General features: G+C 70.3%; 107 protein-coding genes and 1 tRNA gene (1 of these 108 cut by a window edge). 60 read left to right on the top strand and 48 right to left on the bottom strand.

The features are described from left to right. Window positions 1–581 carry the 5' portion of a lactate utilization protein B gene (locus ABZ664_RS25205; protein WP_362514753.1) on the bottom strand. It extends 826 nt beyond the left edge of the window, so 581 of the gene's 1,407 nt are visible here — the first part of the coding sequence; its start codon is at window positions 579–581; its stop codon lies beyond the left edge, outside the window. A gap of 121 nt (window positions 582–702) precedes the next feature. After that, window positions 703–1,623, bottom strand: coding sequence for a heterodisulfide reductase-related iron-sulfur binding cluster (locus tag ABZ664_RS25200; protein WP_362514749.1), 921 nt, complete (start codon window positions 1,621–1,623; stop codon window positions 703–705). 70 nt (window positions 1,624–1,693) lie between these two features. On the opposite strand from ABZ664_RS25200, the gene ABZ664_RS25195 reads away from it, so the two are divergent. Further along, window positions 1,694–2,449, top strand: coding sequence for an FCD domain-containing protein (locus ABZ664_RS25195; RefSeq protein ID WP_362514746.1), 756 nt, complete (start codon window positions 1,694–1,696; stop codon window positions 2,447–2,449). On the opposite strand, the gene ABZ664_RS25190 is transcribed toward ABZ664_RS25195, so the two are convergent. Then, window positions 2,378–3,871 carry a sulfatase gene (locus tag ABZ664_RS25190; RefSeq protein ID WP_362514743.1) on the bottom strand — a complete coding sequence of 498 codons (1,494 nt, stop codon included), beginning with the start codon at window positions 3,869–3,871 and terminating at the stop codon, window positions 2,378–2,380. The two genes, ABZ664_RS25195 and ABZ664_RS25190, sit on opposite strands and share 72 nt — an antisense overlap. Before the next feature lie 111 nt (window positions 3,872–3,982). On the opposite strand from ABZ664_RS25190, the gene ABZ664_RS25185 reads away from it, so the two are divergent. Next, window positions 3,983–5,002, top strand: coding sequence for an LLM class F420-dependent oxidoreductase (locus ABZ664_RS25185; protein ID WP_362514739.1), 1,020 nt, complete (start codon window positions 3,983–3,985; stop codon window positions 5,000–5,002). Window positions 5,003–5,083: 81 nt separating this feature from the next. Here ABZ664_RS25185 and ABZ664_RS25180 read toward each other — a convergent pair whose 3' ends face one another. Both ABZ664_RS25180 and ABZ664_RS25175 read right to left on the bottom strand, forming a co-directional pair. Further along, window positions 5,084–6,268, bottom strand: a complete 1,185-nt coding sequence (locus ABZ664_RS25180; RefSeq protein ID WP_362514734.1) for a hypothetical protein — start codon at window positions 6,266–6,268, stop codon at window positions 5,084–5,086. Then, window positions 6,265–6,783, bottom strand: coding sequence for an RNA polymerase sigma factor (locus ABZ664_RS25175; RefSeq protein ID WP_362514730.1), 519 nt, complete (start codon window positions 6,781–6,783; stop codon window positions 6,265–6,267). The genes ABZ664_RS25180 and ABZ664_RS25175 overlap by 4 nt, the downstream gene beginning before the upstream one ends. Before the next feature lie 360 nt (window positions 6,784–7,143). Between ABZ664_RS25175 and ABZ664_RS25170 the strand changes: the two genes are divergently transcribed. After that, on the top strand, window positions 7,144–7,794 hold the full coding sequence (locus ABZ664_RS25170; protein ID WP_362514727.1) for a response regulator transcription factor: 651 nt from the start codon (window positions 7,144–7,146) through the stop codon (window positions 7,792–7,794). A gap of 85 nt (window positions 7,795–7,879) precedes the next feature. After that, complete coding sequence (locus ABZ664_RS25165; protein WP_362514724.1) at window positions 7,880–8,728, top strand: DUF4328 domain-containing protein; 849 nt, start codon at window positions 7,880–7,882, stop codon at window positions 8,726–8,728. Between the two features lie 55 nt (window positions 8,729–8,783). On the opposite strand, the gene ABZ664_RS25160 is transcribed toward ABZ664_RS25165, so the two are convergent. Both ABZ664_RS25160 and ABZ664_RS25155 read right to left on the bottom strand, forming a co-directional pair. Continuing rightward, window positions 8,784–9,050 carry a DUF6504 family protein gene (locus tag ABZ664_RS25160; RefSeq protein ID WP_350945361.1) on the bottom strand — a complete coding sequence of 89 codons (267 nt, stop codon included), beginning with the start codon at window positions 9,048–9,050 and terminating at the stop codon, window positions 8,784–8,786. A gap of 71 nt (window positions 9,051–9,121) precedes the next feature. Continuing rightward, window positions 9,122–9,877, bottom strand: coding sequence for a GntR family transcriptional regulator (locus ABZ664_RS25155; RefSeq protein ID WP_362514720.1), 756 nt, complete (start codon window positions 9,875–9,877; stop codon window positions 9,122–9,124). A gap of 387 nt (window positions 9,878–10,264) precedes the next feature. On the opposite strand from ABZ664_RS25155, the gene ABZ664_RS25150 reads away from it, so the two are divergent. The 7 genes from ABZ664_RS25150 to ABZ664_RS25120 all read left to right on the top strand — a co-directional run bounded on the left by ABZ664_RS25150 (window position 10,265) and on the right by ABZ664_RS25120 (window position 17,945). Further along, window positions 10,265–11,383: an extracellular solute-binding protein gene (locus tag ABZ664_RS25150; protein ID WP_362514717.1), complete on the top strand. Its 1,119-nt coding sequence runs from the start codon at window positions 10,265–10,267 to the stop codon at window positions 11,381–11,383. Further along, on the top strand, window positions 11,380–12,258 hold the full coding sequence (locus ABZ664_RS25145) for an ABC transporter permease (RefSeq protein ID WP_362514714.1): 879 nt from the start codon (window positions 11,380–11,382) through the stop codon (window positions 12,256–12,258). Before ABZ664_RS25150 ends, ABZ664_RS25145 begins: the two co-directional genes overlap by 4 nt. After that, window positions 12,246–13,100, top strand: coding sequence for an ABC transporter permease subunit (locus tag ABZ664_RS25140; protein WP_362514711.1), 855 nt, complete (start codon window positions 12,246–12,248; stop codon window positions 13,098–13,100). Before ABZ664_RS25145 ends, ABZ664_RS25140 begins: the two co-directional genes overlap by 13 nt. After that, window positions 13,097–14,236: an ABC transporter ATP-binding protein gene (locus ABZ664_RS25135; RefSeq protein ID WP_362514708.1), complete on the top strand. Its 1,140-nt coding sequence runs from the start codon at window positions 13,097–13,099 to the stop codon at window positions 14,234–14,236. Before ABZ664_RS25140 ends, ABZ664_RS25135 begins: the two co-directional genes overlap by 4 nt. After that, complete coding sequence (locus tag ABZ664_RS25130) at window positions 14,226–14,888, top strand: HAD family phosphatase (protein WP_362514706.1); 663 nt, start codon at window positions 14,226–14,228, stop codon at window positions 14,886–14,888. The genes ABZ664_RS25135 and ABZ664_RS25130 overlap by 11 nt, the downstream gene beginning before the upstream one ends. Before the next feature lie 37 nt (window positions 14,889–14,925). After that, entirely contained in the window at window positions 14,926–16,920 is a 1,995-nt protein-coding gene (locus tag ABZ664_RS25125; protein ID WP_362514703.1) for a protein kinase, read from the top strand. Between the two features lie 62 nt (window positions 16,921–16,982). Next, the gene (locus ABZ664_RS25120) at window positions 16,983–17,945 is read left to right on the top strand and encodes a quinone oxidoreductase (protein WP_362514700.1); all 963 of its coding nucleotides are present in this window, start codon (window positions 16,983–16,985) and stop codon (window positions 17,943–17,945) included. 16 nt (window positions 17,946–17,961) lie between these two features. Here the strand turns inward: ABZ664_RS25120 and ABZ664_RS25115 are convergent, their stop codons facing one another. From ABZ664_RS25115 to ABZ664_RS25100, 4 genes are read right to left on the bottom strand one after another with little or no spacing between them, the layout of a single operon-like run. Further along, window positions 17,962–18,996, bottom strand: coding sequence for a helix-turn-helix domain-containing protein (locus ABZ664_RS25115; RefSeq protein ID WP_362514697.1), 1,035 nt, complete (start codon window positions 18,994–18,996; stop codon window positions 17,962–17,964). Beyond that, entirely contained in the window at window positions 18,951–19,124 is a 174-nt protein-coding gene (locus tag ABZ664_RS25110; RefSeq protein ID WP_362514694.1) for a hypothetical protein, read from the bottom strand. The genes ABZ664_RS25115 and ABZ664_RS25110 overlap by 46 nt, the downstream gene beginning before the upstream one ends. After that, window positions 19,124–19,927, bottom strand: coding sequence for an ABC transporter permease subunit (locus ABZ664_RS25105; RefSeq protein WP_362514691.1), 804 nt, complete (start codon window positions 19,925–19,927; stop codon window positions 19,124–19,126). The genes ABZ664_RS25110 and ABZ664_RS25105 overlap by 1 nt, the downstream gene beginning before the upstream one ends. Then, window positions 19,896–20,828 (bottom strand): ABC transporter ATP-binding protein, encoded by a 933-nt coding sequence (locus ABZ664_RS25100; protein WP_362514688.1) that lies wholly within the window; start codon window positions 20,826–20,828, stop codon window positions 19,896–19,898. The genes ABZ664_RS25105 and ABZ664_RS25100 overlap by 32 nt, the downstream gene beginning before the upstream one ends. Window positions 20,829–21,025: 197 nt before the next feature. On the opposite strand from ABZ664_RS25100, the gene ABZ664_RS25095 reads away from it, so the two are divergent. Then, entirely contained in the window at window positions 21,026–21,859 is an 834-nt protein-coding gene (locus ABZ664_RS25095; protein WP_362514685.1) for a patatin-like phospholipase family protein, read from the top strand. Between the two features lie 204 nt (window positions 21,860–22,063). Next, window positions 22,064–23,098, top strand: coding sequence for a 1-acyl-sn-glycerol-3-phosphate acyltransferase (locus ABZ664_RS25090; protein ID WP_362514682.1), 1,035 nt, complete (start codon window positions 22,064–22,066; stop codon window positions 23,096–23,098). Between the two features lie 164 nt (window positions 23,099–23,262). On the opposite strand, the gene ABZ664_RS25085 is transcribed toward ABZ664_RS25090, so the two are convergent. The 4 genes from ABZ664_RS25085 to ABZ664_RS25070 form a co-directional block, all read right to left on the bottom strand. Next, window positions 23,263–23,478 carry an SHOCT domain-containing protein gene (locus ABZ664_RS25085; RefSeq protein ID WP_362514677.1) on the bottom strand — a complete coding sequence of 72 codons (216 nt, stop codon included), beginning with the start codon at window positions 23,476–23,478 and terminating at the stop codon, window positions 23,263–23,265. Between the two features lie 250 nt (window positions 23,479–23,728). Next, complete coding sequence (locus ABZ664_RS25080; RefSeq protein ID WP_362514673.1) at window positions 23,729–25,252, bottom strand: cobyric acid synthase; 1,524 nt, start codon at window positions 25,250–25,252, stop codon at window positions 23,729–23,731. Further along, entirely contained in the window at window positions 25,249–26,217 is a 969-nt protein-coding gene (locus ABZ664_RS25075; protein ID WP_362514668.1) for a cobalamin biosynthesis protein, read from the bottom strand. Before ABZ664_RS25075 ends, ABZ664_RS25080 begins: the two co-directional genes overlap by 4 nt. A gap of 49 nt (window positions 26,218–26,266) precedes the next feature. Further along, window positions 26,267–27,073, bottom strand: a complete 807-nt coding sequence (locus ABZ664_RS25070) for an aminoglycoside phosphotransferase family protein (protein ID WP_362514665.1) — start codon at window positions 27,071–27,073, stop codon at window positions 26,267–26,269. 355 nt (window positions 27,074–27,428) lie between these two features. Here ABZ664_RS25070 and ABZ664_RS25065 point away from each other — a divergent pair. Both ABZ664_RS25065 and ABZ664_RS25060 read left to right on the top strand, forming a co-directional pair. Beyond that, window positions 27,429–27,502: transfer RNA gene (locus ABZ664_RS25065), tRNA-Arg, on the top strand. 455 nt (window positions 27,503–27,957) lie between these two features. Continuing rightward, a complete protein-coding gene (locus tag ABZ664_RS25060) occupies window positions 27,958–28,269 on the top strand; it encodes a hypothetical protein (RefSeq protein WP_362514661.1) in 312 nt (103 codons plus the stop codon). A 227-nt stretch (window positions 28,270–28,496) separates the two neighbouring features. On the opposite strand, the gene ABZ664_RS25055 is transcribed toward ABZ664_RS25060, so the two are convergent. Next, a complete protein-coding gene (locus ABZ664_RS25055; RefSeq protein ID WP_362514657.1) occupies window positions 28,497–30,011 on the bottom strand; it encodes a family 43 glycosylhydrolase in 1,515 nt (504 codons plus the stop codon). Window positions 30,012–30,197: 186 nt separating this feature from the next. Here ABZ664_RS25055 and ABZ664_RS25050 point away from each other — a divergent pair, with 186 nt between their 5' ends. Continuing rightward, window positions 30,198–30,359, top strand: a complete 162-nt coding sequence (locus tag ABZ664_RS25050; protein ID WP_362514652.1) for a hypothetical protein — start codon at window positions 30,198–30,200, stop codon at window positions 30,357–30,359. 27 nt (window positions 30,360–30,386) lie between these two features. On the opposite strand, the gene ABZ664_RS25045 is transcribed toward ABZ664_RS25050, so the two are convergent. Then, complete coding sequence (locus tag ABZ664_RS25045) at window positions 30,387–30,812, bottom strand: hypothetical protein (protein WP_362514647.1); 426 nt, start codon at window positions 30,810–30,812, stop codon at window positions 30,387–30,389. Window positions 30,813–31,024: 212 nt separating this feature from the next. Between ABZ664_RS25045 and ABZ664_RS25040 the strand changes: the two genes are divergently transcribed. The 4 genes from ABZ664_RS25040 (at window position 31,025) to ABZ664_RS25025 (ending at window position 35,042) form a co-directional block, all read left to right on the top strand. Beyond that, window positions 31,025–32,152, top strand: coding sequence for an ABC transporter permease (locus ABZ664_RS25040; RefSeq protein WP_362514643.1), 1,128 nt, complete (start codon window positions 31,025–31,027; stop codon window positions 32,150–32,152). Continuing rightward, window positions 32,149–32,859, top strand: a complete 711-nt coding sequence (locus tag ABZ664_RS25035) for an ABC transporter ATP-binding protein (RefSeq protein WP_362514638.1) — start codon at window positions 32,149–32,151, stop codon at window positions 32,857–32,859. Before ABZ664_RS25040 ends, ABZ664_RS25035 begins: the two co-directional genes overlap by 4 nt. Before the next feature lie 15 nt (window positions 32,860–32,874). Next, window positions 32,875–33,492 carry a TetR family transcriptional regulator gene (locus tag ABZ664_RS25030; RefSeq protein WP_362514633.1) on the top strand — a complete coding sequence of 206 codons (618 nt, stop codon included), beginning with the start codon at window positions 32,875–32,877 and terminating at the stop codon, window positions 33,490–33,492. A gap of 224 nt (window positions 33,493–33,716) precedes the next feature. Next, window positions 33,717–35,042, top strand: coding sequence for a YihY/virulence factor BrkB family protein (locus tag ABZ664_RS25025; protein ID WP_362514628.1), 1,326 nt, complete (start codon window positions 33,717–33,719; stop codon window positions 35,040–35,042). Here the strand turns inward: ABZ664_RS25025 and ABZ664_RS25020 are convergent. Both ABZ664_RS25020 and ABZ664_RS25015 read right to left on the bottom strand, forming a co-directional pair. After that, window positions 35,013–37,250, bottom strand: coding sequence for a family 2 encapsulin nanocompartment cargo protein terpene cyclase (locus ABZ664_RS25020; protein ID WP_362514623.1), 2,238 nt, complete (start codon window positions 37,248–37,250; stop codon window positions 35,013–35,015). The genes ABZ664_RS25025 and ABZ664_RS25020 overlap by 30 nt on opposite strands. A gap of 144 nt (window positions 37,251–37,394) precedes the next feature. Next, a complete protein-coding gene (locus ABZ664_RS25015; RefSeq protein ID WP_350945322.1) occupies window positions 37,395–37,616 on the bottom strand; it encodes a hypothetical protein in 222 nt (73 codons plus the stop codon). Window positions 37,617–37,759: 143 nt separating this feature from the next. Here ABZ664_RS25015 and ABZ664_RS25010 point away from each other — a divergent pair, with 143 nt between their 5' ends. The 4 genes from ABZ664_RS25010 to ABZ664_RS24995 all read left to right on the top strand — a co-directional run bounded on the left by ABZ664_RS25010 (window position 37,760) and on the right by ABZ664_RS24995 (window position 42,314). Then, entirely contained in the window at window positions 37,760–39,025 is a 1,266-nt protein-coding gene (locus ABZ664_RS25010) for a GAF domain-containing protein (protein ID WP_362514618.1), read from the top strand. Window positions 39,026–39,123: 98 nt separating this feature from the next. Beyond that, window positions 39,124–40,641: an aldehyde dehydrogenase gene (gene adh / locus ABZ664_RS25005; protein WP_362514615.1), complete on the top strand. Its 1,518-nt coding sequence runs from the start codon at window positions 39,124–39,126 to the stop codon at window positions 40,639–40,641. After that, on the top strand, window positions 40,641–41,090 hold the full coding sequence (locus ABZ664_RS25000) for a DUF779 domain-containing protein (RefSeq protein WP_362514612.1): 450 nt from the start codon (window positions 40,641–40,643) through the stop codon (window positions 41,088–41,090). Before adh ends, ABZ664_RS25000 begins: the two co-directional genes overlap by 1 nt. Before the next feature lie 84 nt (window positions 41,091–41,174). Beyond that, a complete protein-coding gene (locus ABZ664_RS24995) occupies window positions 41,175–42,314 on the top strand; it encodes an XRE family transcriptional regulator (RefSeq protein ID WP_362514609.1) in 1,140 nt (379 codons plus the stop codon). A gap of 107 nt (window positions 42,315–42,421) precedes the next feature. Here ABZ664_RS24995 and ABZ664_RS24990 read toward each other — a convergent pair whose 3' ends face one another. The 6 genes from ABZ664_RS24990 to ABZ664_RS24965 all read right to left on the bottom strand — a co-directional run bounded on the left by ABZ664_RS24990 (window position 42,422) and on the right by ABZ664_RS24965 (window position 46,967). Beyond that, window positions 42,422–42,646, bottom strand: a complete 225-nt coding sequence (locus tag ABZ664_RS24990) for a hypothetical protein (RefSeq protein ID WP_350945315.1) — start codon at window positions 42,644–42,646, stop codon at window positions 42,422–42,424. Window positions 42,647–42,753: 107 nt separating this feature from the next. Next, entirely contained in the window at window positions 42,754–43,368 is a 615-nt protein-coding gene (locus ABZ664_RS24985; RefSeq protein ID WP_362514606.1) for a TetR/AcrR family transcriptional regulator, read from the bottom strand. 133 nt (window positions 43,369–43,501) lie between these two features. Continuing rightward, on the bottom strand, window positions 43,502–43,969 hold the full coding sequence (locus tag ABZ664_RS24980; protein WP_362514603.1) for a hypothetical protein: 468 nt from the start codon (window positions 43,967–43,969) through the stop codon (window positions 43,502–43,504). A gap of 250 nt (window positions 43,970–44,219) precedes the next feature. Next, the gene (locus ABZ664_RS24975; RefSeq protein ID WP_362514600.1) at window positions 44,220–45,032 is read right to left on the bottom strand and encodes an SAM-dependent methyltransferase; all 813 of its coding nucleotides are present in this window, start codon (window positions 45,030–45,032) and stop codon (window positions 44,220–44,222) included. A gap of 145 nt (window positions 45,033–45,177) precedes the next feature. Next, on the bottom strand, window positions 45,178–46,092 hold the full coding sequence (locus ABZ664_RS24970) for a helix-turn-helix transcriptional regulator (RefSeq protein WP_350945311.1): 915 nt from the start codon (window positions 46,090–46,092) through the stop codon (window positions 45,178–45,180). Window positions 46,093–46,280: 188 nt separating this feature from the next. Next, window positions 46,281–46,967, bottom strand: coding sequence for a hypothetical protein (locus ABZ664_RS24965; protein ID WP_362514597.1), 687 nt, complete (start codon window positions 46,965–46,967; stop codon window positions 46,281–46,283). A gap of 277 nt (window positions 46,968–47,244) precedes the next feature. On the opposite strand from ABZ664_RS24965, the gene ABZ664_RS24960 reads away from it, so the two are divergent. Further along, a complete protein-coding gene (locus ABZ664_RS24960) occupies window positions 47,245–47,718 on the top strand; it encodes a PepSY domain-containing protein (protein WP_362514593.1) in 474 nt (157 codons plus the stop codon). Between the two features lie 230 nt (window positions 47,719–47,948). Here ABZ664_RS24960 and ABZ664_RS24955 read toward each other — a convergent pair whose 3' ends face one another. After that, window positions 47,949–48,680: a hypothetical protein gene (locus ABZ664_RS24955; RefSeq protein ID WP_362514590.1), complete on the bottom strand. Its 732-nt coding sequence runs from the start codon at window positions 48,678–48,680 to the stop codon at window positions 47,949–47,951. A gap of 134 nt (window positions 48,681–48,814) precedes the next feature. Between ABZ664_RS24955 and ABZ664_RS24950 the strand changes: the two genes are divergently transcribed. Continuing rightward, window positions 48,815–49,063 (top strand): hypothetical protein, encoded by a 249-nt coding sequence (locus tag ABZ664_RS24950; protein ID WP_362514587.1) that lies wholly within the window; start codon window positions 48,815–48,817, stop codon window positions 49,061–49,063. Between the two features lie 109 nt (window positions 49,064–49,172). Continuing rightward, window positions 49,173–49,469 (top strand): hypothetical protein, encoded by a 297-nt coding sequence (locus ABZ664_RS24945; protein WP_362514583.1) that lies wholly within the window; start codon window positions 49,173–49,175, stop codon window positions 49,467–49,469. 60 nt (window positions 49,470–49,529) lie between these two features. Here the strand turns inward: ABZ664_RS24945 and ABZ664_RS24940 are convergent, their stop codons facing one another. Further along, a complete protein-coding gene (locus tag ABZ664_RS24940; RefSeq protein WP_362514580.1) occupies window positions 49,530–50,156 on the bottom strand; it encodes a uridine kinase in 627 nt (208 codons plus the stop codon). 290 nt (window positions 50,157–50,446) lie between these two features. On the opposite strand from ABZ664_RS24940, the gene ABZ664_RS24935 reads away from it, so the two are divergent. Further along, complete coding sequence (locus ABZ664_RS24935) at window positions 50,447–50,842, top strand: isoamylase early set domain-containing protein (protein ID WP_362514577.1); 396 nt, start codon at window positions 50,447–50,449, stop codon at window positions 50,840–50,842. A 129-nt stretch (window positions 50,843–50,971) separates the two neighbouring features. On the opposite strand, the gene ABZ664_RS24930 is transcribed toward ABZ664_RS24935, so the two are convergent. Then, on the bottom strand, window positions 50,972–51,415 hold the full coding sequence (locus ABZ664_RS24930) for a DUF6789 family protein (RefSeq protein ID WP_362514574.1): 444 nt from the start codon (window positions 51,413–51,415) through the stop codon (window positions 50,972–50,974). A gap of 88 nt (window positions 51,416–51,503) precedes the next feature. After that, the gene (locus ABZ664_RS24925; protein WP_362514570.1) at window positions 51,504–52,616 is read right to left on the bottom strand and encodes an acetate/propionate family kinase; all 1,113 of its coding nucleotides are present in this window, start codon (window positions 52,614–52,616) and stop codon (window positions 51,504–51,506) included. A 335-nt stretch (window positions 52,617–52,951) separates the two neighbouring features. Here ABZ664_RS24925 and ABZ664_RS24920 point away from each other — a divergent pair, with 335 nt between their 5' ends. After that, complete coding sequence (locus ABZ664_RS24920) at window positions 52,952–53,299, top strand: STAS domain-containing protein (RefSeq protein ID WP_362514565.1); 348 nt, start codon at window positions 52,952–52,954, stop codon at window positions 53,297–53,299. Window positions 53,300–53,440: 141 nt separating this feature from the next. On the opposite strand, the gene ABZ664_RS24915 is transcribed toward ABZ664_RS24920, so the two are convergent. Next, a complete protein-coding gene (locus tag ABZ664_RS24915) occupies window positions 53,441–53,659 on the bottom strand; it encodes an EF-hand domain-containing protein (RefSeq protein ID WP_362514561.1) in 219 nt (72 codons plus the stop codon). A 155-nt stretch (window positions 53,660–53,814) separates the two neighbouring features. Here ABZ664_RS24915 and ABZ664_RS24910 point away from each other — a divergent pair, with 155 nt between their 5' ends. The 3 genes from ABZ664_RS24910 to ABZ664_RS24900 all read left to right on the top strand — a co-directional run bounded on the left by ABZ664_RS24910 (window position 53,815) and on the right by ABZ664_RS24900 (window position 56,502). Then, window positions 53,815–54,294: a GNAT family N-acetyltransferase gene (locus ABZ664_RS24910; protein ID WP_362514558.1), complete on the top strand. Its 480-nt coding sequence runs from the start codon at window positions 53,815–53,817 to the stop codon at window positions 54,292–54,294. A gap of 383 nt (window positions 54,295–54,677) precedes the next feature. Then, on the top strand, window positions 54,678–55,754 hold the full coding sequence (locus tag ABZ664_RS24905) for a lytic polysaccharide monooxygenase (protein ID WP_362514555.1): 1,077 nt from the start codon (window positions 54,678–54,680) through the stop codon (window positions 55,752–55,754). Between the two features lie 181 nt (window positions 55,755–55,935). Further along, window positions 55,936–56,502: a cellulose binding domain-containing protein gene (locus ABZ664_RS24900; protein ID WP_362514552.1), complete on the top strand. Its 567-nt coding sequence runs from the start codon at window positions 55,936–55,938 to the stop codon at window positions 56,500–56,502. Window positions 56,503–56,658: 156 nt separating this feature from the next. Here ABZ664_RS24900 and ABZ664_RS24895 read toward each other — a convergent pair whose 3' ends face one another. Then, window positions 56,659–56,904, bottom strand: coding sequence for a type B 50S ribosomal protein L31 (locus tag ABZ664_RS24895; protein ID WP_362514549.1), 246 nt, complete (start codon window positions 56,902–56,904; stop codon window positions 56,659–56,661). Window positions 56,905–56,906: 2 nt separating this feature from the next. Beyond that, complete coding sequence (gene rpmG, locus ABZ664_RS24890; RefSeq protein ID WP_362514545.1) at window positions 56,907–57,071, bottom strand: 50S ribosomal protein L33; 165 nt, start codon at window positions 57,069–57,071, stop codon at window positions 56,907–56,909. Window positions 57,072–57,366: 295 nt separating this feature from the next. Here rpmG and ABZ664_RS24885 point away from each other — a divergent pair, with 295 nt between their 5' ends. From ABZ664_RS24885 to ABZ664_RS24875, 3 genes are all read left to right on the top strand, one after another. Next, a complete protein-coding gene (locus ABZ664_RS24885) occupies window positions 57,367–59,736 on the top strand; it encodes a Tex family protein (protein ID WP_362514542.1) in 2,370 nt (789 codons plus the stop codon). Window positions 59,737–60,625: 889 nt separating this feature from the next. Next, window positions 60,626–62,029 (top strand): ricin-type beta-trefoil lectin domain protein, encoded by a 1,404-nt coding sequence (locus ABZ664_RS24880; RefSeq protein WP_362514539.1) that lies wholly within the window; start codon window positions 60,626–60,628, stop codon window positions 62,027–62,029. 45 nt (window positions 62,030–62,074) lie between these two features. Then, the gene (locus ABZ664_RS24875) at window positions 62,075–63,397 is read left to right on the top strand and encodes a family 16 glycosylhydrolase (protein ID WP_362514536.1); all 1,323 of its coding nucleotides are present in this window, start codon (window positions 62,075–62,077) and stop codon (window positions 63,395–63,397) included. Window positions 63,398–63,651: 254 nt separating this feature from the next. Here ABZ664_RS24875 and ABZ664_RS24870 read toward each other — a convergent pair whose 3' ends face one another. The 3 genes from ABZ664_RS24870 to ABZ664_RS24860 form a co-directional block, all read right to left on the bottom strand. Beyond that, window positions 63,652–65,094: a WGR domain-containing protein gene (locus ABZ664_RS24870; RefSeq protein WP_362514533.1), complete on the bottom strand. Its 1,443-nt coding sequence runs from the start codon at window positions 65,092–65,094 to the stop codon at window positions 63,652–63,654. 67 nt (window positions 65,095–65,161) lie between these two features. Then, complete coding sequence (locus ABZ664_RS24865) at window positions 65,162–65,818, bottom strand: DUF998 domain-containing protein (RefSeq protein WP_362514530.1); 657 nt, start codon at window positions 65,816–65,818, stop codon at window positions 65,162–65,164. A gap of 223 nt (window positions 65,819–66,041) precedes the next feature. Beyond that, window positions 66,042–66,716 (bottom strand): hypothetical protein, encoded by a 675-nt coding sequence (locus tag ABZ664_RS24860; protein ID WP_362514528.1) that lies wholly within the window; start codon window positions 66,714–66,716, stop codon window positions 66,042–66,044. 135 nt (window positions 66,717–66,851) lie between these two features. On the opposite strand from ABZ664_RS24860, the gene ABZ664_RS24855 reads away from it, so the two are divergent. Both ABZ664_RS24855 and ABZ664_RS24850 read left to right on the top strand, forming a co-directional pair. Then, window positions 66,852–68,015: a sensor histidine kinase gene (locus tag ABZ664_RS24855; protein ID WP_362514525.1), complete on the top strand. Its 1,164-nt coding sequence runs from the start codon at window positions 66,852–66,854 to the stop codon at window positions 68,013–68,015. A gap of 25 nt (window positions 68,016–68,040) precedes the next feature. Then, a complete protein-coding gene (locus ABZ664_RS24850; RefSeq protein ID WP_362514522.1) occupies window positions 68,041–68,682 on the top strand; it encodes a response regulator transcription factor in 642 nt (213 codons plus the stop codon). A gap of 157 nt (window positions 68,683–68,839) precedes the next feature. Here ABZ664_RS24850 and ABZ664_RS24845 read toward each other — a convergent pair whose 3' ends face one another. The 5 genes from ABZ664_RS24845 to ABZ664_RS24825 are packed head-to-tail and all read right to left on the bottom strand — an operon-like array spanning window position 68,840 to window position 73,670. Then, window positions 68,840–70,003 (bottom strand): 4-hydroxybenzoate 3-monooxygenase, encoded by a 1,164-nt coding sequence (locus tag ABZ664_RS24845; RefSeq protein ID WP_362514519.1) that lies wholly within the window; start codon window positions 70,001–70,003, stop codon window positions 68,840–68,842. Between the two features lie 48 nt (window positions 70,004–70,051). Beyond that, window positions 70,052–70,798, bottom strand: a complete 747-nt coding sequence (locus ABZ664_RS24840) for an IclR family transcriptional regulator (protein ID WP_362514517.1) — start codon at window positions 70,796–70,798, stop codon at window positions 70,052–70,054. Window positions 70,799–70,855: 57 nt separating this feature from the next. After that, window positions 70,856–71,293, bottom strand: a complete 438-nt coding sequence (locus ABZ664_RS24835; RefSeq protein WP_362514514.1) for an SRPBCC family protein — start codon at window positions 71,291–71,293, stop codon at window positions 70,856–70,858. Window positions 71,294–71,316: 23 nt separating this feature from the next. Continuing rightward, window positions 71,317–72,222 carry an aminoglycoside phosphotransferase family protein gene (locus ABZ664_RS24830; RefSeq protein ID WP_362514512.1) on the bottom strand — a complete coding sequence of 302 codons (906 nt, stop codon included), beginning with the start codon at window positions 72,220–72,222 and terminating at the stop codon, window positions 71,317–71,319. Beyond that, a complete protein-coding gene (locus ABZ664_RS24825; protein ID WP_362514509.1) occupies window positions 72,222–73,670 on the bottom strand; it encodes a helix-turn-helix transcriptional regulator in 1,449 nt (482 codons plus the stop codon). The genes ABZ664_RS24830 and ABZ664_RS24825 overlap by 1 nt, the downstream gene beginning before the upstream one ends. Window positions 73,671–73,900: 230 nt before the next feature. Between ABZ664_RS24825 and ABZ664_RS24820 the strand changes: the two genes are divergently transcribed. Next, the gene (locus ABZ664_RS24820; protein ID WP_350945285.1) at window positions 73,901–74,185 is read left to right on the top strand and encodes a hypothetical protein; all 285 of its coding nucleotides are present in this window, start codon (window positions 73,901–73,903) and stop codon (window positions 74,183–74,185) included. A gap of 320 nt (window positions 74,186–74,505) precedes the next feature. Next, on the top strand, window positions 74,506–75,243 hold the full coding sequence (locus tag ABZ664_RS24815) for a glycosyltransferase family 2 protein (protein ID WP_362514506.1): 738 nt from the start codon (window positions 74,506–74,508) through the stop codon (window positions 75,241–75,243). Window positions 75,244–75,320: 77 nt separating this feature from the next. Here the strand turns inward: ABZ664_RS24815 and ABZ664_RS24810 are convergent, their stop codons facing one another. Next, window positions 75,321–75,686, bottom strand: a complete 366-nt coding sequence (locus ABZ664_RS24810; protein ID WP_362514503.1) for an STAS domain-containing protein — start codon at window positions 75,684–75,686, stop codon at window positions 75,321–75,323. Between the two features lie 88 nt (window positions 75,687–75,774). Then, window positions 75,775–76,149: an STAS domain-containing protein gene (locus tag ABZ664_RS24805; protein ID WP_362514500.1), complete on the bottom strand. Its 375-nt coding sequence runs from the start codon at window positions 76,147–76,149 to the stop codon at window positions 75,775–75,777. Window positions 76,150–76,247: 98 nt separating this feature from the next. Between ABZ664_RS24805 and ABZ664_RS24800 the strand changes: the two genes are divergently transcribed. Beyond that, entirely contained in the window at window positions 76,248–77,489 is a 1,242-nt protein-coding gene (locus ABZ664_RS24800) for a hypothetical protein (RefSeq protein ID WP_362514497.1), read from the top strand. 445 nt (window positions 77,490–77,934) lie between these two features. Here the strand turns inward: ABZ664_RS24800 and ABZ664_RS24795 are convergent, their stop codons facing one another. Beyond that, a complete protein-coding gene (locus tag ABZ664_RS24795) occupies window positions 77,935–79,275 on the bottom strand; it encodes an APC family permease (RefSeq protein ID WP_362514494.1) in 1,341 nt (446 codons plus the stop codon). Between the two features lie 133 nt (window positions 79,276–79,408). Between ABZ664_RS24795 and ABZ664_RS24790 the strand changes: the two genes are divergently transcribed. Next, window positions 79,409–79,804 carry a hypothetical protein gene (locus tag ABZ664_RS24790; protein ID WP_362514492.1) on the top strand — a complete coding sequence of 132 codons (396 nt, stop codon included), beginning with the start codon at window positions 79,409–79,411 and terminating at the stop codon, window positions 79,802–79,804. Window positions 79,805–80,309: 505 nt separating this feature from the next. Here ABZ664_RS24790 and ABZ664_RS24785 read toward each other — a convergent pair. Continuing rightward, the gene (locus tag ABZ664_RS24785) at window positions 80,310–81,590 is read right to left on the bottom strand and encodes a glycosyltransferase family 4 protein (protein WP_362514489.1); all 1,281 of its coding nucleotides are present in this window, start codon (window positions 81,588–81,590) and stop codon (window positions 80,310–80,312) included. Between the two features lie 35 nt (window positions 81,591–81,625). Here ABZ664_RS24785 and ABZ664_RS24780 point away from each other — a divergent pair, with 35 nt between their 5' ends. Genes ABZ664_RS24780 through ABZ664_RS24770 form a run of 3 tightly spaced genes read left to right on the top strand, consistent with a single transcriptional unit; the run spans window position 81,626 to window position 87,024 of the window. Further along, window positions 81,626–82,483, top strand: coding sequence for a PIG-L family deacetylase (locus tag ABZ664_RS24780; protein WP_362514486.1), 858 nt, complete (start codon window positions 81,626–81,628; stop codon window positions 82,481–82,483). Between the two features lie 54 nt (window positions 82,484–82,537). Then, window positions 82,538–83,599 carry a lysylphosphatidylglycerol synthase transmembrane domain-containing protein gene (locus ABZ664_RS24775; protein WP_362514482.1) on the top strand — a complete coding sequence of 354 codons (1,062 nt, stop codon included), beginning with the start codon at window positions 82,538–82,540 and terminating at the stop codon, window positions 83,597–83,599. Window positions 83,600–83,652: 53 nt separating this feature from the next. After that, entirely contained in the window at window positions 83,653–87,024 is a 3,372-nt protein-coding gene (locus ABZ664_RS24770) for a BTAD domain-containing putative transcriptional regulator (RefSeq protein ID WP_362514477.1), read from the top strand. A gap of 79 nt (window positions 87,025–87,103) precedes the next feature. On the opposite strand, the gene ABZ664_RS24765 is transcribed toward ABZ664_RS24770, so the two are convergent. Continuing rightward, window positions 87,104–87,667, bottom strand: coding sequence for a hypothetical protein (locus tag ABZ664_RS24765; RefSeq protein ID WP_362514474.1), 564 nt, complete (start codon window positions 87,665–87,667; stop codon window positions 87,104–87,106). A 189-nt stretch (window positions 87,668–87,856) separates the two neighbouring features. Here ABZ664_RS24765 and ABZ664_RS24760 point away from each other — a divergent pair, with 189 nt between their 5' ends. The 7 genes from ABZ664_RS24760 (at window position 87,857) to ABZ664_RS24730 (ending at window position 95,423) form a co-directional block, all read left to right on the top strand. Beyond that, complete coding sequence (locus ABZ664_RS24760) at window positions 87,857–88,402, top strand: VTT domain-containing protein (protein ID WP_350945273.1); 546 nt, start codon at window positions 87,857–87,859, stop codon at window positions 88,400–88,402. A 52-nt stretch (window positions 88,403–88,454) separates the two neighbouring features. After that, window positions 88,455–89,492 carry a serine hydrolase gene (locus tag ABZ664_RS24755; RefSeq protein WP_362514468.1) on the top strand — a complete coding sequence of 346 codons (1,038 nt, stop codon included), beginning with the start codon at window positions 88,455–88,457 and terminating at the stop codon, window positions 89,490–89,492. 127 nt (window positions 89,493–89,619) lie between these two features. After that, on the top strand, window positions 89,620–90,267 hold the full coding sequence (locus ABZ664_RS24750) for a GntR family transcriptional regulator (RefSeq protein ID WP_362514463.1): 648 nt from the start codon (window positions 89,620–89,622) through the stop codon (window positions 90,265–90,267). Between the two features lie 258 nt (window positions 90,268–90,525). Continuing rightward, window positions 90,526–91,206: an isochorismatase family cysteine hydrolase gene (locus ABZ664_RS24745; protein ID WP_362514460.1), complete on the top strand. Its 681-nt coding sequence runs from the start codon at window positions 90,526–90,528 to the stop codon at window positions 91,204–91,206. Window positions 91,207–91,209: 3 nt separating this feature from the next. Next, window positions 91,210–92,817: a hypothetical protein gene (locus ABZ664_RS24740; protein ID WP_362514455.1), complete on the top strand. Its 1,608-nt coding sequence runs from the start codon at window positions 91,210–91,212 to the stop codon at window positions 92,815–92,817. A 51-nt stretch (window positions 92,818–92,868) separates the two neighbouring features. Continuing rightward, window positions 92,869–94,809: an allophanate hydrolase gene (atzF, locus tag ABZ664_RS24735; RefSeq protein ID WP_362514451.1), complete on the top strand. Its 1,941-nt coding sequence runs from the start codon at window positions 92,869–92,871 to the stop codon at window positions 94,807–94,809. A gap of 209 nt (window positions 94,810–95,018) precedes the next feature. Continuing rightward, window positions 95,019–95,423 (top strand): RidA family protein, encoded by a 405-nt coding sequence (locus ABZ664_RS24730; RefSeq protein WP_362514446.1) that lies wholly within the window; start codon window positions 95,019–95,021, stop codon window positions 95,421–95,423. Here ABZ664_RS24730 and ABZ664_RS24725 read toward each other — a convergent pair. Both ABZ664_RS24725 and ABZ664_RS24720 read right to left on the bottom strand, forming a co-directional pair. Continuing rightward, window positions 95,407–96,309, bottom strand: coding sequence for an RNA methyltransferase (locus ABZ664_RS24725; protein ID WP_362514441.1), 903 nt, complete (start codon window positions 96,307–96,309; stop codon window positions 95,407–95,409). The genes ABZ664_RS24730 and ABZ664_RS24725 overlap by 17 nt on opposite strands. Next, on the bottom strand, window positions 96,302–97,075 hold the full coding sequence (locus ABZ664_RS24720) for a DUF4184 family protein (protein ID WP_362514438.1): 774 nt from the start codon (window positions 97,073–97,075) through the stop codon (window positions 96,302–96,304). Before ABZ664_RS24720 ends, ABZ664_RS24725 begins: the two co-directional genes overlap by 8 nt. A gap of 325 nt (window positions 97,076–97,400) precedes the next feature. Here ABZ664_RS24720 and ABZ664_RS24715 point away from each other — a divergent pair, with 325 nt between their 5' ends. The 9 genes from ABZ664_RS24715 (at window position 97,401) to ABZ664_RS24675 (ending at window position 112,070) form a co-directional block, all read left to right on the top strand. Beyond that, complete coding sequence (locus tag ABZ664_RS24715; protein ID WP_362514435.1) at window positions 97,401–98,033, top strand: hypothetical protein; 633 nt, start codon at window positions 97,401–97,403, stop codon at window positions 98,031–98,033. Window positions 98,034–98,452: 419 nt separating this feature from the next. Continuing rightward, window positions 98,453–100,237: a substrate-binding and VWA domain-containing protein gene (locus ABZ664_RS24710; RefSeq protein ID WP_362514431.1), complete on the top strand. Its 1,785-nt coding sequence runs from the start codon at window positions 98,453–98,455 to the stop codon at window positions 100,235–100,237. 201 nt (window positions 100,238–100,438) lie between these two features. Next, on the top strand, window positions 100,439–102,853 hold the full coding sequence (locus tag ABZ664_RS24705; RefSeq protein WP_362514428.1) for a sigma-70 family RNA polymerase sigma factor: 2,415 nt from the start codon (window positions 100,439–100,441) through the stop codon (window positions 102,851–102,853). A gap of 522 nt (window positions 102,854–103,375) precedes the next feature. Beyond that, on the top strand, window positions 103,376–104,503 hold the full coding sequence (locus ABZ664_RS24700; RefSeq protein WP_362514425.1) for a GNAT family N-acetyltransferase: 1,128 nt from the start codon (window positions 103,376–103,378) through the stop codon (window positions 104,501–104,503). 157 nt (window positions 104,504–104,660) lie between these two features. Then, on the top strand, window positions 104,661–105,491 hold the full coding sequence (locus tag ABZ664_RS24695) for a glycosyltransferase family 2 protein (RefSeq protein WP_362514423.1): 831 nt from the start codon (window positions 104,661–104,663) through the stop codon (window positions 105,489–105,491). 2 nt (window positions 105,492–105,493) lie between these two features. After that, window positions 105,494–106,444: a glycosyltransferase family 2 protein gene (locus ABZ664_RS24690; RefSeq protein WP_362514420.1), complete on the top strand. Its 951-nt coding sequence runs from the start codon at window positions 105,494–105,496 to the stop codon at window positions 106,442–106,444. Then, the gene (locus ABZ664_RS24685; protein WP_362514417.1) at window positions 106,441–107,244 is read left to right on the top strand and encodes a polysaccharide deacetylase family protein; all 804 of its coding nucleotides are present in this window, start codon (window positions 106,441–106,443) and stop codon (window positions 107,242–107,244) included. The genes ABZ664_RS24690 and ABZ664_RS24685 overlap by 4 nt, the downstream gene beginning before the upstream one ends. Before the next feature lie 270 nt (window positions 107,245–107,514). Further along, the gene (locus tag ABZ664_RS24680; protein ID WP_362514414.1) at window positions 107,515–110,757 is read left to right on the top strand and encodes a hypothetical protein; all 3,243 of its coding nucleotides are present in this window, start codon (window positions 107,515–107,517) and stop codon (window positions 110,755–110,757) included. 92 nt (window positions 110,758–110,849) lie between these two features. Next, the gene (locus ABZ664_RS24675) at window positions 110,850–112,070 is read left to right on the top strand and encodes a DUF418 domain-containing protein (protein ID WP_362514411.1); all 1,221 of its coding nucleotides are present in this window, start codon (window positions 110,850–110,852) and stop codon (window positions 112,068–112,070) included. Window positions 112,071–112,223: 153 nt separating this feature from the next. Here the strand turns inward: ABZ664_RS24675 and ABZ664_RS24670 are convergent, their stop codons facing one another. Next, the gene (locus ABZ664_RS24670; protein WP_362514408.1) at window positions 112,224–113,153 is read right to left on the bottom strand and encodes a hypothetical protein; all 930 of its coding nucleotides are present in this window, start codon (window positions 113,151–113,153) and stop codon (window positions 112,224–112,226) included. Between the last annotated feature and the right edge of the window lie 95 nt (window positions 113,154–113,248).

Here is a 113,248-nt window from a genome sequence, read left to right as displayed (position 1 = left end):
TCGGCGAGGGCGCGGGGCTCGTCGGTCAGGTCCTCGGGCGCCGCGCGGCCCCAGTCGGCCATCTTCTCCTGGAAGATCTCGCGGATCTCCGAACGGTTACGGTGGATCGCCGGGACCAGGATGTGCGAGGGCCAGTCGTCACCGAGCTGGACGATCAGCTCGGCCAGGTCGGTCTCGTAGGCGGTGATGCCTTCTGCCAGGAGTGCCTCGTTGAGGCCGATCTCCTGGGTGGCCATCGACTTGACCTTGACCACGGTGGTCTCGCCGGTGGCCTTGACCAGGTCGGTGACGATCCTGTTCGCCTCCTCGGCGTCGGCCGCCCAGTGGACGTGGCCGCCCGCGGCGGTGACGGCCTCCTCCATGCGGAGCAGGTAGTGCTCCAGGTTGCGCAGGGTGTGGTCCTTGATCTCCTTGCCCGCCCGGCGGAGCTCGGCCCAGTCGGGCAGCTCGTCGACCACGAGGGCCCGCTTGCCGCGGATCGTGCGGGTGGCCCTGCGGAGGTTGTATCTGAGCTGCGAGTCCCGCACGGCGACCGCGGCGTTCGCCGGGAAGGCGGGCATGCCCAGGAACGTGCCGCTCACCGGTGGGCCTCCCTCACGTGAGTCCTCTCATCGACGCTCTTCTCGTCAACGCCCCTCCCACCGACGCCCCTCTCGCCGACGGCTCTCTCCCCTGCGGCTCTTTCACCGACGGCCGGGCCGCTCATCGGGTGGTCTCCGTGGCGGCGAGGATCTCGGCGAGGTGCATGATCCGCACACCGGTGCGCTGGCGTTTCAGGGTGCCGCCGATGTGCATCAGGCAGGAGTTGTCGGCGGCGCACAGCACCTCGGCGCCGGTGGTCGCGACGTTGTGCACCTTGTCGGCGCACATCGCCGCGGAGATCGCCGGGTTCTTCACCGCGAAGGTGCCGCCGAAGCCGCAGCACTCGTCGGCACCGGGTAGCGGGACCAGCTCCAGCCCCCTGACCTGCTCCAGCAGCCGGGTGGGCCGGTCTCCCACGCGCAGGATCCGCATCGAGTGGCAGGTCGGGTGGTAGGTCACCCGGTGCGGGAAGTAGGCGCCCACGTCGGTGACGCCGAGGACGTCGACGAGGAACTCGGAGAGGTCGTAGACCCTGGGCACCAGCTCGGCCACCTCGGCGGCGAAGGATCCGGACTCGTCCGCTCGGGACGCCGGACCGGGGCGCGGGTCCTTCGGCGGAGCAGGCGATTCCGGCTCGCCCGCGAGAGGCGCCGGAGCGGGGCCCGAGCCTCTCGGCGGAGCCGTCCGGGGCGCCGAGGCCCCGACGGTCCCGGTGATCAGCCCCCCGGGGGACCCGGCCCTGACCTGGGCGGGGGCGGCGGCGGTGCGGGCGAGCCGGGGGTACTGCTCGCGGACCATCGCGGCGCACGATCCCGACGGCGCGACGACCGCGTCGTAGGGGGCGAAGACGTCCACGAAGTGCCGCGCGAGCCTCCTGCCCTCCTCGGGATATCCCGTGTTGACGTGCATCTGGCCACAGCAGGTCTGGGCGGTGGGGAAGTCGACGTCGCATCCGAGGCGGCGCAGCAGCGTGACGACCGCCCGCCCGGTGCCGGGAAACAGGGTGTCGTTCACGCAGGTGACGAAGAGGGCGACGCGCACGGCGCTCCTTCCTTTCAATGGCCTGACCACAGTATGGTCTGACCATATTTCTCCACAAGAGGAGGTCCCCTTGAGCGGTTGGCAGCCGGTCCGGCGCACCCGGACGTTCGAGGAGGTGATCGCCCAGATCGAGCGCCGCATCGCGGACGACGGCCTCAGGGTCGGGGATCGCCTGCCCGGCGAGCGGCAACTCGCCGAGCAGCTACGGGTGAGCCGGTCGTCGGTACGCGAGGCGATGCGGGTGCTGGAGACGCTGGGAGTGGTCTCCTCGCAGGTCGGACGAGGTCCCGACGCGGGGGCCCTCCTCATCTCCAGGCCCGCCGAGGCCCTGAGCGACCTGCTCAGGCTCCACCTCGGGCTGGCGAACCTGTCGTTGGAGGAGGTCGTCGACGCCCGGTTGATGATCGAGAAGTGGTCGGTCTCGCACGCCGCCGTCCACGGGGCCGACCTGTCCGCCCTGACCGCCGCACTGGAGCGCATGGACGCCACGACGACGGCCGAGGAGTTCGTCGAGCACGACACGGACTTCCACGTCGCCATCGCCGAGGCCTCGGGCAACAGGCTGACCACCGCGATGATGCTCTCCCTGCGCGACTCGCTCCGCCGCTACGCGGTCGAGGCGGTCGAGCGCCTGGGCGACACCGCGGGGCTCATGGCCGACCACCGCCGGATCCACCGGGCCATCGCCGCCGGGGACGCGGCGGAGGCCTCGTCCGCCGTCGAGGACCACCTGCGACGGGCCTACCCCGGCATCTCACGTCCCCCACGGGCTGAGGATGATGAGGGGCTTGAAGGGCAACAGGGGCGGCCTGACCGAGTCGGCTGAGCGGCAGGAGGCGCCCGAGCAGGAGACCAGGGCGTCGAGTTGCCGGTTGAACTCGGCGATCACGGGGAGCGGGATCTCCGCGGCGAGGTTGTGAAGCTGGTAGGGATCCCTGACGACGTCGTAGATCTGGTACTCGCCGGTGGAGTAGCGGACGAAGGTGCTCTGGGCGGTCCGCATCCCCTGGTAGGCGGGGACCGGGGTCTGGCGGGCCGAATCCGGGCTGGTCGGGCGGTAGAACTCCAGCAGCACGTTCTGGCGCCACGAGGGCGGTGTCTCACCCCGCAGGAGCGGCAGCAGGGAGCGCCCCTCGGCGAAGTCGGGGAGCGTGACCCCGGCGAGCTGCGCGAACGTCGGGGCGAGGTCCACGCTCGCGGCCATGTCGCCGACGACGCGGCCCGCCTGCACACCGGGTCCCCTCACCAGCAGCGGCACCTTGATCGACTCATCGAAGGGCGTGGTCTTGCCCTGGCCGAGCCGGTGCTGGCCCAGGTGGAACCCGTTATCGGAGGAGAAAAAGATATACGTTTCATCGAGCTTGCCGGAGACCCTGAGCGATTCGACGAGGGCGCCCACCATGTCGTCCACGCCGAGCATCGCCCGGAGCCGGTCCCGGTAGTGCCGGTCGATCTTGCGGATCCTCGCGGCGTCGAACGGCGGGAGCGACCTGAGCCAGAGCGGCTCGGCGCTGACATCCGCCTGGTCGAAGGACGGGGTGCGCGGGGCCACCACCCCGGCGAAGGCGGCCTCGTGCCGGGGGGCGTGGTTGGCCGGGTTGTGCGGGGCGACCGGGGCGAGATACAGGAAGAACGGATCCTGGCTCGGCTGGGAGACGAACGCCCTCGCCTTCGCGCTGAGCACGTCGGTCAGATAGTCCTGCGGCGCGAAGCCGTATTTCCGCAGCATGCCGTTCTCGTTGAGCGTGTAGCCGTACTCCTCGTACAGCCTGCGCACCGGCACGTCCCACTCGTCCCAGCCGGGAGGCACGTGGGTGGCGGAGGTGGCGCCGCCGGGATAGTGGTTGAGGTATTTGCCCATCAGCCCGGTGCGGTATCCGGCCGACTTCATCCAGGTCGCGATGTTGGAGCGTTCCAGGCCGGATGTGTAGTACTTGGTGAACCCCCCTTCGGGGGCGGTGTTGGTCAGCACGCCGTGGCTGTGCACGTACTGGCAGCGCATGATCGACGCACGCGAGGGACAGCACCAGGAGTTCGGCACGAAGAACCTGTCGAAGCCGGTGCCGCCCTGCGCGAGGAGGTTCCAGATGTTGGGAAATCTCCGCAGATCACCCGCCTCCAGGTCGTCGACGAGGACAAACACGATGTTGGGCCGTCCCTGCGCGTGCGCCACGGCCGGGATCGTTCCCATGGCGGCGAGGGCGAGCAGCGACACCAGGGAGAGGAGTTTGCGAGCGGCGTTGAGCACAGAAACACGCTTCCCGAAAGACAGAATCTCGACACCTCACACTCGACCGACCAATATAGAACGTGTTCTAATTGCGGGATCCGTCCGGCGCCGCGTCGCGAGGAGAACCCCGTGAGCACCGACCTGAAGCTCGGCCTGAACCTCGGCTACTGGCAACGGAACGCCGACGACGCCACCGAACTCGTCCAGACCGCGGAGCGATTGGGTTATGAGTCCGTCTGGACCGCGGAAGCCTACGGTAGCGACGCCTTCACCCCCCTGGCCTGGTACGGCGCGCAGACATCCCGGATCAAACTAGGCACATCCGTGGTGCAGATCTCCGCCAGAACCCCGGCGGCGACCGCGATGACCGCGATGACCCTGGATCATCTCACCGGCGGGCGGCTGCTGCTCGGCATCGGCGCGTCGGGGCCCCAGGTCGTCGAGGGCTGGTACGGAAACCCGTTCCCCAGGCCGCTCGCCCGCACCCGCGAGTACGTCGAGATCATGCGCAAGGTGTGGCGCCGCGAGGAGCCGGTGACCAGCGACGGTGAGCACTATCCCCTCCCCTACCCGGGAGGCGCGAACCTCGGCAAGCCGCTGAAGCTGATCACCCACCCGCTGCGCGCCGAGATCCCTCTCTACCTGGGTGCGGAGGGGCCGAAGAACGTCGCGCTCGCCGCCGAGATCGCCGACGGCTGGCTGCCGCTGTTCGTGTTCCCCGAGAAGATCGAGCGGATGTACGGCCCCTCGCTCGCCGGCGCCGACCCCGGCTTCGACATCGCCGCCATGGTCATGACCCTCATCACCGACGACGTCCGAGCGGCGCTGGACGGGGTGAAGATGATGCTCACCCTCTACATCGGCGGCATGGGGGCCAAGAGCCGCAACTTCCACGCCGACATCATCGGCAGGATGGGCTACGCCGAGGCCGCCGAGGAGATCCAGGCCCTCTACCTGGCCGGACGCAGGGACGAGGCGTTCAACGCGATCCCCGACGAGCTGGCCGACGGCATCTCCCTGGTCGGCCCCGCGGGCCGCATCCGCGAACGCCTTGAGCTGTGGCGTAACAGCCCGGTGAGCAACCTCCTGGTGATGGGCCCTCGCGACGAGGCCTCCCTGAAGACCATCAGGGACCTCGTCCTGGGCTGACCCCGTCCCGGGCGACGCCGCTCCTCCTCGCGCGAGGACCGCCCCGCCGCCCGCCGGTCTCGCCGTGCGGCGGGGCGGACGTCACCTCCGAACGCCGACCTTCCCCACCCAGCCGGACTCCTCGTAGGCGATCCTGAGGCCCTTGCGGAAGGGGAGGTGCGCGGAACGGTCACCGGTACGGGGGCTCTCGTCCGGGCCCGTGTAGACGAAGGCCAGCAGGCGCGCCCCCGACTCGTCGACGACCAGGGTGTGGTGGCCTTCGGCCGTGATGACGGCGAAGCCGGTGCGCCCGAGCGGGTCGAGGACGTCCTTCTTCAGGACGATCCCGGGCTGGGCCGCGAGGACGCGCAACGTCGCGGCACGTGTGGCCGGGCTCGCGGGTGAGGCGAGCAGGTACCGCGCGGCGTCGAAGACGAAGGCCGGGAACGGCCCGTCCCGGTGGGCCGAGCGGAGCCACCGCTCCAGCTCTTCGGCGTCACCGGGCAGGTCCCGCACCTCGTCCATGGTCAGCGTCTCGCTCCCGACCCGCCATCGCAGCGAGAGCCGGGAGAAGTCCTCGGTACGCGGCCCGGGCCACAGTGCCGGGGCCCCTTTCGCCCTCCATGCCGCCTTCGCGGCTTCAGTGGCGAAAGTGATATTTACATCCTGGTTAGACACGATCCGCCCGGCCCGGCCGTCATACCAGGACTCGTCAGTGTGGGCGACGGTCGCGCCGGACCCGGCGGGTTCGAAGGTCCTGGTGCGCTCGAACCAGTACCGGCCTTCCGGGGAGGTCGTGCGCGCCGCCGTCTCCGCACCCGTCAGCAGGAACGACCGGGCGTCGAGCGTGACCACCCGCGTGCCGGGGGTCGCGACCGGGAGCGAGCCGGAGGTCTCGGAGGGCGGCACCTGGGCCTCGGGGTGCCGTACCGGGGAGGTGCCCGAGGCCGGGTCCGGGGAGGCGATCGCCGCGGTCCGGCCCCCGCCCGGCCCCCGCAGCCCGACCGTCCCCGTCATGACGGCGGGCACCGTCACGGCGGCGGCCAGCCCGACGAGGGCGCCGGTCAGCACGATCCCGGGGGTGAGGCGGAGACGGGACAGGGGGCGGGAGGCGTCGAGGGGCACGCGGAAGGACACGGAATCGGGAGCGCGACCGGACGCACGATCGGGCCCGGACACGGCCGTCGCGAAGGCACGGGCGAGATCGGCCTCGCGGCGCCGCCGGTGGGCGTCCTCGGTGAGTGCGTCCGGGCGCAGCGCGCGGACACGTTCGTTGACGTCGTTCAAGGCTGCTCCTGCAGGGTAGTGGCCGGGGTGAGGTCGAGTGCCTGGGACAGGCGGCGGCGGGCGCGATACAGGCGAACGGTGAAGGCCCGGGCGGAACAGCCGGCGAGCTTGGCGGCGTCGGCCGGAGCCAGCCCGTACCAGCTGGCCAGGATCACCGCCTCGGCGTCCAGCTCGGACAACCCGGCGAGCGCCGCGAGAGCCGCCTCGCGCTCGGCGACCTGCTCGGCCACCCGCTCGGTCACGTCGCCCTCCGAGGACAGCTCCGCCAGCCGTTCCACCAGTGCCCGCCGTCGCAGCCCGGAACGCCGCTGCCCGCGCAGCAGGTTCCGGGCGACGCCGAGCAGCCAGGGCAGCGACGGCTCCGGCAGCTCCTCCAGCTGCCGCCAGGCGATCAGGAACGTCTCGCTCGCGATGTCCTCGGCCGCCTGCCGCTCCGCGCGCAGCAGCGTGTAGCCGAGCACGCTGCGATAGTGCTGGTCGTACAGCGCGGTGAATCGCGCTTCTGGATCATCCACACCAAGGAGTGCCTTTCCCGGCCCCCCGATCACCGGCCGGGAAGAGAAAAGTTATCCGGCACCCCGTTTCCCCACCCACCCGCCTCGGCCTGCCCCTGCCTTCTCCACGCCCTCGCCCGCATGGATCGCCGGTCTGACACCGCCCGGCGCCACGGCCGTTCCGAAGCGCTTGACCAGCCCGGATCCCTCAAGGACAACGTTCACGCGAGCACTTTCCCGTGCGGAGGACGGCGGCAGATCGACCGATCGTCTCCACGTCTCCCGGACGGGGTCGGCCGAAAGGACGATTCGCCGTCGCTTACCGGCACATCGGCCGGATGCCCGATCCGTGACCGCCTCAGGGCTGGCACAATCCAACAGGTGACGATTCGGGTGCTCATCGCCGATGACCAGGAACTGGTGCGGACCGGGTTCCAGATGATTCTGGACGCCCAGCAGGACATGGAGGTTCTGGCGACGGCCGCCAACGGGGCCGAGGCCGTCGAGCTGGCACGACGGTTACGGCCGGACGTGTGCCTGCTCGACATCCGCATGCCCAAGCTGGACGGCCTGGAGGCCACCCGCATCCTCGCGGGGCCGGGGGTGGCGGACCCGATGAGGGTGGTGATCGTCACCACCTTCGACCTCGACGAGTACGTCTACGGCGCGCTGCGCGCGGGGGCGACCGGTTTCCTGCTCAAGGACAGCGGGCCGACGCTGCTCATCGAGGCGATCCGGGCCGCGGCGGCCGGGGACGCACTGGTGTCGCCCTCGGTGACCGTGCGCCTGCTCGAACACCTCTCCCACCCTCGGGCCGGTGGCGTACGCCCGCCCAGCGAGCCCCTCACCGAGCGTGAGCTGGACGTCGTGCGCCTGGTCGCCAGGGGGCGGACCAACCAGGAGGTCGCCGCCGAGCTGTTCGTCTCACTGTCGACCGTGAAGACGCACCTGGGGAGCATCCAGGCGAAGCTGGGTGCGAGGAATCGGGTGGAGATCGCCGCCTGGGCGTGGGAGTCCGGCATCGTCGGCTGAGCAGGGCATCCGCGCTGATTAGCGGGAGCGCTGACGGGATAGGAAAAGGGGCAGGTCCTCAGCGCATGGCGGGGGGGAGATATACATGCGCTCTATCCCATCTCTACAAAAATCGGCCTCGGCCGTCTATGTCACGCTCACCGCACTGGTGGTCGCGGTCGCCGCCCTGGCGGTGTTCGAACAGGTCCGCGGTCGGCGCCTCGTCCTGGAGATATCCGAGCTCAACGGCGACCCCCACGCCCCCGGAGCCGACGCGGTCTTCGGCGCGGTCACCGTCTTCGCCATTCTGATCATGTTCTTCGCCGCATCCGCGATCGCCGCCGTCGCCGCCTACCTGAACTGGCTGCTTCGCGCCCGGCAGGGCGCCGACCGGACCGCGGTGGCGCCGGTCCTGGTGAGCTGGTTCGTGCCCGTGGTCAACCTGGCCGCGCCCCCCGTGCTGGTCGACCGGCTGTGGCGAGCCTCCCGCCCGCCGCTGGATCGCCGCCTGCGCTGGAAGGCGCTGCTCACCGCCTGGTGGCTGAGCTGGCTCGTCGCCTCCGCGCTGGTGCTGGCCCGGTTGTGGCCTGGGGCGCCCCAGGGAGGCGCGAGCCTGACCGGGTTCGGCCTGACCGAGCTGGTCGCCGTCGCGACCGCCTCCCTGCTGTGCGCGACGACCGTGCGGCAGATCACCGGGATCCAGGCCGCGGGCGGCGGGCACCGGCGGCGGACCAGGCCTGAGCGCCGCCTCCCGGCGCAGGCGGCGGAGACGGTCCCGGTGAAACCGACCTCGGTGCAGCAGGACCAGGTGAAGCAGGACCGGGTGAAGCGGAACCCGGTGAGATCGGTCCCGACCCCGCTCGCGGACGACCCCGCGCCCTCCCTCTCCGAGGCGCCCTCGCCGGAGGTCTCCGGGCAGGAGCAGCCCCAGGAGGTCCATCCCGCCGGACAGTGAGCGAGCACCGCCCCGCCCGATGAAAGGCACGCGGGAGGCACGCCGGGGCGGGACGTCACTCCCATGCCCTGATCAGCAGCCAGCCCTCGCCCGCGGTGTCGAACCTGAGCTCGTAGGTGCCGGCCCGGCCTCCCGAGGCGGCCTCGACCCGCCAGAACCGGCGCTCGCCGGGATCACCGGCGGAGGTCTTCCACCACTCGCGTGCGACGACCCAGTGGTCGAGAACCCTGCCGACGGCGTGGAGGCGATCGCCCCAGACGAACTGGACGGGCTGCCCGTCGCGGATCCACACTTCGACGGGGTCGCCGTAAAGTCTGCTCAAGACGCTCTTCTCCCGCGGCTTTCCGATGAGCACCCGGGGGAAGACGGGCCTGGCGTATCGAACGTACGTTCTTACCGGGCCGGGCGCAAGTCCCCCACCTGCCGTACGAGCGGATTGGCGTCCACCGAGTTGCGGATGCTGAAGGTGACGCTGCCCGCGCGGTAGCGGTCGTCGGACCACTCGACGGGCCGCCCCTCGTGGGTGGTGGTGACCCGGCGCTGGCGCAGCAGCGGGCTGCCCCTGCGCACGGCCAGCAGCCTGGAGTCCTCGACGCCCGCGGCCACCGCGTCGATGAGGTGCTCGCCGTAGGCGAAGACGAGGCCGACACTCTCGTAGAGGGCCTGGGTGACCGACTCGCAGCCCGGTTCGATGCGCTCGACGGCCGGGGCGATCCACCCGGCGTAGACCGTGCGTTCCAGCATCACCGGCTCGCCCTCCAGGGAGCGCAGCCGCAGCACGAAAAGCACCGGATCGCCCGGCTGAAGCGCGAGCCTGGCGGCCTCGGTGACGCCGGCGCCCCTGCGGCGCTGCTCCAGCACCCGCCCGCTCACCCGATAGCCCATCACCCGCGCCCACTGGGCGAAGCTGTGCAGTTCGGCGAAGCTCTGGCTGCGCTCACGGCCGAGCACGATGCGCCTGGCGCCCTGGCGGGACCCGACCAGGCCCTCGGTGGCGAGTACGGCGACCGCCTGGCGGATCGTGCCGCGCGAGGCCGCGAAGCGGGTGGCCAGCTCGGACTCCGAGGGGAGCTGGGCGCCCACGGGGTGCTCACCTCGCATGATCGCGTCGCGCAGCTCCTCCGCGATGCCCATGTACCGGGCCGTCACATCCGCCCCCCTTCCGGCGCACCCGCGAACCCCACGGCTCTCTCCCATGCATCCCCGCACGCCCGGTGACCACGCAATCTCGCCTCGCCTCTCAAGCCGCCCGCTCGCATCCGGCCCGGCAGGCGTCAACGGAATCCCTCACTGCGCGCACCGTGTGTCCGACTGAACCCCACCCTAAACAAGCGTTATTGCCACACATAGCCCAAGTTCCCGCATTTCACCCTTGTACTTGGCCCGTTCACCAAACAGCAACTGATTCACGACATAGGAGGCCTAGCTTGTTTGTACAAGTTCGTCTACTTTCGTGAAATATTGCGCGACACCCCCTTGGGAGACACAGTGATCGCATCCCGAGTTCGCTTTGCAGGCCTGGCCGCATTCCTCCTGATGAGCGCCACAGCGTGCGGAGCCGCCCCCACCACAACGGCCCCCTCGGCGGGCGCCGACGGCGGCTCCGCGGCCGGAGTGGACGCCAGAACCGCCACCTCCGCCGCCGACTTCGGCGGGCTGGACAAGCTCGTCGAGGCCGCCAAGAAGGAGGGCAAGCTCCACGTCATCGCCCTCCCGCCCGACTGGGCCAACTACGGAAAGATCATCGAAGCCTTCAAGGCGAAGTACGGCATCGAGATCGAGAGCGAGACCCCCGACGCCTCCAGCGCCGACGAGATCAACGCGGTGAAGACCCGCAAGGGCCAGGACCGCGCCCCCGACGTGCTCGACATCGGCCAGTCCTTCGCGATCAGCGGCGCCGCCGAGGGCCTGTTCGCGCCGTACAAGGTCGAGAGCTGGGACAAGATCCCCGACAACCAGAAGGAGCCGAGCGGCCTCTGGTTCAACGACTACGGCGGGTACATCTCCATCGGCTGCGACGCCAAGAAGATCGACAAGTGCCCGGAGACCTACGCCGACCTGCTAAAGCCCGAGTACAAGGGCAAGGTCGCACTGAACGGCAACCCCACCAAGTCGGGCTCGGCGTTCGCGGGCGTGTACGCGGCGGCCCTCGCCAACGGCGGCTCCTTCGACGACATCAAGCCCGGCCTCGACTTCTTCAAGAAGCTGAAGGAGACGGGGAACTTCAACCCGGTGGAGACCACCCCGGCCACCATCGAGAAGGGCGAGACCCAGATCAGCATCGACTGGGACTACAACAACGCCGCCTACGCCCCCAAGATGGCCGAGAAGGGCATCGACTGGAAGACCGTCATCCCCGGCGACGGCAAGTACTTCCAGCTTTACGCCCAGGCCATCAACAAGGACGCCCCGCACCCGGCCGCCGCGCGCCTGTGGCAGGAGTTCCTCTACAGCACCGAGGGCCAGAACCTCTACCTCGGCGGCTTCGCCCGCCCGGTGCTGCTGCCCGCGATGAAGGCCGACGGCACGGTCGACGCGACGGCGGAGGCCAACCTCCCGCCGGTCGAGGGTGACCCCACCTTCCCGACGGAGGCCCAGGTCAACAAGGCCAAGGAGGTCCTGGCCGACGGCTGGGGCGCCGCGGTCTCGGGATGACGGTCCCGGCTGTCACGGCCGCCGCCCCGCGCGGCGGCCGTCCTCGCTCCAAGAACTGGGTGGGAGCCCTGCCGCTGCTCGTCGTGACGGCGGTGGCCTTCGGGATCCCGGCGCTCACGCTGCTGGTCGGCGCGTTCACCGTCAAGGACCCGGTGACCAAGGTCTCCTCCCTCGGCACCGCCAACCTGTCCAGAAGCCTGCAGGGCCCCTACCTCAACGCCCTGATCAGCAGCGTTCAGCTGTCGGCCGTGGTGGCGGTCGCCGCCGCGGTCGCCGGGACGTTCCTGGCCCAGGCCGTCGTCACCTCCCGGTTCACGGCCCTGCGCGAGGCCGTGCTCACCTTCTCCGGCGTGCTGGCCAACTTCGGCGGCGTGCCACTCGCCTTCATCTGGATCGCCACCCTGGGCAACTCGGGGGTGATCACCACCGCGCTGGGCCTCGGCCCCGGGGTGCTGTACAACTTCTGGGGCCTCGCCCTGGTCTACATGTACTTCTCGGTGCCGCTGATGGTGCTCGTCGTGACCCCGGCGCTGGACGGCCTGCGCCCGCAGTGGCGGGAGGCGGCACAGAACAACGGCGCCACCACCTGGCAGTTCTGGCGCTACGTCGGCATCCCGGTGCTCACCCCGGCCCTGCTCGGCGGCGTCGTCCTGCTGTTCGGCGGCGCCTTCGCCGCCTACGCCACCGCCTACGCCATGGTCGGCAGCACGGTCCCCCTGGTCACCCTGCAGATCGCCGAGGCACTCACCGGGGACGTCCTCATCGGGTACGAGAACGTCGCGCTCGCCCTGAGCCTCGACATGATCGTCGTCGCGCTGCTGGTGATGGCGGTCTACCTGCCGCTGCAGAAGAGGAGCTCCCGATGGTTGCGGTAGCGACCCTGCCCGACGTCACTCCGGGTCCCGCCGCCACCGCCCGTCCCGGAGCTCGGCGGGCCTGGCGCGGGATCGTGCTGGTCGTCGCGGCGGTCTACTTCGTCGTACCGATGGCGGTGTCCTTCTGGTTCACCGTCTACTCCGAGGGCCAGGGCTTCTCACTCGCCGCCTACGGGCGGATCCTGTCGGCGCCCGGCTTCGTTCCCAGCCTGCTGCTCTCCCTGGCGCTGGCCGCGGCGACCATCGTCGCGGTGCTGCTGCTCACCCTCCCCGCCATGCTCGCCGTGCGGCTCGGCGCGCCCCGGCTGCGCCCCGTGCTGGAGGTGCTCTCCACGCTCCCGCTGGTCGTACCGCCGATCACCTACGTGGTCGGCATCAGCACGGCGCTGCGTGACGGCGTCGAGGCGCTGGCCGCCACACCGTTCTGGGCGACGCTCATCGCCATCCAGGACCAGAGGTTCCCCTTCGTCCTCGTGCTCGCGTACGTGATGCTGACGCTGCCGTTCGTCTACCGGTCGCTGGACGCCGGGCTGCGCGCGATCGACGTGCGGACGCTGGTGGAGGCGGCACGCAACCTGGGTGCCTCGTGGCCTTACGTGCTGTTCCGCGTGATCATCCCCAACATCCGCTCCTCCATCGCGAGCGCCTCCTTTCTCGCCCTCGCGCTGGTGCTCGGCGAGTACACCGTCGCCGCCCTGCTCGGCTACCAGACGTTCCCCGTCTGGATCGTCACCATCTCCGGGAACGACGGACAACTCTCCGTCGCCCTGTCGATCATCAGCCTGCTCCTCATCTGGCTGCTGCTGCTCACCCTCTCGGGTGCGGGAAGGAAACGCCGATGACCGTCGAGTTCCGGGGGCTGCGTCGCGCGTTCGGCCGCACGGTGGCCCTGGACGGCCTGGACCTCACCGTCGAGCAGGGCGAGCTGATGGCCCTGCTCGGCCCTTCCGGCTGCGGGAAGACCACCGCGCTGCGCTGCGTCGCCGGTTTCGAGCACCCCGACGCCGGAGCGGTGCTCGTGGACGGCAAGGACATCACCCGGGTGCCCGCCAACCGGCGGGACGCGGGCATGGTCTTCCAGTCCTACAGCCTGTTCCCCAACCTCAACGCGCGGGACAACGTGGCCTTCGGGCTGCGGGTGCGCAAGGTGCCGACCGCGAAACGGCACGCACGGGCGGATGAGCTGCTGGAACTGGTCGGCCTGCCGACGCACGCCCAGCGCTACCCGCACGAGCTGTCGGGCGGCCAGCAGCAGCGTGTCGCCCTGGCCAGGGCACTGGCGCTGGAACCACGCGTACTGCTGCTCGACGAGCCGCTGTCCGCGCTGGACGCCAAGGTCCGCGTCTCGCTGCGCGAGGAGATCCGGCGCCTCCAGCTCGAACTGGGCATCACCACCATCTTCGTCACCCACGACCAGGAGGAGGCCCTCTCGGTCGCCGACAAGGTCGCGGTGCTGCGTGCCGGACGGCTGGAGCAGTGCGGCCCACCGGCCGAGGTCTACGACCGGCCCGCCACCCCGTTCGTGGCGGAGTTCGTCGGCGCGATGAACCACGTCCCCGGCCACCTGTCCGGCCGGGAGGTGACCGTGATGGGGAAACTCATGCCGGTGGACGGCTCCGTGCCGTCCTCGCCCGAGGTCGACGTGCTGGTACGGCCGGAGGCCGTGCTGGTCACGCCCTCCCCGGAAGGGAACGCCACGGTCGTGGCGTCGTCCTTCCGTGGCTCCACCGCGCGGCTGCGGGTGCGGGTGGGCGAGCTGGAGGTCCTCAGCGACGTGCCGGGACACGACGCGGTACGCCTGGCGCCGGGCACGCGGGTGAACGTCTCCCTCGTGCAGCGGCCCGTGCTCGTCGCCGCGCGCACCGCCCCCGCCCTCACCCCTGAGGACTCCCCTGAGTCCCCGGGGTCGCCGGACTCCGCGACGCCCTCCGGGTCGTCCGGGGCATCAGAGTCCGAGGACGTCGCGGGTGTCGGGTGAGCTCAAAGCCGTCCTGTTCGACATGGACGGCACGCTCGTCGACACCGAGGGAATGTGGTGGCAGGCGTGCGTGGCGGTCGCCGCCGAGCTGAACCTGGAGCTGACGGGGGCCGACGCCGGCCACGTCCTGGGCCGCATGGTCGAGGACGTGGCCGGCTACCTCGCGCGGCGCGCACCGTCCCCGCCCGGCGTGGAACGGATCGGGGTTCGGCTCACCGAGGCCTTCGCCGGGCGGATCTCCGGCGGGGTGACACCGCTGCCCGGCGCGATCCGGCTGCTGGACGAGCTGAGGGAGGAAGGCGTGCCCGCGGCGCTGGTCAGCGCCTCACCACGACTCATCGTGGAGATGGTGCTGCGCACCGTCGGGGCGGAGCGCTTCGCCCTGGTCGTGGCCGCCGAGGACACCGTTCGCGGCAAGCCGCTGCCCGACCCGTACCTGCGGGCGGCCTCCGTGCTGGGCCTCGACCCCGCCGACTGCGTGGCCGTGGAGGACAGCCCGACCGGGCTCGCCGCGGCCCGCGCGGCGGGGTGCCTGGTGGTGTCGGTCTCCGGCGGTCCGGCGCCCGAGGACGTGCTGACCGTGGACGGCCTGGAAAAAGTCGGCGTGCCGCTGTTGCGTCTGCTGGTGAGCGGCAGAAGATCGATAGGCTGAAACACCCATGTGACGGCGTAGGCGGTTAGGCACAAAGGTGAGCGACCTCAGTCCCGACGAACCCCTGCAGATAGGCCGATACCGCGTGCTCAGCCGGCTGGGCAGGGGCGGGATGGGCACGGTCTATCTCGGCGAGTCCTCTGACGGGCAGCAGGTCGCCATCAAGGTCATCAATCCGGAGTACAGCAGGCACGAACGGTTCCGGATGCGCTTCCGCAGGGAGGCCGACGCGGCGCAGCGGGTCCGCAGGTTCTGCACGGCCGCGGTCGTCGAGGCCGCGCTCGACGGCGACCAGCTCTACGTCGTCACCGAGTACGTCACCGGCCCCAACCTTGAGGAGGCCGTCGACGCGGACGGGCCGCTCCGCGGCTCCAGCCTCGACGCGCTCGCCGTCGGGGTGGCGACCGCGCTGACCGCCATCCACGGCGCCGGAGTCGTGCACCGCGACCTCAAGCCTTCCAACGTGCTGCTCTCCCCCATCGGCCCCCGCGTGATCGACTTCGGTATCGCCCGCGCGCTGGACACCCTCGGCGGGATGACCGGGACCGGCGAGATCCTCGGCACCCCCCGATACATGGCGCCCGAGGTGCTGCGCGGTGAGCCGGTCTCCGCCGCCTGCGACGTGTTCTCGTGGGGCTGCCTGATGGCCTTCGCCGCGAGCGGGCGGGCGCCGTTCGGCGGCGAGGCGCTCCCCGCCGTGCTGTACCAGGTGCTCAACACCGAACCCTCTCTGGAGGGCATGGAACCCGCGCTGCGCGAGCTCGTCACCTACGCCCTGACCAAGGACCCGCGCAACCGGCCCACCTCACAGCAGCTCCTCGACCACCTGGTGGGCCGCTCCGCCGCGCCGGAACAGGCCGCCCACTCGGTCCAGGCCTCCTGGCAGGGCCCCGGGGAGACGCCGGACGGCGCCCCCTGGAGCGGCACAGGTCCCGCCGGTCCCGCGGGTACGCCTTCCGCCCCCGGCCGAAGCCACCCCGAGCAGAATCCCGACCCCGCCCGGAGCCACCCGGGACAGGGCCCCGACCCCGCCTGGAGCCACCCGGGACAAAACCTCGACCCCGGCTGGAACGAACCGGGACGAAATCCCGACCCCGCCCAGGGGGACGCGGCTCACACCGCGCAGTCCGCCCGGGGCGGTCACGCCGACTCCGGCGCCTCGCCGCCGGGCGGCGGCCACTCCTCGCCCGGCGCCTCCCACGACGGCCCCGGCCACACCCTCCCCGGGCCGCCGGAGGGCGGCACCTGGCCTTTCCCGCGCGGCCTCGCGGGCGGGCGGCGCAACCTCGCCGTCGGGGTGGCGGTGGCGGCCCTGCTGGTGGCGGCAGCGGGGATCGGGCTGCGCCTCACCCTCGCTCCCGGCGGCCCCCCCGAGGACCTCCCCCTGCTCTACCAGGACGACTTCACCCAGAGCGGCACCGGCTGGAGCGGCGGCACCTACAGCCCGTTGACCGGCACGTACGGCTACTCCCCCAACGGTTACTACGCCGTCGACGTCAGCGGTTACTCCCCCATCAGGCGGGAGCAGGCCCCGATCCCCTTCGTCTCCGCTCCCCCGGCCACCCCCGACCCCACGGCGAGCCCCATACCGATCACTCCGAGCCGAATCCTGCTCGGCTCCGACATCACGATCCGCTCCGGCACCGTCGGTATGGGCGAGTACGGGCTGTTCTGCCGGGGCGAGGACGACAACAAGGCGACGCGGTACGAGTTTCTGCTCGACACCTCGGGCAACGCCCGCATCCGCAAGACCGTCAAGAGCGCGGGGGGCGAGCTCACCAAGCCCGTCAAGGTCGACCTGCCCAAGGGCGAGGCCGTCCGGCTCACGGCGGAGTGCGCAGGCGTCGAGGGCGGTGTGCGGCTCACCATGTGGGTCAACGACGAGCAGACCCAGTCGTTCCTCGACACCAACCCGCTGCCCAACGGGCTCGTCGGCGTGATCGCCCGGGTGGGCGAGAGCAGTGACGCCGTCCTGCGGACCGCGTTCGACAACTTCACCCTGCACGGCCCCGCACCCGCCACACAGCCCTGACGGCGAGTGATCCGCACCCTGCGGGGAACGGGGCATCCGACCGACCAAAGGAGTTCAGCACGATGCGCGCCATAGTCGTCTCCGCCACCGGTGGACCCGAGGTTCTCACCTACACCGACGATCACCCGGACCCCGAGATGAACCCCGGTGACGTCCTGGTGGACGTCACCGCCTCCGGGGTGAACTTCATCGACGTCTACCACCGGATGGGCCGCTACCCGCTCTCCCTGCCCTTCGTTCCCGGCGAGGAGGGCGGGGGCACCGTCGTCGCCGTCGGCGAGGACGTGCGCGACGTCGCCGTCGGCGACACCGTGGCGTGGGCGAACGTGCCGGGCAGCTACGCCTCCAGGATCGTGGTGCCCGCCTCCAAGGTGCTCGCCGTACCCGAGGGGGTGACGGCCGAGGCCGCGGCGGCCGTCACCCTCCAGGGACTGACCGCCCACTACCTGACGCACTCCACGTACGAGGTGAAGGCGGGCGACGACGTCCTGGTGCACGCCGCCGCCGGGGGGATGGGCCTGCTGCTCACCCAGATCGCCAAGCTGCGCGGCGCCCGGGTCATCGGCACGGTCTCCACCGAGGAGAAGGAGACCCTGGCCCGCCGGGCGGGCGCCGACGAGGTGTTCCGCTACAAGGGCTTCGCCGACGCGGTCCGCGAGCTGACCGGCTCCGGCGTGCACGTCGTCTACGACGGCGTGGGCGCGGCCACCTTCGACGAGAGCATCGCCTCGCTGCGACCGCGCGGCATGATGGCGCTGTACGGCCAGGCCAGCGGCCCGGTCCCGCCGTTCGACCCGCAGATCCTCGCCAGGAACGGCTCCCTCTTCCTCGCCCGTCCGACGCTCGGCTCCTACATCGCCACCCGCGACGAGCTCGCCTGGCGCGCCTCCGACCTCTACGGCTGGGTCGCCTCCGGGCAGCTGCGGGTGCACGTCTCCGAGCGCTACCCCCTCGCCGAGGCCGCCCGCGCCCACGAGGACCTCGAAGCCCGCCGTACGACCGGCAAGCTGCTCCTGATCCCGTAACGGCGCGGAGGTCCGGTCAGTGCGCCGGCTGGGCGGGCCAGTCCAGGAGCCGGGCGCCCAGGACCGCCGTCTCCAGGGTGAAACGCTGGGTGGGATCGTCCGGCGAGAACCCGGTGAGGCGGCGGATCCGCTCCAGCCGGTAGGTCACCGCCCGGGTGCTGATGTCGAGCCTGCGCGCGGCGGCGGTCTGGTTGCCCTGGGAGGCGAAGACGGCCTCCAGCGTGGCGAGCAGCGGCTCGGGGCCGCCCCGCGCCTCGAGCAGCGGGCTGAGCACGCTCGTCACCAGGTCCTCGATCGCCGCTCGGTCCCGCAGCAGTACCGGGAAGACCAGCAGGTCGGCGGCCTTGAGCACCGGGGCGCGCAGCCCCAGCCTGTCGCCGAACCCGATGGCGTTGATCCCCTCCCGATAGGAGGTGACCACCCCGCCGGGGCCCCGGTGCGCTCTGCCGAGCCCGACCCGCCAGCCGGGCGCGAACATCTGGCGCACGTGATGGGTGAACTCTCCGTTCACGACGCCGAGGCTGCCCGGCGCCACGCACACGAGCATCCCGTCGCGTACCGTGACCAGCACGTTGTGCGAGCCGAACCTGGCGACCAGCGCCTCCTCGATCCTCCTGGCCGTCCCCTCGGCCTCGCCCGCGAGCCCGCGGACCTCCTCTTCCCCTCCGCGCCCCTCGAACCCTCCGCGCCCCTCGAACCCTCCGCGCCCCTCGAACCCTCCGCGCCCCTCGAACCCTCCGCGCCCCTCGAACCCTCCGTCCCCCGAAGCGACGGCCGCGGCGACTCCGGTGGCAGGGCGGGCGACGGCGACCACGTACGTCTCCGCCATGCGGAGCCCGAAGTGCTCGGCCCGTTCGGCGAGCCTGTCGGCACGGCCCTGGAGCAGGTCGTCGACGAACTTCCTGCGCGCCGTCTCCTCCCGGCGCAACGCCGCCCGCTGGGCGTTCTCGTACCCTTCCATCAGGGCGGAGACCGTACGCCGCAGGGCCGGGAGCGGGGTGGGGGTCACCGACTCGGCCGTCGCCAGCGCGGCCTCGACCAGTGCCCGCACGGACACGCCCCGCTGGCGGCCAGCGCACCGGCGGCGCGGCAGTCGTCGAGCTCGGCCCGCCCTGGCAGCCTGCCGGTGGCGGCCGCCTCCCGCAACATCCGGAGATGGCCGCCGAGCAGCTCGTCCATCAGACTCCCACGTCACGCCTGTCGAAGGCCGGCATCGCGATCAGGAGCAGCACGACGGTCGCCCCGGCCAGCACGAGATAGTCCCCCACCGGGAATCCCAGCTGGATCGGACGCCCGTCGAGGTAGTAGTGGAACGGCGAGATCCAGCGCAGCCAGGACACTCCGTCCACGTCCTTGCCCATGGTCTCGACCACGTATCCGGCCACGGCGACCACCCCGACCACCGCGAGGGCGACCCCCCTGCGACCCGTCGCGGCGCCGACCGTCAGGCAGAGCGTGCCGAAGAAGAGGGCGAGCAGGAAGACACCGACGTGACCGGCGAGGATCCTGCCGGCGGGTACGCCCATGTCGACGGCGGCCGCCAGGCCGAGCACGACGAGGAAGGTGGCCGCCGCCACGCCGAGCAGTGCGAGGGCGAGGGCGGCGAAGCGCTCCAGGACCAGTCGCCTGCGGTCGACCGGGAGGGTGAGGACGAGTTCCAGCGTGCCCGACTCCTCAGGCTGGGCGATCGCCCGGTTGCCGATCACGGCGGCGCACATGATGAACAGCAGCGGCCCGAACAGCTGGTAGACGAGGGTCTGCAGATAGCCGGAGCCGCTGGTGAATCCCTCCTCCAGGCCGCCCATGAGGTCGCGCATCGCCCCGGGGAACTTGGTCAGCGCCACTTCCCCGTAGAGGTCGGGGTTGCTCTGGATGTTCGGGTAGAAGGCCAGGTACAGCGCGAAGAAGGCGCTGAGCCCGATGGTCCAGCCGAGCAGCGGTCTGCGGTAGTCACGCAGGCTTTTCGACACCAGTGCGGGCATCGCGCGCCTCCCCTTCCTCTTCGTGCCGGCTGTAGTAGGTGAGGAAGATCTCCTCCAGGTCGGGCTGGGCGCTGACCATGTGCACCACGGTGAACCTCGCCGCCGCCTTGATCAGCGCGTCCGGGCGGCCGTCGATGGTGCAGCGCACCCCGGCCCCCTCCACCCGCAGGTCCCGTACGCCGGGCAGGTTCTCGAACGCCTCCGGAGGCACCGGGGCGTCGAAGTGGAACTCCACCCGGCGCACCGCCTTCTCCCTGAGCGCGGAGACGTCCTCCACCGCGACCAGCCTGCCGGCGCGCACGATGCCGACCCGGTCGGACACGTCCTCGGCCTCGGCCAGCACGTGGGAGGACATCAGCACGGTACGGCCCGAGGCGCGGACCTCGCGGACCATCGCGAGGAACTCCTGCTGCATCAGCGGGTCCAGGCCGCTGGTCGGCTCGTCGAGGATCAGGAACTCCGGCTCGTGCATGAAGGCCTGGATGAGCCCGACCTTCTGCCTGTTGCCCTTGGAGAGTTTGCCCATCGGCACCGACAGGTCGGCCTCCAGCCTCTCGGCCAGCTCCTCGATCCGCCCCCTGGGCACGCCGTCGCGCATCGCGCCGAGGAAGGCGAGGAACTCCCCCGCCTTCTCCCTGCCCTCCAGGGCCAGCTCGCCGGGCAGGTAACCGATCCGGCTCCGCACACCCGCCTCGCGGGGATCCCTGCCCAGGACCGTCATCCGGCCCCTGGTGGGACGGATGACGTCCAGGAGCAGCCTGATGGTCGTTGTCTTTCCCGCTCCGTTCGGGCCGAGATACCCGAACACCTCCCCCGGTCGGATCTCCAGGTCGAGATCCTCAAGTCCTCGGCGCCCGCCGTAGAACTTGGTGAGCCCTTCAGTCTCCACCACACTTGTCATGCGTCAGATCGTGCCCTCTCGCCGGCGCCTGAGGTCATGCCAGGACCCGGACAACTGGCCGCCCTTTCTTTGCGGGAATTCGGAACCCGCCCGGTTCGTCGCGGAGACCTGGAACCCGCCGGGTTCGTCGCGGGGATCCCGAACCTGCTCGGGCTCGGCGGGAACCCGGCGCTCCGGGGCGGGGATATTGTGAGCCCATGAGCCTGGACACTGCCTTCGTACTGGGTGGCGGGGGCGTTCTCGGCGCTCACGAGGTGGGCATGCTGCGTGCGCTCGACGAGGCGGGTATCAAGCCCAACGTGATCGTCGGCACGTCCGTGGGCGCGCTGAACGGCGTCGTGTTCGCCGCCTCCCCCGGTGACGCGGTCGAGCGTCTGAACACGCTGTGGAGTTCCGACATCGTCCGTACGGCGTTCGCGGGGTCCTGGGTGACCCGGCTGTCCACCCTCGCGAAAAGCGGCACCCACCTGCACTCCTCCGAGCCGCTGCGCGACCTGCTGGCCAGGACGCTCCCGGTCTCCCGCATCGAGGACCTTCCCGTGTCGTTCCAGTGCGTGGCCGCCTCCGTCGAGCGCGCCGCCGCGCACTGGTTCACCGAGGGGCCGCTCGTCGACGCGGTCCTCGCCTCCTGCGCCGTTCCAGGGCTGCTGCCGCCCGTCCGCGTCGGCGAGGGCCACTACCTCGACGGCGGGCTGGTGCACAGCATCCCGGTCGGCCGGGCCGTCGCGCTCGGCGCCCGGCGCGTCTACGTGCTGCACGTGGGCAGGATCGAGCGTCCCCTGACGGTGCCGCGGCGCCCGTGGGAGGTCGGCATGACCGCCTTCGAGATCGCCCGGCGACACCGCTTCACCGAGGAGATGGCCACCCTGCCGGACGACATCGAGGTCCACGTGATGCCTTCGGGGGGCGAGTCCCGGCCGGGAATGGACTTCTCCCAGCTGCGATATCGGGATATTTCGCATATATCTAAATACATCGATCGCGCGTACCGGGCCTCGGCCGACTACCTGGCCCGGCACTCGCCCTCCTGAGCCACGTCAACCGTCCGCCCTGGCATGGATATGAACCACATCGCGTTGTACGTATACATCTGGGTACCTCACAGGGACATGTCCGCATCAGCGCCCAACTGAGTCACGCCGGTCTGAGTCGCACCGGTCTGAGTCACACCGGTCTGAGTCACACCGGCACCCACACGCCTACACACCGCACATCCACACAGGCAGGAGCCGCTCGTGCTGCCTCCTCGCATCATCCGCCGCCTGGTCCTCGCACCTCTCGTCATCGTGCTCACCGTCCTCGCGGTGCTCACGCTCCCGATCTGGCTGCTGGTGGTGACCGCGGCCTCGCTGCGCCTGCCGCCCCCGCAGCGGCGCGGCACCCGGCTGGTCTGGTTCGCGATGGCGTGGCTGACGCTGGAGTCGATGGCGCTGTGCGCCTGTCTGTGGTTGTGGGTGACGAACGGCCTGGGCGGCAGGCTCAGCCGTGACGAGTACCAGGAGCAGCACTACCAGCTGATCCAGTGGTTCCTGTCCAAGATCTACGAGGCCGCGGTGCGGATCTTCCGCCTTACCGTCGAGGTCGACGAGCCGTCGCCGACCTCCGACGAGACCTCCCGGCGCCTCACCCGCCCCGTCATCGTCCTGTCCCGCCACGCGGGTCCCGGCGACTCCTTCCTGCTCGTCCACCACCTTCTCGCCCGGTACCACAGGCGCCCGAGGATCGTGATGAAGGCGGCCCTGCAGTTCGTCCCCTCGCTGGACGTGGTGATCAACCGTCTCCCCAACGCCTTCGTCCACCGCAAGACCGCCGAGAGCGGCATCCTCGGCGAGATCCGCCGCCTGTCCGCCGGGATGGACGCCGACGACGCCCTGGTGATCTTCCCCGAGGGTGGCAACTTCACCCCGAAGCGCCGCTGGCGGGCCATCCTGAGGCTGGAGCAGAAGGGCCTGACCGAGGAGGCCGCGCGGGCCCGCAGGCTGGAGCACCTGATGGCCCCCCGACCCAACGGGGCGATCGCCGCCATCGAGGCCTGCCCCGAGGCGGACGTGATCTTCGTCGCGCACACCGGTCTCGACGACCTGATCACCTTCGGGGACATCTGGACCCGTCTTCCGCTCAGCGCCCAGATCAAGGCCAAGTGGTGGCGGGTCCAGGCCGCCGACGTGCCCCGCGAGCGCGAGGAGCAGATCCGCTGGCTCTTCGAGCACTGGGAGGAGATCGACGCCTGGATCACCGAGAACCAGCCGGCCCCCGCCCCCGCGACCTGACGCACGTCGGCGCCGCGATGTGCGTCCGAACACGTCGGCTCGTGACGCGGGTCCGGCCACCTCGGTTCGCGACTCAGGGCCGAGGGCGCCGGTTCGCCATGCCCGCCTGACCACGTCGCCACGACGCCGACCTGGCCGCGGATCGGTTCGCGACGCCGGTGGGACTACCAGTCCTGGGAGAGGCCCGACATACGGCGGAGGTATTCGTCCTCGTCGATCTCACCGGCCGCGTAGCGGCGCTTGAGGATCTCGCGGGGGCTGTCGGCGACAGGCTCGTGTTTCGCCCCGCCTGCCGCGGTGGCGCGGACCGTCCTGGTCACGCCGAGGATCACCACCACGATCACCGCGATGACGAAGAGCAACACCAGGATGCGGAACATCGTCGGCCTCCCCTACCTCCCCATTGGATTCGCCGGGGACTATCGAGTTTACCCGGCAGGAGACCTTCCCCCTTTCCGCCATCTGAAGTGATTTATCCACCTTCGTCCCTCAAAGGAAGCAGCGCGGATAAGAAATCACCTCCCAACCCACCGGAACGGACACCGTTCTCAGCCGACGGAAAGACCAGCGCCTCACCCAACGGAGGGAACCCCCGGCTCTGGTCGCTTCGCCGGTCGCCTCCGGCGCGCCTCACCCCGCGGAGGGAGCGCCCGCCGAGAAATCCGGGGCCTCACGCGAGACACCGCCGGGCGGCAGCGACGGCAGCCCGGCGGGAGCCCCGCCCTCCAGCAGCCGGAGCAGGGCACCGGTGTCGACGTTCCGCTCGATCAGGTCACCGAGCGCGTCCAGCCTCTCCTCCCTCAGCGCGGCGAACGACACGTCCGGCGCCGGGGTGAAGTCACGGCCGCAGACGGCAGCCACGTCGGCGAGGAAGGCCCGGCGGAAACCGTCGTTCTCCAGGGCGCCGTGCCAGGTGGTACCCCACACCGAGCCGTCATGGCAGCCGTCCAGGAAGGGCTCGCCACCGTCGGCCGTCACCACGCCGTGGTGGATCTCGTACGCGGAGACCGGGTGGCCGTACGCGGCGCCGACCGGACGGCCCAGCGTCTTGTCCCCGGCGAACTCCACCGACGCGGGCAGCAGCCCCAGCCCCTCGACCAGGCCCGCCCCCGACTCCACGTCGTCGCGGATGGTCCTGGCGAGCATCTGGTAACCACCGCAGATGCCCAGCACCGCCCGTCCCGGCAGGGCGGCGGCCAGGCCGGTGGCACGGAGCCACCCCAGGTCGGAGACCGTGGCCCGGGAGCCCGGCAGCACCACCAGGTCGGTGTCCTCCAACTCGCCAGGGGAGGTCACGAAGCGGACCACCACCCCGGGCTCGGAGGCCAGCGCGTCCACGTCCGTGAAGTTGGAGATCCTCGGCAGCCGCACCACCGCCACCCGCAGGGTCTGCCCGCCGTACGGGGCACACGTACCGGGCGTGGGCCGGTTGTCCAGGGCGAGGGAGTCCTCGACGTCCATCCAGAGGCCGTCCAGCCAGGGCAGCACCCCGTACACCTCGCGGCCGGTCAGCTCCCTGATCATGTCCAGCCCCGGTTCGAGGATCTCGGGCGCCCCCCGGAACTTGTTGATCACAAACCCGGCGACCAGCGCCTGGTCGGCGGGCTCCAGCAGCGCGACCGTCCCGTACAGCGCGGCGAAGACCCCGCCCCTGTCGATGTCGCCGACCACGATGACCGGCAGGTTCGCGGCGCGGGCCAGGCCCATGTTCGCGATGTCGCCCCTGCGCAGGTTGATCTCCGCCGGGCTGCCCGCCCCCTCGCAGACCACCACGTCGTACGCGCCCCGCAGCCGCTCAAGCGCGTCGACCGCGACCTGGCGGAGCCGCTCCTTGACGTCCCAGTACTCCATCGCGTCGACCTCGGCCATCTGCCTGCCCATCACCACGACCTGGCTGCGCCGGTCACTGCCCGGCTTGAGCAGGATCGGGTTCATGTCGGCACTGGGTTCCAGCCCGCACGCGGCCGCCTGCATCGCCTGGGCCCTGCCGATCTCGGCGCCGTCGGCGGTGACGAAGGAGTTGAGCGACATGTTCTGCGCCTTGTACGGCGCGACCCTCACCCCCTGCCTGGCCAGCCAGCGGCAGATCCCGGCGGTGACCACGCTCTTGCCCGCGTCGGAGGTCGTCCCCGCGACCAGCAGCGCCCCCTTCACCCCTTCCTCCCGTACGAGCCCGCCCCGCCTGAACCTGGCCCGCGTGAACCTCGCCCGGATGAACCCCGAACGGCGGCCAGGACGGCGAGCCCCGCCGCGGCCAGGCCGACCGCCCGCGCCAGCCGTACCGACCTGCGAATGTCCGCGACCGAGGGCGCGGACCCCTCGCCCATCTCCGGCCGGTGCTCCACCCTGGTGCCGTACACGTTCACCCCTCCCAGGGTGAGGTCCAGCGCCCCCGCGAAGGCGGCCTCGCAGCGACCCGCGTTGGGACTGGGATGGCGGTGGCCGTCCCTGCGCAGCACCGCCGCCGCCCGCCGCGCCGAACCGCCCACCAGGGGGGCGCCGAGCGCGGCGAGCAGCCCGGTGATCCGGGCGGGCACGAAGTTGGCGACGTCGTCGAGGCGGGCGGCGGCCCACCCGAAGCGCTGGTAGCGCGCGTTCCGGTGCCCCACCATCGCGTCCAGCGTGTTGACCGCCCGGTACGCGAGCAGGCCGGGCACCCCGGCCACCGCCCCCCAGAACAGCGGCGCCACCACCGCGTCCGAGGTGTTCTCCGCGATCGACTCGACGGTGGCCCTGGCGAGCCCGGACTCCCCGAGCCCCGACGGGTCGCGCCCGCACAGGTGCGGCAGCCTCCCCCGCGCCCCCGCGAGATCGCCGTCCTCCAGGAATCCGGCCATCGCCGTACCCTCGCGGCCCAGCGTCGTACCGCCGATGACCGCCCACGTCGCAGCCGCGCTCAGCCCTGCCCGCACCACCGGGTCGCGCGGCCGGGTCGCGACATGACCGAGCAGCGCCACCGGGACGACACACAGGGCCACATGGAGCACACCTCTCGCCCGGCTGTCGCCGTACACCCGCCCCTCCACCCCGGCGGCGGCGGTGCCGAACAGCGCGACCGGATGCCCGCGCCGGGGATCGGCGAGCACGGCGTCGATCGCGACCCCGGCGAGCATCCCCACCCCTTCGGCAACTCCAGGTCTCTTTAGTCCCACTTTGGCGATCAGTCGACTAAATGAGGTGTTCATGGAGTTCATCTTGGTGGGTCTCCAGCCACACGCAGGCCCGCCGGATGCGCTCCCCCGCCCCACCGGCCCACATCCGGGCCCACCCGCCGTTCCCGCCCTGCGCCTCGGCCTTGGCCCGCATCGCCTGGTAGGAGCGGTCGAAGCGGAGCCGGGCGAGATCCAGCAGCCGACGACGATCACGAGGCTCCAGGCCGTACGCGTCACAGAACAGGCGTAGCCGGGGACCGATGTCGAGACGACGCTGGAGCGGCTCCAGGTCGAGGGGGTCGGCGATCGGCGCCCAGTGCCGCAGCGTGGTCACCACGTCGAACAGCCGGGTCGTCGGCCGGGCCATGTCGAAGTCGATCAGCGCGGCGGGAAGCCCGTCACGGAAGATCACGTTGTCGAGGTTGACGTCGCAGTGCCCGATCAGCCGCGGCGCCGCGTCGTCGTTGGACCCGGCCTCCCAGACCGCCCCTCGCGGCGGGACGAACCCCTCGGCCGCGTCGTGGAAAGCGCGCAGCAGCCGCGCCAGCCCGGCCAGAGACTCCTCGGTGAGCGCGTACGGGGGCAACGGCCTGGCCGCGGACTCCCCCTCGACATAGCTCAGGATCTCCCTGCCCCGCTCGTCCACCCCCAGCGCCCGGGGAGCCCCCTCGAACCCGGAGCGCTCCAGATGACGCAGGAGCGCGTGCACCGAAGCCGTGGAGGCCCTGCAGGGCCGCCGGACGGTGTCCCCGACCCGCACCACCCCGTCGGTGACATCACCGCCCAGAAGGGGGATCTCCTCTTGGGCCGTCGCGACGAACATGGCATACGAGCCTAGACCGCTCCGTCTCCTCAGGAGAACGATTCGGACAGACCGATCTTCACACGCCGGGACAGCCGGAAGCCGTTCTCACCGGATGCCCCCGGCGACTCATCGTGGAGCCGGTCGACAGCCCGCGCCCCTACCCGATCACAGGCCGTGCCTCGCGCCCCGGTCCAGCCGGGCGCACCTTCGAGACGGGCCACCACGCGGGTGAAGAGGTCACGGCCACCGCTCGCCCACACCCGGCATCCGCGACGCTCCCTACAGGATCCGGAGGGTTCGCAGGGTGATCCTCACGACACAGCCAGGAAACCGATACATGAGCACTCCCCGGATCATGCACAATTAAGCGGGAGCACCCTTAGCTCAGCTGGATAGAGCACCGGACTTCTAATCCGACGGTCGCAGGTTCGAATCCTGCAGGGTGCGCTGCCAAGACCAGGTCATCCACGCGCTGACCTGGTCTTTTGCTTGTCCGGGGCCTGCGCGATCCTTGTCGCCGAGGGCACCTGCCACGCGGCCCTCGACCAGGCCGCCGTATTTCCACCGGCCGGGGGCGCCGATGTGAGCATGCCCTGCCTCTCCTTGAACGCTCACCACCTTCGCGCTCAGCGACTCGCGAACCACGACCGACTCCCGCCGCCGGCGCCTCGCAGCACTCGCCCGAGCGGTCGAGTGCCCACTGCGTTGAGAGCCCCAACAGACGCCCGCTGGGCGGATGAGGTTGTCGGTACGCGCGGGGTTGACGCGCTCCGCCTCGGACGTATCTTTTATTTAGGAAAGTTTCCTAAGAGCTCCCTCCGTTGCACATCCCCGGAGCAATGCGCGAACCGGGGCGTACGGAACGTTGAACGGTCAGCTGTCACCAGTGTTTAGGAGAGGGTATGAGAAGAACCCTGCGTGTCCTCGCCGCGACCGTGCTCGCGGTGGGAGCCGTCACTGTCGGGTCGAGTGCGCTGAGCCCGGCGTCGGCAGGGGCCAACGACTGTGACTACACCTTCGGCCAGAACTCGTTTTCCGCCCGATGCGCGACGAACGGTCCTGCCTACGAGTTCCGCGCGTGGGTCCAGTGCAGCAACGGCCGTAGGGACGGCGGATGGGTGACGACCAACAGCGGTCAGTGGAGCGTAGCGAGCTGCGGACCATCGTGGATCGACCGCCTGGGCTACGGCGTGGACGTGCGTCCGCTCTCCTGACGCGGGTATGACGGCACCGCCGGGGCGTGGCCGGCGGTGCCGTCGGTGAAGAGCTCCCATCACGATGAGGTGTGATGGGAGCTCTTCGCCGTCCGTGGGTGCCGCCTACCCGGGTGAAGGTTCTCGGCGCACCGGCGCCGAAAGAGAACCGCCACGAGGAGCAGTGCTCGGAGTCGACCATGCCGGCCGTCGGCTCCTAGATGATCAGATGCTGATGACGGTGCGGGTCACTCCAGGGTGAAGGTGGCGCCGGCACGGAAGGTCGCCGAGCCGTCGTCGCGCTCCACCCACATCTGGAGGTCGCGATGGCGCAGGTAGTAGCCGGGGAAGTTGACGGACTCCAGCGACACCGCCGAACCGTCGGCCAGGCCGGCCCGGCGGGTGAAGGTGGCGTCGGCGCGGAAGATCGCCGAGCCGTCGTTGCGCTCCACCCACGCCTGGTGGTTACGGTGCCGCAGGTAGTAGCCGGGGAAGTTGGTCGACTCCAGCGACACCGTCGTCCCACCGTTCAGCCCGGGGACGATCCTGAACTGGGAGTCGGCCAGGGGCGCGACGTTGGCGTCGATCCTGGCCCGATACTCCCAGTGCCGGACGAAACGGTCGGGCTGGTCGTAGGACTTCAGCCGCACCGGCGAGATCCCGTCGGACACCGGGATGCCGAAGTCGGGGGTGCCGTCGGCCTTCCAGTGCACCTTCTGGAGCCTGGTACGCCGGTTGGGATCGTTGAGCGGGTCGCCGGAGATGTCCCGGTAGTTGCGGTCGTGATAGACGAGGATGTCGCTCTGCCCGTCCTCGGAGACGGTGAAGGAGTTGTGCCCCGGCCCGTACTGGCCGGTTGCGGCGTTGGTGGCGAACACCGGATTCTGGCTCTTGGTCCAGGAGGAGGCGTTGAGCAGGTCGGCCGAGGCCGAGGCGGTCAGCATGCCGAGGCAGTAGTTGGCGTCGGTGGCGCTGGCGGAGTAGGTGAGGAAGATCCGGCCGTTGCGCTGGATCACCGACGGCCCTTCGGCGACCTTGTATCCGCGCGTCTCCCAGGCCAGGGTCGGCACGGTCAACCGGGTCGTCGTCCCGGTGATGGTCCACGGGTTGCTTCCCATCCGGGCGATGTACAGGTTCGAGTTGGTGGCGATGCCGGGTTCCTGCTGCGCCCAGGTCAGGTACCGGACGCCGCCCGCGACGAACGTCGAGGCGTCCAGCGCGAAGGTGTCCCAGGGGGTGACGATCCGGCCGCGTTCGGTCCAGCTGCCGGTCAGCGGGTTGGCGGCACTACTCTCCAGGACGTACATCCGGATCCGCCAGACGTCGTCGGCGCGGCCGGCGGCGAAGTAGACGTACCACTTGCCGTTGATGAAGTGGATCTCCGGCGCCCAGATGTGCGCTCCCATCTCACCGCTCGTGTGCTTGCGCCAGATCACCGTCTCCGGCGCGCTGGACAGGCCCTGCAGGGTGGTGGCCCGGCGCAGCACGATGCGGTCGTACTCGGGGACGGTGGCGGTGAAGTAGTAGTAGCCGTCGGTGTGCCGGAAGATGTGGGGATCGGCTCGTTGCGCGACCAGGGGGTTGGTGTACTGGACGGCCGGTGCGGCATGGGCGGCGGGAGCGGTCAGCAGGGTGGCGATCAGGCTCAGCACGACCATGACGGCCGTCACCGCCGACCGCGACGGGCGGCACAGGAGCTTTCGGCTGCCCGCTCGCCGGATCGTCACGGTATCGACCGCCGCGCGGGGGGTGATGCGCAGCATGCTCGCGTCTCCTCACAAATGTTAACGCTAACAAGAAACGGATGACGAGCCGCGAAAGTCACGAGGGGATTTCGCGGAGGTTTCCGCCCAAAGCGTTAACGCAAACATTGCTGCCGTCAAGAGCGAGCGTCAATTTCCCGCCGCCTCTGGCACCTGAGCACGCCGCGGATCGAGCAGGCACACCGGTTGTTCAGAGGCAGCGGGACGGTGGTCGCCGTCATCGACGCCGGCCGTCGCGACCTCAAGGAGCGCGTTCCGCAAGGACGCTCCTACGACAAGGACGCGGCGACCGCACCACCGACGGACCCGCACCCTCGGCAGAACCGGCCACCGCCACCGCGCAGGTGAGAGGGGTCGGCGAGTCCCGCGCGCGGGTCACTCCCCAGGCCGGGCCTTCCGACCGGCGGTTTTACCGGAAGCCGCGAGGAACGCGACCAGACCGACACCGAGCAGGACGGCGGGCAGCAACATCACCGCGCCCACGACCCACAGACCGCCGTCGTCCGACATCGCGGCGTCGATCGACCAGCACAGCCACATCACACCCGCGACGCCGAGCGTGCCGATCCTGGGGAGGCCGAGCCTGCCGGCCAGCACGGCGAGGATTCCCAGGCCGGCCACCAGGCCGACCACCTGCCACGCCTCATAGGGGCCGCTGAGACTCCCGTCCGGCTCGACAACCCGTTCCCGGTCCCAGCCCAGCCAGAGGAGGTAGTTCAACGCAGACGCCACGGCCAGAGCCACACCGATCCGGGCGGTGGCCACGGTGCCGGGGACAGGGGGTACGCCATCTTCTGCCACGATCTCCGCGCTTTCGTCGGCGACGGTCGCCCCAAACATATGCGCTGCCGCACCGTCGCGACCAGCCGAGCCGCTTCGCACACCTCGGAGTGATCCGACCCGGCGCCGTCCCTACCGCTTCTCACTGCCCGCGACATGTTCCCGACACGCTGTCGGTATAGTTGCCGACACTGTGTCGGGAAGCTGTGTGACCACCGAGAAAGGAGAGGAAAATGTTTCTTGCCATGCGCGAACTACGGTTCGCGCGTTCCCGTTTCATCCTGATGGGAGGTGTGGTCGCGCTCATCGCCGTGCTCATGGTGCTGCTGTCAGGCCTCTCGTCCGGCCTGGTGAACGACGGTGTCTCCGGACTGAAGCGCCTCCCGGTGACCGCGTTCGCGTTCGGCGAGGGCACCAAGCTGGACGCGGCGTTCTCTCGCAGCGTGGTCGACGTCAAGCAGGTCGACACCTGGAGGACCCAGCCGGGCGTCGCCGAGGCCGAGCCCTTCGGCAACCTCCTGGTGAACACCCGCAGCGACCGTGACCTGCCGATCGACCTCGCCCTGTTCGGGGTGAACCCCGACTCGTTCCTCGCCCCCGAGGTCGCCGAGGGCGCCGGGCTGGGAGCGGCGGACGGGATCGTCGTGTCGGCCAGCGCGCTGGACGACGGCCTGCGCGTCGGGGACGTCGTGACCGTCGACCGGATCGGCACCAAGCTGACCGTGATCGGCGCGACGGCCGACCAGCACACCTTCGGTCACGTCGACGTCGCCTACCTGCCGCTGGCCACCTGGCAGCGGCTGCACACCGGTGCCGGCCCCGACGACGAGGTACGCCCCGAGGCGATGACCGAGGCGACGGCCGTCGCCATCCGGGCCGAGAGCGGCGCCACCTTGAACCTCGCGGCCGGAGACGGCGCCGCGGGCACCACCAGCGTCACCCTGACCGAGTCGTTCGGCGCCTCGCCCGGCTACACCGCCGAGACCTCGACACTCAGTCTCATCCAGGTGTTCCTGTACGCCATCTCGGCCCTCGTTGTCGGCGCGTTCTTCACCGTGTGGACCATCCAGCGCAAGCACGAGCTCGCCGTGCTCCGGGCCATGGGGGCCTCCAAGCCCTACCTGCTGCGCGACGGCCTGTTCCAGGCCTTCGTCGTCCTGCTGGCCTCCACCGGCGTCGGCGTGGCGGTCGGAGTGGGCCTCGGCAGCGCCATCGGCGGCGGCATCCCCTTCACTCTCGAAGCCCCCGCGGTGGGCCTCGCGAGCGTGCTGCTGGTCGTCCTCGGCCTGCTCGGCGCGGCCGCCGCCATTGTCCGCATCGCCGCCGTCGACCCGCTGGCCGCCCTGGGAGGACAACGATGACCCGCACGAAGAGCGCCAAGGACCGTCCTGCCGCCGAGACCGGAAGCGGGCTCGTCCTCGCCGGGGTGACCCTGCGTCTCGGGGACGGCGACAGCACCGTCACGGCTCTCGACGCCGTCGACCTGAGCGTCGAACCGGGCGAGTTCGTCGCCGTCGTCGGCCCCTCTGGAGCGGGGAAGTCGAGCCTGCTCGCCGTCGCCGGGGCGCTGACCACCCCCGACGAGGGAACCGTCACCATCGACGGGCACGACATCGCCGCCATGAGCTCCGCGAGCCGGGCCGCCTACCGCCGCGACCACATCGGGTTCGTCTTCCAGAGTGGCAACCTGCTGCCCGCGCTGATCGCGCTCGACCAACTGCGTCTGGTGACACATCTGACGGGGGGCGGCGAGAACCACCGTGATCCCCGGCAGCTGCTGGAGGAGGTCGGCATGGGGCACAAGGCCAACCGGCGTCCCCACCAGCTCTCCGGTGGCGAGCGCCAGCGAATCGGTATCGCCCGTGCCCTGATGGCGTCCCCGTCCCTGCTGCTGGTCGACGAGCCGACGGCCGCGCTGGATCGGGCCCGCAGCCACGAGGTGGTGTCCCTGCTGGCCAAGGAGACCAAGCAGTCCGCGGTTGCTACCGTGATGGTCACCCACGACCATGACGTGCTTGAGCACTGCGACCGGATCGTGGAGATGACCGACGGGCGGCTGTCCGGCTGAAAGCGAGGAGGGTCCGTGCCACGTATCAGTGCTCCCACGGTCGCGGAGCACCGTGCCGCGCAGCTGCGGACCCTCCTCGACGCCACCCGGGCCATCCTCGCCGAGGGGGCGGAGCAGGCCCCGGCCCTGGCCGAGGTCGCGGCCCGTGCCGGGCTCGCCCGCTCGTCGGTCTACCAGTACTTCCGTTCGCGGCAGGATCTGCTCGACGCCCTGATCCAGGACGTCTTCCCCCGCTGGTCCGAGCGCGTCACCGAGGCGATGCGCGTCGCCCCCACCCCCGGCGAGCGGGTCCTGGCCTACGTGGACACGAACCTGCGCCTGGTCTTCGAGGGTGAGCACGCCATCGCCCGTGCCCTGACCGTCGTCGCCCCCGGCAGAGAACTGGACGAGAAGAGCGGCATCATGCACCGGCAGATGCTGGACCCGCTCGTCGGGGCGCTCGCCGAGATGGGCGCGCCCGCTCCGGAGACGACCGCCGAGTTGATCAACGCCGTCGTGTACGCGGCCTCCAAGATGATCGAGTCCGGATCGGACGAGCGCGACATCCGCGCGCGGACCCGGGAACTCCTCGCCCCCTACCTGACCGCCTCCTCCGCACCGGCCGGTCCGCGGGAGAGGAGCGACCACACCTGACCGGCCGATCAGGGCAGGAGCGCGGGACCAGGGGTTTTCCGGCGCCTTCGTACCTCGGCCGGCGTTGGCCGCTAACGAGGTCATTTCTCATCGAAGCGCTCGCGCCCCCTCTCCGTCTGCCGCCGCGGCTCCTCCTCGGTGAAGACGTTCCGCTGTCACAGGAATCGCGACGTCGCCCGACTCACCAGCGGTGAAACGCCCGCCTGAGGGTAGGGTGCCCAGTCATGAAGGCCACCTCCGGGGCGAGCCGGTGGACCAGCGGGTTCGTCGGGGCATGGACCGCGGTACGGAACCGGTGCGGTTGGTTCGACCATCTCGTCCGGGCGGCCGTCCACTACGACCGCACCGACGCGGGCCGCCTGTCCGCGGGAATGACCTACTACGCGTTCTACGCCACCTTCGCGCTCGCCCTGCTGTCCTTCGTGATCATGGGTCATGTGCTGGACACCCCCGCCGCGCTCGGTCAGGTGGAGGACTACCTGAGCGACACGTTCCCGCGACTGGACGTGCAGGCACTGCGCGACGCGCGGGACACGGCTGGGCTGATCGCCTTCTTCGGCCTTCCGCTGACCGGCGTGTTCTGGATCGACTCGATGCGCTCCTCCATACGGGCGGTCTGGGGCCTGGAGCAGTATCCGGGCGGCTTCTTCCTGCGATGGCTGATCGACCTGGCCGTGATGGTCGCGCTCGGGCTGCTGCTCTCGATCTCGCTCACCCTCTCCTTCGGCACCCAGAGCGCGGTCATCTGGCTGGCCGAGCATACGATCGGGGTCGAGGCGCTACCGGCGCGCTGGGCACTGTCCACGACCACCTTCGTGCTCGGCATCTGCGTGAACTTCCTGCTCTCGACGGCGTTACTGACGCTGCCCCCTCGGCTGCGCCTGTCGCCACGGCGGGTCGTCGGACCGGCCCTCGTCATCACCATCGGCCTGGAGCTGCTGAAGACGATCGGACAGGTCTATTTCAACATCAGTTCAGCGAATCCCGCGTACAAGGTCGTCGCGGGTGCGGTGGGCATGTTGCTCTTCCTGAAGCTGGTGAACGTGCTCATCCTGTTCGCCGCCTCGCACGCCGCGACCAGCCGCCACGGCACGGTCCTCGATCTGGCCACGCGGCGACCCGTCGGCGAGCCTCGCACCGAGGTCGTCACCGCACCGGCGATCCCCGAGATCAGGACGGGGCCATCGGCACAGACGGACCCGGAGGAGAAGCCGCGGACGGACGACGAGGAGGCGACCTCGGGGACGGCCCCGAAGGCACAGACGGACCCGCGAGCAGAACCGGAGACGGAACCGCAGGCGTGGGCGCGGCCGCGACCCGTGCCCCGCAGGTACGACTTCGGATCCCGACGGGCGCCTTCCCTGGCGAGGAGCAGCCGAGACCTTCCTGAAGGCCGTCGAGCCCAGACGGCCGCTCCTCGCCCGCCGGCACCTCCGGTGAGCCCGCCGGCACCTCCGGTGAGCCCGCCGGCACCTCCGGTGAGACAGTGGGAAGGCTCCGGCCCCGAACCCCCTGTCGCGTCAGGAGAGCGAGGCCGGCACCGCCCGTAGCGGGGATCCGACGCGCGCGGCCGCGGTGCCCAGCCCGGAGAGGACGAGAGGGCGTGTCGTCGCGGGCGGGTGGTGCAGCTCGGCCTCGTCGTAGCGGCGGGTCTTCATGTGCCACAGCAGCACACCCGCCATCCAGTCCTGCAACTCCCTCACGTATCCGTCGAGCGTCTCTCTCGCCTCCCCTTCGAGGTCGAAGTCGTCGAAGAGGGCGGGGAGCTCGGTGGCGACGATGTGCTCGAACTGCCGCATCCTCGACGTCATCAGGTCGTTGACGATGTCGGCCGCCTTCGGCGGATCGCAGTTCAGGAAGTCCTGGACGACGAGCACGCAGTTGTGCAGCTCGCCCTCGAACTGGATCTCCTTCTGGTACGAGCAGAGGTCGTTGACCAGGCAGGCGTAGTCGGCGGCCGAGTCGTCCAGCCCGCGCATCGTCCGGGTGCGGTAGATCTCGGGCGGCACCACCTGGCCGTGGGCCAGGCGCGAGAGGCTCATCGTGAGGTCGGAGCCGAAGGTCCTGCGGCGCATCTCGATGTAGTCGACCGGGTCGGGGACCCGGTTCTGGATGTGGTTGGCCAGCTCCCACAGCCAGCTCTCCGTCATGTCCTGGACGGCCCGGCGAAACTGGGCGCGCGCGCTCTCCGTCATGGGAGCCGCCGTACGGAACCACAGGTCGGCGAGGCCCCGCTCGATCGGGTTGACCGGAGGCGGGGTGGCGGAGAGGTCGAGCGGCATGAACGCCGACAGCCGCTCGTTGAACACCTTCGCACCCGCCATGTCGCGGCGGGACCCGAACACGACCGGGAAGTAGTCGTCGGCGTAGGTTCCCCAGGTGAGCCAGAAGGTCGAGATGTCCAGCTCGGGGCCGGGGGCATCCGGGTTGATGGCTCCCGCGCAGATGGCGAAGTCGTAGGTGTCGAGCTTGTGCTCGGTCCAGATCGCCAGCCCGGGAAAGCCGGGCAGCTGCTCGAACATCCCCATCTCGCGCGCCCATTCCACCGTGTTGCGGCGGGCGCTGTCGAGGTTGGGATTCATCCGGGCCGTGTACGGCATGTAGATCTCGGGCAGTGGCAGCGGTCCCACTTTCCTGAGGGGGGCGTGGGTGTGGCTTCGCACGCCCCCCGGGCCCGTGATGCCGGGCGCCAGCCGGATGCGCGCCGCCGAGACGCCCAGGCCCGTGGGCCCGCCGAGGAGGGCCGGGGCCACCGGGTCCGCACGTGAGGCCCCGTTCATGTAGCGGCTGGAGCGCATGTGCCACTCGTGGCCGCCCGACTGCCAGTCCTGGAGTCCTTTGACGTACGCGAGGACGTCGAGGCGGGACTTCAGGTCCAGGCCGTGCTCCTCGAAGAGCGGGGGCAGCTCGGTGAGCGCGGTGTTCTCGAACTGGTGCAGCCGGGAGGTGATCAGGTCGTTGACCGCGTCGGCGGCCCGCTGGGTGTCGTAGCCCAGGAATCGCTCGAAGACCAGGACGCCGTTGCTGAGCTCGCCCTCGTCGCCGACCTCCCGCTCGTAGGAGAAGAGGTCGTTGCGCAGGTGCACCCCGTCGGAGAAGGTGTCTCTCAGCACGCGCATCGGCCTGCTCGCGGCGATGACGGCCGGGACCTCGGCGCCCGCGGCGTGCTCGACCAGGTTCGCCGACCAGGGGGCGCCGCCGACCTTGCGCCGCATCTCGATGTACTCGATCGGGTTGGCGACGCGTCCCGCGTTGATGTTGGCGAGCTCCCACAGGGACTCGTCGAGCAGGTTCTTCGTGCTCTCGACGAAGCGTGCCCGCCAGTCGGCGGACATCGCCGGGATCGTCCGGGCCCACAGGTCGGCCAGGCCGCGCTCCACCGGGTTCTCCGGCTCGGGGGGCGGCCCCGTGGGACGCACCGGCATGAAGGCCGCCAGCCTGTCGAGGTATTCCTTCGCCCCCGCCAGGTCGCCGCTGCGCTTGAAGGTCTCCAGGAAGTGGTCGTCGAAGAAGAACACCCACACGTACCAGTCGGTGATGAGGTCGAGCTCGGGGGCGGGGGCGTCGGGGTGGGTGTAGGCGCACAGCAGGCCGTAGTCCATGGCGTCGAGCTTGCGCTCGTCCCAGATGCCGAGGTCGGGGTCGAGGATGCCCATGTCGTACGCCCAGGCCCTGGTGTGCTCTCGCGCGGTCTCCACGTGGGGGTTCAGCCTGGCCGGATACGGCAGATAGAAGTCAGGAAGCTCGAAGGGTTGCATGTTCTGTCCTTCCGTATCCGATATCAACGCGTCCGGGAGCGCCCTGGGCATCAAGGGGCACGACGAGTCGATGAGGCGGCTCCCTTTTTCCCTGGAGCCACGACAGGCAGAACGCTACGCAACGACCACGGAGAGTGAAAGGGATTACCCCGAATAGGCCATGGCACGATCAGGACATCCGGCGCCCGCCGACCGGTGCTCCTCGCGACCCGGGCGCGACACGGCGGTCGCGAGGTCACGGAGCCGGTCGGCGAACGCGAGCGCCTGCTCCGGTGTCATGCGGGGCTCGACACCGACGTAGAAGACCACGATGTCCCCGCTCGGGGAGGTCGTGGCGGCGAAAGGAAGGGAGGGGGTGATAACCATGATGGGGTCATCCTTCCCTGCCCCACCGACAATTCGCAGGTCCTTTTACGCCCGCCCGAGATGTGAACGCGTGTCCCGAAGGGGTGCGTCCTGGCGCACGGTGAGGCATCATCACGGTAGGCGTCAACGGGTTTGAGGCAGGCATGGAAGGAAGCCAGGCGCTACGCCGGCATCGCACCAACCTGGAGCTGGAGTGGGCACGCTGGGTCCAGGGCGGGCGTCCGCATGACCGCGAGCGGCTCAGGGAGGAGATCGTCGACTCCTGGGGCCGGTCCATCGCGACGGTGAGACCCGAGCAGGACAGCGCCCCCGAGGAGGGCGAGGCCCTTCAGCGCTGGAGAGCCTCACCGCTGCGCGAGCCCCTGGCCACGGTCGCCGACGAGCTGCGCGGGATCGCCGAGGACGGCGGTTTCATCGCGGCGGTCACCGACGAGACGGGCACCATCATGTGGACCTGCGGCGGCCGGGTCATGCGACGGCGGGCCGAGGCGGTGAACTTCGCCCCGGGAGGGCGCTGGGACGAGCAGGCCATGGGCACCAACGCCCTCTCCCTCGCGCTGCGCACCGGACGCCCGACCCAGGTGTTCTCGGCCGAGCACCTCGTGCGTGCCCTGCACGGGTGGGTCTGTTACTGCGCTCCGATCCGGTCCCCCGGCGGCCGGGTTCTCGGCGTGCTCGACCTGTCGAGCACCTGGGAGCGCTCGCATCCCCTCGCCATGCCCGCGCTGCACACCCTGGTCGGCGCCATCGAGAGCCGGCTGGCCGAACGGATGAGCCCTCCGTCCGCGAGCGGACCCTCCGTTCAGAGCTTCTTTACCGGAGGTACCGACAAGAAGAGCGGCCTGCGGCTGCGCGCCCTCGGCGGCGCCGAGCTGACCCGTGACGGCGTTCCCTTGAAGCTGCCCCCTCGCCAGCTGGAGATCCTCACCCTGCTCGCTCTCTCGGGACCGCAGGGCCCCGGGATGTCCCCCGAGCGGCTGATGGACGAGCTGTACGGCGAGCGGCACGTCGCCGCGACCACCCTCAAGGCGGAGGTCTCCCACCTGCGGCGGGCGCTCTCCGGCGCGCTGGCCACCCGGCGGTACGAACTGACCGCGCCCCTGGACTGCGACGCCGCCGAGGTGCTCGCCGCCCTGGGCGCCGGGCGGGTGGAGACGGCGGCGCGGCTCTACGGCGGCCCCCTGCTGCCGTGGTCCGACGCGCCGGGGATCAGGACCTGGCGCGAGCACATCGAGGTCGCGCTGCGTGAGGCGGTGCTGCGCTGGCCCGGTCCGGGACCGGTGTTCCGCTTCGGTGAGCTGCACCCGTACGACCTGGAGATACACGAGCGGACCCTCGCGGTCCTCGGGGCCGGTGACCCGCGCAGGGCCGTGGCGCTCGCCCGCCATCGCACGGCGCGGAGCGACTGACCTCGCCCCTCCTCCGGCATCGGCCGGGCGCCAACCTTTCACCAACCTCGGCCCTCCATCGTTGGCTCTGTTACAGCCATGTGAAGGAAGGCGGAGTCATGGTCTACACACCACCCGGTTCCGAAGGAAGCATCGTCACCTACGCCTCCCGGTACGACAACTTCATCGGCGGCGAGTGGGTGCCCCCGGTGAACGGGGAGTACTTCGACAATCCGAGCCCGGTCACCGGGCAGACCTTCACCAGCGTGGCCCGCTCCACCGCGGCCGACGTCGACCTGGCGCTGGACGCCGCCCACCGCGCGGCCGACTCCTGGGGCCGGACCTCGCCCGCCGAACGATCGAACATCCTCAACCGGATCGCCGACCGTATCGAGGAGAACCTGGAGCGGCTCGCCGTCGCCGAGACCTGGGAGAACGGCAAGCCGGTACGCGAGACGCTCGCCGCGGACCTGCCGCTCGCCGTCGACCACTTCCGCTACTTCGCCGGGGTGATCCGCGCCCAGGAGGGCGGGATCAGCCAGCTGGACGAGGACACCGTCGCCTACCACTTCCACGAGCCGCTGGGTGTGGTGGGCCAGATCATCCCGTGGAACTTCCCCATCCTGATGGCGGTGTGGAAGCTCGCCCCCGCCCTGGCCGCGGGCAACTGCGTCGTCCTCAAGCCCGCCGAGCAGACTCCCGCCAGCATCCTGCTGGTGATGGAGCTCATCGCCGATCTGCTCCCGCCCGGTGTGATCAACGTCGTCAACGGGTTCGGCGCGGAGGCGGGCCGGCCTCTCGCCTCCAGCCCGCGCGTGGCGAAGGTGGCCTTCACCGGCGAGACCACGACCGGGCGGCTGATCATGCAGTACGCCTCGGAGAACATCATCCCGGTGACGCTGGAGCTCGGCGGTAAGAGCCCCAACATCTTCCTTCCCGACGTCACGGCCTCCGACGACGACTTCCTGGACAAGGCCGTCGAGGGTTTCGTGATGTTCGCCCTGAACCAGGGCGAGGTGTGCACCTGTCCCTCGCGGGCCCTGATCCACGCGTCCATCTACGACGAGTTCATGAGCAGGGCGCTCGACCGTACCAAGGCAATCGTCGGCGGCGACCCGCTGGACCCGGCCACGATGATCGGCGCGCAGGCGAGCAACGACCAGTACGAGAAGATCCTGTCCTACATCGACATCGGGTTGAAGGAGGGGGCCGAGCTGCTCACCGGCGGCGGCCCGCGCACGGTTCCCGGCCTGGAGGGCGGCTACTACATCGAGCCGACGATCTTCAAGGGCAGTAACGACATGCGTGTCTTCCAGGAGGAGATCTTCGGGCCGGTCGTCTCGGTGACGACCTTCGACTCGGAGGACGAGGCTTTGAAGATCGCCAACGACACCCTGTACGGCCTGGGTGCCGGAGTGTGGACCCGCGACGTGAACGCCGCCTACCGGTTCGGCCGGGCGATCAAGGCCGGGCGGGTGTGGACCAACTGCTACCACGCCTATCCCGCGCACGCCGCGTTCGGCGGCTACAAGCAGTCGGGCATCGGCCGCGAGAACCACCGGGCGATGCTGGACCACTACCAGCAGACGAAGAACATGCTGGTCAGCTACTCGCCCAAGAGACTGGGCTTCTTCTGATGCCGACCGGCCCCGCCGGTGAGCCGCACCCGCTCCGAGTGGAGCGGGTGCGGCTCAGCCCCGCCGCCGAGGAACTGCTGACCGTGCTCCACCGGCGACACGGCCCGTTGATGTTCCACCAGTCGGGCGGTTGCTGTGACGGCAGCTCACCCATGTGCTACCCCCGGGGCGAGTTCCGGGTCGGCGGCGTGGACCTGCTGCTGGGCGTGCTGGCCCTGGACACCCCGTTCTGGATCAGCGCCTCCCAGTACGCCTACTGGCAGCACACCCATCTCACGGTGGACGTGGTTCCCGGCCGCGGCAGCGGATTCTCCCTGGAGGCCCCCGAGGGGGTGCGTTTCCTCATCCGCTCCCGGCTGTTCACCGACGAGGAGGCCGAGCGGATCCTGGTGGAGCCTCCCCCGCCGAGCGGCGCCGACCGTGATACGGGGACATACAACATCAAATAGGGTCACAGCGGGAGTACGATGCACGGAAATGAAGTGTCGGCGGTGATCGCCTGACACCGGGCGAAGCGTGAGCGGAGGTCGCCCATGGACCGGCGGAACTCCCCACAGAGCCCACAGGCCGTCGTCGACGCGTTCGACCAGGGACGGCTCACCCAGGCCAGGCAGCTGGCGGGGATGACGAAGAAGGACCTCGCCGAGCGGATCGGGGTCACCCCCGCGGCGGTGGGACAGTACGAGACGGGCATGAGCCGTCCCCGGCCCGACCTCGTTCCCCGCCTGGCCGACGCTCTCGGCGTGCCACCGGCGTTCTTCCTGCTGGGCCGCCCGCACGGCAGGCTGGACGGTTCCATCCCGCATTTCGGGAGTCCGCGCTCCACCCGCGCGTACCAGCGGGCCAAGGCGGCGGCCTTCGTCGAGCAGGTCTGGGAGCTGGCCCACGCACTGGAGAGGCAGGTCAGGCTGCCCCACGTCGTCCTTCCCGGTCTCTCCGGCGACGAGGTCCACTCCGGCGTGGAGCCACCCGGCGACCCCGCCCAGGCCGCCCGCGCGCTGCGGCGGCTCTGGGGGCTGGGCACCGGCCCGCTGCCGCACATCGTCCGGCACATGGAGGCCCACGGGATCGTCGTGGTCCTCCTGCCACCCGACGAGGACTCCGTCACGGTGGACGCCTTCTCCACCTCCCGGCTGCCCCGCCCGATCGTGGTGCTCACCGCCAACCGGTGCGACGACGTTCACCGCTACCGGTTCACCGCCGCCCACGAGCTCGGCCACCTGGTGCTGCACGGCGACACGGCCTCGGGAGACGTCCGGCAGGAGCGGGAGGCCGACGTCTTCGCCGCCGAGTTCCTCACCCCTCGCGACAGCATCCTGCCGGAGCTGCCAGGCCGCCTCGACCTGCGCAGGCTGGTCGAGCTCAAGCGCACCTGGGGCGTGCCGGTCGACTCCCTGCTGTATCGCTGCCGCGAGGTCGGCCTGATCTCCGATTCTGCGGCGAGCCGCGCCCACCAGCGGCTCAAGACGTTGCGCGACCAACCGGGATTCGCCGCCGAGCCGATCAGCGGCCACCCCGACGAGCAGCCCGTGCTGCTGCACCGGGCCTTCGAGCTGGCCGTCTCGCAGACCGGCCTGACCATGGAGCTGCTCGCCACCCAGCTGGCCTGGCCCGTCTCACGGGTGCGCGAACTGCTCGACGACCGTCGCCCGGCGCTGCGTCCGGTGCCCTGACCGCTCTTTCGCGGGCACCGGCCGCCGGTCGCGCCGTGCGGTGACGCTCGTCGCGACCGCTTCGCGGAGTCTCCCTCCGCGACCACCCCGCGTCGCTCCCCACCCGCTCACTCGCCCTCGACACGCTCCCTGATCCACTCCAGGCCGTCCTGCCAGGAGGCGAAGGCCTGGAGATAGCGACCGTCGCGGGCGTGGAAGGCGTGGTATCGGAAATCTCCGTCGCTGCCCGTGCGAATCAGGTCGTAAATATCGCCCTTTGAGCGATACCAGACACATTCCCCGTCAGCGGGACGTGAGGATGATGCGTAGGCGAACTCACGCGTGATGGACATGGGACGGATGCTACGGACCAGCGAATCAGCAGGCAATGCCGCGTCTATTTCATTCAGGGATAAAGTTCGCCCCGGCTGAGAATTCAGCTGGAAACGCCTACGCGGGATCACCCACCGCCGACGGCGGGCGAAGGACGGCCACCGTCGGCGGGCGCGGTGAGCTGGTCGATCAGCATCGCCAGCCGCCGCTCGTGGTGGGCGGCCGGGAGACGTCCGCTGCGGGTGAGGGTGGCGAGGCCGTGCACGGACCCCCAGGCGATCTCGGCGAGGACTCCGGTGTCGCGGCCGCCGGCGAAGGGGGCGATCGCCTCGCGGAATTCGGCGAAGGCGGCCTGGAGCGGGGCGGGCGTGTCGGGACGGCCGAAGGGCAGGTCGACGGCGAGGGTGAGCATGGCGTCGTACAGCGACGGGTTCAGCCGGGCGAAGTCGGCGTAGGCGTGGATCAGGGCGGAGAGCGCCTCGCGCGGGCTCTCCGCCCTCACGCGGGCCTTTCCCAGCTCCGCGGTGAGCTCGGCGAAACCCTCCAGCGCGACGGCCGCCACGATGGCGTCCTTGCCCGCGAAGTGGCTGTAGAGGACCGGCTGGCTGTATTCGATACGCTCGGCGAGACGGCGCGTCGTGACCGCCTCCCACCCCTCGGCCTCGGCCAGCTCGCGGGCGACCGTCACGATCAGCCGATGACGCCGCGCCCGCTCGCGCTCGCGGCGCTCCTGTGTGGACATCACGCTGATGCTAGCACCGCTATTAAGTCGCCTCTTGCTATTAATAACGCCGCTCGCACATCTAGCACCGATACGGCAAGCGGCGGCCCGGCCCGCACCGGGCGCTCACCAGGTGCGGGCCGGGGCGCACATGTCACCCGGTGGGCGGCGTGGGGGTCGAGGTCACCCGGTGGTCGGTCAGGTGGAGTTCTCCTCCGAGCGTCACGCGCAACTCGTCCAGGACCTGCCTGGCGCCGAGTACGGTCCACAGTTCTCCGACGAGGTGGGGGTTGTACTCCGGCGCCTGGTCCATCCACTGGTCCTTGCCGGACTGGGTGACGAAGGTGCTGATGAAGAACCGGCCGACGGAGGTCTTGCAGGCTCCCGTCCGGATGTCGACCGCGTCGACCTGGATCCGGGGCTTGCAGTCGACCTTCTTCGCGAGCTGCTCGACGGTCGGAGGCGGGCCCGCGGGGGCGGCGGGGACGGCGTTTCCGGCCGCGGCGGGGGCGCTCGCGGGCTGGTCCGCGCTGCAGGCGAGGGAGAAGGACAGGGTGAGGATCACCGTGGCGACCACCCGGAGGTTCCTGGCGACACCGGTCCGGCGCGAATGTGTCAACATCCTTCAGATACGCTCACCGGCCCCGGCGGGTTCATCGTGTCTCCCGTCGAGGGCGCCCGAACGGAGTCGAAGGCCCTGCGAGAGACCCGAGGGACCGGAAAAGGACTCCGCGTCTCTGTCTGCCCCCGCCTGCCCCCGGCCCGCTCCCGGTATCCCACGGCCCCGCCAAGGTTCCGCGCCCCTGGACCTCACACTCTGCCGAGATTCCCGTCCGCGCTCCGGGGAGGAACGCGGACGGGAGACGAGATTCCTACGGGACCCGCCCGACGGCCCCCACGGTGACGGCGCCGGCTCCCGGCGGGATGACGACGTCGCCGGTGTCGGGTCGCCAGTCGTAGACGGGCACCAGGCCGGGTTCGAGCATCTCCAGACCGTCGAACAGGCCGCGGATCTGGGTGAGGGTGCGGGGGAAGATGCCGCCCGCCGTGGTCGTCCCGTAGACGCCGCGGCCCTGCCGGACCTGTTCCTCGGTGAGGTCGCCGGAGGTGACGTGGGAGATCACCACGTGGCTGCCGGAGACCAGCCGCTTCCCGAAGGAGGCGGCGATGTCGGCGACCTCCTTGTCCTCGGCGACGAAGTGCAGGATGGACACCATGAGGACGGCGACCGGCTGGTCGAAGTCGATGCGCTCGCGAACGTCCGGATGGTCGAGGATCGCCCCCGGCTCCCGCAGGTCACCGGGGATCACAACCGTCTGCGCGTTGTCGGCGAGGAGCGCGCGGGCGTGGACGAGCACGATGGGGTCGTTGTCGACGTACACGACCCGGGAGTCCGGCGCCTCGCGCAGGACGACCTGGTGCACGTTCTCCTGGGTCGGCAGTCCCGTGCCGATGTCGATGAACTGGCGGATTCCCGAGGCGGCGAGATGCCGTACGGTACGCCCGAGGAAGGCACGGTTGGAGCGCGCCACGTCCTTGACGTTGGGGACGAGTTCAACGATCTTCTCGGCGGCGACCCGGTCGGAGGCGAAGTTGTCCTTGCCTCCCAGGTAGTAGTCGTACATACGAGCCACACTCGGGACCGTAGGGTCGATTCCCGGCGGAGCCTGCTCGTGTTCAGTCATGTCCTCGCCTTCACCATCTCTTTCTCGAATGGTAGACGAGTGATCGACGCCTTCAGATCATGAACCGATGTTTCGTCTGATGACCGGATGTGGTTTCCCCAGCTCAGCGGACCTCATCGTTCCCGTGAAACCACGCCGAACCGCATCAGACCGAGAGTTCCTCGCGGAGGTCGCGCAGAAACCGCTTGCTCTCGGAGACGGAGTACGCCTGGATGCACAGACGGTCCATGACCTGCATGTAGTGGTCGGTCTCTTCGAGCTTGTCCACGTAGAGGGCGCTCGTGAGCTGCTCCATGTAGACCACGTCGGGCAGGTCCCGCTCGGGGAAGCGCAGGATGGAGAACGGACCACCGGCCGCGGCGTGGCCGCCCCGCTCGAACGGCATGATCTGCAGCCTGACATTGGGCAGCTCGACCACGTCGAGCAGGTGGTCGAGCTGGGCGCGCAGCACGTGGGGACCGCCGATGGGCCGGCGCAGCACGGCCTCGTCCATCACGGCCCAGAGCGTCGGGGCGTCCGGTCTGGTCAGGCGCTTCTGGCGGGCCATGCGCAGCGAGACACGGCGGTCGACCTCGTCGGTGGAGGCGGCGCCGTGCACGAGCATGATGACGGCCCGCGCGTATTCGGGACTCTGCAGGAGGCCGGGGACGAACTGCACCTCGTAGGTCCGGACGATCGAGGCGGCCTCTTCGAGCCCGACGTAGACCTCGAACCAGTTGGGCAGTAGATCTCCGTACTTGTGCCACCAGCCGGGGGCGTTGGCCTGGCGGGCCAGCGTGAGCAGCGGGGCCCTGTCCTCGGGGTCGGTCACCCCGTACATCGTCAGCAGGTCCGCGACATCGCGTTCCTTGAAGCCGACCCTCCCGAGCTCCAGCCGACTGATCTTGGCGTGGGAGGCACGGATGGCGTAACCGGCCTGCTCGCGGGTGATGTCCTTGGCGACGCGCAGCCTCCGCAGCTGGGCGCCCAGCAGAATCCGCAGGATCGTGGGACCACCACCACCCGCGTACGCGAGAACGCCACCCTGCTCACCGCTGTCCTTCGCGGTCTGTCCGGCCATGCGGGCTCCCTGTCGCGCCTTCCTACGGTGCCACAGTTTCACACATACAGCGTGTTTCGCACAGCTCTGCGGACGCGCACATGCGTTTGCACTTGCATCCGCGAGTGCAGATAGCTACAAATCTACCTTTGTCGGCGAATGTCGGCGAATTTCTCACCCTGCGGGATCGCCGGTAAAGCCTCCCGGCCCTACAGCCCCGAGGCGAGGTCACACGAGTCCTCGTACGCGTCGTCGCGGAGGGTTCCCCGGTTCGCGGCGGTACGGCGCGACAGCATGCCGCGCACGATGTCGCACAACTCGCTCGTCTCCCTCGGTGACAGCACCTGGCTGAGACGGCGCTCGACCACTCCCCCGCTCAACGGCCCCGGCGCCCTCGTCACGTTGAGGTACCCGGACAGGTACGCGATCCTGAACAGCTTCTCCTGCGAGGGCGACACGGCGGTGGGGGCGGACACCTTGACCGGCCCCGTCGCGCCCTCCCCGTCGCGGGACACCTCCAGCCCACAAAGCAGCAGGTGCGCGGCGGCCCGCTGCAGGGCGAGTCCGTACGCGCGCATGGACCCGTCGGGCGAGAAGGCGACGATCGAACGTCCGACGGCCTCCGCGGAGTCCGGTGACAGGTCGGCGATGCCGGTCTCCGCACCGAGGCAGGTGTAGACACGCACGACCCGCTCCCCCACGTACCCCGGCTGGACGTGCTGGGAGAGCGTGACGGTCACCGTGGACCCGTCGGGATTGCGCAGCTCGGCGATGTCGGCCGCGTGGGTGACGTACGTGGTGGAATGCTCGCGCTCGCACCACGAGGGGCACGAAGCCTCCGAACGGAGGCGAGAAGTCCCGGCCGGGACTTCTCGCCAGGCCGTGATGTCGTCCATCCCAGTCCTTCCGGCGTGGAGATCCGCGTCGTCGACGACGTGAGGGCACGACGGCGGATCGTCCCCGGACCCGAGCCGGACCAGGGCGCGGGTCCCGGCTCGCGCCATCGATTTCGAGGTCGCTTTCACCGGCAGGTACGCAGGACCGGCATGGCCGGTTCATCGGGAAAGGCCGACGGGGGGCGGAATCCGGGGCCCGGAACCGCTCGACGGCCTTAACCTGCCTTTAGGGTTGCCGCAGCGTGCCGCTAACGACGACCCAGGCAAGCTTTGGGACATGCGAAACACGACGAAACTCACCATCGCCGCCGCCGGACTCCTCGCCGTCGTCTCCGGAGGTAGCGCAGTAGCCTTCGCCGGAACCGCGACGCCCACTCCGGCCCCCAGCGGTACGGCGACGACTCCCGCGCCGGTCAACGAGACGCCGGGGACCGGCACCGCTCCGGCGACCCCCGCACCCGGAGAGGCGGAGGCCAAGGTCGGCCGGGACGCGGCCATCAAGATCGCCCAGGACAAGGTTCCCGGCGCCAAGCTCGTCAAGACCGAGTTCGACGGCGACGACGCTCCCACCAAGTGGGAGATCGAGTTCCTTGAGGGTGACGTCGAGCACGAGTTCGACATCGATGCCACCACCGGCGCGATCCTGGAGCATGAGCAGGAGACCGAGACCGCCGCGGAACGGGCCGCCGACGCCGCCGATGACGCCAACGACATCGACGACGATGACGATGACGACCAGGACGACGACTGACGGAAAGACGAACAGCGACAAGGAGCCCGTGACACCTCGCGTGTCACGGGCTCCTCGTCCATGCCAGGTCCATGCCGGCCGAACACGGCGGCGGTCCCCGGACACGGGAGCGGGTCACCGGCACCGGGTGCGGTGACCCGCTCCCTCCGTATCCGGTGGGCGGAAGCCGGGTCACCGACCTGGGACGCCCGTGACCCGCCCCCGCCACAATCCGGTGGATGGCGGCCGGGTCACCGAGGCGAAACGCCGGTGGCCCGGCCCCGCCGCGTCCGGTGGACGAGCGCGGCGAGGACTGTGATCCCAGCGACCCCAGCGACCCCTACGAGCGCCGTCATCACGTACGCGGGCCGCCACCAGGTTCCCCGCTCCACGACCGCGACGGTGGTCGTCTCCCCCGGCGAGCCTCCGGCGGGCGCCGCCGGGGTGGCGACGGGCGTGGGGGTGGCGGACCTGTAGGGGAGGAAGCCGGGAGTGCCGTCACCGAGGGGAATCCTCGGCGGGCGAATCGCCCCCCAGTGATCCTCCTCCGGCGGCTGCTGGCCGGTGATCGCCGGCCTGAGGTCCGGGGGAACCGGGGCGACCTCCAACCGTCCTGGCACGGCCAGAGTGCCGATCCGGTAGGACGGGAACCAGCCCTGGATCGCGGTCACCTCCCACGTGCCCTTGGGCAGGGAGACCGCGCTGGCGTAGTGGGCGGGCTCCTTCAGCTCCACACCGGAGAACCGGAGAGTCCTCTTGCCGTCGGTGAACTCCAGCGCGACCTCCCCCAGCTCCCCCAGGTCGTCGCCCTCGTACGGATGGGTGCCGTGCTGGAGCAGCCAGAAGCCGAGGGTGTACGTCGTGTCCGGGCTCGTCACCGGGACCGGGTCCATCACGGTGATCGCCCAGCCTCCCGCCCGTGCCGGGGCGCCCAGGGCCAGCAGGGGGGCGATGAGCGCCAGAAGGAAAAGAATTCTTCTCATGCGGGAGATACACCGGCCGAGTCGATCAGGTTCCACCACCGCGCGGTGCGCCTCCCGGTCACCGGACCGCTATGGCCCGGAGCGTGGGGTCAAGGCCGTGGAGTCAAGGCCGAAAGCAGGGGTATGGACAGCAAATGAGTCTTCAGGAAGAACTGCGGCAGGTCGAAGGGGACCTGGAGAGACTGCGCGCCGAGGTCGCGGAGCTGCGTGGGCAGGTGGGAGAGATCGGCCCCACCGACGCCGTCGAACGGGCAATGTTGATCAATCAGGCCGACGAGCAGGAAATCCTTGTCGGCGAGCTCGAAGCCAGGCGCGACGGCCTTCTCAAACGCCTGGACGAGGACGACGAGCGAAACTCCTCGAAACCGCGCGGGAGGACGTAGGGGACGGGGTCCACCCGCCGGAAGCAGCCACCACCTGCGGTTCGCCACATTCGGTTATCCGCCGTCTCGCTGGGTAACCATAAGGACGAACCATCATCAGGGGGATGAAATGATCAACATGCTTCACAAGATGGGCGTGAAGTCCAACATGATGTACGCCGCCGGGATCGCCTCGGTCGGCGCGTCGATCGCGGCGTGGTTCACGTCGAACGCGCAGGAGAGAGCGGGGGTCGAGCGGGCGGACCACTGGGGGATCTTCATCGGCGAGTGGGCACCGACCTTCTTCGCGATGGGGATCGCGCTGCGCATGGAGGAGACCCGCGAGGAGATGCGGCCCTCCTTGGGGCAGGAGTCGCTCGGCGAGTCGTACTCCGAGGGCAGGACGCCCTCCCGCGCGGGCGTGTAGCACCGTCACCGGAGGATCGAGGGCGGGGTGCGTCAGGGGGACGTGCCCCGCCTTCGCTCATCACGATGTGACCAGGGCCGGATGTCTCGGGTCGTCGACGCGGACGACCACGTCGGCGACCTCCGCCGGGGCGACCTCCTCCTCGTAGCGCGCGTAGGCGGGCAGCGTCCAGTGCAGCTCCTCCGGGGTGCGCCGGGCGAGCGCGCCCGGCGACAACCTCAGGTGCACGGTCAGCTCGAACGGCAGCCCCCGGCCCAGCAGCAGGGGTCCGGCCAGCAGCAGCACACCGCCCGGGGGGACCGTGACGTACGGCGCACGGGTGGCCCTGTCGATGGCGCTGTCCCACAGCGTGGGCAGCACCTTTCCCGACCGGCCCGGGTCGAGTGGTCCCAACACCTCTCTGACCAGCCCTCCGTAGTCGAACCAGTCGGTGTAGAAGGAGTCCGGGTCGGTCCGGCCGTACTCGAAACGCAGCGAGGCCGGGCGCAGGAAGTCGGCGGTGGAGACGCGGAGCACCTCCCTGCCGCGCAGCCGGAGCGGGTCCGCCAGCGCGTCGGCGAGTTGCTCCGGCCGCGTCGCGGGAGCCCCGTCGAGCGCGACGCGCACCCAGGAGTCGCGGGGCTCCGCGGCCACCCGGTCGGCGAGTTCCTCCACCAGCGAGGAAGGAGAGATAGGCCGTATGTCCACCCCACCATCCTGGCCGACGCCCGCCGCCTCCGACGGGGACCGGTCAACCATCACGGTCGGGTCAAGGTCGGACGTGATGGCGATCAAATATCGGTCTGTCCGGGTTGTCCGACCGCTACGGGCGGTAACGATCCATATGGATCGACGGCCCGGCCGTGACCGGGCGTCGGCCTCCAGGTCGCGTCACGTCCACATCGGCGCGATCCGGTAGTTGGCGTGATCTTCACGTCTTTCCGCAACCAAGATCACGGCACGTTACGCACGGAGACAGCGATGTCAGGAGGACTTCAGTGATCAAGCGCGGTAAGCCGACCAAGAACGGCCAGGTCAAGCTGACTTTCACCATAGTGGAGAGCCCGACCCGCGGAGGGGTCTCGCTGGTCGGTGACTTCAACGGCTGGGACCCCTACGCCCATCCCATGCGGCGCAGGGACGACGGCACCTATCAGGTGAGCCTGATGGTTCCCGCCCACCAGCCCATCCGGTTCCGCTATCTCGCGGAGGGCGGCGTGTGGTTCGACGACGCGGACGCCGACCACCACGACGAGCACGGCGGCCGGATCAACCCCGCCGACGTCCAGGAGGCTCCTGAGAGCCCAAGCGCGGCGCGCACCGCGGTCGGCAAGCCGATGCGGCAGACGCTCTCGGCCGGGCAGCCGGTCACGGCCTCGGTGGCCTCCTCCTAGCACCTCGGTGACCGTTTGCAGGAGCGGGATCCCCCGGACAGGCCGTTCCACCGGCTCCGCGATCATCGTTGCGGCTCGTGCCTTCCCCGTCCCGGCCCATTCCGGCGGGGACGCGGAGGGTGCGGGCCGTCAGGCCTCGCGCCGGGGACCGTTCATCGCGAGGGCGAGCATCGCGCCGTACACCACGTGGCCCGTGGCCATCACCGCCTGACGTCCCGGCTGATCCTCGTCGATCGGCGGCAGGACCTCCAGTTTCGGCACCCAACCCTGGTAGCTGACGAACCAGATGGCCAGCCCGTACGCCACCCCGAGTGGCACCGGGGCACGGCGTCCCCTGCAGAGCAGGGCGAACGCGGCCCCGCCCGTGGCGCCGAAGCCGAAGTGGGCGATCGCGCCCAGTGCTCTCTCCCTCGACTTGGGTCGGTGCCTGTGGCCCGGCAGGAGGCCGCGGACGATCCTCTTGGGAGGCTGATCCCTCATGAGCCCCGCGCGCTCCCCGGCGAGCATCACAGCGCTCATCGCCGCGGTGGCGAGAACGCCACTTCCCACGCCCCTGACGAGATCACGAATCACGATCGTCACCCCTGCCTTTCCGGTGAAAGTCCTCGAAACTCCTGTGAGATTCCTCGAAACGAAGATCCTCGAACGGCGGCCGGGCCCCTCACGGGTGCCCGCCGAGCGCGCCGAGGGTCTCCCTGGCGAGTTGCAGTTCCTCTCTTGGCCTGACCACCAGGACGGGCACGGACGCGCCGGGCGCGCTGACCGTCCCGTCGGTGTCGAGGTCACTGCGGGCGAGCGGCTCGACACCGAGCAGGGAGAGCCTTCCGCAGACGGCCTCGCGGACCTCCGGCTGGTCCCAGCCGATCTCCCCGGTGAACACGAGCGCGTCGAGCCGGTCCAGGCTCGTCGCGGCGGCGGCGATCTCCCGGCTCACCCGATGCGCGAACACCTCCAGGGCCAGCGCGGCGGCCGGATCCCCGGAGGCGACAAGTTCCCGGGTGTCTCCCGACTTTCCATCCGAGAGGCCGAGCAGCCCCGAGTGGTGTTCCAGTCCTTCGCGCAGTTCGTCGAGCGTGAGCCGGGAGTCCGACAGCAGCCACAGCAGCATGCCGGGATCGACGCTTCCCGACCGCTTGCTCATCGGGACCCCCTCCAGCGGGGTGAATCCCATCGAGGTGTCCACACTGCGGCCCTCGCGGACGGCGCACACCGAGGAGCCTCCGCCGAGGTGGGTCAGCACGACCTGGAGGGTGCCCGCGGGCCGGTCGAGCATCTCCGCGGCCCTTTCCAGCGCCCAGGCGTACGACAGGCCGTGAAAGCCGTAGCGGCGCAGGCCGTAGCGGCTTCTCCACCCCGCGGGCAGCGCGTAGGTGGCGGCGCTGTCGGGAAGTTCGGCGTGGAAGGCGGTGTCGGGGCAGAGCACGTGCGGGATATCGGGCAGCCTGTGCCGGGCGGCCTCGACGAGCGCGAGCGCGGGCGGTACGTGCAGCGGGGCGAGATCGGCATACTCCCCCACCGCTCGCAGCACGCCGTCGTCGACGACCGTCGGCTTCCTCACCGCCTCGCCTCCGTGGACGAGACGGTGGCCGACAGCGGCGAGATCGGTGCCGGGGGCGGCGTCGAGGAAGTCCGTGATCGCCCGCTCGGCCGCACCGGGGTCGAGGCTCTGCTCGCTGTGCTCGGTGCGCAGGACCTGACCGTCCCGGACGAGGTGGAGTTGCAGGCTCGACGATCCCGCGTTGACGGTGAGCACCGCCGGATCAGTGGTTCCCATTTTCCTCACGTGCCCGAGGGCGGATGGGACAAACGGCGGCCCACGGCGGCCCGCCATTCGTCACCGTGCGTGAGCATCCGGGGGAGAAGGGCGCCGATCCCCGTCTCACCGCGACGGCCTGGTCCTGTGATGTCTCGCGCTGAGGACGAAACCGGGGCGTGGCGGTCTGCCTCCGGATTCCTTGACCGCTGACGGTTCGCAATCACTTGTTGAACTGTCATGAGCGACGGGCGTACGGTGGGGGTAACGGCACCCGTCCTTCGTACGGCTCCCAACAGGGCGCTGTCTTCAACCGTCGTAGACAGCGGGGCGATATGACTCGACTTTCCATAAGCATGGACGCGCACCCGCACTTCTCCGTGGTGACCTTGGTCGGCGACCTGGACAAGTCCTCGGCACCCCTGCTTGAGGAGAAAATCGCGGAGTTCATGAGGCGCGGTCACGTCTGCCTCGTCGTCGACACGACAGGGCTGGAATTCTGCGACTCCACGGGCATCTGGGTGCTGCTGACGAGCCTGCGACGCGCCTACGAGCGGAAAGGCTGGCTGCGCCTCGTCGGCGTGCACGGATTCCTCGGCCGCCTGCTCGATCTGACCAGGCTGCGAGAGGCGTTCCCCATCGACTCCACCGTCGAGGAGTCACTGCGCGAGGTCTCCGACAGTCACGTCCCGGTCCCGCGCTGATCCCCGCCGCCTCCGGTGATCGCGGTCATACCCGCGGCGCCCGACGTCACGAGGGAGAACGCCGAGAGAAGATCGCACCAGGTGGCACCCGCTCTCTGGGGGGCCACCGGAATCGGTGGCCCCCCAGAGAGCGGGGAACGGTCAGTCGCGGGAGACCAGGCGGACGAACTCCTCGAACGAGAGCCGGCCGTCGCCGTCGGAGTCGCCGTTCTGGTTCAGCGATCCGATGGCCTCGGCGGGCAGGGCGGGAAAGTGCTCACCGAACTCCCGCTCCGTGATGAATCCGTCGCCATCGGTGTCGATGGCCGCGAACGTCTCCCTGAGCTCCGCCAGCCGCTCCCCGTGGGGTTCTGTCGACATGGTGACCCGCCTCTCTCAACGACCCGCACTTCGATCAGCAGACAACTTACGGGAGGCGTCACCCGTACAGCTATGCGACCCCATATGACACCTTTTATCACCAAAAATCCTTTTCCAGCTCGTCCCTGACTGCGGCCCCGCCCTAGACTTCGAGCATGATTCGCCCCGCAACGCCGGACGACGTCCCGGCGATCATCGACATGATCCGTGGACTCGCGGAGTACGAGAAGGCGCTGGACAAGGTCGAGAACACCCCCGACATGCTCCACGAGACGCTCTTCGGCCCCTCCCCCAGCGTGTTCTGCCACATCGCCGTCGACGGGGAGAGGATCGCGGGGTTCGCGATCTGGTTCGTCTCCTACTCCACCTGGCTCGGCACCCACGGGATCTATCTCGAAGACCTCTTCGTCCATCCGGCCCACCGGGGCGGCGGACACGGCAGGAGGCTGCTCGCCGAACTGGCGGGCATCTGCGTGGAGCGCGGCTACGGCCGCTTCGAATGGTCGGTGCTCGACTGGAACACCCCGGCCATCGACTTCTACCGGGCGATCGGCGCGGAACCGCTCGACGAGTGGGACGGGTACCGCCTCACGGGGCCCGCACTGGAGAAGGTCGCGGCGGAAAGAGCGCGGTAGCCCCGCGGGGAAAGGCGTCTCGCCCAGGACCCGCCTTTCGCCGAAGACCGGCCGGAAATCCTCCGGCCGGTCTTTCGTTTTCCCCCACCGCTTTCTCCTACACCTCGAAGATCCGCAAGTCCTTCGTTCTCCACCCGGTGCGGCCCTTACTGCGGAAACTCACCACAGGGCACCCCAACCGTGAACCTTTCATCGGGTGAAATCACCCCGTAACCCCCTGAACTGGTACAACAAGCCGCTACCTCATGGTGAAAGAAGCACTCCGTTTACACCCCCGCAACCTGCGACCTAGAGTCCGTCTCGCGTGAGCGCCTCACCGCCATTGATCAATGCCTCGTCACCCCCTCGAAAGGGATGGTAATTCTGTGAGTAAATGGCGAAGTATGGCTGTCGCCGGTGTGGTCACTTTCATGACCGCGCTGCTCGCCGTCGTTCTCGTTCCCCTACCGGCCTCCGCGCACGGCGCGATGATGGTGCCCGGCAGCCGGACGTATTTCTGCTGGCAGGACGGCCTCTCCCCGCAGGGGAACATCGTGCCGATCAACTCGGCGTGTTCGGCGGCGGTTGCCCAGAGCGGGGCGAACTCGCTGTACAACTGGTTCAGCCTGCTGCGGTCCGACGGAGCCGGGCGAACCCGCGGGTTCATCCCCGACGGCCAGGCGTGCAGCGGCGGCAACCCCGGCTACAGCGGGTACGACCTGCCGAGTGCCAACTGGCCGGTGACGCACCTGACCGCGGGCGCGAACATCCAGTTCAAGTACAACAAGTGGGCCGCCCACCCCGGCTGGTTCTACCTCTACATCACCAAGGACGGCTGGAACCCCAACCGGGCTCTGACCTGGGATGACCTGGAGTCGGAACCCTTCCACACGGCCGACCACCCGCAGAGCGTCGGCTCCCCCGGGACCAACGACGCCAACTACTACTGGAACGCCAGGCTCCCGTCCGGCAAGTCGGGCCGCCACATCATCTACTCGGTGTGGAAGCGCTCCGACAGCGCTGAGACGTTCTACAACTGCTCCGACGTCGTCTTCGACGGCGGCAACGGCCAGGTGACCGGAGTCGGCCGTTCGGGCAACAACCCGGACCCGACCCCGACCCCGACGCCGACCGTGACGCCGACCCCGACCCCGACGCCGACCGTGACGCCGACCCCCGGCACCGGAGCGTGCACCGCCACCTACAAGACCGTCAGCTCCTGGTCGGGCGGTTTCCAGGGCGAGGTGACCGTGAGCAACTCGGGATCGGCCGCCATCAACGGCTGGACGGCGAAGTGGACACTCGGCAGCGGCAGCACCATCAACAGCCTCTGGAGTGCCACGCACACCACGTCCGGATCCACCGTCACGGCCAAGAACGTCGACTGGAACCGCACGATAGCCCCCGGCGCCTCGACCACCTTCGGGTTCACCGGATCGGGCACCAGCGGCTCTCCGAGCGTCACCTGCTCCAGCCCCTGACGTAACGCGGTCCCCGCCGGTGCCACCGGCGGGGACCGACCCGTCTCCCCCCTCGCCCCATTCGTTCCGACAGACCGACGGATGAGCGGACCGGCAGACCGCGGGACCGCCACAACCGCACCGGATCACCGCCCCTCCCCACGGCCGCCGCGCCCTCGCGAAAAGGGCGGAAGGGAGTCCCGTGCCGTTCACCACGAAGATCGCGCCACTGCTGGGTCTCGTCTCGCTCGGAGCGGCGGTGGCCCTGGTCGCGGGGGCCTGCGCCGGCCGGACACAGGAGAGCGGACACACCGCGGCGCACCCGATCTCCCAGCACGTCGCCTCGGTGTCCCCGTCCGTCCAGGGGAACCCCCCGGCGTCCCCGTCCGATGACGGGAACCCCTCGGCGGCATCGTCCTCCACGCCCCTCCACGAGGACAAGGGCCAGAACACCCCTGCCCCGGGCACCAAGAGGTGCCGGGCTACGGTCACCCTGGTGGAGTCATGGCCCGGCGGTTACCGAGGCGCCGCGACGATCACCAACACCACCGACAAGCCGATACGCGACTGGTACATCCAGTGGATGCAACCGCGCGAGGCGACCTTCACCCAGTCGTGGAACGGCACCCACATGCAGAGCGGCCCCGTCGCGATGCTCCACGCCCCCACCGAGAAGCCGTCGCTGGCACCGGGGGCGACCGCCACCGACATCGGCTTCGTGGGGTCCGCCACCACACCCCCGGCCTTCACCGAGATCACCTGCGGCTGACGGGGCCGACGGCCGGCCGCGGCCTGCACACGGCCTCCCACGGTGGCTCGCGCCCCGATGAGCGGCGCCGCGCGTCCCGGCGAGGTGGGGGTGCGAGACGGCCACCGGAAAACGGCACGGCCCCGGCCAAGGCCGGGGCCGGAATCGGGCTGGATGTCAGCTCTTGCCGTAGCGCCGCTGGAAGCGCTCGACGCGCCCCGCCGTGTCGACGACCCGGCCGCGCCCGGTGTAGAAGGGGTGACTCGCCGAGGAGACGTCGACGTCGACCAGCGGGTGGACGGCGCCGTCCTCCCACTCGACGGTCTTGCGGCTGGTGACGGTCGAACGGGTCAGGAAGGCGACACCCGCGCTCGGATCGCGGAAGACGACCGGGCGGTAGTCGGGGTGGATGCCCTTCTTCATGGCTATCTGTCCTCTCGGAACGGGACGTGCTGGCGGACGATCGGGTCGTACTTGACGAGGGTGAGCCGGTCGGGGTCGTTACGCCGGCTCTTGCGGGTCACGTAGGTGAAACCGGTGCCCGCCGTGGACCTCAGCCTGATCACTGGGCGCACCTCGTTCTTGGCCACGCCTGCTCCTCTCGAAGGGCGGATTACCCGACGCAGACGATAACGGTTTTCATTAGCCGGACATTCCCGCCTGAGCACCCCTCCCGGTACACCCTTCAGGCGTTCTGGCGGCGGTCCGCCCGCGAGGGCAGCGGAGTTCCCGACCTCATCGCCTCGGACGACCGGCGCGTTCAGCGGGGGACCGCCGAGCGTACGGTTCTCCTCCCGATCTCGGGTGATTCATCCCTCCGGCTCTCCGGGCCGGCAGGGGGGTGAGGCGGTAACTTGGGACTGCCATCACAGAGGAAGAGAGATCGTGACCACGTCTATTCATCAGCGGATCGCCGAAGAGCTGGGTGTGCGCGAGCGACAGGTGAGTGCGGCGGTGGACCTGCTCGACGGCGGGGCCACCGTGCCGTTCATCGCCCGCTACCGCAAGGAAGCCACCGAGATGCTCGACGACACGCAGCTGCGCATGCTGGAGGAGAGGCTGCGTTACCTGCGGGAGCTGGAGGAGCGGCGCACCGCGATCCTGGAGTCGATCGACGCCCAGGGCAAGCTCGACGACGCCTTGCGCGCGCAGATCCTCCTCGCCGACTCCAAGGCCCGCCTGGAGGACATCTACCTCCCGTACAAGCCCAAGCGGCGGACCAAGGCGCAGATCGCGAGGGAGGCGGGGCTCGAACCGCTCGCCGACGGCCTGCTCGCCGACCCGTCGGTCGATCCGCGGGCCGCGGCCGAGGCGTTCGTCGGCGAGGGGGTGGCCGACGCCACCGCCGCGCTGGACGGTGCCCGCGCGATCCTGGTCGAGCGGTTCGGCGAGGACGCCGACCTCGTCGGTGAGCTACGCGAACGGATGTGGACGAAGGGCCGCCTCCTCGCGGCGGTCCGCGAGGGCAAGGAGGAGGAGGGCGCCAAGTTCTCCGACTACTTCGACTTCGCCGAGCCGTTCACCAAACTGCCCTCGCACCGGATCCTGGCGATGTTCCGCGGCGAGAAGGAGGAGGTTCTCACCCTCACCCTGGAGCCTGAGCAGGAGCCAACCGGCACCTACGAGGGCCGCATCGCGCACCGCTTCGGCATCTCCGACCGGGGAAGGCCCGCCGACGCGTGGCTGGCCGACACGGTCCGCTGGGCCTGGCGCACCCGCATCCTCGTCCACCTCGGCATCGACCTGCGGACGCGCATGTGGCAGGCCGCCGAGGAGGAGGCGGTACGCGTGTTCGCCGCGAACCTGCGCGACCTGCTGCTCGCCGCGCCCGCGGGGAGCCGCGCGACCATGGGGCTGGACCCCGGGCTGCGCACCGGCGTGAAGGTCGCGGTGGTCGACGCGACCGGCAAGGTGCTGGCCACCGACACCGTCTACCCCCACGAGCCGCGCCGCCAGTGGGACCAGTCGCTGGCCACCCTCGCCACGCTGGCGAAGAAGCACGGCGTGGAGCTCGTCTCGATCGGCAACGGCACCGCCTCGCGCGAGACCGACAAGCTCGCGGGCGAGCTGGTCAAGCTGGTCCCCGGCCTGACCAAGATCGTGGTGTCCGAGGCCGGGGCCTCGGTCTACTCCGCCTCCGCGTTCGCCTCCCAGGAGCTGCCCGGCATGGACGTGTCGCTGCGCGGCGCCGTCTCGATCGCCAGGCGGCTCCAGGACCCCCTCGCCGAGCTGGTGAAGATCGATCCCAAGTCGATCGGCGTCGGCCAGTACCAGCACGACCTCGCCGAGACCAAGCTCTCCCGCTCTCTCGACGCCGTGGTGGAAGACTGTGTGAACGCGGTCGGCGTCGACGTCAACACCGCCTCCGCGCCGCTGCTCACCCGGGTCTCCGGTATCGGCTCCGGGCTCGCGGAGAACATCGTCCAGCACCGCGACGCCAACGGGCCCTTCCGCTCCCGCAAGGCGCTGAAGGAGGTGCCGAGGCTCGGCCCGAAGGCCTTCGAGCAGTGCGCGGGCTTCCTGCGCATCCGCGACGGCGACGACCCGCTCGACACCTCCAGCGTGCACCCGGAGGCGTACCCGGTGGTGCGGCGCATCCTGAAGAGCACCGGCGGCGACCTCGCGTCCCTGATCGGCAACGGTACGGCGCTGCGTGCCCTGCGCCCGCAGGAGTTCGTGGACGACACCTTCGGCCTGCCGACCGTCACCGACATCCTCGCCGAACTGGAGAAGCCGGGCCGCGACCCGCGTCCGGCCTTCAAGACCGCGACCTTCAAGGAGGGCGTGGAGAAGATCTCCGACCTCAAGCCCGGCATGCTGCTGGAGGGCGTGGTCACCAACGTCGCCGCCTTCGGCGCGTTCGTCGACGTCGGTGTGCACCAGGACGGCCTGGTCCACGTGTCGGCGCTGTCGCACACCTTCGTCAAGGACCCGCGCGAGGTGGTCAAGCCCGGCGACATCGTCCGGGTGAAGGTGCTCGACGTCGACATCCCGCGCAAGCGCATCTCGCTCACCCTCCGCCTGGAGGACGACGTCAAGCCCTCGGGGCCCCGTGGGCCGCGCGACCAGCGTGACCAGCAGGGTGGCGGCGGGCAGCGCCAGGGTGACGGCGGCGGCAGGCGCGGTGGCGGCCAGGGACGCGGCGGCCAGGGCGGCGGACAGGGACGCGGCGACCGGCAGCGCAACGCGCCGAGCGGCGCGATGGCCGACGCCCTGCGTCGCGCGGGGCTCGACGGCTCAGGCGGCAAACGCTAGATATCCGCAGGCCCCGCACACCCGCGGGACACATCGCCGGGGACCGGCACGCGACGCCGTGTCCCCGGCGCGAGACGTCCCCGGCGCGAGACCGACGACCGGGGACGCCGACCCCGTTCACAGACGACGGGCCCTCGCCGACCCCGGTCCCCGCTCACAGCCGGCGGCCCCTCACCGGCACAGGCCCCGCTCGCGGACGGCGGCCCCGCAGGGCGCGACCCCGGGTGTCCGCGAACGAGGCCGGAGGAGTACACACCCCGTCCTGAGCGTCGCCGCATCGGGTCTCTCGCACCCCCTCCGGCACCCACCCGAGATTTCCTGACAGGGGATCCTGACAACGTAGAGCTCTGGAACGTTCCTCTCAGGGCTTCTACCGTAAACAAACTTTCCATTTTTTCCGAGAGCTCACAGCGGTCCGCACGAACATGAGACCGGTGCTGTGATGCTTTTTTTACTGCTTGTATTGACCAAGGAACGAAGTCTGTCCTAAGGTCCGGGCAAGCGAGAGCCTGCCGCGAAGGGACCTCCATGACTCGCTTTCCTGACGCCGTGTGGCGGCGGGCGCGGTGGCCGCGCCCCGCTCCACCACCCTGACAACACCCCTTCACGAACGGGGGGCACACCGACCGCCTCCCGCCCGTGAGGGCTCCCGTTCTCCCTGCCGTATCCGTCGCGGCAGGGCCCAGGACGCGCCGAGCGGCGCGTGCCGCCGCATGGCGACCCATTTCAGGGACGCCGTACGGCCGCCCGCGAAAGGCACGCTCTCCGCGTCCGGCACCGCCCGCATGTCCCCCGCTCGTACGGGTCGTGAGGTCACGCGCACGTCACGTCCCCGCCCGGGCGTGACGTCACCCGCACGTCGCCTCCCAAGACGGAAGGAAATCCGCGCATGGACACAGGACAGCCGCCTCCCCGGCGCCGTCGCATGTCGCTCCCGGCCACTCTCGGCGGGATGTTCACCGTCGTCGTTCTCGCCCTCGCCGGCGTGACCACCGCGTCCCCGGCCGCCGCCGCCACCGGGCAGATCACCGGCATCGGCGGCAAGTGCGTCGACGTCGCCGCGGCCAACACCGCGAACGGCACCCCCATCCAGCTGTATGACTGCAACGGCACCGCGGCACAGCAGTGGACCCGCAACGGCGACGGCACCGTGCGCGCCCTGGGCAAGTGCCTGGACGTCACCGCCGCCTCCACCGCCGACGGAGCGCAGATCCAGCTGTACGACTGCAACGGCACCGCGGCACAGCAGTGGGCCTACAGCGCCGCGAACGACCTGGTGAACCCGGCCGCCAACAAGTGCCTGGACGCCACCGGCCAGTCCAGCGCGAACGGCACCCGCCTGCAGATCTGGACCTGTGGCGGCACCGCCAACCAGAAGTGGAACGCCCCGAGCGACGGCGGCACCACGCCCCCGCCGGCCGGCAAGATGGCCGGAGCCCCCTACCTCTACATGGGCTGGGGAAACCCGCCGAGCCCGGCAACGATCATGAGCACCACCGGCGTGAAGTCCTTCACCATGGCGTTCATCCTGTCCAGCGGCGGCTGCAACCCCGCCTGGGACGGCTCAAGGCCGCTGACCGGCGGCGCCGACCAGGCCGCGATCAACCAGATCAAGGCCGCGGGCGGCAGCGTCCAGGTCTCCTTCGGCGGATGGTCGGGCAACAAGCTCGGCCCGAACTGCTCCACCCCGGCCGCCTACGCCGGAGCGGTGCAGCAGGTGATCAACGCCGTCGGCCCCGCGGTCGTCGACTTCGACATCGAGAACACCGACGAGTTCGAGAACTACACCGTCCAGGACCGCATCCTCAACGGCCTGAAGATCGTCAAGCAGAACAACCCGAACGTCAAGATCGCCGTCACCTTCGGCACCGGGGTGAACGGCCCCACCTCGGCCGGTGTCCGCCTGATCAACCAGGCCAAGGCGCTCGCCGTGCCGATCGACAACTACACGATCATGCCGTTCAACTTCGGCGCCTCGAACATCTACAACGCCACCGTCAGCTCCTCGGAGGGGCTGAAGAACGCGCTCAAGGCCGCCAACGGCTGGACCGACGCGCAGGCGTACGCCCGTATGGGCATCTCCGGCATGAACGGCCTGTCGGACCAGGGTGAGCTCACCACCACCCAGGCCTGGACCCAGATCCGCGACTGGGCCAGGTCCAAGGGCCTGACCCGCTTCGCCTACTGGGCGGTCAACCGCGACCGTCCCTGCCCCGGCGGCAACGCCTCCTCCGAGTGCAGCGGCATCTCCCAGCCCAACTGGGAGTTCACCCGCATCACGGCCGGCTTCTAGACCGTGACCCCCCTCCAGCGGACACCGGTTCGAAAGGAACAGCCGATGATCGTCACCAGCCCGGCACCCCCTACCGGCCCTCGCCCCTCGCGGACGCGGTTCGCGCGGATCGGCGGCCTCCTCGCCGCGACACTCCTCGCCCTCGGCTCCGCCACGCTCGTCCCCTCCCAGGCGGGGGCCCAGGCCACCGCCGTCCAGAGCGCCACCCAGCAGGCCCTCGCCGCCCCGGCCCCCGGACCCCTCGTGTGGTCGGACGAGTTCAACGCGGCCTCCGGCACCGGCCCCGACAACGCCAAATGGCGCCGGGACGTCGGCGGCGGAGGCTGGGGCAACAACGAGCGGCAGTACTACACGTCCGGCAACGAGAACATCGCCCACGACGGCGCGGGCAACCTGGTCATCACCGCCCGCAAGGGCAACCCCGCGGGACACGGCTGCTGGTACGGCTCGTGCGAGTACACCTCGGGCAAGCTGACCACCGCCGCGACCTTCACGCGCGCCTACGGCCGCTTCGAGGCGCGGATGAAGCTCCCCAGGGGCAAGGGCATGTGGCCCGCGTTCTGGATGCTGGGCACCGGAGGGGCCCAGTGGCCCGCCAACGGTGAGATCGACATCATGGAGAACGTCGGCAGCGTCCCCGGGCAGGTGCTCGGCAGCCTCCACGGCCCCGGCTACTCGGGGGGCAACCCGCTGAGCGGCAGCTACAACCTCCCCGCCGGCCAGGCCTTCGCCGACGCCTTCCACACCTTCACCGTCGACTGGGAGCCCGGCGCGGTGACCTGGTACGTCGACGGCGTCCAGTACTCCAGGAAGACCCCCGCCGACACGCGGGGCAACCCCTGGGTCTACGACCACCCGTTCTTCATGATCCTCAACCTCGCCGTCGGCGGGAACTGGCCGGGCTCGCCCGACGCCTCGACCACCTTCCCCCAGCAGCTCACCATCGACTACGTCCGCGTCTACGCCCCGCCGACCGGCGGTGGCCGTACGGGGCAGATCACCGGCATCGGCGGCAAGTGCGTCGACGTCGCCGCGGCCAACACCGCGAACGGCACCCCCATCCAGCTGTACGACTGCAACGGCACCGGCGCACAGCAGTGGACCATGGGCACCGACGGCACCGTGCGCGCCCTGGGCAAGTGCCTGGACGTCACCGCCGCCTCCACCGCCGACGGCACCCCCATCCAGCTGTACGACTGCAACGGCACCGCGGCACAGCGGTGGGTCTACAGCGGGGCCCGGGATCTCGTGAACCCGGCCGCCAACAAGTGCCTGGACGCCACCGGCCAGTCCAGCGCGAACGGCACCCGCCTGCAGATCTGGACCTGCGGCGGCACCGCCAACCAGAAGTGGAACGTCCCGTCCTGACCCGCTCCGGCGCGGGCCGGAACCCTCACCCTCGGTTCCGGCCCGCGCCGGGCTTGTCCCGCTGTCGTCGGCCTGCCCGTGACGGGTCCTCCCCGTCCTCCCGATCCGCTTGAGACGCCTCGGAAAGCGTGCTCGGTATCCGACATTCCCGGGTGAGAAAAGCTCCCTCGATACTCCGGAGACGCCAGGGCGGCCCGGCGCCTCGCGGCACTATGACAAGATCCCGTCTGCTTGACGAACGTCCGCCCGGCAGCTCAGAGCAGGCGCCTGATGTCTCCGTACGCGCGGTAGAAACCCCCGCGCTCGGAGAATCGGACGCCCTCCACGAGGTAGCGGGCCCCGGCCTCTCTGACGCCCTTGGGGAACTGCACGTTCCGCCGCGCGTCGTAGCCCTCGCTGAGGACCCGCACCCGGAGTCGCTCGCCCTCGCGGAAGCACTCGAGCACCACACCGTCGCCGGTGTCCGGGACGCTGTCGAACACCACGGTCTCCAGCACGGCGGTGGGCTCCACCACCGCCAGCCCGGCGGACGCCTTGACGTCGACGGCCTCGGGGAGGGTGCCGTCCTGGGCCGCCCTGATCGCCTCCTCGGTCGCGTCGATGCAGGCCAGGGTGCCGTCGGTGGTGACGATGTAGAGGCGGTCGTCGAGATACTGCATGGAGAAGGCGGAACCGCAGCCGGTGGCCAGCTTCCACAGGCGCTCGCCGCTCTGGTCGAAGCAGTAGATCGAGGAGTGGTTGTCTCCGGCGAAGACGTACCGGCCGCCGGGGGCGGTGGCGCAGGAGAAGACGGTGGCGTCGCAGCGGTAGACCGCCTGGGAGGCGCCGTCGGACTTGCGCAGGCGGTGCACGGTGGAGCGCGAGGTTCCCGCGTAGACCGAGTCGGCCTCCTGCCAGCCGAAGAGCACCGCGCCGGTGAGGGGCGTCTCCCAGACCGGCGCTCCGTCGGCGGCGTCGTAGCGGGCCACGCCGGTGGAGTGGCCGTGGTAGACGGCCTCGTCGTCGCAACGGACCATCCAGGCCGAGTCGCCCCTGCCCTTGCGCGCCCACTGGAACTCGTCCTCGTGGTCGATGGTGGTGATCCGCCCTGCCCGGTCGGAGACGCCGAGCACGCCGTCGTGGATGTCCAGCCAGTAGATGTCGACGTCCTCGGCGATCTCGTACGCGACCCTGGGAACCTTGCCGCCGAGGTCGTAGACCTTGCCGTCGTCGGCGCCCGCGTAGATCCAGAAGTCGTCGCCGACGATGCACTTGACCCCGTCCGGCAGCTTGAAGCGGCCGGTGACGGTGCCGCCGTGGGTGACGGTGTAGACGTCGCCGCGCTGGTTGCCGACCCAGCAGCGCTCGGAGTCGACGAAGATGCCGAACGCCGCCGCGCCGCTGGCGAAGCGCCACAGCACCGGCGCCTGGGTGGCCGTGGAGCGACTGCTCTCCACGCTGCGCCGGGTGACCGTGCGGCGCTGGCGCACTCCCTGGACCGCGGGGGCGTACCCCCTGCGGACCTTCTCGTTGATCTTCTTCGCGGCGGCCGCCTCCGCCTTCGCCTCACTGGCGAACGCCGACGCCTTGGACTGGCCGGACTCGCCGATGCGGCCGTACCTGATCGTCACCTCGGTCCCGTCGACCACGACCTCGTAGAACTTGTGCGAGCTTCCGCCGTCCTCGGACAGTTCCAGGTAAGTGCTCCGCGCGGCCATGCTCCACCTTCTCGATCGATCGACTTTCCGGGAGCGTAGGGCAGCCGTACGACAAACCGGGAACGGGTCAGGCGCGGGCGGCCGCCGGGAGCGGACGGCGGACGCGTCCGCGCCGGGCACCGGCCACCATCCCCAGCATGGCCAGCACCGCCACCTCGAAGCCCACCACCAGCCGCTGGGTCACCCCCGCGGGGATGTCGTCGTTGGCCAGGTCCACGCCGAACATCCGCACCGCGTACGGGAGGACCACCAGGACCAGCACGCCCATCGCGGCCAGGCTGAGCAACCGGACCGCGCGGGCGTACGGGCTGGTCGCGTACCGCCTGGCGAGGAGCAGCCCCGCGATCGGCATGGTGAGGAAGGCCACGAACGCCGCGTACCTGTGGATGCCACCTGACATCGAGAGCGGCACGCCGGGCTCGTCGGTGGGGAAGGCTCCGATCAGCAGCATGCACAGGCCCCAGACTCCGACCAGCAGTGCCACCGCGCGGTCCTCCCCGCGCCGGGCCAGCACCGCCCCGATGATCGTCGCCGCGGCGGCGAAGAGCGTGAGCGACAGGGGCAGCAACCAGCCGTCCGCCTCGAACGCGTACTCGCTGATCACGGTGTGCACCGGATCGAGGCCGGTGACCACGTGCAGCCCGAGCATCGCGGCGGCCCCGGCGCCGATCGCCGCGTAACCACCGAAGACCATCGCCGACCCCGTGAACGCCTGACTTCCCATGCCTCAACGATGGCGACGACCAGGATTCCGGAATATCGGAGAGAGCCCTCCGACATCCCTGAACGATCCCGTAGGGATGTCGGGGCCAGGTAGCGCCGTCCTCCCCGGCACGGCCCCCGCCCCGCCTGCCTGACCTGCGGGAAAACCTCCGATGGTAGGGCGGCCCTCATCAGGGTCCCCCTCGGGGTGAGCCCCCGCGAGCGCGCCGCCCGCCGGGAAGCGGTCACGCGACGACCGGTGCGCGGGACGGGCTCCACTCCTCGTCGCTCATCCGGATCATCGCCACGCCCACCGCGCCGAAGACGACCAGCAGGAGAAGCGGGCCCGAGTAGCCGAGCAGCGGGTTCCACAGCCGCGCGCCGATCACCCAGACCACCAGCCCGGCGAACACGCCGGCCGGGAACCACCACCCGGCCCGGCCCGCGCGAGTGTACGCCACGGCCACCAGGACCAGGCCGAAGAAGGAACCGGCCATGCCCGGGATCTGCCAGGCGAAGATCAGCGCGGGCTGTGCGGCGTCCTGCAGGATCCTCGTCGCCGTCTCCTCGGGGAGCTGCTGGTAGAGCACGATGTCGAAGAAGTCGGAGATCATCAGCGAGGAGAAGTTGATCAGTCCGATCACGGCGGCCACTCCGGCCAGGTGTGCGAGGACGACCCCTCTGCGCCGGACGAGGTGAACCATGCCGATCACCCCGGGCACCCAGAGCACCCAGGCGTAGTGCAGGAGCGTCGCGCTCACCCCGGCCGCCCCGGGGTTCTCCGCGTAGCCGAGGGTGTCCTCGACCCCGAACTCCAGGGGATCGACGATCATGCCCAGCAGCAGGCAGAGGGGGGCGAGGATGAGGCTGACGCCCGCGACCCCGCGACGGAACGCGTCAGGATTGGTGAGTGTGAACATGGCTCGAAAACTACGTACCGCGCCTTTCAGCATCATCAAGGCCTGCCATGACCCGCAATCAGCCCAAAGAGGGATGTCAACCTCCTTTCCCACCCCTTACCCTCACGCCATGCCGCACCTCCCTCCTCCCGCGTCATGAGCCGTCGTTTACCGCCCACCGCCGTCGACTGGCTGATCGCGGCGGTGATGGCCGCGTTCGGGCTCACCGAGGAGCTCAGCGCGCGCACGTCGGCTCTCGACCACGAACAGTCCTCGCTGTGGCTGGTCACGGTGATGGTCGCGGCGGCCCTGGTGCTCGTACGGCGCCATGCCCCGTTCACGGTCCTGACCGTCTACTCGCTGGCGAGTGCGGCGAGCTTCGCGTACTTCGGCGACCTCGCCGCGGCCTGGCAGTTCTACACCCAGCTCGTCCTGCTGTTCACCCTGGTCAGCGAGATTCCCCCGCGAGACCCCAGGACCGTGCTCGGGCTCGTGGTCACCGGACTCTTCGTCGGGTCGATGATGCTCACCGTCGACCACCCCTTCGGCCCCGGGGACATGGCGGTGGCCGTGGTGATGACCTCCATCGCCGGCGGAACGGGCTTCGCCGTGTGGCGGCACCGGCAGGTCGCGGTCCAGGCGCGAGAGCACGGCGAGTTGCTCGCCCGCGAGGCCGTGGCCGAGGAGCGCACCCGGATCGCCCGCGAACTGCACGACGTGGTCGCCCACAGCGTGAGTGTGATGGTCATGCAGGCCGGCGCGGCCAGGCTGATGCTCCGCCCCGACCAGCTGGTCGAACGCGAGACGCTCGCCCTGGTCGAGGAGGCCGGCCGCGAGGCGGTCGAAGAGCTGCGCCGCATGCTCGGCCTGCTGCGCACCGACTCCGGCGAGGACGGGCTCGCCCCGCAGCCCAGCCTGGCCCGGCTGGAGGACCTGATGGAACAGGTACGCGCCGCCGGGCTGGAGGTGAAGCTGACCGTGCGGGGCGAGGCCCGGCCGCTCCCGGCGGGGCTGGAGCTGTCGGCCTACCGCATCATCCAGGAGGCGCTGACCAACACGCTCAAGCACGCGGGCCCCGCACGCGTCGCGGTCACCGTCTCCCACCTGCCGCGTACGCTCAGCCTGGAGGTAGTCGACGACGGCCCCGAAGACGGCCACATCGGACTCCAGGGCGCCGGGCACGGCCTGATCGGCATGCGGGAGCGGGTCGCGCTCTTCCACGGGCGGCTCGCCACCGGGCCTCTGAGGGGCGGCGGTTACGGCGTCAGCGCCTCGTTCCCACTGGCGGTGCGGGCCACCGGGGAAAAACCCGCCGGTTGAACGGGAGACCGTGAAGGAGTGCCGAATGACCATCACCGTCGTACTGGCCGACGATCAGGCCATGATCCGCCGCGGGCTCCGGCTCATCCTCGGCACCCAGCCGGACATCCGGGTGATCGGCGAGGCCGCCGACGGGCGCGAGGCCGTGGAGACGGTCAGACGCCTCGGCCCCGACCTGGTACTGCTCGACATCTCGATGCCCCGCCTGTCCGGCATCGCCGCGGCCCGCGAACTCCTGGCCGACCAGGACCCGCCCAAGGTCCTCATCCTGACGACGTACGACACCGACGAGAACCTCGACGGGGCCCTGCGCGTGGGGGTGAGCGGCTTCCTGCTCAAGACCTCGCCGCCCGAGCAGCTGTTCACCGCGATCCGCACGGCGGCACGTGGCCTGGGCGCCCTGGACCCCGCCATCACCGCCCGGGTCATGGCGGGCTATGTGGGCACCTCCCCCCTCCCTTCGGCCGTCACCCCGCGGGAGCGGGAGGTCCTCACCCTGATCGGCCGCGGCCTGAACAACTCGGAGATCGCCACCACCCTCTTCGTCGCCGAGTCCACGGTCGGCACCCACGTCAACCGTCTGCTCGCCAAACTCGCCCTGCGCGACCGCGCCGAGGCGGTCAGGTACGCCTACGAGCACGGCCTCGTCCGCCCCGGCGAGCGCTGAGCCCGGCGGGCGGAAAACGCCCTCCCGCCGTCACCCCGGAGGCGGACGTCGAACAGCCGGGACCGCTCCCCCTCCGGACCGCGACAGGTCGTACCGACAGGGAGGCGGAGCAGGCAGCCTGTGGTGAGGTGACGCGGGTCCGTGAGGGGGCGAGGGCTCAGGAGTCGAAGGGCAGGCCGACGTAGTTCTCCGCGAGCGTGGTCGCGGCGGCCTCCGAGGAGGTGACGTAGTCGAGGTGGGAGGTCTGCAGGCGCCGCCCGTAGGGGTCGTCGGCGTCGAAGGTGTGCAGCAGTGTCGTCATCCACCAGGAGAAGTGCTGGGCGCGCCAGACGCGCCTGAGACAGTCGGCGGAGTAGGTGTCCAGCAGCCCGGTGGAGCCCTTGGTGTAGAACTCCTCCAGTGCCCTGGTCAGCAGCCGGACGTCGGCGACGGCCAGGTTGAGTCCCTTCGCCCCGGTGGGCGGCACGATGTGGGCGGCGTCCCCGGCGAGGTAGAGGTTGCCGTGGCGCATCGGCTCGGCGACGAACGAGCGCATCGCCGACAGGTCCCTGGAGATGATCGGCCCCTCGGCCAGCGTGAACCCGGGTACCGTCTCCAGGCGTGCCCGCAGTTCGGCCCAGATCCGCTCGTCCGGCCAGTCGTCGAGCGAGGCGTCCGGCGGCACCTGGAGGTAGAAGCGGCTGATCTCCTCGGAGCGCATGCTGTGCAGCGCGAAACCTCGGTCGTTACGGGAGTAGATCAGCTCCTCGGACGACGGCGGGACCCGCGCGAGGATGCCGAGCCAGGCGAACGGATAGTCACGCTGGAAGACCGACAGGACGCCCTCGGGGATCGACGTCCGCGAGACGCCGTGGAAACCGTCGCACCCGGCGATGACGTCGCAGTCGAGGCGCTCGCCCCTGAAGGTGAGGTAGGGGTCCTTCTCCAGCGAGTGCAGCGCGACGTCGGGGACGTCGAAGAGGATTTTCCCGCCGTCGGCGAGCCGCCGGGCGATGAGGTCCTTGACGACCTCCTGCTGCCCGTAGACGGTGATGGCCCTGCCGGGGACCAGCCTCTCGAACGCGATGCGATGCCCGGCTCCGCCGTAGCGCAGCTCGATGCCGTGGTGCGGCAGCCCTTCGGCGCGCATCCGGTCGCCGACCCCCGCCTCGTTGAGCACGTCCACCGTGCCCTGCTCCAGCACCCCGGCCCGCACGCGCTGTTCCACGTACTCCCTGCTCCGCGCCTCCAAAACCACCGAGTCGATGCCCCGCAGGTGCAGCAGATGGGAGAGGAGCAGCCCGGCGGGTCCCGCGCCGACGATCCCGACCTGAGTTCGCATGCGTCGAGCATCCCGTACCGTCCGCTCGCGCATACCGCCTTCTTCCGCTCAGCGGAAAGCGGCGACGAGGTCGCGGGAGAGCGCGGCGGCCGCGGTCAGCACGGCCGGTGCCAGCCGTCGCGGATCGGCGGTGTGCCGCCAGGCCACCAGCGACAACGCCGCCACCACCCGGCCACCCGCGCCCCGTACCGGCACCGCGACCGAGCAGGTGCCGACCGACATCTCCTCCTGCGTGCAGGCGATCCCGGTCCTGCGGACCTCCTCCAGCTCACCGCGGAGCCGCGCCGGGTCCACCACCGTGTTCGGCGCGTGCGAGGTGAGCCCTCCGGCGAGCACCCGCTCCACCGTCTCCGGGTCCGCGAAGGCGAGCAGGACCTTTCCGACCCCGGTCGCGTGCAGCGGCAACTCCCCCGCCACGCGCGAGACGACCGGCACGGAGGTGGGTCCGCGCAGTCGCTCGACGTACAGCGCCCGGTCGTCGCGGAGCACCGCGAGCTGCACGTTCTCGCGGGTGGCGGCGTAGAGGTCCTCCATGTACGGCAGGGCGAGCTCGCGCAGCTCCCTCGGCTCCGCGGCCTGGGCGCCGATCTGCCACAGGAGCATCCCGATCCGGTAGGAGCCGTCGGGGAGCCGCTCCACGAACCCGCCCTCCGCCAGCTCCTTGACCAGCCGGTGTCCGGTGGCGGGAGGCAGCTCGGCGCGACGGCAGATCTCGGTGAGTGTCAGCCGCACGTCTCCCGGCAGGAACGCGCCGAGGATGGCCATGACCTTCCCGGTGACCGTGGGCGCCCTCACACCTCCCACCCTAGATCCTCACCCGCCGCCCCCACGGCGGCGATCGTGAAGGGGAGCCTAGGAGGCGAGGCGGGCGGCGAGGATCCCGGCGCGGGCGAGCTGCACCTCGCGGGCCTTCTTCGCGGCGTAGCCCAGCATCGGCCTCGCCCAGGCGTGCACCACGAGGATGTCCTCGACCTCGGTGCCCCCGCCCTTCTCGCTGAGGGTGAACCGGTAGTCCAGGCGCACCCCGCCGGGGCTGTCGACCTCACCCTCGACGGTCCGCGGCGTGCTCCGCAGCGTCACCTTGATCATGTTGTCGTATTTGACGAGGCCGAAGAACCTGAACCGTTCCACCGAGGTGTAGCGGGTCTCCGACTCTCCCTGCTCGACGTCCTTGACCGCGACCACCATCGGCGAGAGGCCCACGTAGCTCTGCGGCTGGCTCAGGTGGGCACGGACCGCCGCCGCGGTGTTCTGTACGTGGAAGGTGTTGCGCAGTGTGACCTTTGGCATCTTGTGCCCCCGTTTGAAGATTTTTACTGGGAGACACTAACGGGTTCGGCCATGTACCACCGGGCATGTTGCTCACCTCGGGTGAGGGAATTCAGTCTTCGGGGAAGCTCACGCCGGGAGAAGGGGTCGGCGGCGGCGTTGCGGATGTGGATGCCCACCGCGTAGATGTCCCTCACCTCCATGAGGGTGGAGTATCCCGGCCAGGAACGCAGGTCGCTGCCGTACGCGTCGGCGAAGGCGTCCACGTCGGCGGCGGTCAGGCCGAAGCGCCGCTGGCCGTGGTAGGTGTGGACCAGGTCCCACTCGCGAGGCCCGACCGCGACGCCGTCCCAGTCGCAGAGCACCACGTGTCCGTCCGTGCAGCGCAACAGGTTGTCGATCCACGCGTCGCCGTGCAGCAGCACCGGCGAGTCGTCCATGCCGAGATCCGACCAGCGCTCCGTCAGCTCCGCGATGCGATCGCGCAGCCACGCCCGCTGGCAGGGGGTGAGCTCTTCGGAGCGGTCCACGGCGCGACGTACCTCGCACAGCGGGTCGACGAAACGCCGCAACGCCACCGGCGGCACCGGCAGCAGGTGCAGGCTGCGCAGGATCTCGCCCAGCTCCGTGGTGGTGGGACGACCGCTCGCCGGGACGTAGTGCCAGAAGGTGACGACCCTGCCCTCGTGCACCACGGGCTGCTCGGAGATCTCGTCGGCCGGGCGCACCGCGGGGAACCCCTGCTCGGCGAGCCAGCGGGCCACCGCGAGGACGAGCGGCAGCCGGGTCAGCGCGTTGGGAGCGGTGGCGATCCTGACCACGATCTCACTGCGCAGCTTGAAGACGGCGTTGCTGCGCACCCTCAGCAGCTCCGCGTCCCTGTGGTCGATGCCGAGGTTCTCGCAGACCTCCCGCAAGACGGTGAACGCCTCCTCGGCGAGCGAGTTCATCAGCTGACCGGCGCCGCGCCGGTGACCAGGTCGTTCAGACGTCGCACCGCCGCCGCCCTGTTTCTGGTCTGCGGCACCTCCGACAGCAGCGCCTTCGCGCGGTTGAGCACGATGGAGGTGCGGTGCTCCAGCGGAACCTGGAGGAGTGCCTTCTCGGCCAGGTGGCAGGCGTCCTCGACCTTGCCGTCGCGGACCAGGTGCGCGGCCTGGTCGAGCAGGAGGAGGACCGGGTCGATCGCGTACGGCACCGAAGGTCCCGCGGGCCCCGGGTTCCAGACGACGTCCTCGCCGAGCTCGATCAGGGTGCCGATCCTGTAGAACTGCAGCCGCCGCTCGGAGAAGCGGAAGGCCAGGTGGTCGTGGCCCTCGGGAGGCATCTTGGCGAAGATGCGCTCCGCCTCGGCCAGCGCGACCCTCGCGGCCTTGTGCTCGCCCATTCGTGCCAGCGCCCGCGCCTCCGCCGCCGCGCCGAGCGCCGCCGGGGAACTGGGGGCACTGCCGGCGAGCATCCTGGCCTCGCGGGCGAGCCGCACGGTCTCGGCGAGGTCGCCGTAGTAGTAGGGGAGCATCGCCTGCTGTGCCCGGACGAGGGCGCGCAGCCGCACGTCGCCCATGTCGTCGGAGGCGTTGCGCGCGGTGCCGTACCAGGCGTGGGCCTGGCGGGTGTCGCCGAGCTTCATCAGCGCGTCGGCCGAGAGCAGCGCCAGCATCACGGTGGCGTTGAGCAGGCGGCGCTGGGCCATCGCGGGCTGGCGGGCCAGCGAGAGCATCCGCACGTCCGACAGCTCCAGCATCAGCCGGTAGAGCATCGGCACCGGCGCGCTGCTGATGTATTCGCGCCGGTAGCGCAGCACCTGCTCGTCGAGCCGGTCGAGCTGCTCCTCGGAGACGGTGGAGACGGCGAGCGTACGGTCCAGGTCCTGGCGGGTCCGCTCGACCTCGGCGAGCAGCCGGCCGGTCATCACCGACCGCGAGCCGAGCAGCGCCTGGTGGAACAGTGCGCGCCGCTCGATGTCGTCTTCGGACCGTTCCCGCTCCTCCGTCTGGTACGGCGCGCGGCCCTCGCCGCCGGAGACGACCACGACCTTGGCGCCCCCGCCGTCCTCGCAGTAATCTCCGGCCAGGCCTAGCCTGACGGCGTTCGCACGGTAAAGTCGAGCCAGTAGATCGATGGTCTGCGGGCGCGGCCGTGCCCGGTTGTTCTCCCAGGCGTTGAGCAGGTCGATGCTGGCCCGCGCCTCGCCCAGGTCCTGGCGCTCACAGAGCTCCTCCAGCTCCTGAACGGACTGCCTGGCCGACCAGCCCCTGGCCAGTCGGTGTGCCTTGAGCAGGCTCACCCCGCAGCAGCCGTGAATGGCCTGCGCGGTCTGCCAGTGGGTCCACTGCCTGGACGCCGCCTGCTCGCGCCAGCGTCGCGCACATGCCGGCGAATGCTCACCTCGGGCCACGGCGCCCCTCCCGCTTGCTGTTTACACAACATTAACAAGCGCGCACCTCAGCGTAAACGCAGCCGTGCGCGGCATTCCGTTTATTCGCGGTTTCCCCACGGAACATCCACGACTTTCCGGTCTATTCCACTGTTCCCAGCGGGGGTTGCGGAGGGACCGATTGCCTCAAGTGCCGCAAAACCGCACTCTGCAGAGAGGCAAGTCACCAGTGTCCGCCAGGAGTGAGCCGGATGATGACAGAGCGCGGCGAGGGCATCGACCACCTGCGTCGGTTGGCAACCCAGTTGGAGGCGCACGCCTTTCAGGTGCGTCTGAGGTCGGCCGCAGGGCTTTATCCACGACTTCATGTGATCAACCCCATGGCCCCGGCCAGGACCGAGGACGTGCTCGCCGCCCACGAGGAGGACGGCGAGTGGTGGTTCTGGCTGTCCTGGGCGGGGCGCATCGGCCATGCGGAGGACGTCGCGACGGCCGCGGAACGTGTGGCCAGCGTTCTTCACGTGATACGAAGATAGGTGATTCTTGGGCCTGGCATGGGTAACACCCGGTGATCAAGCCCAGAATGGAGCGGCACCGTGAAAAGGATCCTGCTCGTACAACGTCCGCGTCCACCCCGTGAGCCGGTGCCACTCGACCTGCGCAGCCCTTCGGGTCGCACGCTCCCCTTCTGACAGCCCTCACGATCCACATCGGGTCGTGCCTCCCCTTGGAACGGTCGGCAAAGAGACCCTCCCGCCACCCCCAAGGGGAGGTCACAAGGCACGATCCTCTGTCACGTGAGGGCTTGCAAGAGGCTTTCAAGTGTTCTGCAGGTGGTGCGTTCAACCCTGTAGCCATGAACAGCGCCCCTTTTCCTTTCAGTGTCAGCGTGGTCGTCCCCGCCATGAACGAGGCGGAGAACCTCCCGCACGTCTTCGCGACCCTGCCGTCCTGGATCGACGAGGTGATCCTGGTCGACGGCAACTCCACCGATGACACCGTTGCCGTCGCCAAGACCCTGCGGCCCGGGCTGCGCGTCGTCCGCCAGACGGGCAAGGGCAAGGGCAACGCTCTCACCGAGGGTTTCGCCGCCGCGACCGGTGACATCATCGTCATGATCGACGCCGACGGGTCCACCGACGGCCGGGAGATCCACTCCTTCGTGACCGCGCTGGTCGAGGGAGCCGACTTCGCCAAAGGGTCTCGCTGTGCCCCCGGCGGAGGCTCGGACGACATCAGCCCGATCCGCTCGCTCGGCAACACGATGCTGACCAAGGTGACCAACCTGCTGTACGGCACCCGCTACACCGACCTGTGCTACGGCTACAACGCCTTCTGGGCCCGCCACCTCGACGCGCTCGACCTCGACTGCGACGGCTTCGAGATCGAGACCCTCATGAACATCCGCGCCGCCCAGGCCGGCCTCGTCATTCGCGAGGTTCCCAGCCACGAGCGCAGCCGCATCCACGGCACCAGCAACCTGCACGCCGTCCGCGACGGCCTGCGGGTGCTTCGCACCATCCTCCGCGAGCGCGAGGGACGCGTCGACGGTGTCCGGCTGCGGCGGGAGCACGCCACCCAAGCCGCCGTCTGACCCGCCGGGGATCGGGCCGATCTTCCGGCGCTCCTCCGCGCCGGTCTTCTCGTTGTCCCCGGGCCGTTCGCGAGGGCTCAGGCCACCTCGAGCGCGTCGGCCACGGAGGGGAGCACCTCGAACACCTGGATCAGGCCGGCGAGGTTGAGACGCCGGGCCAGGTTGCCCTGAACACCGGTGAGGATGACCCTCACCCCTCTGCTCAGGCCCTGGTGACGCACCTGGAGCAGCTCGCCGATCCCGGAGGAGTCGCAGAAGGTCAGGGCGGACAGGTCGAGGATGAGCTTCGGTGAGGGAAGGGAGCCCCACGCTCTTCCCATCTCCTCGCGGAGCACAGACGTATGGTAATGATCAAGCTCTCCGCTCGCCCGTACGACAAGTGTCGTACCGTGCAGCCCGGATGTGGCGGTGAAAACCGAATCCGGCTCATCTCCCACGAACATGACCAACCTTCTGAACCGACCCTTTGCCCAAGCAACCATAACTGTCTCATACGGCGTGGATCGCCCTAGTGCGGAGAAACATGGCCACTCATGTCACCTCGGCAAACGCTTCCACCGCCTCTTCAACCGTACGACGGGCGTCGAACAGGTCGGCCACCCCGAGACGCCTCAGCCGCTGCCTCATCACGGCGGACGGGCCGACGAGGACGAGCGAGCCCGCCAGCCGGCGAACGCGGTTGAGGGCGTACATGAGCACGCCGTACCCGGTGGAGTCACAGAAGGTGACCTCGGTGAGATCGATCACCAGGCGCGGGTGATCCGTCGCTCCCAGCGCGACGTCGGCCTGTTCCTTCAGCAGTGGTGAGGACCCGTAGTCCAGTGCTCCCACCGCGTGCAGGGCGATGAAATTACGGTGTTTGTCGGCTCGAACACGGAGTCTGCCGCCCTCTTCAGCCTTCGACATCGACATCCTCTCCCACCTACGTCCCCGGTGCCCCGGCCAGGCGGTTCTAATCACGCGGAGCACGGCCGGATCGCGAAGGCATGCGGAACAATGGGGGCATGGTGAAAGCGCGCCCGATGGCGGTCATGGTCGTCGGTACGCTCCTGATCGCAGCGTGCGGCGGGGCCCCCGCGACGCCCGAACCCACCGCCGCACCGGGCGGTACCACCTCGCCGGCCCCCGCCTCCCCTTCCCCGGGTTCTCCGAACCCGGCGCCAGGGGCCCCGTCGGCGAGTCAGGCGACCCCGGCGGCGACCGGGGCGGTCGCCGCGTCCGCCGAGTGGACGGCCGTGGGGGGCGCGAACCTGTCGGGCGCGACGGCGTTGCTCGACGTGGTGGCGACCGGGCCCCGTGACGCCTGGGCCGTCGGATACCAGGACAGCGCGGAGGACCGGGAGGGCACGCCCGCCGTCCTTCGCTGGAACGGGAGCCGCTGGAGGGAGATCTCCCTGGGCGACGAGGCCGACGTCCAACACCTGGAGGGGGTCGGCGCGGCCGGGCCCGACGACGTGTGGGTGGTGGGCAACGGCCCGAGCGCGTTCGCCGCACACTGGAACGGGCGGGCGTGGAGCCCGCACCGGCCCTTCGGGGTGGCCGAGGACTACCGACTGGCCGACGTCGCGACAGGCGGCGGCACGTGGTTCGCCGCGAACGGCCCCTCGGGCGCGGTCGTCCTCGAGTGGGCGGACGGCGGTTTCCGCAACGTGCTGACCACCGGGGGCACCTTCGAGGCGATCACCTCCGGGCAGGGGCACATCTGGGCGGTGGGGACGAGCGAGACCCACACCCCGCTGGTCTGGCGCGGCACCGCCGGATCATGGGAGAGCCTGGAGACGCCGCCGGTCCAAGGCGGTCGTCTCAGCGCGGTCTGGCAGGTCTCGCCGTCGGAGGTGTGGGCGGTCGGACGGGTCTCGACCGGCCAGGAGACCGGGTCGGAGACGCGAGGTGCCGAAGGGGCGCAACCGCTCGTCATGCGCTGGGACGGGACCCGCTGGACGCGGGTCGAGGTGCCGGTCTCCCGGGGAGGCCTGTACGGGGTCACCGCCTCCGGCTCCGACGTGTGGATCAGCGGCGTCGACGCCGACCACGCCGGACAGGCGCTCATCCTCCACTTCGACGGCACCGCCTGGTCGCGCGAGTACGGTCCGCTGTTTCGCACCTATGCAGCCACCCAGCAGTACGAGGAGACCGACGACGTGGGCGGCGCCGTCCTGACCCGGGTGCCGGGCAGCGGCACGCTGTGGGCGGTGGGCTCGGTCGGCGTGGGCGACGACGAGAAGGCCTTCGTGCTCCGCCGCTGAGACCTCCGGGATTCCTGAGTCCGCCGACAGCGCCGACACCGCCGCCGACACCGGACCGTCATCGCTCCTGAGGTCGCCGCCGAGGTCGCGAACTTGGAACAAACGGTGTCCCTGCCGGAAACACGGGCCTCCTAGTCTGCGGACATGGCGGACTATTCCTCCCAAACGCCACGACAGAGCCCTCGACGCCGCAGCCGGGACACCGAACGTCAGACCTCCCCCTGCCGGCCCTCGCATCCGCACGACCACGCCGTCCGGCACGTTCGCACCCCGTCCTGCCGGTACGGATCAACATGCGCTTGGTAAAAAATCCGTGAAAAAGTCGGTCAGTTGACGTAGTCTCTCTCAAACTCCAACAAAGAGGGAGTATCACATGAAAAAGGTTCTTATCCTCCAAAAGCCCCGGCCGCCACGGAAACCCATCGCCCTGGACCTCCGCACCCCCTCAGGACGGGCCCTGCCCTTCTGACAGGAACAACCGGTTGACGAACCAGAGGACCACACCGATCACGAGCAGGGCCCCCGCGCGGAGATAGACGTCCGCATCCCTGCCGGTTACCGGCAACGTCAGGACGAGACAGACCACCGCTCCCAGAGCGGGCATCCAGCTCGGCGCCCGGAAGTGATCGTGGTCGACACGGTCCTTACGGAGGACCAGCACGGCCACGTTGACGATCGCGAAGACGCACAGCAACAGCAGCACCGTGGTGTCGGCCAGGTCGCCCATGTCACCGGTGGCGACGAGCACCGCCGCGACACCCACGGTGAAGACGATCGCCACCCACGGGGTGGACCTCGTCGAATGGACCGTCCCGAAGATCTTGGGCACGATTCCCTCACGCGCCATGCCGTAGACCAAGCGCGAGGCCATGAGCATGTTGATCAGCGCGGTGTTGCCCACCGCGAGCAGCGCGATGAGGGCGAACAACTTGGGCGGGAACGCCAGCCCGGCGACCTTGACGACCTCCAGCAGCGGACCGGACGAGTCCATCAGCGTTTTGGTGTCGACCAGCATGGTCGCCGTGAACGCGACCCCCAGGTAGATGACCGCCGCGATGATCAGGCCGCCGAAGAGCGCGCGGGGAAAGTTCCGCTGCGGCTCCTTGGCCTCCTCCGCGAGGTTGACCGAGTCTTCGAAGCCGAGCAGCGCGTAGAAGGCGAGGGCCGTGCCGCCCAGGATCCCGAGGAAGGCGCCGTTGGCCGGATGGAACTCCAGTGCCCGCGCCGGTTCGCCGTCGCCGGACAGCAGGGCGAAGATCCCGATCGCGATGATCACCAGCAGGCCGAACGCCTCGATGACCGTGAGCACCACGTTGACCTTGATGGACTCGGAGATTCCGGCGAAGTTCACCAGCGTGATCAGGCCGAGGAAGATGAACGCGCCGACGACGACCGGCAGCGTGACGAACTCCCCGAGGTAGTCGCCGCCGAAGGCCCGCGCGGCGGCGCTCGCGGAGGTGATGCCGCTCATCAATACCGCGAACGCCACAATGAACGTGACAAAGGGAATGTTGAACGCTTTGTTCGCATAAAGCGCGGCACCGGCTGCCCGGGGATATTTGCCGACAAGTTCGGCGTAGGCGGTCGCCGTCAGCGCCGCCAGCACGAAGGCCACGAGAAAGGGCACCCACAACGCCCCGCCGACATGGCCGGCGACCTTCCCCACCAGGGCGTATATCCCGGCGCCGAGGATGTCGCCCACCACGAACAGAAGAAGAACCCTGCGCCCGATGACCCGCTTGAGCGAGTGCTGACCGGAACCGGGATCGACGATCGCCTCAGCCATGCCCCGCACTTACCCTCGACGGGGGCAAAATCACGTCAGGTCACAGGAGTCACTCCTGTAAGTGTCATGAAAGTGATCCGCAAGGAACCCTGCCTACAGTGCCAACTGTCACGAAATGTAATGAAAGGCAGAAATGTTCCGCGCCCTCTCCTCCCGCCGCCTCGCCGTCGCCGCAGCGGGAGTCGCTCTCATATCGATGACCGCCGCCTGCGGCGGGTCGTCCTCCAACAGCGCGGTCTGCACGGAGGCCGCGTGGTCGAAGCCCTTCTCGGACTTCACCACCGCCGCCACGGCGAGCGCCGGCGATCTCACCAAGTTCAACGACGCCACCGCCAAGCTCGCCGCCGACCTCAAGGCGCTGGCGGCCACCGCCGACGGTGAGGTGGCCACCGCCCTCACCGACCTCGCCACCTCGTTCGAGTCGGTCAAGATCGACCCGAACGACCCGGCCGCGGCCGCGACGGCCGCGACGTCGCTGGCGACGAAGGCCCAGGAGGCGAGCACCAAGCTCGCCGAGGCCTGCGCCTAGACCTCCTGGACGATCCAGGGACCCGTGCCTCCTGGCGACAGGAGGCACTCCGGGTACGGCCGCCGCTCCGCCTGCGGGGGGCAGTGCGGCGCGGCGGCCGTACCGACGATCTTCAGCAAGGCCCCTGCCACCGCACGGCAGGGGCCTCACGCGTTTCCACCCGGCCGCCGCCCGGCCTCACGACGGCGTCCCGCCGGACACCGGCCCTCGCCCCGGTCTCCCGTCCGCCGGCCCTCTCATGCGGGACCCGGCTCTCAGGTCCGGCCGACGCGAGCCTGCTCTTGACGCGCTCCCTGCCTGAAGGCCGGGGATTCAACCCGCGCCGCGCGTTCACGCGGCACCTCTGAGACTTCCTGCTTCGTCGACCTGAGCCACCGCGAGCGGTGGTCTTACCGGGTCTCCACGGGCGTTTAGCGTCTCCGCCCGTCCGGCGGCGACTCGAACACATTACCGCATCGCCCCTGACCTGACGGCGAAACCGCTCAGGTCAGGGCACGCTCGCACCCTAGCGGGCACTCCCGCGCGGACCTTCGCCTCCGGCCTGAAGGCCGGAGCACTGGCCCGCATTCCGGTAGCAGCGTTCGAAGCCTTCGAGCACCGCGGGCCAGGAACTGCGGACGGGCTCGGTCTCCCGGTTGTTCGCCGCGATCGACTCGCGCAACTCGCGGTCGCGGACCAGTCTCGCCACCGACGAGACCAGGTCGTCGAAGGTCCGCCCGAGAAGTCCCTCCTTGCCCGGCCGTACGAAGTCGGCCACCCCGCTCTGCGCACGCGCCACCACGGGCACCCCCGCGGCTCTCGCCTCCAGTGCCGCCAGCCCGAAGGACTCACGGGGCGCGGGGGCGACGAACACGTCCGTCGAGGCGAGCAGCTCGCGGATCTGGTCGCGGCTGTAGCGGCCGGGGAGCGAGACCCAGCCGGTCATGCCGTTCACCCTCAGGTAGCGCTCCATCTGCGACCGGGCCGGACCGTCCCCGACGACGGTCGCCCGCATCGGCGTCTCGGCGGGCACCTGGGCGCGGGCCTCCCGCAGGAGCCGCAGCAACCGGACCGGCTGCTTGCGGGGCGCGAGCCGCCCCACCGCGACGACGTGCACCGGCTGTACCGGGCCGCCTTCCTGATCGGACGGTACGTGATCAATGTCCGGCTCGGACGGCACGTGTCCCGCGGGGGCCGCGGCTCGTACGTCGTCGGCGGGGGAGGCATGGAAAGCCGGAGGGGCAGAGGAAGCCGGGGGGGCCGGGGGGGCCGGGGGAAGGTGCGCCGAGCGCCAGCCGGAGACGTCCAGGCCGTTGGAGACCACGTGCACCGGCACGCCGGGCCCGGCCACCGCGCGGATCGGCAGGGCCGCGGCCTCGCTCACCGCGGTGCCCACCAACCCCCAGCGGTGCCATCCGAACAGCAGCCGCAGCCCCCGGTAGAGCGCCCGCGTGACCGGGTCCCACATGCTGTGCACGGTGACGACCACGGGCAGGCCCGCACGGGTCGCCGCCCGCACGCCCATCCAGGCGAACGGCGAGACCGCCCCCGTGTGCACGTGCACCACATCGGGCCGCCGCGCTCTGATCAGGCGGAGCAGATGTCCCGTGCCGAACGGGTGGACCGGCAGGTCGAAGGGGAGTCTCGCGACGATCCTGTGCACCCCGGGAAGGCTCTCCCCCGGGGTGGCGGTCGCCACCTCGACGTCGTGGCCCGCCTCCCGCTGCGTCCGGATCAGATCGGCGACCTGCACCTCGATCCCGCCGAGGCGCGGCAGGTAACAGTCACTGATGTGGAGGATCCTCACCGTGCCAGCGTAGACCCGCGTGAGATCATGCCTGCGTGCCCCTGAGGGCGCATCCGCGTCGCGCGAACGGAGTGAGCCTGATCAGCAGCGTCAAGACAGCAGTGTTCTTTCATGCCCATCCCGACGACGAGGCCCTGCTGACCGCGGGCACCATGGCGATGCTCGCCGCCGAGGGCCACCGGGTGGTCCTCGTGGTGGCGACCTCGGGTGAGCGAGGCCAGGCCGACCTCGAACCCGGTGAGGCGCTGGGCGCCGCCCGCATGGCCGAGCTGTACAAATCGGCCGCGGCACTCGGCTGCGCCCGGGTGGTGAACCTCGGCTACGGCGACTCCGGGCTCGCCCCCGGCGGCGGGATCGCCGACGACCGGCCGGACGACGCCTTCATCGACGCCGACGCCGAGGAGGCCGCCCGGCGGCTCGCCGCCATCCTCACCGAGGAGAAGGCCGACCTGCTGACGACCTACGACCCCGCGGGCGGCTACGGTCACCCCGACCACGTCCAGGTGCACCGGGTCGGCGGCAGGGCGGCCGAGATCGCGAAGACCCCGATCGTGCTGGAGGCGACCGTCAACCGCGACCCCCTGATGCGGGGGCTGCGGCTCGCGAGGAGGTTCTATCCGCAGCTCGACATCCGGGCCTTCGAGCGGGCCTACTCCCCCGGCGAGGTGATCACCCACCGGGTCTCCGTGCGGCGCTTCGCCCGCCAGAAGCGGGCGAGCATGGCCGCCCACGCCTCCCAGGCCACCGGCGCCGACACCCGCACCCTCGGGGTGATGCTCAAGATCCCCCAGCCTCTTTACCGCCTCGTCTTCGGCACCGAGTGGTATGTCCGCAGGGACGCCCCACTGGGCTCCCGGCTGAGGCACCCCTTCGAAGTTCCTCCCAAAGGATGAGTTCGGTAGCGGCAGACTTGGTCGGGGATATCGAACGAAGAGCGGTCGTGTCGCATGAAGAGCAGGTTGTTCCAGGCCGGGCTGTCGGTCGTGTCGCTGGCACTCGCCGCCACGCTCGTGTTCTTCATGCCCCAGGTCGTGGCGGCCCTGACGGGCAAGCACGTCTCCTGGGCGCAGATCGGCGCGCAGTTCGCCGCGCTGGGTCCGCGGGAGGTCGCGCTGATGACCGTCGTCTGGTTGCTCAGCCTCCTCGCCTACACGTTCGTGCTCACCGCCTCCCTTCCCGGACTGACCCACCTGCAGGCCCTCACGCTGAACGCGGGCGGCAGCGCGGTGAGCAACCTGCTCCCCTTCGGCGGCGCGGCCGGGGTGGCGATGACGTTCGCGATGACCAGAGGCTGGGGGTTTCCCGCGCGGGCGGTCGTGGTCTCCACGCTGACCACCGGCATCTGGAACACCCTGTTCCGCTTCCTGCTGCCCGCGGCGGGCATCGTCGCCCTGCTGTTCAGCGGGCAGTCGCTCAGCCCCACGGTGACGAGGGCGGGCTGGGTGGGTGCGCTCTCCATCCTGGGCCTGGTCGCCGTGGTGACCGTCGCCCTGTACTGGGACCGCGCCGCGAACGTCCTGGGTCGCGGCCTCGACGCCCTCACCCGTCTGCTCCCCCGCCGGATCCGCCCCGGCGAGCACTCCGCCTCCGAGGCGCTGTCCAAGCTGCGGGCCGACACCTCCGAGATCGTGAGGGACCGCTGGGCCGGGCTCACGCTGGGAATGATCTTCTTTCTGGGTTTCCAGTGGCTGATTCTCGTCGTCTGCCTGCAGGCGACCGGCGCCTATCCCGGACTGGCGCAGTCGATCGCCGCCTTCGCCCTGTCCAGGGTCCTGACCACGGCCTTGGTGACCCCCAGCGGTACCGGGATAATGGAGGCCGGAACCATCGGCGCGCTGGTCTTCTTCGGCGCCCCCCTCGACTCCGCCACCGCCGCCGCCCTGCTTTTCGGGTTCTGGACCTACACTGTCGAAATCCCCTTCGGCGGGCTGGCGCTGGGAGCCTGGACCTTCCTGCGCAGGCGTGAGAACGCCGCGACGGCCGCCGAAAAGGAGTCGATCAGCCGCTAGATTGGGAAATACCTTGTATGCGATTGGAAGGCCCACATAGCGTGGCGGCTGACATGGTGGCGTTCCGAGTTCTCGGCCCGGTCGAGGCGCATTCAGGTGAAGACGAGCTCGACCTGGGCGGGCTCCGTCAACGTGCGGTCCTGGCGCGCCTGCTCGTCGCGCGCGGGCAGGTCGTTCCCGTCGACTCCCTGCTGTACGACCTGTGGGACGACGACGCGGCCAAGGGCGCCCAGTCGGGGCTCCAGGTTTACATCTCCCGGCTGCGCAGGGTGCTGGAGCCGGGACGTCCACGCGGAGGGCCGAACCGGCTGCTGGTGACCGTGGCCTCGGGGTACGCGCTGCGCGCCGCTCCCGACCAGGTCGACGCGCTGCGTTTCGAGACGCTGGTCCGCACCGCGGGAGAGCACCTGGAGGGCGACGACCCCGCCGCCGCGCGGGCTCGCCTGGAGAAGGCCCTGGGCCTGTGGCGAGGCACTCCCTACGCCGACTTCGCCGACCAGCCGTGGGCCGAGGCCGAGGTCAACCGGCTCGCCGAGCTGCGCCTGGTGGCCCGCGAGCGGCACGCCGACAGCGGCCTGCGGATGGGCCTGCCCGCGGAGTCCGTACCCGACCTGGAGACGCTCACCACCGAGCACCCGCTCCGCGAGGAGGGCTGGCGGCTGCTCGCCCTGGGCCTGTACCGCTGCGGACGACAGGGTGACGCGCTGGCGGCGCTGCGCCGAGCGCGCACGATCCTCTCCGACGAGCTGGGCATCGACCCCGGCCCGGCGCTGCGCAAGCTGGAGTCCGACATCCTGTCCCAGGACCCCGGCCTGCAGCTCGCCCCCTCGGCGCCGTCCAGGCAGCGCCAGCAGGTGGCCGCGGAGACCTGGCCGCCCAGGCCGACGGTGGCCCAGGTGGAGCTTCCCCCGCTGGAGCCCGAGCCGTTCGTCGGCCGCGACGCCGAGCTGGGCAGGCTCACCACCGCCGCGGCGAGAGCCGGCCGCTTCACCGTCGCGGTGATCAGCGGCGACGCGGGCGCGGGCAAGACCACCCTGGTTCGCCAGCTCATAAGGCGGCTCTCCGACGACGGGTGGGGTATCTCCTCCGGCGCCTGCCCCGACAGCAGCGCCACGCCTCCCGGCTGGGCCTGGGTGGAGATCCTGCGCACCCTGGTGAACGCGGCCGGGCCCGGCGAGTACGCCTCGCTGCTGGCGCCGCTCCTCGACGACGCGGCCCCCGAGCCCGACGACGACCAGGCTTCCGGCGGGTTCCGGCTGCACCGGGCGGTGGGCGGCTATCTCGCCGCCGTCGCCAAGGAGACGCCGATCCTGCTCACCCTGGAGGACCTGCACTGGGCCGACGACCAGACGCTGGCGCTGCTCCGCGCGCTGCCGAGCCTGCTCGCCACCAGCCGGGTGCTGCTCGTGGTGACCTGCCGTGACAGCGAGCTCAGCGACCAGCAGGCCGACGTGCTGGCCGCGCTGGCCAGGCTCGGTCCGGTGCGGGTCGGCCTCACCGGACTCGACACCAAGGCGGTGGCCGAGCTGGTCAGGGCGACCTGCGTGCGCGAGGTCGACGAGGACGCGGTCAGCAGCATCGTCGAGCGCACCGGCGGCAACCCCTTCTTCGTCCGCGAGACGGTGCGCCTGCTCGACGCCGAGGCGGTGAGCGACCGCGCGACGGCCGCCGAGGTGATCTCCGGTGTGCCCTCCGGCGTCCGCGACGTGCTGCGCAGGCGCGTCTCCCGGCTGCCCGCGATCGCCCAGCAGATCCTGCTACAGGCCGCGGTGATCGGCCGCGACGTCGACGTGGACGTGCTCGTCGACGTCTCGGGCGACGAGGACGCCGTGGTCGACGCGGTGGAGGCGGCGCTGCTCGCCGGTCTGGTCACCGAGCCCGGTCCCGGCATGCTCCGCTTCGACCACGACCTGGTCCGCGACACCCTGTACTCCGACGCCTCCCGACTGCGCCGCTCCCGGCTGCACGCCGCGGTCGCCTCGGTGATCGAGCGCAGGAACCCCGGCGATGTGGCCGCGCTCGCCCACCACTACCACTCCGCGGGCACCAGCGAGACCGCCGGCAAGACGGTCCACTACGCGGGCCTCGCCGCCGAGCAGGCCGAGCGGCGCTTCGCCCACCGCGAGGCGGCCACCCTGTGGGAGCAGGCCATCGCCGCCTTCGACAGGTCGGGTGTCGCCCACACTCCCGACAGCACCAGGGAGCGGCTGCTGCTCACCCTGCGGCTGATCAAGGCCCTCGCGCTCTGCGGCGACATGGCCGCGGCCCGCAGGCGGCGGCGCGAGGCGATGGACGCGGCGCTGCCCCTGGGCAACCTGGAGCTCACCGCCCGGGTGGCCGCCTCGCTCGCGGTGCCGCACAAGGGCATGGCCCGCGACTTCACCCGTACGGCCTGGGAGATCGTCGACGTCGCCGAGCAGGCGCTCGTCGAGCTGCCCGCCGGCGAGCAGTCGCTGCGGGCGAGCCTGCTCGCCACCCTCGCCCTGGAGCTGGAGGGTTCGGCGACCCCCCGGGGCGAGCAGGCCTCGCTGGAGGCCGAGGAGCTGGCCCGTCGCTCCGGTGACCCCGCCCTGCTCGCGACCGCGCTGAGCGGGCGGCTGCGCCAGTCGTACGGCATCACCCCCGTGGGCGAGCGCGAGGTCATCGGCAGGGAGCTGCTGGAGGTCGGCAAGACGACCGGGCAGATCTCGGTGCAGGCCCTCGCCCACCTGGTGCTGATGGAGTGCGCCGCCGCCTCGGGCGCGTTCGCCGAGGCCGACGCGCACGTGGCCGCCGCCGAGAAGCTCGCCAGGCAGTACGGCCTGTCCGCGCCCGCCTCCGTGGTCGCCTGGTACGCCGGGCAGCGCCTGATGATCGCCGGTGACTTCGCCGGGGCGGAGCGCGCCTACCGCGACGCCGCCCGGCTGACCGCGAAGGCCGGGATGCTGGAGGGCCGCCAGGACCTGCCGCTGATCACCACGTTCTGCCTGCGCCTGGTGAACGGGCAGGCCGCCGAGATGGTCGAGCCGCTCGCCGAGGCGCACCAGCGCGGAGCCAAGTGGACCCTCGACGCCTACGCGGTGGCTCTCGCCTCCGCGGGCCACCACCGCGACGCCAGGGCGGTCATCGCGGTGAAGACGCCCGTGCGCCCCGACTTCCTCTACGAGCTGGCGATGATCTGGCGAGCCCTGGCGGGCATGCTGCTGGACGACCGGGAGCGGATGATCGAGGCGTACGACACGCTGAAGCCGTTCGCCGACCGGATCGCCGGCGCGGGAACCGGGGTGGTCGCGCTCTGGCCGGTCTCCCTGACGCTGGGTGACCTGGCGCTGCGGCTGGGCTTCGCCGACGCGGTGAAGCCGCACTACGAGAACGCCCTCGCGGTGGCCGAACGGGTCGGCGTGGGCCGGTGGGTGGAGGCGGCACGGCGCTCACTCGGCAGCTGACGCCTCACGAGGGCGGGAACCTTCACCGAGATCCGCTCCCTCTCCGAGACCGGCTCCCCTACGGGAGGCCCGGGACGGATCAGCAGCTGACGAGAAACCTCTCGCTGCGCAGCGGGGCCTCGCCGGAGACCGACAGCACGACGCGGTACCAGCCGGGGTTGTTCACGACCCTGGGCTGCCACTCGACGACCTGGCTCTCGCCGGTGAAGCCGGACCCGGTGCCCAGGTATGCCTGCCAGCGGCGGACGCCCGGGCTCCAGCGCTCCAGGCGCCAGCCGTAGGAGACGGTGGCCCGGGGGTCGTCGTTCTCGACGAGGCTCTGGGCCTGGTAGGGCCTGTCGCAGGGGCCGAGCGCGTCGATCGCGCCGACGGTGACCGTACCGGGCGTCATGATCGTGGCGGAGACCCGCTCGACGGTGGCCGGGACCCGCTCCGTGGCGGGCATCGATCGCGACGACAGCTCCACCGTCCGCACCGGCGCCTGCGCCTGCGCCGGCGCACCGGCCGTCACCTGGGCCGGAGTGCCGTACGCGGCCTCCACCCCCAGGTAGGCTCCAGCGAAGGCGAGGGTGGCGACGAGCAGCTTGAGTGCGCTCGCGACTCCACTCGCCACCACCGGTGCCACACTGCTACGCGGACTCATGACAGACACCTCTTTCGTTACCCCAAGGTGTACGCCACGGTTCTTGCCTTGGAGTTGACGTCCGCTTGCAGCCGGTGCACCCACAGGCCGGCGGGTGCGCCCAAGTAGGGCTCCGCCATGCCGGCTCAGGTAAGCCTGCCCTAATATCAAGTAAAGGCAGCTGGAACGACCGCGGCGGTGATGTTCGGAATGCGACCTGTTGTGGCGGGCATCCCCGACCCGACCTCCGCGTCCTTCCTGGGCATGCCCCTGTGGCTCTGGGTGATCATCGGTGGCGTCGCCCTGTTCGGCGCGTTCCAGGCCTACTACTGGATCGGCCACGCCCTGGGCTCCAGGCTCTACGCCTCGCGCCTGGGCGCCAAGATCGGCCAGGAGAACATCACCCGGGTCGAGAACGTCGTCAGGAAGTGGGGCGCACTCGCCGTCTACGGCTGCTTCTGGGTGCCCGGCCTGCGCCACACGCTGCCCTGGGTGGCCGGGGTGCTGCGGATCTCCTACCCCTGGTACGTCGTGGCGAGCGCGCTGGGCTGCCTGACCTGGGTGCCGGTGACCTCCTTCGGTCTGTACTCGGTGATCTGGGGGTGGCTGGAGCTGGCCGCTCGCTCGCCGCTCCTCGCGGGCCTGGCCGCGCTGGTGGCGGTCGCGCTCGTCGCCGGGTTCGTGCGTTGGCGCCGTCGCCGGGCCTCCCGCCGCGAGCTGGAGAAACACCCGCCACAGATGTCAACTTTTCAATAGCCAAACCGACAACTTCCGTATATCGACGGTGGCCTCTGCCAGCATGGCTCGCATGCATCACGGGGGAACAGGCCGCACGGCCCGCGCCGCGCTGGTCACCGCGCTCATCCTGGGCACCACGTCTTCGGTGTCCGCCCCGGCCTGGGGGATCTCGACCTCCGCGCCGCCCGGCGGGGCTTCGGCACGCGTCCTGGCCACCGGATCCACGGCGTCCGCCCCGTTGGCCACGCTTCGCACGCCCGCCCTCACCGCCGCACCCACCTCCGCCTTCGCCGCCGCACCCGCTTTCGCGCCCGCAGGGGAGCGGCGCGCCTCAGCGCCCTCAGCGCCCTCAGCGCCGGGACGGGCCGCGTACCTGTACGACGCGAGCACCGGAACGATCCACCTGAGCAAGCAGGCGGGCAAGCGGATGCCGGTGGCGAGCCTGACCAAGATCATGACGGCGTACGTCGTCCTCAGGGAGGCGCGGCTGACCGACACCGTCACGGTCCAGGCGGAGGACGTACGGCACGCGGCGGCGAACGGCGCGACCCACGCCTCCCTGCGCGCCGGGGAGCGACTCACCGTGAGGGACCTGCTTTACGCGGTCATGCTCCCCTCGGGGGCGGACGCCTCCCACGCCCTGGCCCGCGTCTACGGGCCCGGCACCACGAGGTTCGTGGCGAAGATGAACGCCACGGCCCGCTCCATGGGGCTCGTCGACACCCGTTACGCCACCCCCGACGGCCTGCCGAAGCCGGGGCCCGGTCACTCCACCGCCCTGGACCAGGCGAAGCTGGCCGACCTCGCACTGCGCGACCCGGTGCTGCGGATCATCGCGTCCACCAGGCGCCACCTCGTGGCGAAGTCCAAGGTGCATCGGGCGCACACCTGGACCAACTCCAACAAGCTGCTCGGCAAGACACCCGGGGTGATGGGTCTGAAGACCGGCTACACCAGCGCCGCCGGATACTGCCTGTCCTTCGCCGCCGACCGCGAAGGCCACCGGCTCATCGGCGTCATCCTCGGCGAGTCCAACGGCGACCGGCGTTTCCAGACCGCGGCGCGGCTCCTGGACTGGGCGGGCGAGCAGACTCCACCCGAGCTGTGAGGACGGCTGGAGCGCCCGCTCCCGACCGGCCCGCGACCGGAATACCCGGCCACGCCGCCATCCCGCGCGTGGGATTCCGGCCGTTCTCTGAGAGAGTTTGTTCCACACGTCGAGAGGAGTTGGACGGGTGGAACCCGATGGGGAGCTGAAACACCCCAGCCTGGTCGAGCTTTCGATGCGACGGCTCCGTCACGAGATCCTCTCCGGCGCCCTCGCACCGGGCGAGCGGCTGATCGAGGAGCAGCTCACCCAGCGGTTCGGCATCAGTCGGGCGCCGCTGCGCGAGGCACTGCGGTCGCTCGGGCAGCAGGGGCTGGTGGAGCACCTGCCCCGGCGGGGAGCCCGCGTCACCGAGCTGACCGGCAACGACGTGGACGAGCTGTTCGGACTGCGCGACGTGCTCGAACGCTACGCGGTCGAGACCGCGCTGCCTCTCTCCGGCACGCACGACATGACCGCGCTCGCCGAGGCCCTTGAGGGCATGGCGTCGGCGGTACGCCTGGACGACCCGCTCAGTGAGAACGAGGCACACCGGCGCTTCCACCTCGCGCTGGTCGCGCTCGCGGGCCACCGCCAGCTGCTGATGGCGTACGAGCCCGTCATCCTGAAGCTGCAGCTCTACATGGCCGCGAACCTGCGCAGGGAGGCCGAGCAGCGCTCTCCGGCCGAGGGGGTGGAGCGGCACAGGCGGCTCTTCGAGGCCATCGCCTCAGGCGATCCCGTCACCGCGCTCGACGCCCTCTCCCGGCACGGGGCGCGCACCTACATCGGCTAAGCGGCAGGGCGCGGGTGCCGGCCGACCGCCGAGCTCGCGCCCGTCGGTCCTCGGCCGACCGCGGGGCCGCAGGGCCGCGGGGCCGCGGGGCCGCGGGGACCGCCACGTATCGGCCGAACGCTCGACTGCGGGAGAGGCGTTCACCGGGCACGATCACGCTCTGGTAGGGCCGCTAACAGAAGCGTAACCGGACGGGAAAGCCGCCGACACAATTCTGTCGACAATCGACAAAAGGAGGATCCGAGGAACGGAGTCAACGTGTCCGATCCGCTTCTCGTCGAGGCCGAGCCGTACGCATACGGGTTCGATCCCCGACACACAGCGCTGCTGCTCATCGACATGCAACGGGACTTCGTCGAGCCCGGGGGTTTCGGGGAGACCCTGGGCAACGACGTGTCCATGCTGCGGCGGGTCATCCCGCCGCTCCAGGAGGTGCTGGCCGCCACCCGCGCGGCTGGAATGACCGTCGTCCACACCCGCGAGGGGCACCTGCCCGACCTGTCCGACTGCCCGCCCGCCAAGCTCAACCGCGGCACGCCGTCGCTGCGCATCGGGGATCCGGGCCCCAAGGGACGGATCCTGATCCGCGGCGAGTACGGCCACGACATCATCGACGAACTCGCCCCCGTCGAGGGCGAAATCGTCGTCGACAAGCCGGGCAAGGGCTCCTTTCACTCCACCGACCTGGACCGGACCCTGCGGGCGGCGGACATCCGCACCCTGATCGTCACCGGCGTCACGACCGAGGTGTGCGTGCACACCACCGTCCGCGAGGCGAACGACCGGGGTTACGAGTGCCTGGTCCTGTCCGACTGCGTGGGCTCGTACTTCGCCGAGTTCCAGCGGTACGGGCTCGAAATGATCGCCGCCCAGGGCGGCATCTTCGGCTGGGTCGCCCTCTCCGGCGGCTATCTCAAGGCACTCGAAACACGGAGCTGACCGATGACCACGACAACCGACCCCGTCAAACTCAAACTCCCCTGGTGGGTCAGCGGGGACACCAACGCCTTCTTCGGCCTCGGCTTCAACGTGATGGTCAACGTGCTGGTGCTGAGCGGCCTCTGCCTCGGGGTCGTCCACCTGCCGGGCTCCGACGTCTTCGGCGTCATCCTCCCCGCGATGGGCATCCAGCTCCTCATCGGCAACGTGTACTACACCTACCTCGCCCGGCGGCTCGCCCGCCGCGAGAACCGCACCGACGTGTGCGCGATGCCGTACGGTCCCAGCGTCCCGCACATGTTCATCGTCGTGTTCGTGATCATGCTGCCGACCTACCTGGCCACCAAGGATCCCCTGCGGGCCTGGGTGGCGGGGCTCGCCTGGTGCTTCATCATCGGCGTCATCGTGCTGATCGGCGCCTTCGTGGGCCCTTACATCCGCCGATTCACCCCCAGGGCCGCGATGCTCGGCACCCTGGCGGGCATCTCGATCGCCTTCATCTCGATGCGGCCCGCCGCGCAGATGTGGGAGGCGGCCTGGATCGCGCTGCCGGTGCTGGTGATCATCATGGTCGGCTTCTTCACCGACCTGAGGCTGCCGGGCAACATCCCCGTCGGGCTCGCCGCGCTCCTCGCCGGCACCGCGATCGCCTGGATCGGCGGCTACATGGACCCCGCCGACGTGGGCGCCGCCGCCGGGAACATCGCGGTGAGCCTGCCGTCGCTGCACATCGACCTCCTCCTCGAAGGTCTCGGCCAGGTCTCGCCGCTGCTCGCCACCGCCATCCCCCTGGGCATCTACAACTTCACCGAGGGCATGAGCAACGTGGAGAGCGCCGCCGCCGCGGGTGACTCGTACAACCTGCGCTCGGTGCTCCTGGCCGACGGCGCGGGCGCGGTGGTCGGCTCGATGCTGGGCTCGCCGTTCCCGCCCGCCGTCTACATCGGCCACCCGGGGTGGAAGTCCGCGGGCGGCCGTACGAGCTACTCGATGGCGAGCGGCGTCGTCATCGCGCTCTTCTGCTTCCTCGGCATGTTCGCGCTGCTCGGCGCGGTGCTGCCGACGCCCGCCATCGTGCCGATCCTGCTCTACATCGGCCTGCTCATCGGCGCCCAGGCCTTCCAGTCGGTGCCGAAGGCGCACGCGGTGGCCGTGGTGATCGCGATCATCCCCAACATCGCCTCCTGGGCGCAGGGCTACATGGACAACGCGCTCGCCGCGGCGGGCACCAGCGCGCGGGAGGTCGGGTACGACACGATCGCGCAGAGCGGGACGGTCTACGAGGGAACGGTCCTGCTCGGCGGCGGCGCCGTGCTCGCCGGCCTGGTGCTCGGCTCGATCACGGCCTTCATCATCGACCGGTCGTTCCTGTGGGCCGCCGGGTACGCCTTCGTCGGCGCGGCCCTGGCCTTCATCGGCCTCATCCACGGCGAACGGGTCGAGTGGAACGCCAACGGCCAGGTCTCCCTGGGCTACCTCTTCGCGGGACTGATCCTGCTCGCCTTCACCCTCCTCAAGCCCAGGCCTTCCGACGAGACGCCGGAGGCCGCCGACGAGCCCGAGCCGGCCCCCGCGAGGCCCGTCTCCGCCGAGGCACCCGCCACCTCCTGAACACCGTCCCGCCGAACACCGTCCCGCGAACCACGTACACAGGAAAGGCATATGCACACTCCGCCTGATCCGGACAGCATGCCCCGCCTCACCCTGAACACGGCCCGGCTGGACCTGGAGAGCCTCTCCGGTCTCTACCGTTCCGGTGCGGCCCTCCCCGCCGACGTCGCCGGGGAGGTGCTCGCGCGGATCGCGGCGCGAGGTGACGACCACGTGTGGATCACCCTGCGCCCGGTGGCGGACCTGCTCGGCGACGCGGCCGAGCTGGCCCGCCGCTGGCCGGACCCCGGCGCTCGCCCACCGCTCTACGGGGTCCCCTTCGGGGTCAAGGACAACGTGGACGTGGCCGGGCTGCCCACCACCGCGGCCTGCCCGGCCTACTCCTACGTCCCCGCGCGTAGTGCGCCGCTGGTGGAGCGGCTGCTCGCGGCGGGCGCCCTCCTCGTCGGCAAGACCAACCTGGACCAGTTCGCCACCGGTCTGTCGGGCACCCGCAGCCCGTACGGCGCGTGCGAGTCACCGCTGGTACCCGGTCTCATCTCCGGCGGGTCCAGCTCGGGCTCCGCGGTGGCGGTGGCCGCGGGCCTGGTCTCGTTCGCCGTCGGCACCGACACGGCCGGTTCCGGCCGGGTACCCGCCGCGCTCACCGGCACCGTCGGGGTCAAGCCGAGCCGAGGGCTCGTCAGCACCCTCGGCATGGTGCCCGCGTGCGCGTCACTGGACTGCCCCAGCGTCTTCGCCCGCTCGGCCGCCGACGGCCTGGCCGTCCTGTCGGCCATCGCCGCCTTCGAACTCACCGACCCCTGGTCACGCGTGCTCCCCGTCCCCGGCCCCGTACCGGCCCGCGCGTCCCCGCTGCAGATCGGGGTTCCGCGCGACCCGGAGTTCTTCGGCGACACCGCCGCCGAGACGGCCTTCGCGCAGGCGGTGGAACGACTCGGCGGCCTCGGCCACCGGCTCGTCCCCGTCGACCTCGGCCCCTTCCTCGTCGCCGGGCGGCTGTTGTACGAGGGGCCGTGGCTCGCGGAACGGTTCGCCGCGGTCGGCGACTTCGTCACCCGCAACCCCGGCGAGATCCACCCCGTCACCCTGAAGGTGCTGTCCGGCGGCGGCGCGCTCAGTGCCGTGGACGCCTTCGAGGGGCTTTACCGCCTGCGCGCGCTGGACGCGGAGACCCGGGAGGCGTGGGCGTCGATGGACGTGCTCGCGGTCCCGACCGTACCCACGACCTTCACCGTCGCGGAGATGCTCGAAAGCCCGATCGAGCGCAACACGATCCTCGGCCACTACACGACCTTCACCAATCTTCTCGACCTCGCCGGGATCTCCGTACCCGCGGGGACGACGACCACCGGCCGCCCGCACGGCCTCACCTTCCTGGGACCGGCGGGCTCCGACGAACTCCTCGCCGGTCTCGGCGCCACCTTCCACGCCCTGACCGGCGGTCCCGCGCTCCCCGTCCAGAACTCGCGGTCGGCGACCACCTCGGCCTCGGCGAGCACCGTCCACGCTCCGGAGGCGCGACCGGCGACGGCCCGCGCCTCCGAGGCCGCAGTCGAAGCCGAGGTCAAGGCCGAAGACACAGTCGAGGCCGAGGCGCGGACGGTGCTCGCCGTGGTCGGCGCGCACCGCTACGGCCAGCCGTTGCACGGCCGGCTCACCTCCCTCGGTGCCACCGGCCTGGGAACCGCCCTCACGGCCCCCCTCTACCGCCTCTACGCCCTGGAGGGCGGCGAGATGCCACTCCCGGGGCTGGTCCGCTCGGCCTCCGGCGGGGTCGCGGTGGAGGTCGAACTGTACGAACTGGCCCCCTCGGCACTCGGCATCCTCCTGACACAGACCGCTCCGCCCCTCGGCCTCGGCACGATCGAACTCGCCGACGGCCGCGCGGTGCACGGCTTCCTCTGCGAGCCGTACGCCACCGAGCAGGCTCCCGACATCAGCCACCACGGCAGCTGGCCGGACTATCTCCTCGCCCGGCCACGGTCCTGAGGGGCCGGCTCCCTGTCCGGCCATGGCCCTGAGGGTCCGGCTCCCTGTCCGGTTACGGTCCTGAAGGTCCGGCTCCCTGTCACGGTCCCGACGATCCGGCGACGGCCGCTTCCCGGTCGTCCGGAGCCCGCGCCCTGGTGATCGCGGGTTTCGGACGACCGTCGGCGAACCTGCCTGGGGAACCAACGAAGATTGTTACGGTTTTCCGCATGACTGAACGGTTCGCGATCCTGAGCGGGTCCACCTTCGAGGAGCAGATCGGATACGCGCGGGCGGTGGTCGACGGTGACCGCGTGCACGTGTCCGGGACGACCGGCTACGACTACGCGACCATGACGATCTCCGACGACGTCGTCGAGCAGGCAGAGCAGTGCATGCGCAACATCGGAGAAGCACTGACCAAGGCGGGCTGCTCGTTCGCCGACGTCGTCCGGGTGCGATACATGCTGCCCGACCGCGAGGACTTCGAGCCCTGCTGGCCGACCCTGCGCCGTCACTTGGGCGAGGTCCGCCCCGCCGCGACGATGATCGTGTGCGGCCTCGCCGACCCTCGCATGAAGATCGAGATCGAGGTGGACGCGCGGCGAGGAGATCCGCTCAACCGGCGCGCATGAGTCCGTGGCAGGCGATGGCGGCGGCGGCCACCACGTTGAGGGAGTCGACGCCCATGTCCATCGCGGCCGGGCTCATCGGGATGCAGACCGCCTCGTCGGCCTCGCGCAGCCAACGGGAGGAGAGCCCGTCCCCCTCCGAACCGAGGAGCAGTGCCACCCGGTCGGCCATGGCGACCTTGTCCATGGGGGTGGCGGACTGGTCGGGGGTGAGGGCGAGCGTCTGGAAACCCGCCTCGCGCAGTTCGGCCAGGCCGGCGTACCAGTCGGTCATCCGCGCGTACGGGATCGCGAAGACCGCGCCCATGGAGACCTTCACCGAGCGCCGGTAGAGGGGGTCGGCGCAGCGCGGCGAGAGGATCACCGCCTCCACGCCCAGGGCGGCGGCGCAGCGGAAGATCGCGCCGACGTTGCCGTGGTCGACGAGGTCTTCGAGGATCAGGACGCGCCGGGGTGCCGGGGGCTCGGCGGAGGCCCCTCGCGGGGCCGGGAAGCCCGATCCGGGCTCGCCCTCCGACCGCACCGCGTGCCCGGCGGGAGCCCTTCGCGCCTCGCGTCCGGACAGGAGATCCTCCACCTCGGGAAGCGGGAGGCGTTCCATCGCGGCGAGGGCGCCGCGATGGACCTGGAAACCGGTGACCTCCTCCATGACGGCGTCGTCCACGACGTGGACCCGATCGCCGAGCGGGTCGAGGAGATCGGCGAGGGGACCGGCCCAGCGGGAGGTGAGGAGTACGGAACGCACGGGGTAGCCCGCCGCGACGGCGCGGCGGATCACCTTCTCCCCCTCGGCGATGAAGAGGCCGTGCTCGGCCTCCATGCTCTTGCGCAGCTCGACGTCGCGCAGGTTGGCGTAGTCGGCCAGGTGGGGGTCGATGGCTTCAGGCACCCTCGAATACTGCCATGACCCGCCTGAGCTGCCATATCAGCGCGTAGATGAGCAACATCGCGGAGCAGCCGACGACCGCCCCCGCGCCCAGCCTCGTCACGAGCTCGGCTTTGGTGTCCGGGGGAAAGGCCAGCGCCCAGGCGACCGCGCCCAGCGGGATCGAGATGGCGGTGGCCAGGAGCACGGCCGCACGCTCACCGGCGGGCAGGAGCAGCCGTTCGGGCACCGGCCGCGACTCCATCGCACTCAGTCCGCGCCAGGCCCACCAGAGGACGACCGCCAGGCCGACCACGGTGGAGGTGTACTGCAACAGGCGGAACAGGGAGATCACTCCCGCCACCCGGACGTCCAGCCAGCTCCAGCCCCACAGGGCCGAGCTGTACGAATGGGTGAAGGAGTCCCAGAGCTTGTGGGTGAAGGCGCCCACGACACCTCCCGCGACCACGGCGGGCAGCCGCCGCAGCCCGTACATCCCCGGGGTCAGCACGGCGGCGCGCCCGGCGAGGGAGGGGGGCAGGAGCGCGGTCAGCGGGTCGCGGAGCGTCAGGTGGAAGACGGCGAGCAGCATCACGACGGCGAACGGGTCGATCGTGAGGACGCCCCTGGAGGAGTGCCAGAACATGTAGTCGGGCAGGAAGGGGAAGAAGATCGGCAGATCGGGCACCATCGCGCCCAGGGCGAGGGCCCAGGGGTCGAGAAACCGGCGCATCCGCTCCGAGGAGATCAGCGGCAGCACGGCTGCGACGTGGCTGGGCGTGAACGGCACGGATTTCCCTCCCGACGATCTGCTGGACAGCTCCATCTTGCGGCATGCCCGCGCCGGGACCGCGGACTTTCACCGGCCCGCGAAACCCGCCGTCCTCCTACGACCCGCCTACGGCGGGACAGGCCGGTCGACCGGCCTGTCCCGCCACACGGTTCGCGCGGTTCGCCATGCGGTTCCGTCATGCGGTTCGTCATAGGGAGGCACGTGGTCCGCCACGCGGGAGGCACACCGCCGTCACCGTGAGGAGCTTCGCCACTTCTCCACACTCCGACACCATGTGACGCATAGATTACCCAGCGTTGCCGAACGGGTACCGGAGGCCGTCGTGACCGATCAGATCGTGCCGGTGGCACCGCCGAGCGCCGAGTGGCTGCGTGACGCCCGCAGGGCTCGCGCCCTCTCCCTGGTGACCCTGGTCTGGCTGGGCGCCGAGAGTCTGCTCGGCATCGCCGCGGGTCTGGGGGCGCACTCGGTCGCCCTCATCGGCTGGGGCACGTCGGCCCTGGTGGAGGCGGCGGCCGGCCTGATCGTGGTCTGGCGGTTCACCGGGGCGAGGACAGGGTCCGCGTACGCCGAGGAGCGGGCCCGCAAGGCCGTGGCGATCAGCCTCTGGATCCTCGCCCCCTACCTGGTGGTGCACGTGGCGCACGACCTGGACGCCGGCCACCGGGCCGTGCCGAGCCTGCTCGGGATCGCGGTGACGGCGGTCAGCGTGGTCGGCATGCCGTTCCTGGGGGTGGCGAAGCGGCGACTGGGGGTCCGGCTGCACTCGGCGGCGACCGCGGGAGAGGGGACGCAGAACCTCATGTGCGCCCTCCTCGCGGCGGGGGTCCTGGCCGGGCTCGCACTGAACTCCGCCGGGTGGTGGTGGGTCGATCCCGCGATGGCGGTCCTGCTCGCCGCGGTGGCGGTACGCGAGGGTTTCAGGGCGTGGCACGGGCACTCCTGCTGCCACTGACCGCCCCCACCGTTGCGGATCGCCCGCGCTCTCACCCGCTCGCTCGCCGTCGCGGACCACTCCCTCCTCCGACCACCCGTTCACCGTCGCGGACCACCCGCTCCTCCGGCCACCGGCCATCGGCACCGGCCACCCGTTCACGGTCGCCGATCGTCCGCTCTCCTCGGTCACGGATCGTTCGTTCCCCTGCCGTTGGCTTTCCTTTGTTTCTGCTATCTGACCAGGCGATCTTCGCTGTCTCGATCGTCGACGGCCCTTCGCGGACACAGGGTTCAATGATCAACACATACGGTAACAACCGCACCGAAATGCGTTTTTTGCCCCACTAATCATTCCAAGTACAGTTCCGTGAATATTGCGGACGACCTCCCGATAGGGTGACCCGCTAGCTCCATGACATCGACACCGAAGAGGACATCGTGGGCGGACGTCACCGGACAGATGAACTCGAGGACGGCTACACCCCGTACAGGGAACAGCAGACGCGGCGCAGGCGCGGAGGACGCGGCAAGGTGCTGGTCCCACTCGCCGGATCCGTCGCCCTCGCGGTACTGCTCGGCGTCGCCGCGTTCGTGGTCATCAACCGCGACCGTGACGGCGGGTGCGCGGGCGAGGCGCTCCCGTTGCGGATCACCGCCTCCCCTGACATCCAGCCCGCCCTGTCCCAGATCGCCCAGCGCTTCAACAAGGCGGCCCACCAGGTCGACGGCAGGTGCGCCGCCGTCACGGTGGCCAAGGGCACCTCGGCGACGGTGGCCTCCTCCTTCACCGGGGGCAAGGCCGTCGCGATGGACATGTGGGTCCCCGACTCGAAGCTGTGGGTGACGAACCTGCGGGCGAGGGTGGAGGAGGTGCCCGAGGCGGGCGCGTCCATCGCCCAGTCCCCCATCGTCATGGTGGCCTCGGGCTCGGTGGTGCCGAGCCTGAAAAAGAGCTTCGGCGAGGCCAGCTGGGGTGGCATGATCAACGCCGCCAACGTGGCCAACGTGGACGGTCCCGGCCGCAAGGTGCGCGTGCTCGTGCTGGACCCCGCGCTCAACTCCGCCGGGCTCGGCGCGCTCCTGGCGGCGGCCGGGGTGGCCACGGCCTCGGGCGCGGGCGAGGAGCAGCTGGTCGGCGCGCTCAAGAGCCTGTCGGGATCGACGTCGACGGTTCGCGACCAGGACGCGCTGCTGTCCAGCCTCGGCGTCCAGGGCAGTAAGGCCCCGCTCGGCATCTCCTCGGAGCAGGGAGTCTGGGCGTTCAACAAGGCCAAGAAGCCCGATGTCCCGGCCGTGCCGCTCTATCCGGCAGAGGGGACCATCAACCTCGACTACCCGGTGGTGATCACCGCCAAGGACGCCATCGTCCGCAAGGCCGCCGAGGCGTTCCAGAAGGAGCTCGGCAGCGAGGCGTCGAAGAAGACGCTGCAGGACCAGGGGTTCCGTACCCCGGACGGCAAGGGCGGCAAGGCCATCTCCGGCTCCGACGGTTTCCAGGCCAAGGCGCCGCAGGCGATCGAGCCGCCCGACGCCAAGACCGTCGCGAGGATGTCCCAGACCTGGTCCCGGATCAAACTGGGCACGAGGCTCCTCACCCTGCTGGACGTCTCGGGCACCATGGCACTCCCTGTTCCCGGTACGGGCCTGACCCGGATGCAGGCGATCAGCAGGATCGCCGTCGAGGGGATGAAGCTCTTCCCCGCCAACAGCGAGCTGGGACTGTGGGAGTTCTCCACCCATCTCAACGGCCAGGGCGTCGACTACCGCGAGACGGTCCCGGTCGGCCCGCTCACCGAGGACATGAACGGCGTCCTGCGCAGGGACGTGATCAACCAGAAGCTGATCACGACCCAGGCCAAGGCGACCGGTGACACCGGGCTCAACGACACCCTCGCGGCCGCGTACAAGCAGATGACCGACGAGTACCAGAGCGACAAGATCAACACGGTGCTCATCCTCACCGACGGGGCCGGCAACGACGATCCGGACGGCGGGATCAGCAACCAGCAGATCCTGAAGCGGCTCAGGGACCAGTTCAACCCGGAGAAGCCGGTCAGCGTCCTGATCATCGCCTTCGGTCCCGACGCCCCCAAGGGCAAGCGCCAGATGGACGCCCTCGCCAAGGCGACCGCCGGTGACGCCTACATCGCCAAGGACGTCCTGGAGGTCAGGAAGTTCTTCCTGGAGGGCATGAAGCGCCGACTCTGCGCTCCCAACTGCTGACCCTCCCGCATCACTTTCATCTCGTACGGCTGGTGCCACATTGGTACCAGCCGTAGCAGTTTTCCCAGGTCATACCGTATCGGCATGATATTGACCCCTTTGGTCAACCAGTCGCGGGGAGGTGACGTCCTACGCGTGTGGGCTGGAACGGGCGAGTGATGAAACCCGTGAACGAGCCCGTCTCACGGGGGAGGAATATCCGTGCCCGGATGGCCGACCGTCGGCCGGACCGACGACCAACGACTCGTTGAAGCGCTGCGGCGTGCCGACACAGCCGACCCAGTGGCACCCGCGAGCCTCTACGACTCCTATGCGGAACGGCTCAACGACTACGCCCACTCGCTGCTGGGCGACCGGGAGACCGCCGCCGACGCCGTACACGACGCCCTGGTCACGGCCCAGGGCAGCGTGGACCGCCTGCGCGAGCCCGGCCGCCTGCGCGCGTGGCTGTACGCGCTCGTACGGATCCGGTGCGCGGACGCCGGGCACGGCGGACCTCGGGGAGCGGTGCCACCGCCCGACATCCACGACGATCCCGGCGAGCGGGAACTCGCGGTCCTGGTCCACGAGGCGATGACGGAGCTGAGCGTCCAGGAACGCGAGGTGCTCGAACTGTCGCTCCGCCACGACCTCGGCAGCGGCGAGGTCGGCGCGGTGCTGGGGCTCACCTCCCGCCAGGTCACCGCGAGGCTCGGCCGGGTCCGCGACCACCTGGAGAACGCGGCCGGCGCAGTGGTGCTCGCCAAGGTCGGCCGGGCGCACTGTCCCGACCTGTCGGCGATGGTGGACTCGTGGGAGGGGCCCCTCACCACGATGCTGCGCAGGCGCCTGTCGGCCCACATCGGCCGCTGCGAGGTCTGCGTCGAGCGCAGGGACCGGCACGTCTCGGCCGGACGGCTGCTGGACCTCGTCCCCCTGGCCTACCCGCCGCTCTCGCTGCGCCGCCGGGTGATCGAGACCTGCGTGAACCCGGAGTCGCGCGAGGAGCGCGCCGCCATCGCCGCCGAGAACGGCTTCGACAAGGCCGGTTTCCCCACGGCGGCCGAACGACGTTCAGGAGGGCGCCGGTGGGGCGGGAGGAGGAGCGCGGGCGGCAGGCGGGCACGCGACGAGAAAACCTCCGAGAGCGCGGCCACACCGCCCGCGGGCACCCGCGCCCGGCACGCGGCGCCGCCCGCGGACCCCGGAACGCCTCCTACGGGCGCGAGGGCTTCGCAGGCCGGGGCAACGCACGAGGAGGAGCGAGCGGGACACACAGCGACCGGGACGCGCTCCGCCGAGGGCGGGTCGGGCACGACGTGGTGGGGGCCGGAGAACCAGGGCGGGCCGCACCGCGCGGAGGGCGGGCCGGCCCCCCGATACGTTCTGGCGCCGCCCTCGGACGGCGAGCCAGGCCGCGCTGCACCGTGGACGGACACGGAGGCGCGGCACACCTCACGGCAGGCGGACGGCGAGGCGCGGCACACACCGCCACCCGTGAACATCGAGGTCTGGTCGGCGCCGTTGGCGAGCGCCAAGGGGTGGCCGACGCCGACCGCGAACGCCGAGGCATGGCCGGCACCCCCGGCGGACGAGGCGTGGCGCACGACACCTCCCACGAACGACCGAACGTGGCAGACGACACCCTCCACCGGCAACCAGGCGTGGGAGGGGGCGCCGCCCGCGAACGACCAGGCGTGGCACGCGTCGTGGCCGGTGGACGACGAATCCTGGCGCACCCCGCCGAACGGTGGCGCCGAGGCCCGGCGTACGCCACCGGCGGGGGCTCCCGAGGCTCGGCGTACGGCGTCGCGGGAAGACCTGGGGGCCGGGCGTACGTCATCGGCGGAGGACGGCGAGGTCCGGCGTGCCACACTCCCCGGCGGCGGGAAGCGGGGCACGGAGACGCTCCCCGCGCAGCGGCGCAGGCGGCGCGGACGCAGGGGTCCGGTGTTGCTGGCGGCGGTGTGCGTGCTGGCCGCCACCGGGGCGGTGGTCGTGGTGGGCGGAGTGGACCTGGCCGGCGGGGAGTTGAGGGACCCCCAGGCCGCGCCGGGACCGAAACCCGCGCTGATCACGCTGGAGCCCGAGCCCGAGCCGGGGCCCGACCCCCTGTCGGAGGATCCGGAGACGGCGCCGACGCCCACGCCGACGAGAAGCCGCAGGAGCGAGGCACCCGTCACCGCCGCCCCCACCGCCACCGTGGCGCGACCGGCTCCGAGCCGCGCCACCACCGCGGGACGGCCCCGCCCCACCCGCACCGCCACCACGCCGCCCGCGACCGGACGGCTGAACGTCTCGTGCCCGCGCGACATCGGGGAGGGTGCCGGGCAGATCCGGCTCGCGGCTCGCGGCGCCACGGTTTCGTGGTCGGCGACCACCTCCGGCGGGCTCGCCGTGCACCCCGTCCGCGGGCAGTTGAAGGCGGGCGCGAGCGGCGTGATTTGGGTCACTGCCAAGGACCCGTCGGAGAGCGGTGCGGGGCGGGTCGCGTTCAAGTCCGCCGGAGGCAACGCCGGATGCGCGATTTCGTGGGAAAGCCCTGACCCAGATGCCTCCGCACCCCCTGAAGACCCTGCCCCCGAGCCGACTCCGACCCCCTCCGCCGGGGCGAGTTCGGAGGAGGCGACGGGCTGACTCCCACATCTCGTTTTACCTAACACCGAGACTTCCCTCAGGGATCCGGTAAACCATGGACTGGTGCCGAGCGTCGGCATTGACGTCCATGTTGAGTGATTGGTCACATGAAGAGCGCGATCAGTCACATCATTACCAACCAGGAGCTCGGAAGATGTCGGTCAACCGCAGGGTGCTCAGATGGGCACTCACCCTCGCGTGCGTGGCGGGGGCAGTGATCGCCTTGGCCGACCTGGACACTCCGTTACGATTGATCCTTACGCCCCTGTTCCTGTTGGTCGTTCCCGGCGCCGCAGTGGTAGGACTGTTGCGTGATCGTGACCCTCTTGCGGCACTATCAGTGGGTGCAGCGGCGAGCCTGGTCGTAAACGTTCTCTTGGCCGCTGCCATGCTTACCTTTGATGCATGGTCGCCCCGCGCCGGAGTCGCGACCATCGCGGTGCTCGGCGGCTTCATATACGTACTACGCGTGTTGTATCGGGGGAGCGGGAGTTTGCAGACCGAACAGGGGGCCAGGTCAAGGTGAACATCGTCATCGTTCGCCCGGGAGACCTCGGGGAGCCCGAAATCTCGCGCTGGCGGGAGTTGCAGGTGGCGGACCCGTCGCTGGACAACCCCTTCCTCTCCGTGGAGTTCACCCTGGCCATGGGGCGACTGCGTGACTACGTTCGTGTCGCGATCATCCAGGACGGCGGCAAGATCGTGGGGTTCTTCCCCTACGAGCGCCACAGCTTCGGGATCGGCAAGCCTCTCGGCGGCTTCCTCACCACCTGCCACGGGCTGATCGCGGTCTCCGGCCTCAAGCTGGACGTCCGGACGCTCCTGCGCGCCTGCAAGCTCTCCGTCTTCGACTTCGACCACCTCGTCCCCGGCCAGCCGACGTTCGCGCCGTACGAGTCGGACGTGCGACCGGCTCCGGTGATGGACCTCAGCGTGGGATTCGAGACCTACATCGAGCAGGTGAAGGCCAACTCGCCGAAGAATCTCAAGACGGTCCGCTACAAGGAGCGCAAGCTCGGCCGCGAGCAGGGTGAGATCCGCTTCGAGTGGGCCTCGACCGACCTGGGTACGCTCCGTACCCTCACCAACTGGAAGTCCGACCAGTACCGCAGGACGGGCCGGGTCGACCGTTTCGCCCAGCCGTGGATCGTCCAGTTGCTCGACGAGATGCACGCGGAGAGGTCCGAGAGTTTCGCGGGCGTCCTGACCATGGTCTACGCCGGAGACAGGCCCGTCGCCGGCCACTTCGGCCTTCGGACGGCGACGACGCTGGTGGGCTGGTTCCCGGCCTACGACACCGAGTTCGCGCGTTACTCCCCCGGGATCATGCACCACCTGCACATGGCCGAGCACGCCGCGAACTCCGGGCTGCTGCAGGTCGACATGGGCAAGGGCGGACGCGAGTACAAGAGCTGGTTGAAAAGCGGTGATCTCTTCGTCGCGGAAGGTCGCGTGTCGCGTCCCTCCCCGGCCGCCGCCGTCCACTGGATCGGCCGCACCCCGGTCAACAAGGCACGAACGATCGTCACAGATCGCCCGAATTTGTACAGGCTTGCTGACCGTGTGCTGAAAGGTTTCGGCCGTATGCGCTCCCCCGCGCAGAACCAATCAGGCACCCCGGTCGTCAAGGAACCGTGGGGAGTGGGTTAGACCGCTCCCGTTCATCACCACACCACTCGCCAGGACCCTCGTATGCATCCCTCATCGCATTCGCCGTTTTCGCCGATCGTCTCGATCGGCCATGGCCCCGGGTCCGTCCGCCCAAGTCGCCCCTGACGACCGACCGCCCGGAAGGACATCCGTCACAATGAGTCCCGAGATCACCAAGCACTACAACAACAAGCCACCGCTGAGGGCGGTGCCTCCCATCGAGCGGTTCACCCCCATCACCCCCAACATGGCGATCTCCCCGACCGTCAGCGTCGTCGTGCCGGCGATGAACGAGGCCGAGAACCTCCCGCACGTCTTCGCGACGATCCCGCAGTGGATCGACGAGATCGTCCTGGTCGACGGCAACTCCAAGGACGACACCGTCGCCGTGGCCAAGAGACTGCGTCCCAACGTGCGCGTGGTCCACCAGACGGGCAAGGGCAAGGGCAACGCGCTGACGGACGGATTCGCCGCCTGCAGCGGCGACATCATCGTGATGATCGACGCCGACGGCTCCACCGACGGCCGCGAGATCATCCAGTTCGTGGGCGCCCTGGTCACCGGCGCCGACTTCGTCAAGGGTTCGCGTTACGCGTCAGGCGGCGGCAGCGACGACCTGACGTTCATCCGCAAGTTCGGCAACAAGTCGCTGACCGCGCTGGTCAACAGGATGTACGGCACCAGCTACACCGACCTGTGCTACGGCTACAACGCCTTCTGGGCCCGCCATCTGGACGTCCTCAACCTCGACTGCGACGGCTTCGAGATCGAGACCCTGATGAACGTCCGCGCCGCCAAGGCCGGGCTCAAGGTCCACGAGGTTCCCAGCCACGAGCGCTGCCGCATTCACGGTGAGAGCAACCTGCACGCCGTGCGCGACGGCATCCGGGTGCTGAAGACCATCATCCGCGAGTGGCGGAGCAACCCGGCTCCCGCCGTTCACGAGCCGGCCGCCGCCGCTCCGGCCGCCGATCAGGGTGCCGCGTAACCATGAGAAGCAGTGTCGTCATCTGCGTTTACACCGAGGACCGCTGGGAGGACATCCGAGCAGCCGTCGAGTCGGTCCAGAACCAGACGCGCGCGCCGCACGAGATCATCCTGGTCGTCGACTACAACCCGGATCTCCACCTGAGGCTCAAAAAGGAGTATCCCGGCGCGATCGTGGTGGAGAACGCTCAGGAGAAGGGGCTGTCCGGTGGCAAGAACACCGGTGCGGCGACCGCCTCCGGCGACATCGTGGCCTATCTCGACGACGACGCCGTCGCGGAGCCTGGCTGGCTGGAAGCACTGGAGGAGGGCTTCCAGGACCCGACCATCGTGGGGGTGGGCGGGCTGACCAGGCCGCTGTGGGGCATCGGGCACCGACCCGGCTGGTATCCCCACGAGTTCGACTGGACCGTGGGGTGCAGCTATCTCGGCATGCCCACGCAGCGGGCGCGGATCCGCAATGTCATGGGCGGTAACGCGGCCTTCCGCAGGGAGGTCATCGGCGGTGTCGGCGGGTTCCACACCGGCATCGGGCGCAGCGTGCAGGGGCGCAAACCCCGCCCGCTGGGCTGTGAGGAGACCGAGTTCTGCATCCGGCTCTCGCAGCGGATGCCGGGGTCGGGAATGCTGTTCGAGCCCGCGGCGGTGATCGGCCACAAGGTCCCGCCGGTACGCTCGACGTTCGCCTACTTCCGCTCACGCTGTTTCGCCGAGGGCCTGTCCAAGGCGCTGGTCGCCCAGAGCGTGGGAGCGGGCGACGGATTGTCGAGCGAGCGGGCCCACGCGCTGAAGGCTCTGCCGCTGGGCGCGCTGCGCGGAGTCGGCGAGGCGCTGCGAGGCGACCTGTCCGGCCTCGGCAGGGCCGGGGCGATCGTCGTCGGTCTCGCCTGGACGACCTGGGGTTACATCGTCGGTTCCCTTCGACTGAAGCTGAAGCGGGTGCGTGCGGCATGATCCGCGTACCGATCCTGATGTACCACTCGGTCTCCGACCGGCCCAACGCCGAGACGAAGCCGCTCGCGGTGCGTCCCTCGGCCTTCGCCGAGCAGCTCGCCTACCTGAAGGAGAACGGCTTCACGCCGCTCACGGTGGCCGACCTGGTCGCCTCGCTGCACAACAACAACGGCCGCTCCATCCCCGAGCGGCCGGTCGTGGTGACCTTCGACGACGGGTACGCCGACTTCCACAGCGAGGCGCTGCCCCTGCTCGAACGCTACGACTTCCCCGCGACGGTCTTCCTGACCAGCGGGTGGGTGAGGGACGCGGGCAAGGACGCGGCGGGCAGGCCCCTGGACACGATGCTCTCGTGGAGCCAGGCCCGCGAGGCCGCCTCCTGCGGCATCGAGATCGGCGGCCACAGCCACAGCCACCCCCAGCTCGACCAGCTGCCGGAGGACGAGCTCCGCCAGGAGCTGCGGCGCAACAAGGCCCTGCTTGAGGACAAGATCGGCTCACTGGTCTCGACGATGGCCTACCCGTACGGCTACTCCAACGTGCGGGTGCGGCGCGAGGTGAGGAAGGCCGGATACTGGGCCGCCTGCGCGGTGAACAACGCCATCGCCGCCGACCGGCACGACGTGCTCGCGCTGCCGCGCCTCACCGTCGCCGAGGGCACCTCGATGGGAATGTTCACCCGGGCGGTCGAGGGGAACCAGGTCCCGCTCATCTACATGCGGGAACGGATGCTGACGAAGGGGTACGCCGTCGTCAGGCGCACGAGATACGGTCTGCGCAAGGTACGCGGCCAGGTGTGAACGGCCGGGTACGCCACGGAAAGAGCGCGATCCGCGAAGCGGGTCGCGCACCGGTGGCCGCCCCGGCGGTCTCCGCTGTCCGGCTTCCCTGTCCCCATGTGGGATCGGGGGCGCCAGCAGGGGACCGTTTGGCTGGAGTACAGCCGCGATACCGCTTTTAACTGATCTACGCGAAGCGTCCGGACATGACGGATATCCGTAGTGACCTGTCACAGCCTGGTCCGCGTAGCCGCCATGATGTTAGACGTGAGGCAACGGGCAGGTAATGACGTGACGACGACGGGGGCGGCGGAAACCGCCGAGGTCGGGAAGATCGATCCCACTCACCCCGCGCCTTCGGACGAGCCCCTGGCCGGGTCCGACGGCGAGCCCACCGGCACGGCGCCCTTCGGAGCGCCCGGCGACGAGGCTCCCGACGAGATCCCGGACGGCGAGGTTCCCGACGGGGAGGCTCCGGGCGATCAGACCTCCGGCGCCGGGAGTCCGCACGGCGAGACTCCCGACGACGAGACGTCCGGGGCCGGAGCCCCGTACGGCAGAAGCCCGTACGGTGAGACTCCCGACGGCCGGACGTCCGACGAGAAGACCCCTGCGGGCGCCCCTCGCGACGAGACGCCGGACGACGAGACGGCCGATGACGGCACGCCGCCGGACTCCGCCGACGGCGGAACACCGCTGGACTCCGCCGAGGACGCCGATCCTGACGTTGACACCGACGACGACGCCGACGGCCTGTCGCCGGCCCCCGCAACCGACGCCGACGCCGACACGAAAGGCGCGAAAGGCTCTCCCGAGGAGAGCGTCTACGGTGACGATCCCGAGGTGACCGCCGTCATCCGGCTACCCCTCAGCCCAGCGTCCCCGCCCTCCGCGAGCGTTCCCCGGTCCGAGACGACAGGGGCCCCGCCCGCGCGCCGTGAGAACGCCGGGGATGTGGGGGACGGCAGGGACACTGAGGACGCCGGGGACGAGGACGGGGCCGACAGCACGGCGGAGTTCCGCCTGCCCGACCTGGCGGCGTCCCCAGTGCCCACCGCGCCCCCTGCACCCCCCGGGCCTTCGGGACTCGACCGGCCTGCGGGCGTGGAGTCTCGGGAGAGGTCCGCCGGAGCCTCCAGGCTCCCCCTGGAAGCTTCTGAGTCCTTCTCCGAAGTCACGGAGACCCCGGCGGCCTATCGGGCCCCACAGGACACGCAGAGGCGCTCGGAGACCGGCTCGGGAGCGGGAAAGAGCGCCGGGAGGCTCGCGCAGAAGGCGGCACCGGCGACGAGCGCGATGCCTCCGGCCGCGGTGGACACCGTCAAGCCTCCGGTCACGACGCCCACCGTCGAACCCACTGCCAACCCCGCTGCCAACCCCGCTGCCAAGCCCACGCGCCTGCAGGCCGTGATGCGGTCGGCCATGGTGTGGCTGCCGCCGGTGCTCACCGTCGAGGGCCTGATCATGTACGTGCTGGCCCTGCGCGTGTCGCCGGGCCCGCTGCGGGGCGTCGACCTGAACGACATCGACGGCGTGGGCCTGATCTCCGCCATGCCGTCGACCGCGTTCGCCGCGATCCTGCTGATGCTCGTCGCGTTCTTCGTCACGATCGCGCAGAACACCGACCGCAAGTTCCTGCTGCTCTTCCAGATCGCGGCGATCACCTTCGCCCTGCACGGGGCCGCGGCGCTGATCGAGGACGAGGCGAGGTTCCACACGGCCTACGTCCACGCGGGCTTCGTTGAGTACATCAACCGCACCGGTGAGGCCTCCGCCATCCTCGACGCCCGCCTGGCGTGGCCGGGGTTCTTCGCGCTGGTGGCCTTCGTCACCAAGGCCGCCGGGGTCACCGACCTGACGACGATCATGCGGTGGACGCCGCTGCTGTCGAACCTGCTGTACCTCCTGCCGTTCGTGCTGATCCTGCGCCAGGTCGTCGCCACGACCAGGGCCCGCTGGTTCGCCGCGCTGCTGTTCGTCATCGTGCAGTGGATCGGCCAGGACTACTTCTCGTCCCAGGGCTTCACGTACGCGATCTACCTCGCCTTCGTCGCGATCGTGCTGCGCTGGTTCGGCAAGGTGGAGCCCCGCGTCAAACCGATGCCCGCCAAGGGGCCCATCCGGCGGTTACTCGCCCGCCTGGACGGGCTGACGCCGGGTGAGCTGCCCCACTCCACCGGCGTCTACGACCGGGCCATCATGCTGATCGTGCTGATCGGCCTGTTCGCGACGGCGACCGCCTCGCACCAGATCACACCGTTCATGATGCTCGGCGCGCTGACGGGCCTGATCCTGCTCCGGCGTTCCTCGCTCAGCTGGGGGCTGCCCTTCTTCCTGGGCCTGATGGTGCTGGCCTGGATCAGCTACCAGACGGTCACCTTCTGGAGCGGGCACATCGACCAGCTCTTCGGCGGTCTGGGCCGGATCCTGGAGAACCTGCAGAGCAACACCGGCGACCGGATCGACGGCAGCGATCCCAAGCACGCGCTCGTCCTCATGGCCCGCCTGGGCATCTGCGGCGTCATCCTGACGCTCGCCGCCGCCGGCCTGTTCCGCCGCCTGCGGCGCGGCGTCGGCGACCGCGCGGCCCTGCTGCTGCTGTGCGTCCCCGTGCTCGCCCTCGGCCTGCAGAACTACGGCGGCGAGATCGGCCTGCGCATCTACCTGTTCGCGCTGCCCGGCGCCTGCATCCTGGCCGCGTACGCCTTCTTCCCGAACCTCCCCGCGGGCACCGAGGACGCGCCGGAGGAGACGGTGCCGATCCGCAGGCGCAACATCCGGTTCAACCCCGAGCTGACGCGGCGGATCTCGCTGCTGCTGGCCGCCGGGTGCGCCATGATGCTGGCGATGGTCTTCCTGGTCGCGCGCTACGGCAACGAGCAGTTCGAGCGGGTCTCCGCCAGCGAGGTCGCGGCGATGCACTACATCTACGACAACGACGAGCCGAGCGCCCGCGTCCTCTACCTGGTCCCGGTGCTGGGCCAGGAGGTGACGCCGAGCATTCCGTGGGGCGAACGCGACTTCGACAAGATCTCCTACCAGCAGGTGCTGGTGGACAAGGATCCGGCCCAGCTCTCCTCGGTGATCGACAAGCTCCGGGTGTCACCGCCCAACACCTATCTGGTGGCCACCCGCGGGCAGGCCGGATACCTGCAGCTCAACCACGGCTTCCCACAGGACTGGGCGCAGCGGTTCCGCGCCGCGCTCGACGCCAACAAGGAGCTCAAACGGGTCTTCAACGGCGAGGACGCGGCCGTCTACACGCTGAGCTCCTACCCCGAGGGCGCCGAGATCCCCGAGCCGGGGGTGCAGCTGAACGGCAGTGACCCGACGTCGCCGTGGACGCCGGTCGGCCTGGCCGCGCTGGTCGTGACGTGGATCGCGCTGTTCGCCTACGAGGTGGCCTGCCTGCGTGGCCGCGACCAGGCGACCAGGCGGAGGAGGCGCATCCTGTTCGTCGCGGTGCCCGCGTTCGTGCTGGCCCTGGCCGTGATCGCGGAGCGGTTCATCGTCATCGGCTACCAGCTTCAATAAGGAACAAAATCTCATTGTGGGCGGTCGAACCGCACCATACTGAGCATCGTTCGCCGGGGCGCACGCCCCGGCGCTGCTCGAAGGACGGTCAGATGCTCGCAGGGGAGCCCCGGGGCCGGGCAGGTACGTCCGCCGAGGCCACGGGGCCGAGGATCGCGGCGGTCGACGCGTTACGCGGTTTCGCGCTGCTCGGCATCGTGGTGGTCAACATCACCTACCTCGCCTCGGGATACCGGATGGCCGGGCTGGCGGCGCCGACGTTCTCCGCACCGCTCGACTGGGAGGTGCGCTGGTTCGTCTCGATTCTCTTCGAGAACAAGTTCTACATGCTGTTCGCCTTCCTGTTCGGCTACAGCTTCACCCTCCAGATCGACTCGGCCCGCAGGTCGGCGACGAGGTTCGCCCCCCGGTTCCTGCGCCGCCTGGGAGGGTTGTTCCTGCTCGGCCTGGCCCACGCGATCCTCCTGTTCCCCGGTGACATCCTGACGACGTACGCGGTGGTGGGGCTGGTCCTGCTGGCGATGCGGCGGATCGCCCCGCGCGCCGCGCTGATCATCGCGCTCGCGCTCACGGTGGCGCTGGCCGTGGGGATGCTGCTGCTGGCGGCGCTCGCGACGCTGGGCACGGACGCCTCTCAGGCCATGTCGGAGAACGCGGCGCAGGCCGCCCTGTCCGACGAGGCGCTGCACGGCTCCGCCTCCATGATCATCAATGAGCACCTGCACAGGCTCGCCAAGATCTTCGTGCTGCGGGTCTCCTTCCAGGGGCCCACGGTGCTCGCCGCCTGCCTGGTCGGGCTGGCCGTGGGCAAGCTGCGGCTGCTGAGCGACCTTTCCGGGCACACGGCCACGCTGCGGCGGATGCAGTGGGCGGGGTTCACCGTCGGGCTCGCCGGGGCGCTGGTCTACGCGCACTCGACCTGGTCGGGCGGCGGGCACGCGTACCACATGGTCGGCCAGGCGGTGAACCTGGTCACCGCGCCGCTGCTGGCCGCCGCCTACGCCGCGACCCTGCTGCGCCTGCTCCCGGCGATGCCGCGCCTGGCGGGGGCGCTCGCGGCGCCCGGCAGGCTGGCGCTCACGAACTATCTGGCGCAGTCGCTGATCAGCTCACTCATCTTCACCGGCTACGGGCTGAGCCTGGTCGACCGGCTCAGCCCGTTTCATGTCGTGTCGATCGGCGTCGGCATCTTCGCGGCGCAGTCCCTCTGGAGCCTGTGGTGGCTGCGTCGCCACCGCTACGGGCCCGTGGAGTGGGTGCTGCGCTGGTTCACCAACTGGCGCAGACCCTCTCCCTCCGCGGGCGCCGCCTAAGAGGAAGCCGCCCAGCTGAAACCGTCCCAAGACGTGGGTATCCATCGAGTGAATCCTGCGCGACGAGGCCGGCCGCCGGACCGCGCTGCAGCGGTGCGTCGCCAACCCGCTGCGGGTCCGATTCCTAGAAAAAGAGTTACTGCTCGATCGCGCCTACCTAACGCGGAGAGTCCCCGAAAGCACCGTTTCACTGGTGTCCAGCGCAGTCGAAAGATCAGCCGCCAATCGTGGGGGGAGTATCCGGCGTCCCAGCGCACAGGCGTCCAGCACTTCGGCGAGAACGCGTGCCTGCTCGTCGTTGAGTAGCGCGGCGCACCCCTCATGAGCCAGCACCTCGCGTGCCGCGTATCCATCCTGGCAAGCCCGCTGGATGAGCGCGGCGGCTATCCCCCGCACACCGGGATACTCCACGCTTCCGGCCGCGTCGATGACGGACAGACCCAAGCGTGTGCCGAACACCGCCAGGCCGGACGCGGGAGCAATCTGCCGGTAGCGCTCCACCATCACCGCGAGATCCGCCTCCACCGACTGGTGGGCGCTGCGGCGGCACAGCACGGTCAGGCACGCGGTGACCGCGTTCTCCCACGGCTCCCCCAAAACGGTGTCCGCGAGCAACGCCAAGGCACCGTCCGCGTCGCCCGCGGTGATGCTCGCGACGACCGCGACTTGGCGGCCGTCGAGCATCCGTCGGCCGACACCGTTGTGCTGCCGAAGATGAGCGAGCGCGTCCGGCCAGCGGCCCGCACTGGTCAGGGCGCGGGTGCCGTCGGCGAGCAGGACCGTCCACATCCATCGGACGATCTCCCGGTGATCGTCATCGCGGATGAGATCGCCGAATCCGATCTTCATGCCGTCGATCACGGTGTCCGAGCGGGAAGCGACTGCCTTGTACAGCGTATTGAGCAGATGGTAGGCGCCGTCGCCGTCGCCGTCGCCGCTGCGGATAAGCAGGCGGGAAAGGTTGACAAGAGGTTCCAGTGCGAGCTCCGCTGTCGCCACAGTGAAGGACGGGACGCTGAAAAAGATCTGAGCCTGCTGACGGCATAGAGTGCGTGCGAGGTCAGGCAGACCGCAATCGCTCATTGAGCTTCCCCCGTTTTTCCGGAGGCTTTAGATCATGGTCCACGGATCATGGGAAAGGTCTCGATTATGGGGAAGCGAAAGTACCCGCTGGAGCT

Source organism: Streptosporangium sp. NPDC006930, from assembly GCF_040635605.1.
GTDB lineage: Bacteria > Actinomycetota > Actinomycetes > Streptosporangiales > Streptosporangiaceae > Streptosporangium.
The sequence above is the reverse complement of the archived record's forward strand: the minus strand, read 5'-3'. Positions and strand labels throughout refer to the sequence as shown.

What these genes read in the sequence shown, in the direction of transcription:
- ABZ664_RS25165 (WP_362514724.1), top strand. Translation starts at nt 7,880, where the DNA reads ATGCGCTCTATCCCATCTCTACAAAAATCGGCCTCGGCCGTCTATGTC.
- ABZ664_RS25150 (WP_362514717.1), top strand. Translation starts at nt 10,265, where the DNA reads ATGAGCGCCACAGCGTGCGGAGCCGCCCCCACCACAACGGCCCCCTCG.
- ABZ664_RS25145 (WP_362514714.1), top strand. Translation starts at nt 11,380, where the DNA reads ATGACGGTCCCGGCTGTCACGGCCGCCGCCCCGCGCGGCGGCCGTCCT.
- ABZ664_RS25140 (WP_362514711.1), top strand. Translation starts at nt 12,246, where the DNA reads ATGGTTGCGGTAGCGACCCTGCCCGACGTCACTCCGGGTCCCGCCGCC.
- ABZ664_RS25135 (WP_362514708.1), top strand. Translation starts at nt 13,097, where the DNA reads ATGACCGTCGAGTTCCGGGGGCTGCGTCGCGCGTTCGGCCGCACGGTG.
- ABZ664_RS25120 (WP_362514700.1), top strand. Translation starts at nt 16,983, where the DNA reads ATGCGCGCCATAGTCGTCTCCGCCACCGGTGGACCCGAGGTTCTCACC.
- ABZ664_RS25110 (WP_362514694.1), bottom strand. Translation starts at nt 19,124, where the DNA reads ATGGACGAGCTGCTCGGCGGCCATCTCCGGATGTTGCGGGAGGCGGCC.
- ABZ664_RS25105 (WP_362514691.1), bottom strand. Translation starts at nt 19,927, where the DNA reads ATGCCCGCACTGGTGTCGAAAAGCCTGCGTGACTACCGCAGACCGCTG.
- ABZ664_RS25100 (WP_362514688.1), bottom strand. Translation starts at nt 20,828, where the DNA reads ATGACAAGTGTGGTGGAGACTGAAGGGCTCACCAAGTTCTACGGCGGG.
- ABZ664_RS25095 (WP_362514685.1), top strand. Translation starts at nt 21,026, where the DNA reads ATGAGCCTGGACACTGCCTTCGTACTGGGTGGCGGGGGCGTTCTCGGC.
- ABZ664_RS25085 (WP_362514677.1), bottom strand. Translation starts at nt 23,478, where the DNA reads ATGTTCCGCATCCTGGTGTTGCTCTTCGTCATCGCGGTGATCGTGGTG.
- ABZ664_RS25070 (WP_362514665.1), bottom strand. Translation starts at nt 27,073, where the DNA reads ATGTTCGTCGCGACGGCCCAAGAGGAGATCCCCCTTCTGGGCGGTGAT.
- ABZ664_RS25060 (WP_362514661.1), top strand. Translation starts at nt 27,958, where the DNA reads ATGAGAAGAACCCTGCGTGTCCTCGCCGCGACCGTGCTCGCGGTGGGA.
- ABZ664_RS25055 (WP_362514657.1), bottom strand. Translation starts at nt 30,011, where the DNA reads ATGCTGCGCATCACCCCCCGCGCGGCGGTCGATACCGTGACGATCCGG.
- ABZ664_RS25040 (WP_362514643.1), top strand. Translation starts at nt 31,025, where the DNA reads ATGTTTCTTGCCATGCGCGAACTACGGTTCGCGCGTTCCCGTTTCATC.
- ABZ664_RS25035 (WP_362514638.1), top strand. Translation starts at nt 32,149, where the DNA reads ATGACCCGCACGAAGAGCGCCAAGGACCGTCCTGCCGCCGAGACCGGA.
- ABZ664_RS25025 (WP_362514628.1), top strand. Translation starts at nt 33,717, where the DNA reads ATGAAGGCCACCTCCGGGGCGAGCCGGTGGACCAGCGGGTTCGTCGGG.
- ABZ664_RS25020 (WP_362514623.1), bottom strand. Translation starts at nt 37,250, where the DNA reads ATGCAACCCTTCGAGCTTCCTGACTTCTATCTGCCGTATCCGGCCAGG.
- ABZ664_RS25015 (WP_350945322.1), bottom strand. Translation starts at nt 37,616, where the DNA reads ATGGTTATCACCCCCTCCCTTCCTTTCGCCGCCACGACCTCCCCGAGC.
- ABZ664_RS25010 (WP_362514618.1), top strand. Translation starts at nt 37,760, where the DNA reads ATGGAAGGAAGCCAGGCGCTACGCCGGCATCGCACCAACCTGGAGCTG.
- adh (WP_362514615.1), top strand. Translation starts at nt 39,124, where the DNA reads ATGGTCTACACACCACCCGGTTCCGAAGGAAGCATCGTCACCTACGCC.
- ABZ664_RS25000 (WP_362514612.1), top strand. Translation starts at nt 40,641, where the DNA reads ATGCCGACCGGCCCCGCCGGTGAGCCGCACCCGCTCCGAGTGGAGCGG.
- ABZ664_RS24995 (WP_362514609.1), top strand. Translation starts at nt 41,175, where the DNA reads ATGGACCGGCGGAACTCCCCACAGAGCCCACAGGCCGTCGTCGACGCG.
- ABZ664_RS24990 (WP_350945315.1), bottom strand. Translation starts at nt 42,646, where the DNA reads ATGTCCATCACGCGTGAGTTCGCCTACGCATCATCCTCACGTCCCGCT.
- ABZ664_RS24985 (WP_362514606.1), bottom strand. Translation starts at nt 43,368, where the DNA reads ATGTCCACACAGGAGCGCCGCGAGCGCGAGCGGGCGCGGCGTCATCGG.
- ABZ664_RS24980 (WP_362514603.1), bottom strand. Translation starts at nt 43,969, where the DNA reads ATGTTGACACATTCGCGCCGGACCGGTGTCGCCAGGAACCTCCGGGTG.
- ABZ664_RS24975 (WP_362514600.1), bottom strand. Translation starts at nt 45,032, where the DNA reads ATGACTGAACACGAGCAGGCTCCGCCGGGAATCGACCCTACGGTCCCG.
- ABZ664_RS24970 (WP_350945311.1), bottom strand. Translation starts at nt 46,092, where the DNA reads ATGGCCGGACAGACCGCGAAGGACAGCGGTGAGCAGGGTGGCGTTCTC.
- ABZ664_RS24965 (WP_362514597.1), bottom strand. Translation starts at nt 46,967, where the DNA reads ATGGACGACATCACGGCCTGGCGAGAAGTCCCGGCCGGGACTTCTCGC.
- ABZ664_RS24960 (WP_362514593.1), top strand. Translation starts at nt 47,245, where the DNA reads ATGCGAAACACGACGAAACTCACCATCGCCGCCGCCGGACTCCTCGCC.
- ABZ664_RS24955 (WP_362514590.1), bottom strand. Translation starts at nt 48,680, where the DNA reads ATGAGAAGAATTCTTTTCCTTCTGGCGCTCATCGCCCCCCTGCTGGCC.
- ABZ664_RS24950 (WP_362514587.1), top strand. Translation starts at nt 48,815, where the DNA reads ATGAGTCTTCAGGAAGAACTGCGGCAGGTCGAAGGGGACCTGGAGAGA.
- ABZ664_RS24945 (WP_362514583.1), top strand. Translation starts at nt 49,173, where the DNA reads ATGATCAACATGCTTCACAAGATGGGCGTGAAGTCCAACATGATGTAC.
- ABZ664_RS24925 (WP_362514570.1), bottom strand. Translation starts at nt 52,616, where the DNA reads ATGGGAACCACTGATCCGGCGGTGCTCACCGTCAACGCGGGATCGTCG.
- ABZ664_RS24920 (WP_362514565.1), top strand. Translation starts at nt 52,952, where the DNA reads ATGGACGCGCACCCGCACTTCTCCGTGGTGACCTTGGTCGGCGACCTG.
- ABZ664_RS24915 (WP_362514561.1), bottom strand. Translation starts at nt 53,659, where the DNA reads ATGTCGACAGAACCCCACGGGGAGCGGCTGGCGGAGCTCAGGGAGACG.
- ABZ664_RS24910 (WP_362514558.1), top strand. Translation starts at nt 53,815, where the DNA reads ATGATTCGCCCCGCAACGCCGGACGACGTCCCGGCGATCATCGACATG.
- ABZ664_RS24905 (WP_362514555.1), top strand. Translation starts at nt 54,678, where the DNA reads ATGGCTGTCGCCGGTGTGGTCACTTTCATGACCGCGCTGCTCGCCGTC.
- ABZ664_RS24895 (WP_362514549.1), bottom strand. Translation starts at nt 56,904, where the DNA reads ATGAAGAAGGGCATCCACCCCGACTACCGCCCGGTCGTCTTCCGCGAT.
- ABZ664_RS24880 (WP_362514539.1), top strand. Translation starts at nt 60,626, where the DNA reads ATGGACACAGGACAGCCGCCTCCCCGGCGCCGTCGCATGTCGCTCCCG.
- ABZ664_RS24875 (WP_362514536.1), top strand. Translation starts at nt 62,075, where the DNA reads ATGATCGTCACCAGCCCGGCACCCCCTACCGGCCCTCGCCCCTCGCGG.
- ABZ664_RS24870 (WP_362514533.1), bottom strand. Translation starts at nt 65,094, where the DNA reads ATGGCCGCGCGGAGCACTTACCTGGAACTGTCCGAGGACGGCGGAAGC.
- ABZ664_RS24865 (WP_362514530.1), bottom strand. Translation starts at nt 65,818, where the DNA reads ATGGGAAGTCAGGCGTTCACGGGGTCGGCGATGGTCTTCGGTGGTTAC.
- ABZ664_RS24860 (WP_362514528.1), bottom strand. Translation starts at nt 66,716, where the DNA reads ATGTTCACACTCACCAATCCTGACGCGTTCCGTCGCGGGGTCGCGGGC.
- ABZ664_RS24855 (WP_362514525.1), top strand. Translation starts at nt 66,852, where the DNA reads ATGAGCCGTCGTTTACCGCCCACCGCCGTCGACTGGCTGATCGCGGCG.
- ABZ664_RS24850 (WP_362514522.1), top strand. Translation starts at nt 68,041, where the DNA reads ATGACCATCACCGTCGTACTGGCCGACGATCAGGCCATGATCCGCCGC.
- ABZ664_RS24845 (WP_362514519.1), bottom strand. Translation starts at nt 70,003, where the DNA reads ATGCGAACTCAGGTCGGGATCGTCGGCGCGGGACCCGCCGGGCTGCTC.
- ABZ664_RS24835 (WP_362514514.1), bottom strand. Translation starts at nt 71,293, where the DNA reads ATGCCAAAGGTCACACTGCGCAACACCTTCCACGTACAGAACACCGCG.
- ABZ664_RS24830 (WP_362514512.1), bottom strand. Translation starts at nt 72,222, where the DNA reads ATGAACTCGCTCGCCGAGGAGGCGTTCACCGTCTTGCGGGAGGTCTGC.
- ABZ664_RS24820 (WP_350945285.1), top strand. Translation starts at nt 73,901, where the DNA reads ATGATGACAGAGCGCGGCGAGGGCATCGACCACCTGCGTCGGTTGGCA.
- ABZ664_RS24815 (WP_362514506.1), top strand. Translation starts at nt 74,506, where the DNA reads ATGAACAGCGCCCCTTTTCCTTTCAGTGTCAGCGTGGTCGTCCCCGCC.
- ABZ664_RS24810 (WP_362514503.1), bottom strand. Translation starts at nt 75,686, where the DNA reads ATGTTCGTGGGAGATGAGCCGGATTCGGTTTTCACCGCCACATCCGGG.
- ABZ664_RS24805 (WP_362514500.1), bottom strand. Translation starts at nt 76,149, where the DNA reads ATGTCGAAGGCTGAAGAGGGCGGCAGACTCCGTGTTCGAGCCGACAAA.
- ABZ664_RS24800 (WP_362514497.1), top strand. Translation starts at nt 76,248, where the DNA reads ATGGTGAAAGCGCGCCCGATGGCGGTCATGGTCGTCGGTACGCTCCTG.
- ABZ664_RS24795 (WP_362514494.1), bottom strand. Translation starts at nt 79,275, where the DNA reads ATGGCTGAGGCGATCGTCGATCCCGGTTCCGGTCAGCACTCGCTCAAG.
- ABZ664_RS24790 (WP_362514492.1), top strand. Translation starts at nt 79,409, where the DNA reads ATGTTCCGCGCCCTCTCCTCCCGCCGCCTCGCCGTCGCCGCAGCGGGA.
- ABZ664_RS24775 (WP_362514482.1), top strand. Translation starts at nt 82,538, where the DNA reads ATGAAGAGCAGGTTGTTCCAGGCCGGGCTGTCGGTCGTGTCGCTGGCA.
- ABZ664_RS24770 (WP_362514477.1), top strand. Translation starts at nt 83,653, where the DNA reads ATGGTGGCGTTCCGAGTTCTCGGCCCGGTCGAGGCGCATTCAGGTGAA.
- ABZ664_RS24765 (WP_362514474.1), bottom strand. Translation starts at nt 87,667, where the DNA reads ATGAGTCCGCGTAGCAGTGTGGCACCGGTGGTGGCGAGTGGAGTCGCG.
- ABZ664_RS24760 (WP_350945273.1), top strand. Translation starts at nt 87,857, where the DNA reads ATGCGACCTGTTGTGGCGGGCATCCCCGACCCGACCTCCGCGTCCTTC.
- ABZ664_RS24755 (WP_362514468.1), top strand. Translation starts at nt 88,455, where the DNA reads ATGCATCACGGGGGAACAGGCCGCACGGCCCGCGCCGCGCTGGTCACC.
- ABZ664_RS24740 (WP_362514455.1), top strand. Translation starts at nt 91,210, where the DNA reads ATGACCACGACAACCGACCCCGTCAAACTCAAACTCCCCTGGTGGGTC.
- atzF (WP_362514451.1), top strand. Translation starts at nt 92,869, where the DNA reads ATGCACACTCCGCCTGATCCGGACAGCATGCCCCGCCTCACCCTGAAC.
- ABZ664_RS24730 (WP_362514446.1), top strand. Translation starts at nt 95,019, where the DNA reads ATGACTGAACGGTTCGCGATCCTGAGCGGGTCCACCTTCGAGGAGCAG.
- ABZ664_RS24695 (WP_362514423.1), top strand. Translation starts at nt 104,661, where the DNA reads ATGAGTCCCGAGATCACCAAGCACTACAACAACAAGCCACCGCTGAGG.
- ABZ664_RS24690 (WP_362514420.1), top strand. Translation starts at nt 105,494, where the DNA reads ATGAGAAGCAGTGTCGTCATCTGCGTTTACACCGAGGACCGCTGGGAG.
- ABZ664_RS24685 (WP_362514417.1), top strand. Translation starts at nt 106,441, where the DNA reads ATGATCCGCGTACCGATCCTGATGTACCACTCGGTCTCCGACCGGCCC.
- ABZ664_RS24675 (WP_362514411.1), top strand. Translation starts at nt 110,850, where the DNA reads ATGCTCGCAGGGGAGCCCCGGGGCCGGGCAGGTACGTCCGCCGAGGCC.
- ABZ664_RS24670 (WP_362514408.1), bottom strand. Translation starts at nt 113,153, where the DNA reads ATGAGCGATTGCGGTCTGCCTGACCTCGCACGCACTCTATGCCGTCAG.